Genomic DNA, 102,281 nt, shown 5'->3' with positions numbered 1-102,281 from the left:
TTTTTTTGTGTGTTTTTAACACCCGGGGTTTTTGGTTGGGGGGGGGGGGCGGGGCGCCGGGGGGGGGGGGGGCGGCGGGGGGGGGGGGGGCGGCCCCCGCGCCCCGCCCCCCCCCCCGCCGCACGGTCTCCCGGTGCCTCACCGTCGTCGCAGCTTCTTAAGACATCGGTGCCCCAGGACCCGCACCAGCTCCTTCGACGACGTCTGGTGCACGGTGCGGGACTTCGCCTCGGCGGTGTGGCGTACCGGGGCCGCGGCCGCAGCGGCGAGCGCGCCGTAGAGCGCCTGGGCGGCGACCTCGGGGGCGATGCGGGCCTCGGCGGCGGGCGGTCCCGGCTGGGCGGGGATGGCGGGCAGGGCGTAGAGCAGGGCCGGGTCGCCGACGACGCGGACCCCCATGGCGCCGATGCGTTCCACCATCTCGGCGCCGATGCGGCCGGCGGCCTCGACGGCCCAGGCGGGGGTGGAGATCTTCACGTCGGCGGCGGTGGGGTTGCACGAGTTCTTCATATGCATGACGGCGCCGTTGCGGACGAGCTTGGAATACAGCTCGTCGGGGAGTCCATTGCCGCGGAATTCCACGTTGAGCTTTCGCAGCATTTCGGTCTCGGCGAGGGTGAGGGAGCGGTTCGCCGCGTCCGGGACGGGCTGGAGGAGTTTTCCGGGGAGGCCGAGGAGGGCTTCGAAGGTGCGCATCAGGCCGTCGCGGTCCCGGTCGTCGACCACGACGACGGTGATCCGGTCGGTGCCGACCGCGCGGCTCCAGCGTTCGACGAGCCGGTCGTGCCGGTGCCGGCGCCAGAAGCTGGGGTTGGGCTTCTCGTAGGGGGCCTTGCGGAGCATGTGGTCCAGCCAGTCCTCGTAGCCCATGCGCAGTCCGTTCTGCACGTACTGCTGCCACTGGGAGGGCATGATCCTGGCGAGCGGGCGGAGGGTGACGAGGACGTGGACGCGTTCGCCGCCGAGTTGCTCGACGATGCGGGCGACGGTCTCGTCGTCGGGGGCGTCGGCGAAGAACTCGCTGCTGATCACCGAGGTGCGGGTGCCGGTGGCCTCGACCTGTTTGAGCAGCCGTTCCCAGTGCTTCTCGGTGGGCAAGGTGTCGCCCATCATCGCGGGCCGGGCGCAGGCGGCCAGGGCGGCCTCCATCGGGTGCCGGGTGGTCGCCGGGAACTCCACACCGTGTTCGGGCAGCTTGTCCTTCGCGGCGAACAGGGCGCCCTGGATGGCCGTGGTGCCGGTTTTGTGCGGGCCGATGTGCAGCAGGCGGGTGCCGTCGGGCAGGGCGGCAAGGGGACCGGTGGGGCCTGCGGGGCCTGTGGTGGCGTTGTTCACCGGGGCTTCGCCTCTCGTGCAGTCCGTCTCCATGGTTAACGAAAGGTAAGACGTTTACCTTAGGTTCACCTGAGAGAAGCCTGGGACACAGATGAGTCCCAGGCTCCCGTTACACAGACTTGACCTTCGGCGCGCCCGGTTCGCGGGCTTCACCTCCCGTACTTCCGGCTCGTCCGTTTCGACGCGCGGGGTGGCGAGTGTGCTCGCGGCGGCCCGCGGGTCGACGGCGGTGTCGATCAGGCGGGCAACGGAAAACCCGTTGCGGCCGGGAACTGGTCCCGGCCGCAACGGGTCCGGCGGTGGATCGGTGCTCCCCGGCAAGCGGGGAGGCCGGCGGTCCTACTCGAACGGGTCGAAGTCGCCGTACTCCCGGAGGGACTCGTCCCGTTCCGCCTGCCGGTCGCGGCGGCGCTGCACGGCGGGCCGCTGTTCCTCGAAGCGGTGGTCCTCGCCGCGGCGGCCGAGCATCTCGGCGCCGGACATCATGGACGGTTCCCAGTCGAAGACGACGGCGTTGTCCTCGGGGCCGATGGCGACGCCGTCGCCGGCCCGGGCGCCCGCCTTCATCAACTGCTCTTCCACACCGAGGCGGTTGAGGCGGTCGGCGAGGTAGCCGACGGCTTCGTCGTTGTTGAAGTCGGTCTGGCGGACCCAGCGTTCGGGTTTCTCGCCGCGCACCCGGAAGAGGCCGTCCTCCTCCTGGGTGACGGTGAAGCCGGCGTCGTCGACGGCCTTGGGCCGGATGACGATCCGGGTCGCCTCCTCCTTCGGCTTGGCGGCGCGGGCCTTGGCGACCAGCTCGCCGAGTGCGAACGTCAGCTCGCGCAGCCCCAGGTGGGCGACCGCGGACACCTCGAAGACGCGGTAGCCGCGGGCCTCCAGGTCGGGGCGGACCATCTCGGCGAGGTCCTTGCCGTCGGGGACGTCGATCTTGTTGAGGACGACGATGCGGGGCCGGTCGCTGAGGCCGCCGTACTGCTTGAGCTCCTCCTCGATGACGTCGAGGTCGGAGACGGGGTCGCGCTCGGACTCCAGGGTCGCGGTGTCGAGGACGTGGACGAGGACGCTGCACCGCTCGACGTGGCGCAGGAACTCCAGGCCGAGGCCGCGGCCCTGGCTGGCGCCGGGGATGAGGCCGGGCACGTCGGCGATGGTGTAGACGGTGGAACCGGCGGTCACCACGCCGAGGTTGGGGACCAGAGTGGTGAACGGGTAGTCGGCGATCTTCGGCTTGGCGGCGGAGAGCACGGAGATCAGCGAGGACTTGCCGGCGCTCGGGTAGCCGACCAGCGCCACGTCGGCGACGGTCTTGAGCTCTAGGACGATGTCGTCGAGGTCGCCGGGCTCGCCGAGCAGCGCGAAGCCGGGGGCCTTGCGGCGGGCGCTGGCGAGGGCCGCGTTGCCGAGGCCGCCGCGGCCACCCTGGGCGGCGACGTAGGAGGTGCCGTGGCCGACGAGGTCGGCGAGGACATTGCCGGCCTTGTCCAGCACCACGGTGCCGTCCGGCACCGGCAGGACCAGGTCCTGGCCGTCCTTGCCGGCCCGGTTGCCGCCCTCGCCGGGCTTGCCGTTGGTGGCCTTGCGGTGCGGGGAGTGGTGGTAGTCGAGGAGTGTCGTCACCGACTGGTCGACGGTCAGGGTGACGTCGCCGCCACGGCCGCCGTTGCCGCCGTCGGGGCCGCCGAGCGGCTTGAACTTCTCCCGGTGCACGGAGGCGCAGCCGTGGCCTCCGTTACCCGCGGCGATGTGCAGCTCGACGCGGTCCACGAAGGTGGTCATGGTGCAGTGCCTCCTGGGGGTCCCCCCGGCCGAAGGCTGGGGGAGTACGGGTAATACCAATGTCAACACGCGAAAGGCGGACCCGCCTTCCCGATCGGGAAGTGAGGTCCGCCTCGCGAAACGTTCGGTCTGGGCTCTGAAACTCAGGCTCAGGCGACCGGAACGATGTTCACGACCTTGCGGCCACGGTGGGTACCGAACTCCACCGCACCGGGCAGGAGCGCGAACAGCGTGTCGTCGCCGCCGCGGCCGACGCCCGCACCCGGGTGGAAGTGGGTGCCGCGCTGACGGACCAGGATCTCGCCCGCGTTGACGACCTGACCGCCGAAGCGCTTCACGCCGAGGCGCTGAGCGTTGGAGTCACGACCGTTACGGGTGGACGATGCGCCCTTCTTGTGTGCCATCTCTCCTCAGTCCCTTACTTCGCAGCCGCGGGGATCTCAGTGACCTTGATCGCCGTGTACTGCTGGCGGTGGCCCTGACGACGGCGGTAGCCGGTCTTGTTCTTGTAGCGAAGGATGTCGATCTTGACGCCCTTGTGGTGGTCCACGACCTCGGCCTGGACCTTGATGCCGGCCAGGACCCACGGGTCGCTGGTCACAGCGTCGCCGTCGACAACGAGCAGGGTCGAGAGCTCGACCGTGTCGCCAACCTTGGCGGTGGAAATCTTGTCAACCTCGACGATGTCGCCGACAGCAACCTTGTGCTGGCGACCACCGCTGCGCACGATGGCGTACACGCGGATCTCACTCTCTCGCTCGGGAACGGCACCCCCGCAGTCCAGCCGCCCGGCGGACGCGGGCGGCCTCTCCGGAACAGCGTGCGCTCCGGAGGAAGAGGTTTACGGGGATGTGGCACGTCCTCATATCCATGGACACGCCGACGGTCAAGGCTACGGGGCCACGCGGAGGCGGTCAAACCGGGCCTGTGCCGATCTCCGCGACCGATCCTCCCGCCGACCCGGTCGCCCCTGAGAAACAGCTGCGGTTACCCTGTGACTCCACTCGTGCGTCAGTTGGTCACCGGCTGTACACGGATCATTAATGTCGTCGTCAGCATCCTAAAAGTGGAGCCAGGTAACAGAGATGTCGATCAAGGTGAGCGTCATCATCCCGGTCTACAACCCGGGAAAGTACATCCAACCCTGCATCGACTCCCTGTTGAGGCAGACTCTTCCCGCGGACGAGTTCGAGGTCCTGTTCGTCGACGACGGCTCGACCGACGACAGTCCCGCGGAACTGGACGCCCTCGCCGAGAAGCACCCGCACTTCCGGGTGATCCACATACCGAACTCCGGCTGGCCCGGCAAGCCGAGGAACATCGGCGTGGGCGAGGCGAAGGGCGAGTACGTCCAGTTCGTCGACCAGGACGACTACCTGGCCTCCGACGCCCTGCGCCGGCTGTACGAGATGGGGCACCGCAACGGTTCCGACATCGTCATCGGCAAGGTGGCCAGCAACTTCCGGGGCGTACCGCACGGCGTCTTCAAGGCGGACCGGGAGAAGTGCACCATCCACGACGCGCCGCTGTACGACAGTCTCACGCCGCACAAGATGTTCCGCGCGGAGTTCCTGCGCGAGAACAAGATCGCCTATCCCGAGGGCAAGCGGCGCCTGGAGGACCAGCTGTACATGATGGAGGCGTACTTCCCCGCCAAGGTCGTCTCCATCCTCGGCAGCTACACCTGCTACTACTACTCGAAGCGCGACGACGGCAAGAACGCGGGTTCCACGCGCATCGTCCCGTCGGGTTACTACGGGAACCTCCGTGAGGTGCTCGACGTCGTCATGGCGAACACCGAGCCCGGTGAGTTCCGCGACCTGCTCCTGCGCCGTTTCTACCGGGTGGAGATGCTCGGCCGGCTCAGCGAGCCCAACGTCCTCAAGTACGACGAGGCCTACCTCGGCGAGATGCTGGAGGCCGTGCGGCCGCTGGCCGAGGAGTTCATGGGCGAGGGCGTGCGCGACGGGCTCGGCGCCCTCACCCGTGTCCGCTCGACGCTGCTGCGCCGGGACGACAGCGAGGGCCTGCTGCGGTTCGCCCGCTTCGGGCTCTCCGTCAAGGGCGCGACCCGCCTGGAGACGGCCGAGTGGCGGTCCGACGGCAAGCTCGCCGTCACCGTCAGCGCCCGGCTGGTGCACGGCGACGACGCCGAACCGGTCCGCCTGCTGCGCCGCGACGGCCGCTTCTATCTGCACCCCGAGCTGGTCCAGGACGTGCTGGAGGCCGGCGAGCTGGTCGATGTCACGGACGAGATGGACCAGTTCAAGGCCGAGATGTCGCTGCGCAACCGCGAGACGGCCGTCGAATGGCCGTGCGCGGCCGAGTTCACCTCGCATGTCGAGGACCTCGGCGACGGCGCCTGCGAGGTCGTCCTGCGCGGCAGCGGTGTGGTCAGTCCCCAGGGCGTAAAGGGGCGCGGCCCGGTCTCCAAGGGTTTCTGGGACATCTGGATCAGCGTCCGGGGCCTCGGTCTGGTCCGCAAGGCCCGGCTCGGCGCCGACCGCGTCACCGGTGTGGAGACGGATCTGCGCCCCGCGCTGCTCGGCTCCCCCGCCCGCCCGGTCATCCCGTACTTCACCGACCCGCACGGCAACCTCACCCTGGACGTCGCCCGCCGCAGCAAGAGGCTGGCGCCGTACCTGGAGAACCGCCCCGTGCAGCGGATGCCGGGCAGCCGTCCGGAGCTGCGGCTGGACGTGTTCACCCGCCCGAAGACCGCGCCGGCCAGGACCGAGCTGGTCCTCAGTTCCGAGGGCGGCGGCGGTACGCACGTGGTGTCCGCCGAGATCCGCAACGTGGCCGGCCGCGCCCATATCGCCGTTCCCACGCGTGCGGCGTCGGTTCCCGCGGGCCGCTGGAACCTGGCGGCCCGGCTGGACGGCGAGAAGGACGCGGCCCTGCCGCTGTGCACCGTGACCGTCAGGAGCAACGGGCGGCTGCGGCTCGACGACGGCCTGCCCGTGGTGGATCCCCAGCTCGTCCGCGCGACGCTGGCCAAGCGCCGCAAGGCGGCCCTGCGGCGGCGACTGCGCGCCGTCGGCGGTCCGGTCGTGCGCAGGCTGCCCGCCCCGGCCCGCAAGAAGCTGCGCGGCCTGGCGGCGAGGCTGACCGGCTGATCCGCCGGACCCACCACGGACACGCACCACGACAAGGATGTGATCGACATGCGGGAGCTCGGCATCGCCGGCGCCTGGATCCATGAACCGAAGGTCTTTCCGGACGCCCGCGGGAGCTTCCACGAGTGGTTCAAGGGACCGGACTTCGCCGAGGCCACGGGCCATCGGCTGAATCTGGCGCAGGCCAACTGTTCGGTCTCCAGCCGCGGCACCCTGCGCGGCATCCACTTCGCCGACGTGCCGCCCAGCCAGGCCAAGTACGTCAAGTGCGTGCGTGGCGCCGTGCTGGACGTCATCGTCGACATCCGTACGGGCTCACCCACGTACAAGCAGTGGGAAGCCGTACGGCTGGACGACGTGGACCACCACTCGGTCTACCTCTCCGAGGGGCTCGGGCACGCCTTCATGGCGCTGACCGACGACGCCACCGTGGTGTACCTGTGCTCCGAGGGGTACGCCCCGCAGCGCGAGCACGGCATCCACCCGCTCGACCCCGAGCTGGGCATCGAGTGGCCGTCGGGGCTGGCCCCGGTGCTGTCCGAGAAGGACGCCGCGGCGCCGTCCCTGGCCGAGGCGGAAGCCGCGGGCCTGCTGCCGTCCTACGAGGCGTGCCAGGCCTACCTGGCGGAGTTGCGCGCCTGAGACCGGTATGACGAGGGGCCTCGCGGAAGATCCGCGAGGCCCCTCGTCCTTTTCGCTCTGCCGCTCAGCCGCCCAGCGCCGCGATCTGCCCCCGCAGCCGTTCGAAGCCGGCGCGCGGACGGCGCAGGTTCCGGGCCCGGATCAGGGCGGGCCAGAAGTCCGCCGCCAGCAGCGCCTCCGGCCGCGCGGCGTGCTTGCGCACCAGCACCTCGTCGGGGACCGCCTGCGGATCCGGGGTGACGTACTCCTTGAGGATGTCGTCGTAGGCGTCCTTGAGGACCGTGTTCTGCGGATCGGCCCCGAAGACCACGGCGACGCCGGTCGGTGCGGTGTCGATCTCGAGGACCACCAGGTCGGGGCGGTACTTGCGCAGGACCGTCACCAGTTTGTAGACGTCGCCGGTCCAGTACTTGGTGTGCCGGTCGCGCGCCGCCTCGTCCACGTCGCGGGGCAGCATGTCGTCGAGGACGATCACGCTCGACCAGCGTGAGTGGCGTTCGACGTTCATGAAGTCGCGCAGCGCGTACTCGAAGAGATGCATGCCGTCGATGAAGGACAGTTCCAGCGTGGGATCGCCTCCGAGCACCCCGAGCGGGTCGCGACGGGCGAGGGCGCGGAAGGGGTTGCGGCCGCGCCGCAGGTGCACCAGCGGGTCCTTGCGGGCGAAGAAGTCGTCACTGGTCGACTGGACCAGGTGGACGTCGCAGCTGATCGACGTCACCACCTTGAAGGCCGGGTCGATCGCCACGGACGCCACACGCGAGAGCGCCAGGCTGCGACCGTCATTGACACCGATCTCCAGATAGTTGCGCGGGTGGTAGACACGGTGCAGTCCACGCAGCAGTTCATGACGGTTCACTCAAGCGGCCTTTCGTCGTAATTCCGCTGTTCGGGTTCCCGGCGAAGTTACTCGTATGACTGGCATGCGCGTAACCTTTCCCGTCAATTTACCGAGCGTTCCCTGTGAACGGGCCGGCGTCCCGGCAACCGTTGTCGTCCGGTCGGTCACGCTGTGTGGCGGGCGTCCAGGTCGTTGCCCGGACATGCGAACGGCTCCCGGCCGTGGGGCCGGGAGCCGTTCGCACATGTGCAGGCCGAGGGCCGTCAGTCCTCGTCGGAGGCGGTGGTGACCGTGGTGGTCTTCTTCGCCGTCGACTTGGCGGCGGCCGTCTTGGCGGTCTTGGCCGCCTTCTTGGCCGTCGTCTTCTTCGCCGCGGTCTTCTTGGCAGTGGTCTTCTTGGCCGCCGTCTTCTTCGCCGCGGTCTTCTTGGCGGCCGTCTTGCGGGCCGTCTTCTTGGCCGGAACGGCCTCCTCGACGCCCTCCTCAGCAGCCTCAGCGGCCTCGGGGGGGGCCTCCTCGCCCGCCGGCGTCTCCGCCGACGGTACGACCACGACGGCCGCCTCCTCGGACGCGGTCGGCGCGGTGGCCTTGCGCACCGCGCGGCGGCGCGGGCGGGCCGGAGCGGCGCTCTCGGCGGCCGCGGCCGCCTCGGGCCCAGCGACCGCTTCGGGCGCCGTCTCGGCGACCGTCTCCGCCACCGCTTCCGCGACGGTCTCCGCCACCGGAGCGCTCTCGGCGACGACCGTCACCACGGTCGCCTCGGCACCGGCCGGGGAACCGGCGGGCGCCGACACCTTCCGGGTGGCACGCCGACGCGTACGGCCCTTGGGCGCGGCCTCCTCGGCGGCCTCGACCACCGGGTCCTCGACGGCGACCGGCTCGGCGTGTGCCGCGGCGGCCGGCTCGGGCAGCACCGGACGCTCCGCCTCGGCGGCGGACGGTACGTCCTGCGCGGTCGGTGCCTCGGCGGCGGTCTCGGTGCGTGCCGTACGCCCCTTGGGCGCGCCGGCCGGAGCCGAGGTCCTGCGGCTCGCGCGGCGGCGGGTACGGCCGCGGCCGGCCGCGGCCTCCGCCTCGGCGACGCTGCTGTACAGCTCCTCGTCCGGCGCGAAGTCGGGTGCGGGCAGCGCGACGGGCTCGGCGGCCTCGGCCGCGACCTCCGCCGCGGTCTCGACCGCGTGGACGGCCTCGGCGTGCTCGACGGCCCCGTCGGACACGACCTCGTGGGTCTCGTGCACGTCGTGGTCGTGCTCGTGTCCGTCGCCGCCGCGCCCGCGCTTCCTGCGCTTGCCGCCGCCACCGCCGCCGCTGGAGCTGGGCTGCTCCATGTGGACGATGACGCCACGGCCGTTGCAGTGCACGCAGGTCTCGGAGAAGGACTCCAGGAGGCCCTGTCCGACGCGCTTGCGGGTCATCTGGACGAGCCCCAGCGAGGTCACCTCGGCCACCTGGTGCTTCGTACGGTCCCGCCCGAGGCATTCGAGCAGGCGCCGCAGCACCAGGTCCCGGTTGGACTCCAGGACCATGTCGATGAAGTCGATGACGATGATGCCGCCGAGGTCGCGCAGCCGGAGCTGGCGGACGATCTCCTCGGCCGCCTCCAGGTTGTTGCGGGTCACCGTCTCTTCGAGGTTGCCGCCCTGGCCGGTGAACTTGCCGGTGTTGACGTCGACGACGACCATCGCCTCGGTCCGGTCGATGACCAGCGAACCGCCGCTGGGCAGCCAGACCTTGCGGTCCAGGGCCTTGGACAGCTGCTCGTCGATCCGGTACGTGGCGAAGACGTCGACCTCGGAGGTCCACTTCGACAGGCGTTCCGCGAGGTCGGGCGCGACGTGGGAGACGTAGCCGTGGACGGTCTCCCAGGCCTCGTCACCGCTGACGACGACCTTGGAGAAGTCCTCGTTGAAGATGTCGCGGACGACCCGGACGGTCATGTCCGGCTCGCCGTACAGCAGCGTCGGGGCGTTGCCGTTCTTCGACTTCTTCTGGATGTCCTCCCACTGCGCCTGGAGCCGTTCGACGTCGCGGCGCAGTTCGTCCTCGCTGGCGCCCTCGGCGGCGGTGCGCACGATGACGCCCGCGTCCTCGGGGACGATCTTCTTGAGGATGGTCTTCAGCCGTGCGCGCTCGGTGTCGGGCAGCTTGCGGCTGATGCCGGTCATCGAGCCCTCGGGGACGTACACGAGGTAACGGCCGGGGAGGGAGACCTGGCTGGTGAGGCGGGCGCCCTTGTGGCCGATCGGGTCCTTCGTCACCTGGACGAGCACGGACTGGCCGGACTTCAGGGCGGACTCGATACGGCGCGGGCCGTTGGCCATGCCCAGCGCCTCGAAGTTGACCTCGCCGGCGTACAGGACGGCGTTGCGGCCCTTGCCGATGTCGATGAAGGCGGCCTCCATCGACGGCAGCACGTTCTGGACCTTGCCCAGGTAGACGTTGCCGACGTACGAGGTCGACTGCTCCTTGTTGACGTAGTGCTCGACGAGCACGCCGTCCTCCAGGACGCCGATCTGGGTGCGGTCGCCGTGCTGGCGTACGACCATCACGCGCTCGACGGCCTCGCGGCGGGCGAGGAACTCGGCCTCGGTGATGATCGGGACGCGTCGGCGGCCCTGCTCGCGGCCCTCGCGGCGGCGCTGCTTCTTGGCCTCCAGGCGGGTCGAGCCCTTGATGGACTGGACCTCGTCGGACGGCTCGGAGGGCTTGCGGGGCTCGCGGACCTTGACGACCGTGCGCTCCGGGTCGTTCTCGCCGGGCTCGTTGTCGGGGGTGTCCCCGGCACGCCTGCGGCGGCGCCGGCGACGGCGGCTGCTGGAGGAGGACAGGCCGGCCTCGTCGTGGGCCTCCTCGTCGTCCTCTTCCTCTTGCTCGGCGGTGTCCTCGGCGTCCTGCTCGGCCTGCTCGGCGGCAAGCTCGTCGGTGCCGTCGTCGCCGCCCTCGCCGTCGGCGGCGTCACCGCGGCGGCGGCGTCGGCCACCACGACGGCGGCGCCGGCGGGAGCCGGACTCCTCGGCCTCGTCCTCGCCGTCGGCGATGTCCTCGACGGACTCCTCCGGCTCGTCGGTCTCGTCCTCGGCGGTGGTCTCGGCGACCGGGGCCTCCTCCACGGCGCCCCGGCGGCGGCGTCGGCGGCGCGAACCGGCCTCGGCCTGCTCGGCCTGCTCGGCGGCGAAGGCCGTGGCAGCGGCGGAAGCGGTGGAAGCAGAGGGGGCGGCGGAGACGGGGGCAGCGGTGGCTGCCGGGAGCTCCTCCGGTTCCCCGGCGCCCGCGGCCGAGGCGGCGGCCTCCGCGGCGGCGCGCTCCGGGGTCTGGAACTTCGGCTCGGTGAACACGGGCGCCTGGAAGACGGCGACGGCGGGCCGGGCCGGGCGGCGCTGCGGCTCCTCCTCGGCGCCGGCCCGGGCGGCCGGCTCGGAGAACCCGGTGGCGGCCTGCCGCACGACGCGCCGCCTGCGGCGGGGCGCCTCGGTCTCGACGGGCTCGGCGGCCGGGGTCTCGGCGACCACGGCCTGCGGCTCCTCGGCGGCGGCCGTCTCGGCGGCAGCGGCCTCGGGCGCACCGGCGGGCGCGGACACCCGGCGGGTGGCGCGGCGACGGGTCCGGGGAACGGCCGGGGTCTCCTCGGGAGCCTCGACGGCCTCAACGGCTTCGGGCTCCTCGATGGCCTCGGCGGACGCGGCGGTCTCGGTACCGGCCTCGGCCGGTACGGCCGGGGTCTTGGCCTCTTCGCCGGCCTCGGCAGTCTCCGGGGTACCGGCGGGCGCGGACACCCGGCGGGTCGCACGGCGACGCGTCCGCGGAGCGGGCGCGGCCTCCTCGACGGTTTCTGCGGCCTCTGCGGCCTCTGCGGCTTCTACGGTGTCGGCGGCCTCGGCCGGCTCAGGGGCCTCGACGGCGGCCGGGGACGCGGTGGGCGCGGAGACCCGGCGGGTCGCACGGCGACGGGTCCGCGGAGCGGGCGTGGCCTCCTCGCCGCCGTCAGCGGCGGACTCGACCGCGGCGGTGCTCTCGGCGAGCTCGCTCACGGCACCGGCGGCAGCAGGAGCGGCGGCGGGGACGACGGTCTCCGCGGCCTCGGCTGCCTCGGCGGGGGCGCCGGCGGGTGCGGACACCCGGCGGGACGCACGGCGACGCGTCCGCGGAGCGGGCGCGGCCTCCTCGACGGTTTCTGCGGCCTCTGCGGCCTCCACCGGCTCAGGGGCCTCGGCGACCTCTTCCGTGACCTCTTCCGGCGCTTCGGCGGCGGACTCGAAGGTCTCGGCGGCCGGTACGGCCTGCACGGTGGTCTCGGCCACGGCCTCGGTCCCGGCGGGCGGTCCCGCGGGGCGGGACGCGGCACGGCGACGCCTGCGCGGCGGCAGGGTGTCGCTGGGGGTGTTCAGTTCGGAGCCCTCGGTGGGCTCGGTCGGTTCGAGCATGCGGGCGTTTCTCCCGTCAGGCTCCCGGGCGCCGCGCCTGGTCCGGCGTCGATCGGTTCGAGCGACCGCCGGTGACGTCCACGGCTCGCGCGATGCGCGGTGCCGCCGTGTGGGGCGCGGGCGCCGCACAGGAGCTCTCTGTGTCCTGTCTCGCCGGTTCCGTACGCCTTGTCGCGGACGGCCTGGCGAAAGTCTTCTGGTCGGTGCGCTGCCCGACCCAGGTGGCTCCCGAGTACGAGGGCTGCGCTACGACGTCCGTCCTTCGCGGGACCTTCCTTACGCCGGCACCGTCGCGGCGGCAGTCGGTTCGGCCTTCGAGAGGGCCTCGGCTGCCTCGCGGTCGGGCGCGAGCGGGTCGGTCACCGTGCCGGTCTCTTCATCGAGCAGCCCCTGCGCCAGCCTGGTCACCGCTGCGGGGACCGGCGGCGCCAGGTCGGCCACGGCGCGGAGACCGGACAGGACGTCGTCGGGTCGTACGGCAGGCGTCACGTGCCGAACAACCAGCCGCAGTATCGCACAGGGCTGGTCGGTCGGCCTATCAGCCGTTTCACTCTGTGTTTCAAGTTGTACGACGGCGGGGCGGGCGTCGAAGGTGCGGACGCCGTTCTTGGTGGTGCGCCGGACCTCGACGGACTCGGCGGCGTTGAACGCCGCGACCGCGTTCTCGGCCTCCGCCGGGTCCTGGCCGGCCAGTCGCAGCTCCCACACGGAGGCGGTGAGCCGGTCGGCCAGTCCGGACGTGTGTGCCTCGACCGCGTCGACGATGTCGAGCCCGGCGGGCAGGGACTCGTCGAGGAGGGCGCGCAGCCGCTCCGGGTCGCGGTGTGCGGTGAGCGCGATCTCCAGGTACTCGGCCTCGCTGCCCGTGCCGGTGGGTGCGGCATTGGCGTACGACACCTTCGGGTGCGGTGTGAACCCCGCCGAGTACGCCATGGGCACCTCGGCGCGGCGCAGCGCACGCTCGAAGGCGCGCTGGAAGTCACGGTGGCTGGTGAACCGGAGGCGGCCGCGCTTGGTGTAGCGCAGTCGGATGCGCTGCACCGCGGGTGCGGGCGGCGGGCCTTCGGGCTGTCGCTTGCCCAGTGTCGTCAGTCCTTCGTGGTTCTGGTGCGTTCTTGTGCGGGGGCCGTACCGCTGTGGGCGGTACGGCTGTGTACTGCTATCCATCAAGAGTACGTGTGTCGCGGCCCCTGGGTTCCCGGCGGTCCACGGGCGCGGGCCGCCGCGGCTCGCCGAAGAGGGCGCGGCGGAGGTCGGCGCGCGCCTGGCGGACGGCACGGCCGATCGCGCGTGCGGCCTCGGCCGCCGGGTGCAGGACGAGGTCGCGGACGACGTGTCCGACCGGGGTGAGGACGGTCCGGTACACCCACCGCGCGGGCTCCAGGAAGATCCACCGGAAGAGGGTGCCGAGCACCCGTCCGACGGCACGTGCGACGTGTCCGGCGGCCCGCCAGGCGTGGCCGAGTGCCTCCCCGATCTCCGTGAGGACGATGCCGAGGACGCGGCCGGCCGGGGCGAGGATCCAGCGCCACAGGGTGAGGGCGGGCACGACGAGGAGCACCCGCGCGGTCCAGTACAGGGCGGTGCCGAGCATGTGGAGTGCCCAGGCCACGGCCTTCACGGCGGGCGTGAGGAGCAGTACGAGCGCGTGGCCGATCGGGGTGAGCACGCGCGCGTAGAACCACACGAGCGCACGGCCGGCCGGGGGGAACACCCGCGCGCAGAGCCACCGGAGGGCGTGGCCGAGGGGGGTGAGCAGGTAGCGGTACAGCCAGATCAGGGGGACGACGAGGAGCGCGTGGAGAATCAGGCCGATCGCGCGTCCCAGCGGGGCGAGGACGTACCGCCACAGGAACCGTGCGGCCGCGGCGAACGCGTCCCAGAGCAGGCGTACCGGCAGCACGACCAGGAAGACGAAGATACGGACGGGGATTCTGATCGCGACGACCAGGCATCCCTCGGGGTGCTGCGCCTGTGGCGGTGGTTGTGGCGGCCGCCGGGGCCGTTTCTGCATGTCCATGGCCGAAGAGACGTTATCGCGGGCCGTGCGGATGCGATCGGGTGGCGTTGATCACCGATCGGCGGCGAGACGGTAACGGTTGACCCGCACACGCCAATCTGATTGGAACCGGCCATGTCGGCTTGATTTGCTGTGCGCACAATCACGCCTTGATCCCCGGGGGGACGAGTAATGAACTGGTACGTGGACGTACTGAAGAAGTACGTGGTGTTCAGCGGACGCGCGCGTCGGCAGGAATACTGGATGTTCACGCTGATCAACACGATCGTCGCAATCGTGCTCATCGCAGTCGGCGCGGCCATCCACTTCAGCGCCCTCGCCGCGATCTACGACCTCGCGGTCCTACTGCCCAGCCTCGGTGTCGCGGTCCGCCGGCTGCACGACACCGGCCGCTCCGGCTGGGCGATCCTGGTCGGCATCATCCCGCTGGTCGGCTGGATCTTCGTGCTCGTCTGGCTCGCCTCCGACGGCAAGCCGGAGGAGAACCAGTACGGCGCCAACCCGAAGTTCGCGGCCGCCGTCTGACACGCCGACACCCGAAGGCCCGCCGGAACCGACCGGCGGGCCTTCGCCGCTTTCCGCTACCCGCCGGAGGACGAACTCCTGTTGCGTTCGGTCTGCAGGTGCAGCACCAGGAAGAGGACGCGCAGCAGGTCGTCGGGGAGGGCGTGCAGACCCGCGGGCAGGACGACGCGGCGGGGCCGCCCGCCCAGCAGGTCGTACTCCACGGACAGCGGGCCGACTCCGCGCACCCGGCCGCTGAGCCTGGGGTGGTCGATCGGGTACGGCCCGATCCGCCGCGGGATCCCGGACCAGGCGGCGCAGTCGACGTCCCAGCTCCCGAACGTCCTGGGAACGCTGCCCAGGCGGCCGTAGCCGATCTCGACGTCGCCGATCCGGCGCAGCCGGCTGCCGAGCAGGTCGTACTCCAGCGGATGCGGCCCGAGCGCGCGGGGCCGGCCGCCCCACCGGCCGTAGGTCAGTTCGACCTCCCCGATGCTGCGGAGCCGGCCGCCGAGCAGGTCGTACCTCAGTTCCAGTTCCATGTCCGCCAGCTCCCCCGCAGTCCGCCGGTGTTCGGCTCCACACCCGTGTTCGGTTTTCCTGATTGTGCGGCCGGTTCGGTACGGCTTCCATGGCGGTCGTGTCACGGTTTCGTCGGCGCCCGGAAGACCCGGTCCGCGGCGCGTCAGGTCCGCGGGACCGGCCTGCCGTTCCAGCGGGCGAGGAACTTGCCGACTTCCCACAGCACCAGCAGCGCGAGCGCCGGCAGCAGCGTCCAGGCGAACTGGGCCAGGTTCAGTTCGGTCGTGCCGAGCAGCCTGCGGAAGGCGTCCGTCTGGGTGACCAGGACCGCGAGGACGAACTCGATCAGCATGGCCCGGTTCATCTGCTTGCTGTCGAAGGTGGCGGTGGTGAGCACGGTGTCGCGTTCGCCGCGGCACTCCAGGGCGGCCACGATCAGGCAGAGCGCGAAGGACGTGAACGCCATCGACTGGCCGATCGCGACGCTGCCGTAGCGGGAGGTGCCGAGGTCGATCAGGCAGAGCAGGCCGATGGTGATCACCAGGCCGGACAGCCCGACGGTGAGCACGACACCCCGGGTGAGCACGTGCGCGCCGCGCGGTCGCGGGCGGCGGGCCATCAGGCCGGGGCTCTGCCGGTCGAAGCCGAGCGCGAAGCCGAAGGCCGCGTTGACGAAGAAGTGGATCCACAGCACCTGCGCCGGGGTGAACGGCTCCCCGGCGGCGATGTCGAACAGGGTCGCGCCGAGGAACGTCAGCACGAACACCACGAGCAGGACGAGCACGAACCGGATGTACTTGGTGAGGTTGTCGTAGATCTTGCGGCCCTGTTCCACCGCGAAGACGATCGTGGCGAAGTTGTCGTCGGCGAGGACCATGCGGCCGGCGTTCTTGGCGACCTCGGTGCCGGAGCCCATGGCGATGCCGACGTCGGCCGCCTTGATCGCGGGCGCGTCGTTGACGCCGTCGCCGGTCATGGCGACGACGCCGCCCTTCTTCTTCAGCGTCTCGGCGAGCAGCACCTTGTGCTCGGGCGCGACCCGGCCGACGACGCCGATGCCGTCGATCCGGGCGAGCCGTTCGCTCTCCGGCAGGGCGGCGAAGTCCGCGCCCAGCATGGCCTCGCCCTCGATGCCGAGCTGCCGGGCGATGGCGGCACCGGTGACGACGTCGTCGCCGGTGACCATGCGGACCCTGATGTGCGCGGCCTGCGCGCCGGCGACCGCGGCCCTGGACTCGGCGCGCGGCGGGTCGACCATGCCGACCAGGCTGGTCATCTGCAGGCCGGTGACGTAGCCGAGCAGGTCGCCGTCCGGATCGAACGTCGCCGGGTCGAGGTCGCGGCGCGCCGCGGCCATCACCCTCAGGCCCTCGCCGCCCATCCGTTCGACGTGCTCCTGCGCCCGCTGCCGCAGCCCCTCGTCCCACGGGACGGAGGCTCCCTGCCGGAGTGCCGTGGCGGCCCGGTCCATCATCGCGGGCGCCGCGCCCTTCACGAAGCAGCGCACGACGGGGCGGCCGGTCTCGTCGGTGGCCCGGTTGAAGGTGGCCATCAGCTTGTAGGAGGGGTCGAAGGGCAGTACGGCGAGCCTGGGCAGCCGTTCCCGGGTGGCGTCGACGTCCAGGCCGGCCTTGTGGCCGAGGACCAGCAGGGCGCCCTCGGTGGGGTCGCCGACGACCTTGCCGTCCACCAGCCGGGCGTCGTTGGCGACCAGGTACGGCAGGATCGCGTCCGCCATGTCCGGGGCGCTGCCGACGGGATGCCGGATCCGCCCCTCCAAGCTGTAACCGGTGCCGGAGACGGTGTAGCGGTCGCCGACGTCGACGACCTCCACGGCCGTCATCTGGTTCATGGTGAGCGTGCCGGTCTTGTCGGAGTTGATCGCCGAGGTGAAGCCCAGCGCCTCCACCGACGGCAGGTCCTTCACGATCGCCCGGCGCTTCGAGAGGTCGACGGCGCCGATGGACAGGATCGTCTGGGAGACGGTGGGCAGGGCCTCCGGGATGGCGGCGATGGCCAGCGAGACGGCGCTGACGAACAGCGCGTCCCACGCCGTACCGCGGCCGCGGCCGAGCACGAACATCAGGATCATCGTCACCCCGGCCGTCGCCGTGATCCACAGGGTGAGCCGGTCCATCTCCCGGGTCAGCGGCGAGGCCTCCCGGCGGGTGGTGGACAACATGCCCGAGATACGGCCTAGTTCGGTGTCCGCACCGGTGGCGGTGACCACCACCGTGCCGCTGCCGTGGGTGACGGGGGTGTTCATGAACGCCATGTTCCGGCGCTCCCCCGGCGGCAGGTCGCCGTCGGTCAGCGTGGCCGCCTCCTTCGCGGCCGGCACGCTCTCGCCGGTCAGCGCCGACTCGTCGATCTGCAGGGCGTTCGCCGTGACGACACGGCCGTCCGCCGGCACCTCGTCGCCGACCGCGAGCAGCACCACGTCGCCCGGTACGACCTCCTCGGCCGGGATCTTCGACTCGGTTCCGTCCCTGCGTACCCGCGCGGTGGCCTTCATCATCGACTTCAGCGCGTTCATGGCGCTGTCGGCCTTGCCCTCCTGGCGCATCCCGGCGACCGCGTTGACGACGGTCAGGACGAGCAGCAGGATCCCGGTGCTCCACTCCTTGATGACGAGCGAGACGACGGCGGCGCTCACCAGGACCAGTTGCATGTAGCTGCGGTACTGGGCGAGGTAACGGCGCCAGCCCGGCAGCGGTTTCTCCTCCGGCAGCGCGTTCGGGCCGTGCGTCCGCAGCAGTTCCGCTGCGCGGGCGGTGGACAGCCCGGCGGCCGGATCCACCTCGAACGCGGCGGCCACCTGCTCGGGCGGACACGCGTACCACGGCCTGCCGTCGGCCGTCCGGTCCTGCGGGGCGTCTGTCTGCGCGGTCATGAAGGCGCCTTCTTGTTTTTCGTCTTCGCGGTTTTCGCCCTCGCGGTTTTCGCCCTCGCGGTTTTCGTCTTCCTGGTTTTCGTCTTCTTGTTTTTCGCGTTGTTTCTCTTCTCGCCCTCTGCGTACGGGTCCGGGGCCGCGCCCGCGGGTGCCTCCGCCTCCAGCTCCTCCCTGACCTGGGCGAGTTCGCGCCGGGACTCGTCGCTGACCTGCGGGTACTGCGGGTCGATGACCATCAGGGTGTGCACCAGGACGGCGGCCGCGCACACCCGGGCGAACCACTTGTGGTCGGCGGGAACGACGTACCAGGGCGCCCACGGCGTACTGGTTGCGGACAACATCTGCGAGAACGCCCGCTGGTAGTCGTCCCAGTAGGCCCGTTCGCGCACGTCGGCCGACGAGAACTTCCAGTTCCGCTCGGGTACGTCGATGCGCTTGAGGAAACGGCTGCGCTGTTCTTCCTTCGACAGGTTCAGGAAGATCTTCACGATCCTGAAGCCGTTGTCGGTCAGATAGCGCTCCCAGTCGTTGATCTCGCGGTAGCGCCGCTCCCACACGTCCGGGCCGCGGGCCGTGTCGGGCAGTTTCTGGCGGCGCAGGTGGTCCGCGTGCACCCGGACCACGAGCACTTCCTCGTAGTGGGAGCGGTTGAAGATGCCGATCTCACCGCGGCCCGGCAGGTTCCGGGAGTAGCGCCACAGGTAGTCGTGGTCGAGTTCCTCGTTCGAGGGGACCTTGAAGCCGACCACGCGCACGCCCTGCGGGTTGACTCCGCTCATGACGTGGCGGATCGTGCCGTCCTTGCCGCCGGCGTCCAGGGCCTGCAGGCACAGCAGCACGCCGTAGGTGTCCTGGGCGGCCAGCCGCCGCTGGTAGTCGGCCAGCTGCTCGATACCGCTGCGGAGCAGTTCGACGCCGTCCTTCTTCTTGCGGATGCCGGCTCTGAAACCGGGGTCGAAGTCCTCGGCCAGCCGCACCTTGCTGCCGGGCTCCACCCGTAGCGGCTCGATGAACTCCGCGATGCGGTCGGCTCTGTCGTCGCCCATGGCCCACACGCCCTTCCGGACCGACCATGATTCCGGAGCCACCATGCTTCCGCCGGCCGCCGGGGGACGTCCTCACCCCTCAGGGGTGGTTCCCCCCTGGGCGGGTGGTTCAGGCGGTGGAGCCGTCGCCGTCCCCGCCAGGACGTCCGCCGTCCCCGCGGCGCGGCAGGACGCCGGCCGCGAGGAGGGTGTCGTAGAGCCGCTGCTGTTCCGGGTCGAGGCCGGAGTACAGCAGGTCGTACGCCTCCTCCTCGCCCCGCACCGTCTCGACGGGGTCCCAGTCGTCGCCGAGGGCCGCCATGACATGGGCGCGGCGGGTCAGCTCGTGACCGGTGAGGTCTACGGCGAACTCGACCGGCTCGGTGGGACGGGAGGCATCTTTGTCGGACATATAACCGAATTTAGGTAAGCCTTCCGGGTGCGGACAAGGGCCCGTGGGACACATCACAGCAGGCCGGAAGGGAGGGGACGGCTGCGGCCGGCTACGAGGGCGGTTCGGTCCCGGCCTGCTCGCTCACCAGGTACCGCGCGTACCAGTCCGGCCAGTCCGGGTCCTCGGCGCCGATGCGGGCCTCGTGCTCGCCGTGCGCCGCCGCGGCCCGGCGCAGGGCGCTCGCCAGGTCGCCGGCCGAGGAGAACGCGGTGGCCGCGGGGTCGACCCTGCCGGGGAGCCGGGTGGTGACCTCCTGGAGGAGCCAGCCGTTGCCGTCCGGGTCGCTGAACGACAGGAAGGAGCCGTAGCTGCCGTCGGGGCCGGCCACCCGGGCGTCGGTGCCCGCGTGGTGGAAGAGGCCGCCGGCGTCGTGGAACACGTCGCTCGGGTGGGCGCCGTTGCGGGCCAGCTCGTCGTGGGCGGTCCTGATGTCGTCGACGATCAGGTGCAGGCCCTGGGCCGTGCCCGGAGCCTGGTCGGTGACCGAGGAGCCGAAGATGACCGACGCCGGGGAGCCCGGCGGGGTCACCTGCACCACCCGGAAGTCCCCGTCGCCGGCGACGTCCGCGTCGAGCCGCCAGCCCAGCGTGGTGTAGAAGTCCTTGGCCCGGTCGACGTCGGCCACCGGCACCACGACGACCTCCAGTTTCATGTCCATGGCTTGCGCCTCCCGTCTCGTAGGGGCGTGGGGGATGTCGGTGAGGACGGGCGGTCAGCGTGCGAGCAGTTGCTGACCGCCGTCGATGTCGTAAGTCGCGCCGGTGAGGGCGTCGTTGACCATGATGTGCAGGGCGAGAGCGGCGACGTCGGCCGGGCCGACCACCCGGCGGATGGGCAGCGAGTTGCGCAACTCCTCGCGCCGCGCCTCCAGTTGGTCGCCGAGGAGGGCGGCGGACAGCGGTGTGTCCACGAACCCGGCCGCGATCAGGTTGACCCGGACCGGGGCGATCTCCAGCGCCAGGTTGGCGGTGAGCGCCGGCAGCGCCGCGGTGACCGCGCCCACCACGGCCATCCCGGGCGCGGGCCGCCGGCCGCCGGTGCCGCCGATGAACAGCAGCGTTCCCCCGGGCCTGACCTTCTCCCGGGCCGCCCGCGCCACCGCAAGCAGCATCGCCATCCGCTCGCCGAAGTCCCGGGCGGCGTCGGCCGGATCGAGCTCGCCGAACGGGGTGTACGACGGGCTGCCCGCCGTGACCAGCACGTGGTCGGCCCGTCCGGGCAGTTCCCCGAGGAAGCGCTCCAGGTGGGCGGTGTCCCGGGCGTCGAGCGCGGCGGTGCTCAGCGGGTGCAGCTCGTCCGCGGCCCGCCGCAGGCGCTCGGCGTTGCGTGCCGCCAGCACCAGGTCGCCGCCGGCCGCCCGCACCTGCCGTGCCGTCTCCAGACCGATGCCGGCGCTGCCGCCCACCACGACGACCGTCTGCCCGGCCAGTTCTCCGTGCGCTCCGCTCGGCCTGTCGGCCATGACCGCCTCCACGTCCGCCGGCACCGCCCGCCTCGTGGGCGCTGCCGGGCCTTCACCGGAAGTCCCCGCCACCCCCGCCGTCTTCGCCGCGCCCGCCGTCCCCGTCGTCTTCGCCGCCCCCGCCGTCCCCGTCGTCTTCGCCGCCCCCGCCGTCCTCGCCCTCCACGAGGCCGACGAACTCGTCGGTGGTGATGACGGCGTGGGCGTACAGGGGTGCGTTCAGCTCGAAGGTCGCTGTCATCTCCTCCCAGCTGAGGGAGCCGATGGCGTCGCGGACGAGGGTCACGTGGTAGCCGAGTTCCTGGCCGAAGCGTGCGGTGGTGTCGACGCAGGTGTTGGCCCGCATGCCGATGAGCACGATCTTGCGGATCCGGTGCTGCTTGAGCATGAGGTCGAGGTCGGTGTTGGCGAAACCGCTGGAGGCCCAGTGCTGCCCGATGACGATCTCGTCCTCGCGGGGCCGGAAGTCGGGGTGCCACTCGCCTCCCCAGCTTCCCTCGGCGAACGTCTGGTTGACCACGATGCGCTGCTGGGACGGCGACAGGTGGTCCCAGGTGCGGTAGTCGCCCGGTGTCGTCCGGTGGTGCGGCACGATGAGGACGCGGCACCCGCGGCCACGGGCCGTGGCCAGAACGGTACGCATGTGGTCGAGCAGTCCGACCCGCTCCGCCACCTCCTTCCCCCGGGGCCACAGCTTTCCGCCCTCGGAGAGGAAGTCGTTGTACGGGTCGACGATCAGCAGAGCGGTTTCCCGCGGGGAGTACCGCGCTTCAGAGGTCATGGAAGGTTCCCGACTGGCCGGCGAACGGACCGATCGCTGCTGGGACGCGCAGAGCGGGGACTGCCGGCGCCGCCCCGAACTCTCCGCCGCGGCCACCCGGCTCCGGAACCTCAGTCTGTCACCCACCCGGCGGAACGGCATCCGGGCCCGCCGGCACTCCCCCGGCCCCACCGGGGCCGCCTTGCCGCCGTATGCCGTATGCCGTCTGCCGTCTGCCGTCTGCCGTCAGGAACTCGACGCAGGCGGGCGGGAACCGCGGCCGGCGTCTTGCGGCGGGGGCTGTGGCGAGTCCGCAGATCGCCGGTGAAGGTGAAGGGGCCGAGGCGTACGTCGCAGCGCTCCGTGGAACTGCTGAAGTCGCTCCAGCCGTAGGTGTGGGTGCCGCCGTGACCGATGCGGGCTGTCGCACATGGCAACTGCCGAGCCCACATCGTTCAGCCGATCAGGTCGTTCACCAAAGCGCGGATGCGGTGTTCGATGTCGTCCCGGATCGGGCGAACGGCATCGACTCCCTGGCCGGCCGGATCGTCGAGTTGCCAGTCGAGGTATCGCTTACCCGGGAAGACCGGACATGTGTCTCCGCATCCCATCGTGATGACGACGTCGGACGCCTGCACGGCTTGCGTCGTCAGGATCTTCGGGGTCTCGGCGGAGATGTCGATGCCGACTTCGTTCATGGCTTCCACCACGGCCGGATTGACCGTGTCGGCAGGAGCGGAGCCGGCCGAGCGGACCTCCACCCTGTCCCCGGCGAGGTGGGTGAGGAAGGCGGCAGCCATCTGAGAGCGCCCGGCGTTGTGGACGCAGACGAACAGAACGGAGGGGCGCGGGGTGGAGTCGGTCACGACGGAAGTTCCTTGGAAGGGGGTCAGCGAGGGGAAACAGCGAGTTCGGTGTCGCCTTGCGGCATGACGGCATCGGTTCCGGCGGGAACGGCGGTCCCGAAGACCAACGCCACCAGGCCCAGGCCGGCGGCGGCGCCCACCAGTTGTGCCGCGATGAACGGCGCGACGGACGCCGGGGCGATCCCGGCGAAGGTGTCGGTGAACGTCCGGCCGATCGTCACCGCGGGGTTCGCGAACGAGGTGGAAGAGGTGAACCAGTAGGCGGCCCCGATGAAGGACGCCACAGCCCCCGGAGCCAATCGCCCGCGCCCCGTCCGGTTCAGGCCGAAGATCAGCAGAACGAGCCCGGCAGTCGCCACGACTTCCCCCAGCCACAGGTGTCCTGCGAAGCGGTCGTGCGTGGACCACTTCACCAGGGGTTCGGCGAACATGGCGTCGGCCAGGACCGCACCGGCGACGGCTCCCGTGATCTGCGCCGCGACGTACGCGGTCGCGTCCAGCAGGCTCAGCCCGCTGCCGCTCCTCCGGTCGGCGAACCATGCCGCAAGGGTGACAGCAGGGTTGAAGTGCGCACCTGAGACCGGCCCGAGGAGCACGATCAACACGCCCAGGCCGAAGACCGTGGAAATCGAGTTGGCGAGCAGTTGGACGCCCACGTCACGTGAGAGTTCGGTCGCCTGGATCCCGGAGCCGACGACCACGGCCACCAGGCCGGCGGTCCCCACCGCTTCGGCAGCGACGCGGCGGCCGAGGGGCGCGTTCACACGGATGCCTTTGCCGCGTGCGGCATGGCCAGGAAGCCGGCCAAGCGGTCGAGGGCGGTCGGCAGGATCCAGTAGTAGACCCAGGTGCCGCGTCGCTCGCAGTCGATGAGCCCCGCCTGCCGGAGCAGCTTCAGATGGTGCGAGATCGTGGGCTGCGACAGATCGAAAGCGGGGGTCAGCTCACAGACACAGACTTCGCCGCCCTCCCGCGAAGCGATCATCGACATCAGCCGCAGACGCACCGGGTCGCCCAGGGCTTTGAAGGTCTTCGCCAGGCCGGCCGCCTGCTCTTCGTCCAGGGGCGCCGTGGCCAGCCCCTCGCAGCAGGCGTCATCGCCGTCCTGGCCGAGGATCTTCAGCTCTTGTTTCGACATGCCTCTATATTGACGTTCCTCGATCCAAGGCGCAAGGTTGCATCGATGAACGTCAATACAAGCCGTTCCGGGGCGCCGTCATGCCCCACGATCCAGGAGCGAGTCATGCCCGACAAGTCCACAGACCTACGCGAAACCGTCCGCCGGCGTTACGCGGCAGCAGCCGTCAAGGTCACCGAAGGCGGCACCGCCTGTTGCGGGTCGGACCCCGTCGAGATCGACGAGAACTTCGGCTCCGCCCTCTACCCGGCCGACGAGCGGGAGGCACTCCCCGCCGAGGCCCTCGCCGCCTCCCTCGGCTGCGGCAACCCCACCGCGGTGGCCGAGCTGCACGAAGGGGAACGTGTCCTCGATCTCGGTTCCGGAGGCGGCATCGACGTCCTGCTCTCCGCCCGGCGCGTCGGCCCGACGGGCAAGGCGTACGGACTCGACATGACCGAGGAAATGCTCTCCCTGGCCCTGGCCAACGCCGCGAGGGCGGGCGCCACGAACGTCGAGTTCCTCAAGGGCACCATCGAGGCCGTCCCGCTGCCCGCGAACACCATCGACGTCGTGATCTCCAACTGCGTGATCAACCTGTCCACGGACAAGGCAGCGGTGTTCACGGAGACGTTCCGCGTCCTGAAGCCCGGCGGCCGCCTCGGCGTGTCCGACGTCGTCGCGGACGACTCCCTGACACCCGAGCAGCGAGCCGAGCGCGGCGACCACGTCGGCTGCATCGCCGGCGCCCTTTCCTTCAGCGAGTACCGCGAAGGCCTCGCAGCGGCGGGCTTCACCGACGTCGAGATCACTCCGACCCACGGCGTGGCCGACGGCATGCACTCTGCGATCGTGCGCGCCACCAAGCCCACCGCAGCGACCGAAGCGACCGAAGCCAAGGAGCCCTCCGACACCTGCTGCGGCGTGAACTCCTGCTGCACTCCGGCCGAGACCTCCACCGACCCGGCCGTCACGGTCACAGACGCCAAGGCCGCATCAGGCTGCGGCTGCCAGAGCTGAGGCACCACGAGGAGGCCCCAGCAAGCCGTCAGCCGCCCACAGCGACAACCTCGCCCTCCATCGCCCCCACCGGCACATCCGCGATGCGCCTCAGTGGCTCACTCGCCTCAGTGAGCGTGTCCACTCGGCGCGGGGGCAGCGTTCTTGACCGTCAGCGGCAGCAGCTTCTTGCCCGTCGGGCCGATCTGGATGCTGGTGTCCATCTGCGGGCAGGCTCAGCCGCAAACCGCGGCCCGCCCCAGCCACGAGGGGACGTCAGGCCCTTGGTCACGCTGTCGAACCAGCCCTGGTTCGTCCGATGCACTTACTTGTCTGGCCTCGAAGATCGGACCTGCGGAGCTCGGAGGGCGAGCACTGCCATGTCGTCGTGTCCGTCGCTGGGGTGCTCCTCGATCAGGACGCGGACGAGGTCGGCCACGGGCAGGTCGACGTGGACGGCGGCGAGCCGTTGCAAGCCTGCCTCCAGTGAGTGGTGACGGTGTTCGACGAGCCCATCGGTGAAGAAGACGACTGTGGCATCGGCGGGAAGGGGATGGGCGTGGTTGTGGCGTCGTGCAGTGCTGTCGACGCCGAGGGACGGATCAGGATCCGCGAGCAAGTGGCTGGCCCGGCGATCGGGGCTGATCACCAAAGGCGGAGGGCGTCCTGCAGTACTCCAGCGCAACGTCCAACCGGCCGACGGCGCGAGTTCGATCCGGGCAAGGCACGCAGTGGTCACGGGACTGTCCGTGATGGCCTGGAGGGTGCGGTCGAGGTGCGCGAGGACAGCGCTGGGCGAGGTACGGCGATCGTAAAGCAGGGCACGCAGCATGCTGCGGGTCTGAGCCATGGCGGCGGCCGCCTGGAGGTCGTGTCCGACGACGTCACCGATGACGGCGGCGCAAGCTCCGTCGGGCACCAACAGGGCGTCGTACCAGTCCCCGCCCACATGGTCGGGGGTGCTGGCAGCGTGGTAGGCCGCGGCAGCGTCGAAGGGCTCCAGGGGTCAGTGGGCTGCCGCGGTGAAGCGCGTCATTTCTCGGCCGGGGTGAGGGCTAGGGGAAGACGTAGCTGGAAGCAGGCTCCGAGGGTCCGCGGGGTGAGCGTGAGGGTGCCCTGGTGGCGGTGGGCGAGGTCGCGGGCGATGGCGAGGCCCAGGCCGGTGCCGCCCTGCTCACGGGAGCGGGCGTCGTCGAGGCGGACGAAGCGTTCGAAGATGCGCTCGGCGTCCTCGGCGGGGACGCCCGGTCCGTCGTCGTGCACCGTGAGGACAGCCCAGTCGTCCTCGTTGCGGACGGTGATCTGGATGCGGTGCGCGGCGTGACGGGCTGCGTTGTCGACGAGGTTGCGCAGCAGCCGTTCGTACTCGTCGGGGTTTCCGTGTACGTATGCGGGGGCGGTGCTGTCGCAGGTGAGGGTCAACGGCCTTTCGACGAGGGGGTATTGCTCGGTCAGCCGGGAGGCGAGGTTCGTCAGGTCGACGGTGCCTGCGTCGGCCGCCGGGGCGCGGGTGTCGAGACGCGCGAGTAGCAGCAGGTCTTCGGCGAGGGCCTGGAGGCGGCGGGTCTGTCGTGCGGCGGTGGCGGCCGCGGCGGGCCAGTCAGTACGTTCCGGGTAGACGAGGGCGACCTCCAGGCTGGTCAGCAGGGTGGTGAGGGGGCTGCGCAGTTCGTGGGAGGCGTCCGCGACGAAGCGGCGTTGCTGGGCAGCGGCGTTGTCGAGGCGCTGGAGGGTGGTGTTGATGGTGGTGGCCAGGGCGGTGATCTCGTGTCCTGTGGCGGGGACGGTGACGCGTTCGCGCGGGTTGGTGGCGGTGACCGAGGCGGTGAGGACGCGGATGGCTTCGACCGGCCGTAGCGCGATGCGGATGGCGAAGTAGGCGACGGCGGCGATCAGTACGAGGCCGGCCAGTCCGGCTCGCAGCAGCAGGCGGTCGGTATCCTCGGTGATCGCCTCGGCGATGTCCTCGCCTGCGTGCGGGAGCACCACCACGTAGACCCGCAGCTGGGCGTCGGCGGCGACGCCCAGAGCGGCGACTTTGTCACGGCTCAGTTCATCGGCCCTGATGTCGTGGTACATGACCAGGTAGGTCCCACCGTCCTTGCCGAACCGGTCCCCGGGCTTGGCGTCCTGGCGCGCCGGTATACGGATGGGGCGGGTCCCGTAGCCCCAGCCCCCGTCATCGGGTGGGGCGGGCAGCTCTGCCTTCGGTGGGGCGGGCAGCACATGGCGGGTGCCGGGGTCGAACTCCTCCATGCCTCCGCCGTAGGCGACAGCGGCGCGTCGGCCGGTCGCGACGATCTCGTACGGCACGGTGCTTCGGCGAGCGGGAACCGCGCCCTCCTTCAGCTGATCGACGAAGGCCAGCAGTTGTTCCTCCGCCTGCCCTTGGGCGATCTGTGTGCTCTGGCGATAGACGTCGCGGTGGACCCACCAGCCGATGCCGGCCAGGATGACAGCGGCGGCCGAGGCGGCGGCCAGTGCCGTGCGGGCTCGTACCGAACGCGGCCACCAACGGCGCCGCCACTCAGTCGCGTTCACGGTCGTCCACCAGCCGGTAACCGGTGCCCCGTACGGTCTGCAGGGACTGCCGGTCGAACGCCGCGTCCACCTTCTTGCGCAGCGCGCTGACCCGCGCCTCCACCAGGTTGGGATCCAGGGCTTCGTCGGGCCACGCGTGATAGAGCAGATCCGCCTTGGAGACCGCCTGGCCCGCCCGGCGGGCCAGCAGCTCCAGCACGGCGAACTCCCGGGGGGTGAGATCCACCCGGGTGCCGGCCCGGCGGCAGACCCGGCCGGCGATGTCCAGGGAGAGGTCGCCCACGGCAAGGACGGGCGGGGCGACGGCGGCGGTCCGTCTGACCAAGGCCCGCAGCCGTGCGACGAGCACCAGGTAGGAGAAGGGTTTGGCCAGGTAGTCGTCGGCCCCCGTGTCCAGGGCCTCTGCCTGGTCCCACTCCCCGTCCTTGGCGGTCAGTACGAGGATGGGGGTCGCGTTTCCCTCCCGGCGCAACTGGGCGCAGAGCTTGTAGCCGTTGAGTCCGGGCAGCATCAAGTCCAGCACGACGAGAGCGTATTCGCCGGTCCGGGCCATCCACAGTCCCTGCCTGCCGTCATGGGCGAGGTCGACGCTGTAGCCCTCGGCGGTCAGACCGGTGTGCAGGGTGTGGGCAAGGTCCACCTCGTCTTCGACCACCAGGATGCGCATGTGGTGCAGCCTCGCACAGTGCTGGCGCGCCTTCCTGATCGGCCAGTCAGGTTGGGTCAGCATCCGGTCAATGAGGTCCCGGCACGCTGACGGAGTTCCTCCGCCGCTGCCTGCTGAAAGGCCCTGTCACCGATGTCCCTTGATGAACGCGCCCCCGCGATGGCCAGGAGGGTCTCCCCTCCCGTACCCGCCCGCCGACAAACACCGGGCCCGACCCCGGCCGTTGTCGTCATCGCGCCCCTGGCGCTGACCATCGCCCTGGGGCTCTGGGGTATCCGCAGGCAGAACACCATGTGGGGGGATGAGTCCGTCACCTACCAGCTCGCACACCGCGATCTCTCGCAGATATGGCACACCGCCCAGCACATCGATCTGGTCCATGCCCTCTACTACGCCGTGATGCACGAGATCTTCGGACTCTTCGGCGCAGGGCTGCTGACGTTGCGGCTGCCGTCCGTGCTGGCGATGTCCGTGGCAGCGAGCGGAGTCGGGCTTCTGGGGCTGCGCCTGGCGGGGCCCCGGGCCGGACTGCTGGCCGGGCTGGTGTTCCCGCTCCTTCCCCAGGTGCAGAAGTACGCGCAGGAAGGCCGCTCGTACGCCATGGTCTGCGCCCTGGTCACCTGGGCCACCTATGCGCTCGTGGCCGGCGTCCCGCATCGCACCCGGTGGCGGTGGGCGGTCTACGGCGCCACCATGCTGCTGGCCTGTCTGCTCCATGAGTTCGCGGTCCTCGCCCTGGCCGCGCACGGCATCACCCTGGCCGTCTCCCGTGTACCACGACCGGTCCTGAAGGCGTGGAGCGCGGCTGCCGCGGGTGTGGTGGCAGGGCTGTCGCCGCTGGCGGTCCTCAGCGCCGGGCAGTCGGAGCCGGTGTCCTGGATCGGCGGACCGGTGCGGCTGCCGTACTTCCTGGTCGGAGCGGTCGTGGGCGTGGCGTGTGCCCTAACGCCGCTGCGGAGGAGGGGGCCCGTGGGGCTGTCCGCGCTGGCCGTGCCGATCCTCGTGCTTCCGGGGCTTCTGCTGCTGATCGCCTCACTGGTCAAGCCTCTCTTCGTCGACCGCTATGTGCTCTACGGCGACATCGGGGTCGCCTTGCTGCTGGGGGCCTGGATGGACTACTTCCACCGGCGGCGGACCGCCCGCACCGTGTGGATCTCGTGGGCTGCGGCGGTCGCCGCACTGGCCGCGCTCGTCCAGCCGAGCCTGTGGCTGCGGACGCCCCAGAGCCGGAGCAACGACGCCACCGCGATCGGCGCCGCCGTACGTGAGCAGGGCCGTCCGGGCGACGGGTTGCTCTACCTCTACGGACAGCAACGGATTTTGACCGGGGCCGACCCCGAGGACACCCGCTCCCTCACGGATCTCGCCCTGGCACAGGATCCCATTGCGTCGAACACGCTCGCCGGCGTCGAGCTGCCCGCCCGGGACATAGCGGCACGCATGCTGGAGTTCGACCGGATCGTCGTGGTCCGCGCTGCGGGTGCGCACTCGCCGACCAACCCGCAGGAGGAGGAAGCGAAAACAAGCACCCTGCGGCGCCACTTCCGCGAGTACCGAACACTCCATGTCAACGGGGCGCGAGTCACCGTCTATGTCCGCGATCACGACCGGTCTCCGAAAGCCGGTCCTCGATCCAACAGCCCGGGAACAAGCGGCTGGGTGCGGTGAAGTCAACACCGTTGCGTTTGAGTCTTGAGTCGGAGGTCAAGCCCGGGTGAATGATGCAACGGGACGTCCTGATAGATCAACTTGTTGTCGGCAAGGTGATCACCGGGAGTCCCGTTGCAGGAGAAGTCTGTCATTACGCGCACGATCGAGGCGGGCGGGGGTGTGTACGCGCCCGGCCACTTGGGCGAGCTGACCCAGACTGTGGACTTCGTGCTGGTGGACGCGGTGATCGAGGAGACCGGGTCACGCGAGAAGCGGCTGCGGCTGCTGCCGTCCCGGGTCGTGGTCTACTTCGTCCTCGCGCTGGCACTGTTCGAGGACTGCTCCTACCGGGGCGTGTGGGGCAAGTTGACAGCGGAACTGGACGGACTGCCGTTGGTGCGTCCGGCGATCTCCTCACTTTCCCGTGCCCGACGGCGCGTAGGAGCGGCACCGCTGCGGCGGCTGTTCGAGATCCTCGCCGGGCCCGTCGCCCACCTTGGGCAGACCGGTTCGTTCTATCGAGGGCTTCGGACTGTGGCCGTGGACGGCACTTTGCTGCACGTGCCCGATGAGGAGGCGCTGACCTGGCGCTATGCCAAGCGAGCGGCGAGAGCGTGGAGTTCGGCTACCCGCTGCTGCGACTCGTGGTCCTGGTCGAGTGCGGCACCCGTGCGATCCTGGCCGCCGCGTTCGGCCCCGAGAGTGACGGCGAACTCACTAACGCAGCCCGCCTGCTGAATGTGCTGGACCGCACCATGCTCCTGCTGGCCGATGCCGGCTTCGACGGAGCCGAGTTCGCCCGGGACGTCCAGGCCGCCGGCGCGCAGTTCCTGGTGCGCTCCTCTGACCGCCGGATACCCACCCCCTTCCGGCACCTGGGCGACGGCTCCTACCTGGCCCGGATCGGCTACGGCGTCCTGCCGGTCCTGCTGACCGTCCGCGTCATCGAGGCGTCCGTGACCGTCACCCTGGCCGACGGCACCGTCCGCACCGAGCAGTGGCGCCTGCTCACCAGCCTCCTCGACCCGGCTGTCCACCCGGCCACCGAGCTTGTTGATCTTTACCATGAGTGGCGGCAGTCGGAAACGACGTCTTTCTCGATCAAGGCGACCATGCTGGATGGCCGTGTCCTGCGCTCCCGCAGCCTTCAGGGCCTTGACCAGGAGGTCTATGCGCTGCTGGCCACCTACCAGGCCCTGGTTCGCGCTGCCGCCGACACCGTCTGCACCCGGCCGGGATGGACATGGACCGCATCAGCTTCACCGTCCTGCAGACCACAACCGCCGACACCGTCACCACCGCGACCGCAATCCTGCCCCCAGCGGGACCCGCCGACCTCGTCGGCACCATCGGCCGGGCCGCCCTCGACGCCCTGCACCCCACCCGCCACCGGCACCGCGTCAAGGCCCGCACCCGCAAGAACCCCACCAGCAAGTACGGACCGAACGCCGGACAACACCCAACGATCAGCCAGAACTACACCATCCACGCCACCGTCACGTTCTTCGAACACGGACTCGCAAACCGCTCACGGACGTAAACGCAACGGTGTTGGTGCTGTGGCGTCACCTCGTGCTGCACACCGACCGAGGACTCAGCCGACCCAGCTGTCACCGTGACCAAGGCCATGTCGGCATCCACCGGCGAATGCCAGAACTGACATGACACCACGAGCCGCTCCAGATCTCAGAGGGGGCTCGGAAGCCTTCGCTGTCCCGCAGAAGCCCTACAGCGGCTCAGACCCACTCCACCTCCGAGTAGATGTCCGAAGCGCCTCCAGGCCCCGGCAAGGGTGTCTGAGGAGCGCGTCGGGCCGTCGACGGCTGCCGCGCTGAGACGCCGGCGGCGGCCAGGGCGGCAACCACATCGTCCTCACTCGCCCCCGCCAGGGCATCAGCGATCCGCGCCAGAGCCTCGGTCACCTCAGTGACTGTGTCCGCTGGTCGGGGCGTCCTTCTTGACCGTCAGCGGCAGCAGCTTCTTGCCCGTCGGGCCGATCTGGATGCTGGTGTCCATCTGCGGGCACACCCCGCAGTCGAAGCAGGGGGTCCAGCGGCAGTCCTCGACCTCTGTTTCGTCGAGGGCGTCCTGCCAGTCCTCCCAGAGCCAGTCCTTGTCCAGGCCCGAGTCGAGGTGGTCCCAGGGGAGGACCTCCTCGTAGGTGCGCTCGCGGGTGGTGTACCAGTCGACGTCGACGCCGGAGGGGGCGAGGGCCTTGTCGGCGCAGGCCATCCAGCGGTCGTAGGAGAAGTGCTCGCGCCAGCCGTCGAAGCGGCCGCCGTCCTCGTAGACGGCGCGGATGACGGCGCCGATGCGGCGGTCGCCGCGGGAGAGGAGGCCCTCGACGATGCCGGGCTTGCCGTCGTGGTAGCGGAAGCCGATCGAGCGGCCGTACTTCTTGTCGCCTCGGATCTTGTCGCGGAGCTTCTCCAGGCGGGCGTCGGTCTCTTCGGCGGAGAGCTGCGGGGCCCACTGGAAGGGGGTGTGGGGCTTGGGCACGAAGCCGCCGATGGAGACCGTGCAGCGGATGTCGTTCGAGCGGGAGACCTCGCGGCCCTTGGCGATGACCTTCGTCGCCATGTCGGCGATCTGGAGGACGTCGTCGTCGGTCTCGGTGGGCAGGCCGCACATGAAGTACAGCTTCACCTGGCGCCAGCCGTTGCCGTAGGCCGTCGAGACGGTGCGGATCAGGTCGTCCTCGGAGACCATCTTGTTGATGACCTTGCGGATGCGTTCCGAGCCGCCCTCGGGGGCGAAGGTGAGGCCGGAGCGGCGGCCGTTGCGCGTCAGTTCGTTGGCCAGGTCGATGTTGAAGGCGTCGACGCGGGTGGAGGGGAGGGACAGGCCGATCTTGTCCTCCTCGTAGCGGTCGGCCAGGCCCTTGGCGATGTCGCCGATCTCCGAGTGGTCGGCGCTCGACAGCGAGAGCAGCCCGACCTCCTCGAAGCCCGTCGCCTTGAGGCCCTTGTCGACCATCTCACCGATGCCGGTGATCGAGCGCTCGCGCACCGGGCGGGTGATCATGCCGGCCTGGCAGAAGCGGCAGCCGCGCGTGCAGCCGCGGAAGATCTCGACGGACATGCGCTCGTGGACCGTCTCGGCGAGCGGGACGAGGGGCTGCTTGGGGTACGGCCACTCGTCCAGGTCCATGACGGTGTGCTTGGAGACGCGCCACGGGACGCCCGACCTGTTGGGGACCACGCGGGCGATCCGGCCGTCGGGGAGGTACTCGACGTCGTAGAACGCCGGGATGTAGACGGAGCCGGTCTTCGCCAGGCGGAGGAGGACCTCCTCGCGGCCGCCGGGGCGGCCCTCCGCCTTCCACTCCCGGATGATCTTCGTCATGTCGAGGACGGCCTGCTCGCCGTCGCCGATGATCGCCGCGTCGATGAAGTCCGCGATCGGCTCCGGGTTGAAGGCCGCGTGGCCGCCCGCGAGGACGATCGGGTCGTCGAGGGTGCGGTCCTTGGACTCCAGGGGGATGCCGGCCAGGTCGAGGGCCGTGAGCATGTTGGTGTAGCCCAGCTCCGTGGAGAAGGACAGGCCGAACACGTCGAAGGCCTTCACCGGGCGGTGGCTGTCCACCGTGAACTGCGGGACCCGGTGCTCGCGCATGAGCGCCTCCAGGTCCGGCCACACGCTGTACGTGCGCTCGGCGAGGACGCCCTCCTGCTCGTTGAGTACCTCGTAGAGGATCATGACGCCCTGGTTGGGCAGGCCGACCTCGTAGGCGTCCGGGTACATGAGCGCCCAGCGGACGTCGCAGGCCTCCCACGGCTTGACCGTGGAGTTGAGCTCTCCGCCGACGTACTGGATCGGCTTTTGCACATGCGGGAGCAGTGCTTCGAGCTGCGGGAACACAGACTCGGCGACCTGAGCGGCGGCTTCGGCAGGCATCTCGCGGACCTTTGTGAGGTGGCTGGGGGGCGCCCCCCGGCCGGTGGCCGGGAAGGGTGACCATCAAGCCTAACCCGGTCGGCGGACTCCCCCGTACGCCCGGATCACACCGGAGCCCCGGCCTTGATGTCCTCCCAGGCCCCGGGCGCCTCCGCCTCCACCGCCGCCGCCCGCTGCTCCTCGCGGCCGTACAGCAGCCCGTACGTGAACGCGCTCTCCCCGGCCGCGTGGGCCACCGCGGACAGTTCGCGCAAGGTCTCGCGAGCCATGACGCTGTCCTGGTGCTCGCCGAGCATGGTCTGCAGGGACTTCATGGACTTGACCATGGTCTTGGCCGGCTTGCCGAGGGCGGGGCGGGCGGCCTCGGCCGCGTAGCGGGTGCGCTTGGCCTTCTTGCGGGCCTCGTGCAGGCCGAGGTCGCGGTCGTGGCCGGGGGGCTCTGCCATGGCCGTCTCGATCAGGTCGGTGACCTTGGCGAAGTCCTTGTGGACGGCCTTGGTGAGGACCTTCTCGGGGTCCTTGGCGGCGGCCTTCAGCAGGGGCGGGTCGGCGGCCAGGGTGTCCAGGGTGTCGAGGAGCGCCAGGTAGCGGGTGGAGTCGAGGACGCCGAGGAGCCGGCTGCGGGAGCCGCGTTCGCTCGCCTCGGCCCAGCGCTGGATGCGGTCGTGGACGGGGCCGTGGACGAGGGTGGGGGGCACGTCGGCGAGGGCCGACATCAGGCGTTCGGCCAGGACCTCCTGGTCGCGGCCCACGCCCAGTTCGCCTGCCAGCCATTTCAGCTCGTCGGCGATCGGGTCGGTGACCTGGCGGTCGAGGACCTTGCCGAAGGTGCGGAAGGTGCTGCGCAGCCGGCGGGTGGCGACCCGCATGTCGTGCACGCCCTCCTCGGTGTCCAGGCGCACGGCGGGGTCGAGCTCGACGATCGCGTCGCGCTGGGCGCGGACGTAGGCCATGACGTGGTCGCCCGCCGTGACGGGCGCGGCGGAGGCGGTCTTCGGCGGGCGCGGCTTGCCGCCCTTCGTCTCGGCCAGGGCGCGGGCGAGCTTCGATGCGGACTTCGAGGGGCGTACGCCCGCCTTGCCCAGCCGTTTCTCCACCTTGTCGAGGAAGGCGGGGTCGCCGCCGTCGGCGAGTTCCACCTCGATCTCGGTCCACTGTGCCTTGCCGTCGCCGCCGAAGAGCCGGTCGGCCCGGACGCGGTCCACGCTCACCTCGGCGAGCAGGGCGCCGTCGGCGTCGACGAGGTGCTGGACGTCGCGGGTGGTGCGCAGCCGGATCACCGGGACCAGCTGGCCCTCGCGGACCCGGGAGCGGGCCAGGGCGGCGAGTTCGTCGGGGAGGGTGTCGGAGAGGGGGGCATGGATCTCGTCCCGGACGCCGGGTGCGACGGGGAGTTTGAGGTGCCAGCCGGCGTCGCTGCCTCCGCTGCGGCGGCGCAGGGTGACCTTGGCCGAGGCCAGACGCAGGTCGGAGGTGTCGTGGTAGGTCGCGTCGAGGTCGGCGGTGCCCTTGTCCACGACGTTCGCCACTCCTGCGACGCCGGTCAGATCGGGCAGGCCGCTGTCATCGGATTCGTACTTGCGCTCGATTTCGCGCTTCGTATCCGCCATGAGTTGAATCTAGTGGTCGGGCCGCCGCAGAGGCAGAGGCCAAGGTGGGTGAATCGGAGGAAGACTGAATCGGTACGGGAGGTGAACAGATCGGTTGATGTGTTCACCTCCCTGAGTTCCCCGGGGCGGAGCCGACTATGCCGACATCGGCCGCTGCACCCTGATCGACTGCAGCAGCCCCACCGCCACCCACACCGCGAACATCGAGGAACCGCCGTACGACACGAACGGCAGCGGCAGGCCGGTGACCGGCATGATGCCGAGGGTCATGCCGATGTTCTCGAACGCCTGGAACGCGAACCATGCCACGATCCCCGCCGCGACGATCGTGCCGTACAGCTCGGTCGCCTCGCGGGCGATACGGCAGGCGCGCCACAGGATGACCCCGAGGAGCACGATGATCAGGCCGGCGCCGACGAAGCCCAGCTCCTCCCCCGCGACCGTGAAGACGAAGTCGGTCTGCTGCTCGGGGACGAACTGGCCGGTGGTCTGCGAGCCGTGGAACAGGCCCGCGCCGGTGAGGCCGCCGGAACCGATGGCGATGCGGGCCTGGTTGGTGTTGTAGCCGACGCCGGCCGGGTCGAGGCTCGGGTTGGCGAAGGCGGCGAAGCGGGCGATCTGGTACTGGTCCAGGATGTGCAGCTGCCAGATGACGACACAGCCGATCACGCCGGTGGCGAGCAGGCCGAAGACCCAGCGGTTGGAGGCGCCGGAGGCGAGCAGCACGCCGAGGATGATGGTGACCATGACCAGGACCGTGCCGAGGTCGGGCATGAGCAGCACGATCAGGATCGGGACCGCGGCCAGGCCCAGGGACTGCAGGACGGTGCGGTGGTCGGGGTACTTCTTGTCACCGGCGTCGACCCGCGCCGCCAGTATCATCGCCATGCCCAGAATGATCGTGATCTTCACGAACTCGGCGGGCTGCAGCGAGAAACCGCCGCCGAAGACGATCCAGTTGCGGCTGCCGTTGATGGTGGCGCCCAGCGGGGTGAGCACCGCGAGGATGCCCACCAGGGAGAGGCCGTAGAGGATCGGCACGACGTTGCGGAGCTGGCGGTGGCCGACCCAGATGGTGCCGATCATCAGGACGAGCCCGATGCCGGTGTTCATCAGGTGCCGGACCAGGAAGTAGTACTGGTCGCCCTGGTTGATCTCGGTGCGGTTGCGGGTCGCCGAGTAGACCAGCACCGAGCCGAGCAGGGACAGGGCGACCGCCGCCACCAGCATCGGCCAGTCCAGGCGGCGGGTCAGCGAGTCCCGGGCGAGGAGCCGGGTCCAGCCGGCCCGCGCCGGGCCGTACCCGGAGACGGAGAAGCTGTTGACGCCGGTCATGTGAGCATCCTCCGGCTTCCCCGCTTGCGGGCTCGTCTGCGGGTGTCACGGTTGCCCGTGGACGGGGAGGCCGTGGTGGCGGCCGGGGTCTGCCCGTTGTCGGTGTTCTTGTCGCCCTGCTGGGAGTAGACCTGGAAGTCCTTCGCCGGGTCCTTGGAGATCTTCGGGGACTCGATCGTGCCGTCCGTGCGGACCTTCGGCAGGCCCTTCTGCGGGGTGTAGAGCAGCGCCTTGTTCTTGTCGATGGAGCCGTCGGCCGACACGCCGTACAGGGCGCTGTAGATGTTGCGGACCGCCTCACCGGAGGCACCGGAACCGGTACCGGCCTGGGAGATGGTCATGATGACCGTGTAGTCCTTGCTGTAGGTGGCGAGCCAGGACGTGGTCTGCTTGCCGTAGACCTCGGCAGTACCGGTCTTGCCGTGCAGGGCGATCTTGTCCTGGGGCCAGCCGCCGAACTTCCAGGCCGCCGTACCGCGGGTGATGACGCCGGCGAAGGCCTCGTCCATGCCCTTGAGGGTGGCCTGGGTGACCGGCAGCTTGCGGACCACCTTGGGCTTGATCTCCTGGACGGTCCTGCCGTCGGCGCTGACGATCGCCTTGCCGATGGTCGGCTGGTACTCGGTGCCGCCGTTGGCCACGGCGCCGTAGATCATCGCCTCCTGTATCGGCGTGACGAGGGTGTCGCCCTGGCCGATGGAGTAGTTGATCTCGTCGCCCTCGCGCATCTTGTTGCCTTCGAGGCAGTTCTCGTACTCGATCTTCTCGACGTAGGTGCCGTCCTTCTTCCCGGACTTGCACCAGGCGTCCTTGTTGGCCTTCCAGTAGTCGATCTTCCACTGGCGGTCGGGGACGCGGCCGGTGACCTCGTTGGGCAGGTCGATGCCGGTCTCCTTGCCGAGGCCGAACTGGTGGGCGGTCTTGAAGAAGTAGTCCTTCGGCTCGCCCGGCTTGGGGTTGATGCCGCCGTCCTTCTTCCACTCGCGGTCGGCGAGGCCGTAGAAGACGGTGTCGCAGGAGACCTCCAGGGCGCGGCCCAGGGAGATGTCGCCGAAGTTCTCGCCCTCGAAGTTCTTGAAGACCTGGCCGCCCACCGAGTAGGAGCTCGTGCAGGGGTAGCCGCCGTCCCAGGCGTAGCCGGCGTTGACCGCGGCGGCGGTGGAGACCACCTTGAACGTCGAACCGGGGGCCGCCTGACCCTGTATGGCCCTGTTGAGCAGCGGGTAGTCGGAGTTCTTGCCGGTGAGGGCCTGGTAGTCCTTGGCGGAGATGCCGCCGACCCACACGTTCGGGTCGTAGGTCGGCGCGGAGGCCATGGCGACGATCCGGCCGGTCTTGGCCTCCATCACGATGACGGCGCCGGAGTCGGCCTTGTAGTTCTCGTGGGTGATGCTGTCGTACTGCTGGCGGGCGGCCTTCATCGCCTTGTCCAGCTCGTTCTCGGCGACCCGCTGGACGCGGGAGTCGATGCTGGTGACCAGGTTGGAACCGGGCTCGGCGGCGTCGGACTTGGCCTTGCCGATGACGCGGCCGAGGTTGTCGACCTCGTAGCGGGTGACGCCCGCCTTGCCGCGCAGCTCCTTGTCGTACTCGCGCTCCAGGCCCGACCGGCCGACCTGGTCGGAGCGCAGGTACGGGGAGGAGGTGTCCTTGGCCTGCTGGATCTCGTCGTCGGTGACCGGGGAGAGGTAGCCGAGGACCTGGGCGGTGTTGGACTTGCCGGGGCTCGCGTAGCGGCGGACCGCCTCGGGCTCGGCGGTGATGCCGGGGAAGTCCTCGGAGCGCTCGCGGATCTGCAGGGCCTGCTTGGCGGTGGCCTTGTCGGTGATCGGGATCGGCTGGTACGGCGAGCCGTTCCAGCAGGGCTGGGGGGTCTTGGCGTCGCAGAGGCGGACCTTCTGCATGACCTCCTCGGGCTTCATCCCGAGGACTCCCGCGAGCTTGGTCAGGACCGCCTTGCCGTCGTCCTTCTGCTTGAGCAGGTCGGTGCGGGAGGCGGAGACGACCAGCCGGGTCTCGTTGTCCGCGAGGGGGACTCCGCGGGCGTCCAGGATCGAGCCGCGCACGGCGGGGTCGACGACCTGCTGGACGTGGTTGCCGGAGGCCTCCTTCTGGTACTCGGAGCCCTCCCGGATCTGCAGGTACCACAGGCGGCCGCCGAGGGTGCCGAGCAGGGAGAGGACGAGGATCTGGATGACGACGAGGCGGATCTGGACGCGTGGGGTCCGACCGGTCTCGGGAATGTTGGTCACTGGGCTGTCTCCCCCTCTCCCGGCACAAATGCGCGTGCGCGTACGAATGATGAACGATCTACCTGTGAGGCCGCGTTCCGCCCCCGCGCACCCGTTCGGGTGAACTCACCCGCGTTCACAGGCGCTTGACCCCCTTGATGCGGCCGACGCGGACTGTGCGGGTGCGGGCCTTGGCCCTGAGGCCGCCGAGGCCGCCGCGCTGGCCGCCGATGCGCATGCCGGTACCGGAGGAGATCCAGCCCGAGGAGATGTCGCCCGCCTTGCCGCCGGAGTTGGCCTCGGTGAGCGGGTCGTTGTCGGCGCGGCGGGCCAGAGCCATGACGCCGGGGACCACGAACGGGGCGAGCAGCAGGTCGTACAGGGCGGCCGTGATCAGCAGGCTGGTCATGCCGACGTGCCGGGCGGCGGTGTCGCCGACGAGGGCGCCGACGCCGGCGTACAGCAGGGTGGAGCCGACGGCGGCGGCGACCACGACGAGCATCGGGCCGGTCGCGGACTTCAGGCGGCCGTTCTCCGGCTTGATGAGGCCGGCGAAGTAGCCGACGACGCAGAGCACCAGGGCGTAGCGGCCGGCCGCGTGGTCGGCGGGCGGGGCGAGGTCGGCGAGGAGTCCGGCGCCGAAGCCGACGAGGGCGCCGCCCACATGGCCGTACACCATGGCGAGGCCGAGGACGGTGAGCAGCATGAGGTCGGGGACGGCGCCGGGCAGGTGGAGGCGGGCGAGGACGCTCACCTGGATCACCAGGGCGACGACGACCAGGGCGGAGGAGAGCAGGATCCGGTTGACACGCATGGGGGATTCAGCTCCTACTGCTGCTCGCCGGTGGTGTCGGACGCGTTGGCGCTCGCGTCCGCGGACGGGGTGACCGTGACGGTCACCGTCGGGGTGGGGGTCGGCCTGGGCTTGGCCGGGAGCACCGTGTCGCGCGGGTCCTTCTTCGGTGCCTCGACGACCACGCCGACGATGTCGAGCTTGGTGAAGGACACGAACGGCGTGACGTACAGGGTGCGGGTCAGGCCGCCGTTGGAGGGGTCGACGCGGGTGACCGTGCCGACCGGGACGCCGGGCACGAACGGCTTGTCGCCCTGGGAGCCGAAGGTGACGAGCCGGTCGCCCTTCTTCACCTCGGCCTTGCTGTCGAGGAGTTCGACGCGCAGCGGGCGGTCGCCCTGTCCGGAGGCGAAGCCGAGTTCGTCGCTGCCCTCCATGCGGGTGCCGACGGTGAAGTCGGGGTCGTTGGCGAGCAGCACGGTGGAGGCGTCCGGGCCGACCGTGGTCACGCGGCCGACCAGGCCGTTGCCGTTGAGGACGGTCATGTCCCGCTTGATGCCGTCGTTGTAGCCGACGTCGATGGTGACGGTCCAGGAGAAGCCCTGCGCCGACCCTATGGCGATGACTTGGGCGCCCTTGATGCCGTACTGGCCCTCGGCGGCGACGTTGAGCATCTTCTCGAGCTGGGTGAGGCGGCTGCGGTTGCGGTCGTCGCTGCCGAGCTTCGCCTTGAGGGTCGCGTTCTGCTTCTCCAACCGGGCCAGCCGGTCGTGCCGTTCGCCGGAGCCACGGACGGCGGAGACGGCGTTTCCGACCGGGTCCACCACCGTCGACATGCCGTTCTCGATCGGGCCGAAGACCGCGGCCGCGGCCTGCCGGGCGCCGTCGACCGGGGAGTTCCTGCCACCTCGGATGTCCACCGTGATCAGCGCGAACGCGATGGCGATCAGCAGCACCAGGAGCAGCCGGCTCTCTTTCGTGTCCCTCACGTGCGGCGGCCGTGCCTTCCTCAATAGGAACTTGCGGAGCTTGATTTCGGGAGTTCGTGAAGCATGTGGGGGGTGCGAAGGTCTGCGGGGGGGCGGAGGCTTGTGTGCGTGTTGGGGGGGAACTCGCCCTGTGTGAGCCTATGCCTCCATATCAACGATCCGCCGCACGAGAGGGGGTCATCTCGTACGGCGGAATCGAAGAGTTACGTCATCTGCGCGGCTGGGCGTCCAGGACCTGCTGGAGCGCCTCGAACTCCTCGACGCACTTGCCGGAGCCGAGCGCCACGCTGTCCAGCGGGTCCTCGGCGATGTGGATCGGCATGCCGGTCTCCCGGCGCAGCCGCTCGTCCAGACCGCGCAGCAGGGCTCCGCCGCCGGTCAGAACGATTCCCCTGTCCATGATGTCGCCGGACAGCTCCGGCGGGCACTTGTCGAGCGTGGTCTTGACGGCGTCGACGATCGCGTTGACCGGCTCCTCGATCGCCTTGCGGACCTCGGCGGCCGAGATGACCACGGTCTTGGGCAGGCCGGAGACCAGGTCCCGGCCGCGGATCTCGGTGTGCTCGTCGGAGTCGAGGTCGTACGCCGAACCGATCGTGATCTTGATCTGTTCGGCCGTCCGCTCACCGAGGAGGAGCGAGTACTCCTTCTTGATGTGCTGGATGATCGCGTTGTCCAGCTCGTCGCCCGCGACGCGGATGGACTGGGCGGTGACGATGCCGCCGAGCGAGATGACCGCGACCTCCGTGGTGCCGCCGCCGATGTCCACCACCATGTTGCCGGTGGCCTCGTGGACCGGCAGGCCGGAGCCGATGGCGGCGGCCATGGGCTCCTCGATGATGTGCACCTGGCGGGCACCGGCCTGCGACGACGCCTCGATGACCGCGCGGCGCTCGACACCGGTGATGCCGGAGGGCACGCACACGACCACACGCGGCCGCGCGAGGTACCGCCGCTTGTGGATCTTGAGGATGAAGTAGCGGAGCATCCGCTCGGTGATCTCGAAGTCGGCGATCACGCCGTCCTTCAGCGGGCGCACGGCGACGATGTTGCCGGGCGTGCGCCCGATCATCTTCTTCGCCTCCGCGCCGACCGCAAGAATTCCACCGGTGTTCGTATTGATCGCGACAACGGACGGCTCGTTGAGTACGATCCCGCGACCCCTGACGTACACCAGCGTGTTGGCGGTCCCGAGGTCGACAGCCATGTCACGGCCGATGAACGACATTGAGTTCCCCATCAGGATTCGTCTGGCCTTCCCGGGAGCTTTTGAGGGCATTTCAGGTCGGCGAAGTGGGTGCTGTGACGTGAAGGCTTCCATGGTAGACGCGCCTGCACGAACACTGCGCGAGGGTCTTCGCCATTGTCAGCACGTGTACGGCCGCCTCGCTTGTGGAGACGGTCCGACGGGGCCACTCGTTCCCCCGATCGGCACGCATATGCCGAGGGACGGCCGAAATCGTTCGGCCGTCCCAGGTCGTGCAGCTCAAAGGACTGACGCCTCGTCAAAAACTTCCACGAAAACTCCGTACGGGTCCTTTACGGGCCTCGGACGGCTACGCGCGGCCGGGGAAGAAGATCTTGACCTCGCGTTCGGCGGACTCCTCCGAGTCGGACGCGTGGATCAGGTTCTCGCGGACGATCACGCCGAAGTCACCGCGGATGGAGCCGGGCGCGGCGGCGATCGGGTCGGTGGGGCCGGCCAGGGCGCGGATGCCCTCGATGACGCGCTCGCCCTCGACGATCAGGGCGACGGACGGGCCGGAGGACATGAACTCGACCAGCGGCTCGTAGAACGGCTTGCCGACGTGCTCGGCGTAGTGCTGCTCCAGCGTGGCGCGCTCCAGGGTGCGCAGCTCCAGCGCGGTGATCTGCCAGCCGGCCTTGCGCTCGATACGGCTGATGATCTCGCCGGTCAGGCCCCGACGGACGGCGTCGGGCTTGAGCAGGACGAGGGTGCGCTGGCTCACGGGAGGGCTCCTTCGGTACTGGCCGGGTGCGGTGAGGAGAGGCTACAGGGCTGGTCTGAGCGTCCGTTACACAGTGTGCGGGTCGATGGGTCCGCCGTCTTCGGGGGCCGCCGCCCCCGGCCCCCCGCTTCGGCCTGAACGGCCGCGTCCTCAAACGCCGGACGGGCTGGAGGGGGTGCGGGCCGGTCGTCGCCCTCAGACGCCGGACGGGCGTGCGGACCGGTCGTCGGCCTCACACCCCCGACGGGCTGTCCTGGGTGTTCTGCGCTGCGAAGCGGGCCTTCGCCTCGTCGATCTTTCTTCCGTAGTGCACCGAGGCCCACCACAGGCCCGCGAAGATCGCGCCCATGAAGTACATGGTCGGGACGAAGATCCCGGAGGCGATCAGGGCGATCTGCAGGGCCCAGCCGAGGGCGATGCCGGCCGGGCGGGTGATGACACCGCACAGGGCCAGGCAGAGGAACATGGCGATGCCGCTGACGAGCCACACCGTGGAGGTGGACAGGTCGGGGTCCTTCATGGCGACGAGGGCGGCGAAGCCGATGACGAAGAACTCGCCGATCAGGGTCGAGGAACAGAGCGTGCGCACGGTCAGGCCCTCCCGAGGAGCAGTCGGGCCTCGCCCACGGTGATGACGGAGCCGGTGACCAGCACACCGCCGCCCGCGAACTCGCCCTCCTCCTCGGCCAGCGTGATCGCGGCCTCCAGGGCGTCGGGCAGCCGCGGCTCGACCTGGACGCGGTCCTCGCCGAACACCTCGACGGCGACCGCGGCCAGCTCGTCCGCGTCCATCGCGCGGTGGCTGGAGTTCTGGGTGACGACGACCTCGGCGAAGATCGGCTCGAAGGCCTCCAGGAGGCCCCGGACGTTCTTGTCGCCGCTGGCCCCGACCACGCCGATCAGCCGGCTGAAGTCGAAGGCCTCACCGACGGCCTCGGCGGTGGCGAGGGCGCCGGCCGGGTTGTGGGCGGCGTCGAGGACGACGGTGGGAGAGCGTCGTACGACCTCCAGCCGGCCCGGGGACGAGACGGCCGCGAAGGCCTTGCGGACCGTGTCGATGTCGAGGGGCTCGGGGCGCTGGGAGCCGACCCCGAAGAACGCCTCCACCGCGGCGAGCGCGACGGCCGCGTTGTGGGCCTGGTAGGGGCCGTGCAGGGGCAGGTAGACCTCGTCGTACTCGCCGCCGAGGCCGCGCAGGGTGAGCAGCTGGCCGCCGACGGCGACCTGGCGGGCGACGACGCCGAACTCGAGGCCCTCGCGGGCGACGGTGGCGTCCACCTCGACGGCCTTCTTGAGGAGCACCTGCGCCGCGTCGACCGGCTGCTGGGCCAGGATCACGGTGGCGTCCTGCTTGATGATGCCGGCCTTCTCGCCGGCGATCTCGGCGGTGGTTTCGCCCAGCCGGTCGGTGTGGTCGAGGCCGATCGGGGTGACGACGGCGACGTCCCCGTCGATGACGTTCGTCGCGTCCCAGGAGCCGCCCATGCCGACCTCGACGACGGCGACGTCGACGGGCGCGTCCGCGAAGGCCGCGTACGCCATGCCGGTGAGCACCTCGAAGAAGGAGAGCCGGTACTCCTGCTGCGCGTCGACCATCTCGACGTAGGGCTTGATGTCGTTGTACGTCTCGATGAACCGCTCGGCGGAGATCGGGGCGCCGTCGAGGCTGATGCGCTCGGTGATCGACTGCACGTGCGGGCTGGTGTAGCGGCCGGTACGGAGTTCGAAGGCGCCGAGCAGGGCCTCGACCATGCGGGCGGTGGAGGTCTTGCCGTTGGTGCCGGTGATGTGGATCGAGGGGTAGGACCGCTGCGGCTCGCCCAGCACGTCCATGAGGGCGGCGATCCTGGTGACCGACGGCTCCAGCTTGGTCTCGCCCCAGCGGGTGGCGAGCTCCGCCTCCACCTCGCGCAGGGCCCGGTCGACCTCGGGGTCCTCGGGGCGGCCCGGGACGTCGCCCGGCTGCGGGCCGCCCTGGGTGCGCAGGGTCCGGCTGCCGGCCTCGATCACCGCGAGATCGGGGTCGCGGTCCGTCTCGGCCGCGACGATCTCGTCGAAGCCGTCCTCGAAGGCGTCCTCGAAGTCGCCGTCGAAGCTCTCATGGGGGTCGCGCGGGGGCAGATCACTCACGGGACCAGTCTACGGAGCCCTGCGGACGCGTGGACGCGTCGGGCGCCGGAAGCGCCTGCTCGCACCAGATCGTCTTGCCGGCGGCGGTCTGCCTGGTGCCCCACCGCCGGGTGAGCTGGGCCACCAGCAGGAGGCCACGGCCGCCCTCGTCGAAGACCCGGGCCCGCCGCAGGTGCGGGGCGGTGCTGCTGCCGTCGGAGACCTCGCAGATCAGCGTCCTGGTGTCGCGGATGAGCCGCAGCTGGATCGGGGGGCCGCCGTAGCGGACGGCGTTCGTGACGAGTTCGCTGACCACCAGTTCGGTGGTGAACGACAGCTCGTCCAGCTTCCAGGCGGCGAGCTGGTCGGTGGTCAGGGTCCGGGCCCTGGCGACGTGCTCGGGGTCCGCGAGGATCTCCCAGGCGGCCACCTGATCACCGGGCAGGGCGCGGGTGCGGGCGAGCAGCAGGGTGACGTCGTCGGCGGGTTCGCCGGTGCGCAGCGCGGCCACCACCCGGTCGCAGGCCGCCTCCAGCGGCTCCCCCTTCCCTGCGGACGTGACGAGCGCGCGGCGCAGCCGGTCGAGGCCGTGGCCGAGGTCGAGGTGGCGGGAGTGCACCAGGCCGTTGCTGAACAGGGCGAGGGTGGCGCCCTCGGCGAGGTCCAGGTCGGTGGTCTCGAACGGCAGCCCGCCGAGCCCGAGCGGCGGGCCGGCCTCGCCGGGGGCCGGCTCCACCGCGCCCTGGGGGGTGATCACGAAGGGCAGCGGATGGCCCGCGCTGGCCAGGGAGCAGTGCTGCGAGATCGGGTCGTACACGGCGTACAGGCAGGTCGAGCCCACCTCGCCGGCCTGTTCCCCGGCGCCGTCGTCGAGGTGCAGGACGAGGTCGTCGAGGTGGGTGAGGAGTTCGTCGGGGGGCAGGTCGACGTCCGCGAGGGTGCGCACCGCCGTGCGCAGCCGGCCCATGGTGGCGGAGGCCTCGATGCCGTGACCGACGACGTCCCCGATGACCAGGGCCATCCGGGTGCCCGACAGCGGGATCACGTCGAGCCAGTCGCCGCCGACCCCGGCCCGGGTACCGGTGGGCAGGTAGCGGTAGGCGAAGTCGACGCTCGGGCAGTCGGGCATGACGTGCGGGAGCAGGCTGCGCTGGAGCGCCAGCGCGGTCTCGCGCTCCCGGGTGTAGCGGCGCGCGTTGTCGATGGCGGTCGCGGACTTCGCCGCGAGCTCCTGCGCGTCGGACAGGTCGTCCTTCTCGAACGGCGGGGAGTCCCGGGTGCGCCAGAAGACGATCACCCCCATCAGGACGCCCTGTGCCGACAGCGGCACGGTGATCAGCGAGCGCATGCCGTAGTCGAGGAGCTGCTCGGTGCGCCGCGCGTCGGGAAACGTCGCTCTGCGGGTGACTCGGAGATCGGCGACGAGGGCCGGGCCGGTGACGGTGCGGCGGGTGGCGGCGGGCGGCGGGTCCACGGCGATCAGGGCGCCGGTGGGGTCCAGCGGGGAGTCGTCGCGGACGCCGCCCCGGGCGACGCGCCGCAGGACGGTCTCGGCGGCCGTGGGCTCCCCGCCGTGCAGCACGGACTCCTCCAGGTCGACGGTGACGAAGTCGGCGAAGCGGGGGACGGCCACCCGCACCAGCTCGTCGGCGGTCCGCCCCACGTCCAGGGTGTTGCCGAGGGCGGTACCGGCGTCGTAGAGCAGCCGCAGTCGCCGGTGGCTCTTCTCCAGCGAGCCCGCCATGGTGTTGAACGCCGTCTCCAGCTGCCCGATCTCCCGGCGCCCGGTGGGCGGCACCCGGGCGCTCATGTCCCCGGCGGCGAGCCGGGTCGCGAAGCGGGCCATCCTGCGCACCGGCCAGACGATCACCCGGGACACGTAGGCGCCGTAGGCGACGATCAGGAGGACCGCCGCGCCGACGCCGACGGACGCGGCGATCGTCAGCATCCGCATCCGGGCCTCGAGTGCGGTCTCGCGCTTGCTGATCGCGAGGCGCTCGTCGTGGATGTAGCGGGAGAACTGGGTCCGGAGCGCGTCGAGCCGCTGCCTGCCCTCCAGCGTCCGCGCCGTGCTGCTCGCGTCGGGGTCTCCGCGCCGGGCCTCGGCCACGAGGGGGACCGAGTAGTCGTCGACGAAGGACTGGCCGGACCGCTGGATCTGCTCGGCGAGCTGCCGCTGAGCGGGGGACGTGCTGACGTCCACGAGCCGCCGGGCCTGTGCGGGGAACGCGGTCCGGGCGGCCTGCCAGGGCTTGAGGAACTCGTCCTGCCGGGTGATGACGTAGCTGCGCTGACCGCCCTCCATGTCGAGGACGGTCCCCTGGACCACCCCGATCTGGTCCAGGGCCGGCCGGCCGCTCCTCGCGGAGAGCAGGGAGTGCTGGGCGTCCTGGATCGCGAGCACCAGCATCAGGAAGACGAGGCCCATGAGCACGGCGAGCAGGCCGCCCGCGCCGGCCGTCAGGGGGACCAGTCCCCGCTGCGGGGTCGTCCTCGTTCGGCCCCTGTGCTGCATGTGGGCGTTCCCTCCGCCACGTGGCACCAAAACGGAACATTAGGGTCATGTTCCTACTTTTGGATTGTAGGGCGGTGGCCGGTGTGCGCTGTGCGACCCGGGAAATGCGCGCAGGCGCCCGGCGGCCCCGTGGAAAGGGCTGCCGGGCGCCTGCGGCGACGCCTGTCGGGACGCCTCGGCTACGCCTCCGGGAGGCGGTCCAGCTGGGCCTGGATACGGGCGATGTCCTCGTCGGCCTTGGCCAGCCGGCCGCGGATCTTCTCCACCACGTTGTCCGGGGCCTTCGCCAGGAACGCCTCGTTGCCCAGCTTGCCCGTCGCCTGGGCCTTCTCCTTCTCGGCGGCGGCGAGGTCCTTGGCGAGGCGCTTGCGCTCCGCCGCCACGTCGATCGTGCCGGAGAGGTCGAGGGCGACCGTGGCACCGGCCACCGGGAGGGTGGCCGTCGCCGCGAAGGCGTCGCCCTCGGGCTGGAGGCGCAGCAGCTGGCGGATGGCCGCCTCGTGCGGGGCCAGCGCGGTGCCGTCGAGGGTCAGGCGGGCCGGGACCTTCTGGCCGTCCTTGAGGCCCTGGTCCTTGCGGAACCGGCGGACCTCGGTGACGACGCGCTGGACCAGCTCGATCTCCTTCTCCGCGGCCTCGTCACGGAAGCCCGAGTCCTGCGGCCAGTCCGCGACGACGAGGGACTCGCCGCCGGTGAGCGTGGTCCACAGGGCGTCCGTGACGAACGGGATCACCGGGTGCAGCAGACGCAGCATCACGTCCAGGACCTCGCCGAGGACCCGGCCGGAGACCTCGGCCTGCTCGCCGCCCGCGAAGAACGTCGTCTTCGACAGCTCGACGTACCAGTCGAAGACCTCGTCCCACGCGAAGTGGTAGAGCGCGTCGGCGAGCTTGGCGAACTGGAAGTCGTCGTAGGACGCGTCGACCTGAGCGACGGTGGTGTTGAGCCGGGAGAGGATCCAGCGGTCGGTCGCGGACATCCTGGAGGCGTCCGGCAGCGGGCCCTCGGTCGTGGCGCCGTTCATCAGCGCGAAGCGCGTGGCGTTCCAGATCTTGTTGGTGAAGTTCCGGGAGGCCTTGACCCAGTCCTCGCCGATCGGCACGTCCGCGCCCGGGTTGGCGCCGTTGGCGAGGGTGAAACGGACGGCGTCGGAGCCGTAGGCGTCCATCCAGACCAGCGGGTCGACGGCGTTGGGGTTCGACTTCGACATCTTCTTGCCGAACTCGTCGCGCACCAGGCCTGTCAGGGCGATGGTGTGGAAGGGGGCGACCCCGTCCATGGCGTACAGGCCGAACATCATCATTCGGGCGACCCAGAAGAAGATGATGTCGTGACCGGTGAGCAGGACGTCGGTCGGGTAGAACTTCCGCAGGTCCTCGGTCTGTTCGGGCCAGCCGAGGGTGGAGAAGGGCCACAGGCCGGACGAGAACCAGGTGTCGAGGACGTCCGGGTCCTGGGTCCAGCCCTCGCCCGTCGGCGGTTCCTCGTCGGGGCCGACGCAGACGACCTCGCCGTCCGGGCCGTACCAGATGGGGATGCGGTGGCCCCACCACAGCTGGCGCGAGATGCACCAGTCGTGCATGTTGTCGACCCAGTCGAAGTAGCGCTTCGACATGTCCTCGGGATGGATCCTGACGCGGCCGTCACGGACCGCGTCACCGGCGGCCCTGGCGAGGGGGCCGACCTTGACCCACCACTGCATGGACAGGCGCGGCTCGACCGTGGTCTTGCAGCGCGAGCAGTGGCCGACCGAGTGCATGTAGGGGCGCTTCTCGGCGACGATGCGGCCCTGCTCCTCGAGGGCGCCGACGACGGCCGAGCGGGCCTCGTAGCGGTCCAGGCCGAGGAAGGGGCCGTGGACGGTGATGACACCGTGCTCGTCCATGATCGTCAGGGACGGCAGGTCGTGGCGACGGCCGATCTCGAAGTCGTTCGGGTCGTGGGCCGGGGTCACCTTGACCGCACCCGTGCCGAACTCGGGGTCGACATGGGTGTCGGCGACGACCGGGATCGTACGGTCGGTCAGCGGGAGCTTGATCTGCTTGCCGACGAGGTGCCTGTAGCGCTCGTCGTCGGGGTGGACCGCGACGGCGGTGTCGCCGAGCATCGTCTCCGCGCGCGTGGTCGCGACGACGAGGCTGTCCTCGCCCTCGCCGTAGCGGATGGAGACGAGTTCGCCCGCGTCCTCCTGGTACTCCACCTCGATGTCCGAGATGGCCGTCAGACAGCGCGGGCACCAGTTGATGATGCGCTCGGCGCGGTAGATCAGCTCGTCGTCGTAGAGCTTCTTGAAGATGGTCTGGACGGCCTTGGACAGGCCCTCGTCCATGGTGAAGCGCTCGCGGTCCCAGTCGACGCCGTCGCCGAGGCGGCGCATCTGGCCGAGGATCCTGCCGCCGTACTCTTCCTTCCACTGCCAGACGCGGTCGACGAACTCCTCGCGGCCCAGGTCGTGGCGGGACTTGCCCTCCTCGGCAAGCTGCTGCTCGACCTTGTTCTGGGTGGCGATGCCGGCGTGGTCCATGCCGGGCAGCCACAGCGACTCGAAGCCCTGCATGCGCTTGCGGCGGGTCAGCGCGTCCATCAGCGTGTGCTGGAAGGCGTGGCCCAGGTGCAGCGAACCGGTGACGTTCGGCGGGGGGATGACGATGGTGTACGCGGGCTTGTCGCTCTTGGCGTCGGCCGCGAAGTAACCGCGCTCTACCCAGCGCTCGTACAGCGGCCCCTCTACGTCGGCCGGCGCGTACTGGGTCGGCAGTTCGGTGCTGGGCGCTGTGGGCTGCTGCTGAGCATTCTCGGTCACGGGGCCCAGTTTAGGGGTGTCCCGACAGTGTCCCGAAACCCGTTTGTTCTGTAACGGTGGGCACCCCCGTGCCATGGCTTCCCTGTGACTGAGCCAGGATGTCAGGAACACATAAGCATCTGGAGGGGAACCCAGAGATGAGCTACAACCAGCCGGGCCCGTACGGGGCGCCGCCGCCGCAGCAGCCGGGACCCTACGGGCAGCAGCCGGGTCCGTACGGCCAGCCGCCGCAGGCGCCCCAGCCCGGCTACGGCTACCCGCAGCAGGCTCCGCCGTCGGCCCCGCCGCAGCCGGGACCCTACGGGCAGCAGCCGCCCCAGCCGGGCTACGGCTACCCGCAGCAGGGCGTTCCCCCACAGCCGAACCCGTACGGCCAGCAGCCCCCGTACGGCCAGCCTCCCTACGGTGTTCCGCAGCCGCCGGCGCCGGGCAGCGGGAAGAAGAAGACGGGGCTGGTCATCGGGGCGGTGGCCGTGGTGGCGGCGATCGGCGTCGGAGCGTACTTCGTGCTCGGCGGGAGCGGGTCCGGCGCGCTGAAGGACGACGGGCCGCACAAGCTGACCGCGCCGGCCTCGCTGCTGTCCGGCAAGTACAAGCGGTACGGCGACCCCGCGGAGGAGAAGGCGAGTTCGAGCGACGCGAAGGACCTCGCCAAGGCCGGTGTCACCGACGCGACCTCGGTCGGCTCCCTCTACTCGACCATCGACCTGAACTCCCTGGACACCACCGACCCGACCAGCGTGGCCAAGGCGCAGACCGCCGAGAACTTCACCTTCTTCGGCGTCTACGGCTCGGTGAAGGACCCGCAGGCGGCGCTGGACACCACCTTCGCCCAGATGAAGGCGAACAGCTCCTCCGACGACGACGTGAAGCTGGTCGGCGACGCGCAGTCCGTCTCGCCCGCCGGTCTGGACGGCGCGGTGATGAAGTGCCAGCAGGCGACGGGCAAGAGCCAGCTCACCGGCAAGGACCAGACGGCGTACATGTGCATCTGGGCGGACTACAGCACCATCGGCATCGTGGAGCCGACGGCGGGTGTGAAGACGTACACCCTGGACGAGTCGGCGAAGATCGCGGCCGATGTGCGCGGCGAGGTGCGCGTCGCCAAGTAGCCGCCGCCGGCATCCGCCGACGCACGCGAAAGCGCCGGGCCCTCCTTCGCGGAGGGCCCGGCGCTTCGGTGTTGGCGGAGGTTACGCCGACTTCTGCTCCCCCGCGCCCCGGCCCCGGGCGTCGCGCGGGATCAGGGTCGGGTTGACGTTGGAGTGGACGACGTCGGCCGTGATGACGACGCGGGCCACGTCCTTGCGGGACGGGACCTCGTACATCACCGACATCAGGACCTCTTCCATGATGGCCCTGAGACCACGCGCGCCGGTCTGGCGGAGGATGGCCTGGTCGGCGATGGCCTCCAGGGCCTCGCGCTCGAAGTCCAGCTCCACGCCGTCGAGTTCGAAGAGGCGCTGGTACTGCTTGACGAGTGCGTTGCGCGGCTCGATGAGGATCTGGAGCAGGGCCTCGCGGTCCAGGTTGTGGACCGAGGTGATGACCGGGAGGCGGCCGATGAACTCCGGGATCATGCCGAACTTGACCAGGTCCTCGGGCATGACGTCCTCGAACTGGTCCTTGGACTGCAGCTCCCGCTTGGAGCGGATGGTCGCGCCGAAGCCGATGCCCTTGGCGCCCGCCCGGGACTCGATGATCTTCTCCAGGCCGGCGAAGGCACCGCCCACGATGAACAGGACGTTCGTCGTGTCGATCTGGATGAACTCCTGGTGCGGGTGCTTGCGGCCGCCCTGCGGCGGGACCGAGGCCGTGGTGCCCTCCAGGATCTTCAGCAGGGCCTGCTGCACGCCCTCGCCGGAGACGTCCCGGGTGATCGACGGATTTTCACTCTTCCGCGCGACCTTGTCGATCTCGTCGATGTAGATGATCCCGGTCTCGGCCTTCTTGACGTCGTAGTCGGCCGCCTGGATCAGCTTGAGGAGGATGTTCTCCACGTCCTCGCCCACGTAGCCGGCCTCCGTCAGCGCGGTCGCGTCGGCGATCGCGAACGGGACGTTCAGCATGCGGGCCAGGGTCTGCGCGAGGAGCGTCTTGCCGGAGCCGGTGGGGCCCAGCAGGAGGATGTTGGACTTCGCCAACTCGATGGCGTCGTCGCGGCCTTGGGCGCCGCCGTTCTCCCCTGCCTGGACGCGCTTGTAGTGGTTGTACACCGCGACCGACAGGGCCTTCTTGGCGGGCTCCTGGCCCACCACGTAGCCCTCCAGGAACTCGTAGATCTCGCGGGGCTTCGGAAGTTCCTCCCAGCGCACCTCGCTCGTCTCGGCGAGCTCCTCCTCGATGATCTCGTTGCAGAGATCGATGCACTCGTCGCAGATGTACACACCGGGCCCTGCGATGAGCTTCTTGACCTGCTTCTGGCTCTTGCCGCAGAACGAGCACTTGAGCAGATCGCCGCCGTCACCGATGCGTGCCACGGTGTGCTTCCCCTTCGCCTGGGAGACGCCTGGACTCTCTCGAATCCAGCGGCTCCTGGTGCTGCCTTATGTCGACGGTACCTTGCCGAGCCCCCCGTACGGGCCCCCCTTGGCACGGTTCACTTTGACGTGCACCTTGCCGTGCGCGCGGTCAAACCGTGCCAAGGGCGGCAGAGAATACATTCTCTGCCCGCGGCCTGTGTCAGCGGACGTCAGCGTTGTTCATCTTCCGGGTGGAGATGATCTGGTCCACGATGCCGTACTCGAGCGCTTCCTCGGCCGTGAGGATCTTGTCGCGCTCGATGTCCTCGCGGACCTGCTCGATCGCCCGGTTGGAGTGCTTGGCCAGCATGGACTCCAGCTGGTCACGCATGCGCGTGAACTCCTTGGCGATGATCTCCAGGTCGGAGAGCTGGCCGCGGCCGGTGGAACCGGCCGGCTGGTGGATCAGCACGCGGGAGTTCGGCAGCGCCATGCGCTTGCCGGGCGTGCCCGCGGCCAGCAGGATGGCCGCGGCGGAGGCCGCCTGGCCCATGCAGACCGTCTGGATGTCGGGCTTCACGAACTGCATCGTGTCGTAGATCGCCGTGAGGGCGGTCATGTCGCCGCCCGGGCTGTTGATGTAGATCGAGATGTCCCGGTCCGGGTCCATCGACTCCAGGCACAGCAGCTGCGCCATGACGTCGTTGGCGGAGGCGTCGTCGATCTGGACGCCGAGGAAGATCACGCGCTCCTCGAAGAGCTTCGCGTACGGGTCGTACTCGCGGATGCCCTGGGAGGTGCGCTCGACGAAGCGCGGGATGACGTAGCGGGCGTCGGGCCGGGGCCCGTCGTAGCGGGCGTCAGCGGCGCCGGGAATGTTGCTCATGAGGGTGTTCACCGTCCTGGTGGCGTTCGGGGGGCTGGAGTCTCGGCGGAGCGTTGCGTGGCCGGGCCTGGTCTCAGGCGCCGGTGCCGCCGCCTCCCGGAACACCGGAGGCATGCGTGATGATCTCGTCAATGAGACCGTACTCCTTGGCCTCTTCCGGGGTGAACCAGCGGTCGCGGTCGCCGTCGCGGATGATCGTCTCGACGGTCTGGCCGGAGTGCTGCGCGGTCAGCTCGGACATGCGCTTCTTGGTGCGCAGCAGGTACTCGGCCTGGATCTTGATGTCCGAGACGGTACCGCCGAGGCCCGCGGAGCCCTGGTGCATCATGATGTCGGCGTGCGGCAGCGCGAAGCGCTTGCCGGCGGCGCCGCCGGTGAGCAGGAACTGGCCCATCGAGGCCGCCATGCCCATCGCGATGGTCACCACGTCGTTCGGGATGTACTGCATGGTGTCGTAGATCGCCATGCCGGCGGTCACCGAGCCACCGGGGCTGTTGATGTAGAGGTAGATGTCCTTGGCGGGATCGGCCGCGAGCAGCAGCAGCTGCGCGGTGATCTTGTTCGCGATGTCGTCGTCCACCTGCTGGCCGAGGAAGATGATCCGCTCACCGAGCAGCCGGTTGTACACCTGGTCACCGAGGCCACCACCGATGGAAGGCTCGCCGGCGGCGGAGGGCATCAGATTCGTCACGTATCCACCTGCTCGTCTGTACGACGGCGCCGGGCCGTCTCACGTTTCCGTAGCCGGGGGCTTGGCTGCCCTCGTACTCATGGACCCTAACGCGATGGTCCCTTCGGGGAATCCCGGTAAGAGGGCTGTTCGCCGGGGGCGTAGTGCGGGTGCCTCCGGCGGATGGGCCGCTGTCGACCCGCCGTGACCGTGCCGGGGGGTGGGCGAGTGCGGGCGCGTGGGGGCTGGTCGCGCAGTTCCCCGCGCCCCCAGGCGGCGGCTGCGCCGCCTTCAGGGGCGCCACCGCCGGGCGTATGACGAAGGGGCTCCCGGGATGGTCCCAGGAGCCCCTGTGCGCCGTTATGGGCGCCGTAGGGCTCAGCCCTCGGTCTTGTCCTCGGCGGAGGCGTCCGTGGCCTCGGCGGCGGCCTCAGGGGCCTCCGTCTCGGTCTCGTCCTCGTCCTCGTCGTCCAGGTCGACGATCTCGCCGTTGGTGTCCTTCACCGTGGCGGCCTCGACCACGACGGCCAGGGCCTTGCCGCGGGCGACCTCGCCGACCAGGAGCGGGACCTGGCCACCCTCCACCACGGCCTGGGCGAACTGGTCGGGGGACATGCCGGAGGAGGCCGCGCGCCGCATGAGGTGCTCGGTGAGCTCCTCCTGGTTGACGTTCAGCTTCTCGACCTTGACCAGCTCGTCGAGGACGAACTGGGTCTTGATGCCCTTGACCGCGGCCTCGCGGGTCTCGGTCTCGAACTCCTCGGCGGTCTTGCCCTGGATCTCGAGGTACTTCTCCAGGTCGAGACCCATCTGGCCGAGCTGGTGGTGCTCCAGGTTGTGCTTGCGGGTGTTGATCTCGTCCTCGAGGAGCTTCTCGGGGACCGGCACCTCGACGAGCTCCAGCAGCTTCTCCAGGACGCGCTCCTGGGCCTGCGTGGCCTGGTCGTACGTCTTCATGTTGGCGAGACGCTTGCGGCTGTCGTCCTTGAGCTCGTCCAGGGTGTCGAACTCGGAGGCGAGCTGCGCGAACTCGTCGTCCAGCTCGGGGAGTTCGCGGGCGGCGACCTGGGTGACCTTGACGGTGACCTCGGCCTCGCGGCCGGCCGCGGAGCCGCCCTTGAGCTCGGAGGTGAAGGTGGCCTCGCCACCGGCCTCCAGGCCCTTCACGGCGTCGTCGATGCCGTCCAGCAGCTCGCCGGAGCCGATGGTGTAGGAGACACCGCTCGCGATGCCGTCCTCCAGGACCTCGCCGTCGACCTTGGCCTCCAGGTCGATGGTGACGACGTCGCCGTCCTCGGCGGCGCGCTCCACCGGGGAGGTGGAGGCGAAGCGCTCACGGAGCTGCTCGACCGACTTCTCGACGTCCTCGTCGCTGACCTCGACGGCGTCGACCTCGACCTCGATGCCCGTGTAGTCCGGGATCTCCAGGGCCGGGCGGACGTCGACCTCGGCGGTGAAGTTCAGCGTCTCGCCGTCCTTCAGCTCGGTGATGTCGACCTCGGGCTGGCCCAGCGGGTTCAGCTCGGCCTCGTTGACCGCTTCGGTGTAGAACTTCGGGAGCGCGTCGTTGACGGCCTCCTCCAGCACCGCTCCGCGGCCGAACCGCTGGTCGATGACGCGGGCCGGGATCTTGCCCTTGCGGAAGCCCTTCACCGTGACCTGCTGGTTGATCTTCTTGTACGCCGCGTCGAGGCTGTCCTTGAGCTCCTCGAAGGGCACCTCGACAGTGAGCCGAACCCGGGTCGGGTTCAGGGTCTCCACGGCGCTCTTCACGGTTCGGTCTCCTTGTGGCTGACTTCTCGGGTTCTGCCGGTGCCAGAGGGGCCCGGCGGAGTTTCGCCGCCCGGAGGAGTTCGTAGGCCGCCGTCTGGCGGGCCGGGACACACGGGCGCGCAGCTTGCATAGTAACCGCAGCCGCTCAGCGCCCCAAAAGGCGATCAAGACGGACGCCGTCAGGTGGTGGTCGGGGTGGCGGGATTTGAACCCACGGCCTTCCGCTCCCAAAGCGGACGCGCTACCAAGCTGCGCCACACCCCGTTTCGGTGCGACACGTAGGGTACATGCCCGGGCCGCCTGCGTCGGCTGCTTTGTTCACCCGCACCGGCATCGCTTCGCTGCCGCGCCCCCGCCACATCCCCGCAGACCAATCACGTTGGCCTACGTGCCGGACGACCCGCTACGATGCCTCCTGTGCCGCGGTCACCGACCTGCGGCGCGTGTCGTGCGGGCGTAGCTCAATGGTAGAGCTTCAGTCTTCCAAACTGACTACGCGGGTTCGATTCCCGTCGCCCGCTCTGAATCGCTCAGGCCCAGGTCACCGGGTAGATCCACTCGGTGAGCCGGGCCTGAGTCGTTGTGGGAGCCGGATCGGCACGGATTGCGAGGGCACCGTGGCCGCCCGCAGCCGGCGCCCCTTCGCCCGCCCGGGCGCACCCCGCCGCCGTCGGGGCGGACGACGACGGCCACCATTGCCCGCCGCACGGCCTTCCGCGCGTGCCGCCACTCGATCTTCCGCGCGTGCCGCCACTCGATCCGGTGACGTCACGGGATGCGGTACGGGGCGCCGCCACCGAGGGTGCCGTCGGGGATGCGGGGTACGCGGCCGTCATGGCGGGGGCCACGTGCCGCCGGCCGGCTTCCGAGGTCAGAAGTTGATCGAGTTTATGGTCTGCGCCAGCGAGTCGAGGAAGCGCTGGATGGAGGGGGCCATCCCGGTCGACGCGAGGAAGAAGCCGAAGAGGACGGCGACGATGGCGGGGCCTGCCTTGATGTTCCCCCCTCTCATCATCACCACAAGGATGATCGCCAACAGCAACACCACAGACAGTGAAATGGCCACAACTGATCACACCCTCGGTCGGTCCGCTCTCCGGCCCTGGGGTACGGCCCCGCACCCCCGCCAGATCCATCGTGCCACCAACCCGGCCGCACTATGCGGTTCGTGACACAACGTCGACAACTCACCGCACACCGACTACTGCCCGCACTGCAATTCGAGATCCCACCCGCCCACGGATCCACGGCAATTGACGGACATGGTTTCCGTGTCCACACAACTCGCGCGCAGCCAATTCGAATTGTTGACACAGGCACGGCAAAGGGCGACGACCTGCGGTCGTTATGCACTAATTAGTACGGATGAATGCGGACATCGCGGGTGTAAGTGGCGCATGGAACTGCATAGACACAGGCATCGACCCCGGTAAATCCCCCGGCGATCCACATATGCTTGTCGCCGAATACCAGGTCTCTCATCGGCGGATTTACGAAATCCCACAGGCACCGCTAAGGTGCCTCAGATGTTTGACGCCGCCACGTCCCCCGGCCAGAACCGAACACCACGTCCCCCGGCCCTGCCGCCGGCGGGCAGACCCCGCGACGCGTTCTTCGACAACGCCAAGTACCTGGCGATCGTGCTCGTCGCGATGGGTCACTCATGGGAGCCGCTGAAGGGCGACAGTCGCGTCCTGGAGGCGATGTACTGCGTCGTGTACGCCTTCCACATGCCGGCGTTCATCATCGTCTCCGGCTACTTCTCGCGGAACTTCGACATGCGCCCGGACCGGCTGAAGCGGCTGGTCACCGGGGTCGTCGTCCCCTACGTCCTGTTCGAGACGGCCTACTCGCTCTTCCAGCGCTTCGTGGTCGGCGACTCCGGCCAGGACATCAGCCTGCTCGATCCCTGGTACCTGACCTGGTTCCTGTGCGCGCTGTTCGTCTGGCGCCTGACCACGCCCCTGTGGAAGGCGGTCCGCCATCCCCTTCCGGTCGCCTTCGGCATCGCGATGCTGGCGTCCGTGTCCCCGAGCATCGGTGACGACCTCGACCTCCAACGGGTGCTGCAGTTCCTGCCGTACTTCGTGCTCGGCCTGTGCCTGCGGCCCGAGCACTTCCGGCTGGTGCGCCGGTGGCCGGTGCGGATCGCCGCGGTGCCGGTGTTCGCCCTCGCGCTGGCGTTCGCGTGGTGGTCGGTGCCGCGGATGAACACCGCGTGGTTCTACCACCGGGACTCCGCGCAGGAGCTGGGCGCGCCGTGGTGGTGCGGGCCGGTGATGGTGCTCGCCATGTTCGGCTGCTCGATGCTGCTGACGGCCGGCTTCTTCTCGTGGGTACCGGGCCGGCGGACGTGGTTCACCGCGCTCGGCGCGGGCACGCTGTACGGCTACCTCCTGCACGGCTTCGTGGTGAAGTACGGCGTCCACGCGGGCTGGTTCGACCCGAAGTGGCTGCACGGGCCGCTCGGCGAGATCCTCGTCACGGCGCTCGCGGGCGCGTGCGTGACGCTGCTGTGCACCCGGCCCGCGCGGCGGGTGTTCCGGTTCTCCATGGAGCCGCGGATGGACTGGGCGTTCCGGCGGGACCCGGCGGAAACGGCGCGGGAACGGGAGCCGCGGAGCCGGGAGATGGCCAACGCGTGAGCGTGCCTACCCGCGGAGACCGAGGAGGGCGCGCATCCGGGCGTACTTCTCGGTCAGCCGGTTCCGGGTGTCCTCGTCCAGTACGGCGAGACGGCCGGGGTCGGCGTTGTGCGCGAGGTCGGCTTCCTTGACGAGGAGGGCGCCGGGGGTGGTGAGGATGCGGCGGGCGTACGACTCGGGGGGCTCGCCGGGGTGTTTGGTGAGGGCGAGCACGATGGCCTTCGTGCGGGGGCTCAGGGCGGCCGTGTCCAGCCACTCCTCGGTGAGGGCGTGGTCCTCGACGGCGTCGTGCAGCCAGGCGGCGGCGATCTGCTCCGGGTCGCCACCACGGGCGGCTGCGCCGTGGGCGACGGCGGCGAGGTGCTCGGCGTAGGGCCGCCCGGCCTTGTCGGTCTGCGCCGCGTGGGCGGCTCGGGCCAGCTTCTCGACTTCGGGGAGGGTGAGTGGGGTCCGGGTCACGGTGCGAGTATCTCGTGGCCGGGGCGGGGGGAGTCACTTACCGGCGCTTGCAGGGTGCCTCCCCCAGCCTTCGGCCGGGGGGGGGGACCCCCAGCGCCCACCCGTGCCGCCCCAGCGGCACGACTGCCCGCGGCTGAATGAGCTGACACGACTGCCCGCGGCTGAAGGCGCTGCATAGCCGCGCGTGGCTATGCAGGACGCGGCTGGGGCAGCGCCCCTGACGGGGCGCTGGGGGAACCCCCGGCCGAAGGCTGGGGGAGGAACCGCGCGATCAGCCCCCGCGGGGCCCGCGGCCGCCGACGGTCCGCAGCCGGACCCGGTCCGCGGTCATCTCGCCGCCTCCCGGCAGATCAGGAGCAGCGCCCTGTCGTCGTTGACGTCCTTGGCCACCGCCTCGATGAGGTGCCAGGCGGCGCCGTGGAAGCCGCCGGCGACGTAGCGGTCGGCCTCTCCCGTGAGGCGGTCTATGCCTTCCACGATGTCGCGGTCGGACGTCTCCACCAGGCCGTCCGTGAAGATCATCAGGACGTCGCCGGGGCGCAGCGAGCCCTTGACCGGGTCGAACTGGGCACCGTCGTAGACCCCGAGGAGGGGTCCTTCGGCGGCCTTCTCCTCCCAGCGGCCGCTGCCGGCGCTGAGCTGGAGACCGGGCGGGTGGCCCGCGGAGTACAGCTCGTAGTCGCCGGAGTCGAGGTCCAGGACCAGGTGTATGGAGGTCGCGAAGCCCTCGTCCCAGTCCTGGCGGAGCAGGTAGCCGTTGGCGGCGGGGAGGAAGGCGTGCGGCGGGAGGGAGCCGAGGAGGCCGCCGAAGGCGCCGGAGAGCAGGAGGGCTCTGGACGCCGCGTCCATGCCCTTGCCGGAGACGTCGGTGAGGACGACCTCCATCGTGCGGCCGTTGTTCGTACGGGCCGCGACCACGAAGTCGCCGGAGAAGGACTGCCCGCCGGCCGGCCGCAGGGCCATCTCGCGGTGCCAGCCCGGCGGCAGCTTCGGCAGCTTGCTCTGCACCCGGATGCGTTCGCGCAGGTCGAAGAGCATGGTGCCGCCGCGCCGCCAGGGGACGCCGACGCGGCTGCGGAACTGGGCGGTGAGGAGACCGAAGAAACCGCAGGCGGCGACGACCAGGACCACGCCCGGGGTGACCCGGGAGGGGCCCTCGGTGTAGGGGCCGAGCCGTACCGACTCCACGATCAGGGCGGTGGCCGCCGCCGCGTACAGGCCGAGCAGGCTCGCCGGGCGCAGCAGCAGGCCCCCCGCGATGATCGGCAGGACCAGCGCGGCCGGGGAGAACCAGACCGAGTTGGCGAGGGTCATGGCGGCGAGGACCGGGACCGTCAGGAGCAGCCCGATCAGGGCGATCCAGTCGGATCCGTCGCCACGGAAGTAGTCCACGGCGCTTCTGCGCACGCCGACGCGGACCCGATGCCACTGCACTTTCCACCGGGCCGGAAGCGTCTCGGCCTTCGCGCGCCGCTCTCGGTCTACTGCCATTAGTTCGGGACCCTATCCATCGGACCAGCTGCTTGGCACGGGAGGTCCCACTTGTCCCCCGTCCGAGGCTCACCTTCGGGTGCGACTTCACAGTGAACTTCACCGGACGCCCCCGCGTCGCCGTCCGGGAGAAATTCGCTGGCCCGTCCTGCTGTGCGCTGGTAGGCATGGCGTATGGCGACCGAGCGTGCGACCGAGTTGAAGGTGCTGCGTCCGGAGGAGTTCGACGGGTGGTGGGACCATCTGGTGCGGGCCTTCGGCGCCGGTCCGGCTGCGGCCGAGGAGCGCGACCTGGACCGGTCCCTGACCGAGTGCGAGCGCTCGCTGGCCGTCTGGGACGGGTCCGAACTGGTCGGCACGACGGGGGCGTTCCGGTTCCGGATGACCGTGCCGGGCGGTGCCGTGCTGCCCACCGCGGGGATCACCATGGTGAGCGTGGCCGCGACGCACCGGCGGCGCGGGGTGCTGACGTCGATGATGCGCCGCCAGCTGGACGACGTACGGGAGTGGGGCGAGCCGCTGGCCGCGCTGACCGCCTCCGAGCCGGCGATCTACGGCCGCTTCGGGTACGACGCCGCGACCTTCCAGTTGCAGGCCGAGATCGACACGAGCCGGGTGACGCTGGACGTGCCGGCCGGCACGGATGACGTACGGCTGCGGTACGCCGACCCGGCCGACGTGCTCGGCGCGTGCGAGGCGGTGTACGCGGAGCTGGTGCCGCTGCGGCCCGGGATGCTGTCCCGGCAGCCCGGCTGGGAGCGGGTGGGGCTGCTGGACCCGGAGAGCGAGCGGGGCGGGGCCTCGGCGCTGCAGTGCGTGGTCGCCGAGCGGGAGGGGCGGATCACCGGGTACGCCCGGTTCCGTACGAAGCTGGGCTGGTCGCCGAGCGGGCACGACGGCACGGTGTCGCTGGAGTACCTGGCCGCGCTGGATCCCGCGAGCGACGCGGCACTGTGGCGGTTCCTGTTCGGCATCGACCTGATGTCGACGCTGACGGTGCGGGGGCGGCCGGTCGACGACGCCTGGCAGTACCAGGTCTCCGACATCCGGCGCTGTCTGACGCGGGTGCGGGACATGGGGTACGTGCGTCTCGTCGACGTCGGTGCGGCGCTCGCGGCGCGGACCTACCAGACGCCGGTGGACGTGGTGCTGGAGGTGGCCGACGCCTTCTGCCCCTGGAACGCGGGGCGTTGGCGGCTGACCGGGGACACCAAGGGGGCGTCCTGCGAGCGTACGACGGACGCGGCCGAGCTGACGCTGTCGGTACGGGAGCTGGGGGCGGCGTACCTGGGTGGCGTGTCCCTGCTGTCGCTGGCGCGGGCCGGGCGGGTGGGCGAACTGCGGCCGGGGGCGCTGGCGGAGGCGTCGGTGGCGTTCGGCTCACCGGTGCAGCCGTGGCTGCCGCACGGCTTCTAGTCCGCCGGTTCTCGCCGCGCGGTCAGCGCTGCTGGCAGGCGGGGCACCAGAAGAGGTTGCGGGCGGCCAGGCCTGCGGTGCGGATCCCGGTGCCGCAGAGGTGGCAGGGCAGGGTGGCCCGGCGGTAGACGTACACCTCGCCGCCGTGGTCGTCCACGCGCGGCGGGCGGCCCATCGCCTGCGGGGTGTGCTCGGGCCGGACGGTGTCGATGCGGTTGTTGCGGACGCCCTCGTGCATGAGTCCGACGAGGTCGGTCCAGATGCCGTCCCACTCGGCAGGGGTGATGTCCTTTCCCGCGCGGTACGGGTCGATCCCGTGCCGGAACAGGACCTCGGCCCGGTAGACGTTCCCGACCCCGGCGATGACCTTCTGGTCCATCAGCAGGGCGGCGATCGTCGTACGGCTGCGGGAGATCCTGCGGTACGCGGCGTCCGGGTCGGCGTCGTCGCGGAGCGGGTCCGGGCCGAGGCGGGCGTGTACGGCGTTCTTCTCGGCGTCGGTGATCAGAGCGCACGTGGTGGGGCCGCGCAGGTCGACGTAGGCGGTGGGGTTCGCCAGGCGCAGGCGGACGGTGTCGGTGGCCGGGGGCGCGGGGGCGTCGCCGAAGGCGACCTTGCCGAAGAGGCCGAGGTGGATGTGGACCCAGTCGCTGTCGCGGAAGCCGAGGAAGAGGTGCTTGCCGTGGGCCTCGGTACGGGTGAGGGGGGCGCCGTCGATCAGCTCGGCGGCGTCGGAGAACTTGCCCTGCGGGCTGGTTGCCCTCACGGGCCCGGCGAGCCGACGGTAGTCCAGCGCGAGCCGGTGGATCGTGTGCCCTTCTGGCACTGAGGTGATTCCTTTCCTACCCACCCACCCGACTCGGTCAGTGGAGAGGTGAACGTCGAAGGGACCCGGCTGCAGCTCCCCGTCAGGTCAGGGGCACGGGACTACGTCGGTCGGCGGCACCACCGTGCAGCGCCCCGTGGGGGCGCGGGACCGCGTCGGTCGGCGGCTCCACCGCCGGCGCCCCGTGGGGGCGCTGGGGGTACCCCCGGCCGAAGGCTGGGGGAGGAACTGCGCGACCAGCCCCCGCTAGCCCGCGGCCGAACTGCTGCCCGGCCCCACCCGCCCCGGGCCTCGCCTCTCGGGCGACCGAGTCGGACGGGTGGGTGGGCGAAGGCCTACGGCTGGGGGTGGTGCGCCGGGATCGGCGGAAGGTCGCCCGTGGTCTCGTACGCCGTCAGCATGTCGATGCGCCGGATGTGGCGCTCGCCCTCGGAGAACGGCGTGTTCAGGAAGGTCTCGACGAACTTCGTCGCCTCGTCCTGCGTGTGCATGCGCGCGCCCACCGCCACGACGTTCGCGTCGTTGTGCTGCCGGCCGAGCGAAGCCGTCTCCTCGCTCCAGGCAAGCGCAGCCCGCACGCCCTTCACCTTGTTCGCGGCGATCTGCTCACCGTTTCCGGAGCCGCCGATCACGATGCCGAGGGAGTCGGGGTCCGCCGCCGTCCGCTCGGCCGCGCGGAGGCAGAAGGGCGGGTAGTCGTCGTCGGCGTCGTAGATGTGGGGGCCGCAGTCCACGGGGTCGTGGCCCGCCGCCTTCAGCCACTCGACGAGGTGGTTCTTGAGTTCGAAGCCCGCATGGTCGGAGCCGAGATACACGCGCATGGGATGAGTGTGACATGGGCGTGAACGCACGGCAGGGGCGGGGCCGGACCCCGAAAATTGTGAGCAACACTACAGAACCTCAGGAAAACCTCAAGTAACGATCTGGATTCAAAGGTTCAGGAATCAGTCCACCTCCGTTTCACTGGACCAACTCGTACGCCGCTCGTACGAGAGCCCGCTCACCCGGCGCAAAGGATTCCCCCCATGACTGGCACCGGTCCCCAGGACGGTCTCAAAGCAGGACTCAAGAACCGCCATCTGTCGATGATCGCCATCGGCGGTGTCATCGGCGCCGGCCTCTTCGTCGGTTCCAGTACCGGCATCACCACCGCAGGCCCCGGCATCCTGCTGTCGTACGCGCTCGTCGGCACGCTCGTCGTGCTGGTGATGCGGATGCTCGGCGAGATGTCCGCCGCCAACCCCACCTCCGGATCGTTCTCCGCGCACGCGGACCGCGCGCTCGGCCGCTGGGCCGGGTTCTCCATCGGCTGGCTGTACTGGTTCTTCTGGGTGGTGGTGCTGGCGGTCGAGGCCACCGCCGGTGCCACGATCCTGGAAGGCTGGATCCCGGCCGTACCGCAGTGGGCCTGGGCGCTCATCGTGATGACGGTGCTCACCGCCACCAACCTGGTCTCCGTCGGCTCCTACGGCGAGTTCGAGTTCTGGTTCGCCGGCATCAAGGTCGTCGCGATCGGCGCGTTCATCGTCGTCGGTCTGCTGGCCGTGCTGGGCGTGCTGCCCGGCGCGGACACCGACAGGGCGAGCTTCTCCAACCTCACCGGCCACGGCGGCTTCCTGCCGCACGGGCCCGGCGCCATCCTCACCGGCGTCCTGCTCGTCGTCTTCTCCTTCATGGGCAGCGAGATCGCCACCCTGGCCGCCGGCGAGTCGGAGGACCCGCAGCGCGCGGTCACCAAGTCCACCAACAGCATCATCTGGCGGATCGGCGTCTTCTACCTCGGCTCGATCCTCATCGTCGTCTCGCTGCTGCCGTGGAACGACCCGGCCATCAAGGAGAAGGGCTCGTACGTCGCCGCCCTCGACTCCCTCGGCATCGCGCACGCCGGTCAGATCATGAACTTCATCGTGCTGACGTCCGTGCTGTCCTGTCTCAACTCCGGCCTGTACACGGCCTCCCGGATGGCCTTCTCGCTCGGGCAGCGGGGCGACGCCCCGAAGGCGTTCGCGCGGACCACCGCCCGCGGTGTGCCGATGGCCGCGATCATCGCGTCCGTGCTGTTCGGGTTCGTCGCCGTCTTCTTCAACTACAAGTTCCCGGACTCGGTCTTCCTCTTCCTCGTCAACTCCAGCGGCGCGGTCGCCCTGTTCGTCTGGCTCGTCATCTGCTTCTCGCAGCTGCGCATGCGGAAGATCATCCAGGCCGAGGCGCCGGAGAAGCTCGTCGTGAAGATGTGGCTCTACCCGTACCTGACCTGGGCGACGGCCGGTCTGATCGTCTTCGTGCTGGGCTACATGCTGACCGACACGGAGGGCGAGAGCAGCGGTCGTACGACGGTGCTGCTCTCGCTGCTGGTCGCGGCGGCGGTGATCGTCGTCGCGCTGGTGAAGCAGAAGGTGTCCGGCGGCCGTGCGGACGAGGCGGTCGCCGAGCCCGCCGACCGGGTGTCCGTCGGCTGATCCTCACAGCAGGGTGAAGCTGTCCTTCACCTTCTCGTACGTCCGTACGGCCTGGGCTTCGACCGCCGGCTGGTACCAGGTGTTGATCTGGTACGACTTGCCGTCGGCGTCGAAGCCCAGCAGCCGTGCGTGCCAGGGGGTGCCCTTGAGGGTGAAGGTGTACTCCCAGACCACCGCCGGGTAGCCGCGGAAGGTCGTCTCGGCCAGCCGGATCTTGGTGTAGTCCCGGCCCTGGTGGGCGCTCTGTTCGGAGGCGCTCCAGCTGTCCATGAGGTCGCCGCGGGCGAGCGAGGACTTGGCGACGAGTTCCTGGCCGCCGTCGGGGGAGGTGTAGTGGACCTCGGCGCCCGTCTTGACGTCCCTGCGCCAGCCGGTGGGGGGCGCCCAGGCGAAGCCGCCGGCCTCCTCGTGGGTGCCGGGTGGGAGGGAGCGGGGGCGGGCGGTGCCCTCGACTGTGGGCGCCGATGAAGTGGGCGTCGGTGTCGAGGGGGTTGAGGAGGTGCCGGTCGCTTTGTTGCTGTCGCTGCCGCCTGTTGTGGTGGTGAGGAGGATGGCGAGGGCGGTGGCTACCGCTGCGGTTCCCAGTACGGCGAGGAGAGTTGTGCGTTTGGGGGCCTTGCGGTGGTGGCTCGGTGCGGGTGCGTGGGGGCTGGTCGCGCAGTTCCCCGCGCCCCTGACGGGGCGCTGCAGTTCGGGGCGTTCGAGTGTGGGGCCTGTCGAATCGGTCGACGGGGTTTCGGAGCGGACCTCCGCGCGAGGTTCCGTGGCCGCCTCTGTCGATGCGCTGATCGGCGTCGGCGGTTGCGGGCGTTCGTCCTCCGGTGTCGGGAGGCGCAGCACGTACGCCGGGGTCGGGCGTTCCGATGGAGGTGGGGCCGGGTACCTCTCCGTCGGGGTCTGGGCCGGGTACGCCACCGGGTGCAGTTCCTGCTCCACCTCCGCCAGTGCGGGCCGTACCGTCGGTTCCTTCTCCAGCAGTGCTGCCAGCAGGTCGTGCAACGGGCCTGCCGTGGCGGGGAGTTCGGGGTTCTCGTAGAGGACGGCGTGCAGGGTGGCCAGGGTGGTGTCGCGGGAGAAGGGGGAGCGGCCGCCGAGGGCGGCGCACAGGGTCGCGCCGAGCGACCAGAGGTCGGAGGGCGGGCCCTGCGGGCGGCCGGAGACGCGTTCGGGTGCCATGTAGTCGGGGGAACCGACGAGCATGCCGGCCATGGTGAGCGCCTTGGCGTCCTGGATCGCGGCGATGCCGAAGTCGGTGAGGACGACCCTGCCCGCGGTGTTCTCGACGAGTACGTTCCCGGGTTTGATGTCGCGGTGCAGCACTCCCCCGGCGTGCACCTGGCGCAGCGCCGCGACCAGGCCGAGGCCGATCCGGGCCGTCGCGCGCGGGCTCAGCGGCCCCTCCTCGGCCATGATCCACTCCAGGGAACGGCCGTTGATCAGCTCCATGACGATCCACAGACGTTCGCCCTCGTCGACGACGTCGTAGACACGTACCACGTTGGGGTGGTCGATCCGGGCGGTGGCCCTGGCCTCGCGCAGGGTGCGTTCGCGGCGGGTGCGGGTGTCCTCGGCGTCGAGGCCGTCGATCCGCATCTCCTTGACGGCGACCTGCCGGTCGAGCGTCTCGTCGGCGGCCCGCCACACCCGCCCCATGCCGCCCTGCCCGATACTCTCGGCCAGCCGGTAGCGGCCGGTCACCAGCAGCCCGGGAACCCCGCCCGGCCCCGCGTTCTCCGGATTCCCCGGACTCTCCGCGCCAACTGAATTCCCTGAATTCTCTGAATTCCCCGGCAATTCGCTGCACCCCCTCAACGACCGCCCCTGCTGACACACAATGGTCACACTTACGGCCGTACCAGCATAGTGCGGAGAAATCTTGTGGTACCTCTTCAGGTGACCGCGAATTCAGGCGCGGTCCAGGGGGTTGCAAGGGGGACGAACATGAGTTCTCGTCGTGTGCTCCGGCGGCTGACCGTGGTCACGGGATCGCTGGTCACGGCATCTTTCTCGGCCGTGCTGATCCTGCCGTTCACGGCCGTCGCCGACGACCAGGGACCGGGAAGCGGCAAGGGGGGAAAGGCGGTCGACCAGGCGCCGGACGGTGTGCGGCTGACGACCACGCTGCCCGAGAGGATCTCGGTCGACAACAGTTCGCAGAAAACGGCGATTACCGCCACCGTGAAGAACGAAGGGACCAAGGACAGCGACAGTATCCGGCTTTTGGTGGTCGGTTTCGACGGACTGAAGGTCAACGGAGTGCAGGGGTGCGACGCCGTCGCCGCGAAGGATCTGCCGGCCGGCTCGAACAGCGCCTTCAGCTGTCCCGTGGGCGCGCTCGGCGCGGGCAAGTCGAAGTCCTATGCCGTGGACGCCACGTTCGACCTCGGCAGGACCGGGAAGATCTGCCTGCCCGTGCAGAGCGCGGACGGGAAGAAGACGTTCTGGCAGCAGGGCCCGGTGCCGTTCGGTACGACGAACCCGTCGCCGAACGCCCCGGCCACCCCGCTGCTGCTCGGCACCGACAACAAGCCGGTGGGGCCGAGCGGCGACCAGTTGCCGAAGACCGGCGCGGGCAGTGACGTGCTGCCGCTCGGCGCGGCGGGCGCGGCGCTGATCGCGGCCGGGGCGGCGGGGGTGTGGTGGTCTCAGCGGCGGCCGCGGCAGCAGTCGTAGCACCCGGCACGACAGCGGGGCCCGGGGTGCCGATGCACCCCGGGCCCCGCTGCGGCCGGGCCGGGTCAGCGCTTGTCGACGAGCTTCCACGCCGCGGGCACCGCGCCCATCGCCAGGGCCGCCTTCACCGCGTCGCCGATCAGGAACGGGGTGAGGCCGGCCGCGATCGCCGCGGACGCGGACATGTCGGCGGCGTAAGCGAGGTAGGGCACGCCGACCGCGTAGATGACCGCCTCGCCGAGCAGCATCGTGCCGGCCATGCGCAGCACGCCGCGGTCGGCGCCGCGCCGGGCCAGGGCGCCGACGACGGCGGAGGCGAGCATCATGCCGAGGATGTAGCCGAAGGAGACGGAGACACCGGAGGTGCCGCTCGCGAACCAGGGCACGCCCGCGAGGCCGGCCAGGGCGTACAGGGCGAGGGAGAGCAGGCCGCGGCGGGCGCCGAGGGCGGTGCCGACGAGCAGGGCGGCGAAGGTCTGGCCGGTCACCGGGACCGGGGAGCCGGGCACCGGGACGGCGATCTGGGCGGCGAGGCCGGTGAGCGCGGCGCCGCCCGCCACGAGGGCGACATCGCGCACCCGGGACGCGGGCAGGAGGTCGGCGAGGACGGTGCCGGTGCGGGTCGACGCGGCGGCGGTGGCGGTGCTCATGGGGACTCCGCGGGGTGGGGGCAGGCAAGGGACACCGTGACGCTATCCCGGGCCGTCTGAGCCGGACACGTCAGCGATCGACAAAGGCCGGAAGCGGCACTTGGTGGGCTCTCCACAAAGGGTGTGGGTTACACGCGGTACGGGGTGACGCCGATCACTGAGGCAGAGATGTTTCAGTCACGTCAACAGCGTTGAACAAGCCTGTGGAGTTCCACCAATCGAACCCTAGCGGTCTGGTGGGATTCAAGGTTTCTGGCCTACGCTTCCGGACATGGTCGCCCAGTCCCTGAACCTCACGTCGCGTCGCTATGTCGACCTGCGACGGCAAGGGGCTGCCGTCTGTCGCCGTCCGCTCTGAGGCCGCACGGCGGGAGACCGGTCCGGCGCGCCTCGACGTCCGAGACGTGTCGGCCCCGTTCCCGAGGACGGTTTCCCATGCCCCGTACCGCGGCACCCCCGCTCACCTCCGCGCCCCGTGACCGGCGGCGGACCAGCGCCAGTGTGGTCCTCCGCTCGGTGCTGGAGCACGGTCCGGTCGCCCGCTCCACCATCGCCCGGCTGACCGGGCTGTCCCCGGCCTCCGTCACCGACTACTGCGCCCGGTTCACCGAACTCGGCCTGATCCGGGAGACGGAGGCGCCGCAGCGCGTCAAGGGCGTGGGCCGGCCGCACGTGCCGGTCGACCTGGACGACTCGCGGTTCGTGGTCGGCGGGGTGCACGTGGCCGTCCCGTACACCACGGTCGCGCTGCTCGACCTGCGCGGCCGGGTCGTCGTACGGCGGGAGCTGAAGCACCGGGACACCGATCCGCGCGGGGTGCTGGCCCGGGCCGCCGCCGGGCTCGCCGCGCTGCTCGACGAGGTGCCCGGCAGCAGGCCGCTGGGCATCGGCGTGGCCGTCGGCGGCTGGGTGGACCGGGACTCCGGCACCGTCGTCGAGCACCCCCTGCTGGGCTGGCGCGAGGTGCCGGTGCGCGAGCTGCTCGGCGCGCACACCGGGCTGCCGGTCCATGTGGACGGGCACGCGCGCGCGTTGGTCAACGGGGAGCGGCTCTTCGGACGGGCCCGGGGCAGCCGGAGCGTGCTGCACCTGTTCGTCGGGAACGTGGTCGACGCGGCCTTCGCCACCGGCGACGAGGTGCACCACGGCCCGCGCTCCCAGGCCGGCATGATCGGCCACCTCCCGGTGCCGGGCGGCACCGAGCCCTGCGACTGCGGACGCACCGGCTGTCTCCAGGTGGAGCTCAGCGAACGCACGCTGGTGCGGCGGGCCCGGGCGGCCGGGGTCGTGGACGGCACCAATCCGATGGACGTCCTCACGGCGGCCGGGGCCGGCGATCCGGCGGCCGTACGGCTGCTGGTGGAGCGGGCACGGCTGACCGGGCGGGCGGCGGCGCTGCTGCTCGACGTCCTCAACCCGGAGAGCGTGGTCGTCACCGAGGTCGGCGTGCTCTACCGCGAGGACTGCCTCGCCGCGCTGCGGGAGGCGGTGGGTGCGGAGCGGGCGGCCTTGGTCGCACCGACCAGTTTCCGCGAGTCGGTGCTGGCGGTGGCGGGCGGTTCGGTGGTCCTCGACGTGCTGTACCGGGACCCGCTGAGCGCCTCGCACGGCACGGCTCCGGCCCTGTCACCAGAGCTTATTTAATTCAGAAACTCGGAATATTGACAGCCGTCGCACACGGCAAGGAGCATCCATCTCATGACCTGTCGCACCCTCTGTTGCTGACGTCTTGACGCGCCCCGGGCGCGCATTTCCCTCTGCGTGAGATCTCTCTTTCCGGCCTTCCGTCGCCGGGAATTCGTCCTGCCTTTCTGCTGCTTTTCTCCCCGGAGCACTCCCATGCCTTCTGCGTCCTCCCCCGGCATCGACCGCCGGCTCTTCCTCACCTCACTGCTCGGCGCCTCGGCGGCCGTGGCCGGGCTGAGCGGCTGCGCGGGCGGCAGTGCGGCCGCCGACACCGCGGGCGCCTCGACCGCCCCGCTGGCCGACAAGGTCCCGGCCGGCACCAGCCTGAAGATCGCCTCCTATCTGGGCCAGCAGCAGTTGCAGTTCAAGCTGGCGAAGCTGCCCGCGCTGCCGTTCACCGTGTCGAGCTGGGTGAACATCGGTGCCGGTCCCGATGTCATCAACGCGTTCCGCGCCCAGTCCCTCGACCTCGCAAACAACGCGGGAATTCCGCCGATCCAGGCGCAGTACCAGGGTTTCGCCGCAAAAATCGTCGCGATCGAGCTGACCCGCAAGCCGAACTACCTGTTCGCCACCAAGCCCGGCAGCGACATACGCACGGTCGCCGAATTCAAGGGAAAGAAGCTCGCCTTCTCGCAGGGGCAGGCGCAGGGCGTGGTCCTGCTGCGGGCGCTGAAGGAGGCCGGGCTCGCCTACGACGACGTGAAACTGGTCCCGCTGACCAGCAACCAGTTCCTCACCGCCCTGCAGTCCGGCCAGGTGGACGTGGCCCCGCTGGCCAACTCCCAGGCGCCGGCCTACCTCCAGCAGTACGGCCCGAAGGGCGCGCACACCATCGCCACCGACGTCGTCGACCTGCTCAACCTGCTGTGGGCGCCGCAGGCGGTGCTGAACGACAAGGCCAAGGCGGCCGCGGTCGCCGCATACATCCCGCAGTGGGCCAAGGGCCTGGTCTGGCAGTGGGAGAACCCGGACACCTGGAACGAGGAGTTCTACGTCAAGACCCAGAACCTGACCCTCGCCCAGGCCCAGGGCATCACCAAGCTCGCCAACAAGCCGCTGTTCCCGCCCAGCTGGGACGAGGCCGTCAAGTGGGAGCAGGAGACCGCGGACCTGCTGGCGGAGGGCGGGTTCGTGAAGAAGACCGACGTCACCTCGCTCTTCGACCACCGCTTCGAGTCCCTCGCCGCCGAGGCCGTACCGGCGGAGTACCGGAAATGACCGCCGTGACCACCGGCACCGTGCCGGTTCCCGTCGCCCAGGACGAGGCGCACCGGGTCCGGCCGCGCCGCCGGCTCTCCCCCGGCCGCCGGCTGCCCGCCGCCCGGCTCGCCGGTCCGCTCGTCGTCCTCGCCGCCTGGGCGATCGCCTCCGCCGCCGGGCAGCTCGACCCCGGCGCCATCCCGGCACCCTGGACCGTCCTGGACACCGCCGTCCACCTGTGGACCGCCGGGACGCTGCGCACCGACATCCTGACCTCCGTGGAGCGGGCGGGGTACGGCTTCGCGATCGGCCTGACCGCCGGGGTGCTGCTGGCCCTGGCCTCCGGGCTCACCCGCACCGGCGAGGCGCTGATCGACGGGACCGTGCAGATCAACCGGGCGATCCCCACCCTCGGCCTGATCCCGCTGTTCATCCTCTGGCTGGGCATCGGCGAGACTTTCAAGATCGCCATTATCGCGATCGTCGTCTACATCCCCATCTACCTGAACACGCATGCCGCGCTGTCCGCCATCGACAGCCGGTACGTCGAACTCGCCGAAGTGCTGGACCTGTCGCGGGTCCGGTTCATCCGGGAGGTCGTGATCCCCGGCGCGCTGCCCGGATTCTTCGTGGGGCTCCGGCTCGGCGTCACCGGCTCCTGGCTCGGCCTGGTCGTCCTGGAGCAGATCAACGCCACCAGCGGACTCGGCTACATGATGTTCCAGGCCCAGAACTACGGGCGCAGCGACATCATCCTCGTCGGTCTGCTGATCTACGGCGTCTTCGGCCTCGTCTCCGACACCGTGGTCCGACTCGTCGAACGGAGGGTGCTGTCGTGGCGCCGCACACTGAGCAGCTGACCCGCCCCGCCGTGCGACTCCGGGGACTGACCCGTTCGTTCGGGGACCGTACGGTCCTCGACTCCGTCGACCTCGACCTGCCGGCCGGGCAGTTCACCGCGCTGCTCGGGCACAGCGGCTCCGGCAAGTCCACCCTGCTGCGGGCGGTCGCCGGACTCGACCACGGGGTCGCCGGCAGCGGGGAACTCACCGCCCCCGAACGGGTGTCGGTGGTCTTCCAGGACTCCCGGCTGCTGCCCTGGCGGCGGGTGCTGGACAACGTGGTGCTGGGCCTGGAGGGCAAGGACGCCCACGACCTCGGGCGGGCCGCGCTCGAAGAGGTCGGCCTCGGCGGCCGCGAGCGGGCCTGGCCGGGCGAGCTGTCCGGCGGCGAGGCGCAGCGTGCCGCGCTCGCCCGGTCCCTGGTCCGCGAGCCCGAACTGCTCCTCGCCGACGAGCCGTTCGGCGCCCTGGACGCGCTCACCCGGATCAGGATGCACCACCTGCTGCGCGAGCTGTGGAAGCGGCACCGCCCGTCGGTGCTGCTCGTCACCCACGACGTCGACGAGGCGATCGTCCTCGCCGACCGGGTGCTCGTGCTGGAGCGGGGGCGGATCGGTCTCGACCTGACCGTGGACCATGACCGCCCGCGCGGGGAGTACCGAGGCCGGCTGCTGGCGGCGCTGGGCGTCACGGAGGACGTCACGTGACCGTCGGTCGCGGTGGCCGCCCCGGGGGCTGCCGTCCCCGGACCCCCGCTTCGGCCTTCGGCCTCGTCCTCGAACTCCCCCAGAGGGGGTACCCCCAGACAGGCTCAAAACACCACGCAAAGGACCCCGCATGACCCGCCGGCTCCACCTCAACGCCTTCCTCATGAACACCGGTCACCACGAGGCCTCCTGGCGCCTGCCGGAGAGCGACCCGTACGCGCACGTCGACCTCGGGCACTACGTCGGGCTCGCCCGGACCGCCGAGCGCGGCACCTTCGACTCCCTCTTCCTCGCCGACGGGCCGCACCTGTGGGGCAGCGTCGCGCAGCGGCCCGCCGGGGCCCTGGAACCGCTCACCCTGCTCACCGCGCTGGCGACGGCGACCGAGCACATCGGTCTGATCGCCACCGCCTCCACCTCCTACAACTCCCCCTACAACCTGGCCCGCAGGTTCGCCTCGCTGGACATCGTCAGCGGCGGCCGGGCGGGCTGGAACATCGTCACCACGGCGGGGGCGGAGGCCGCCCGCAACTTCGGGATCGACGAGGAGCCCGCCCACGCCGAGCGGTACGCGCGGGCCGCCGAGTTCCTCGACGTGGCGCTGAAGCTCTGGGACAGCTGGGAGGACGACGCGATCGTCGCCGACAAGGCGGCCGGCGTCTGGGGCGACGACGCGAAGATCCACCCGCCCCGGCACCGGGGCACCTACTTCGGTGTCGAGGGCGCCCTCAACGTGCCCCGCAGCCCGCAGGGTTACCCGCTGCTCGTGCAGGCGGGCTCCAGCGAGGACGGCAAGGCGTTCGCGGCCCGGTACGCGGAGGCCGTGTTCACCGCGCAGCAGACCGTCGAGGAGGCGCGGGCGTTCTACGCCGACCTCAAGGCACGGACGGCCGCGGCGGGCCGCGACCCCGACCACGTCAAGGTGCTGCCCGGCATCGTCCCCGTCATCGGCTCGACGGAGGCGGAGGCGCGGGCGCACGAGCAGCTCCTGGAGGACCACATCGTGCACCGGCACGGCGTGGCCAACCTGGAGCGGCTCCTGCATCTCCCCGCCGGCACCCTGGAACTGGACGCGGAACTCCCCGCCGAGCTGCCGCCCGAGGACGCCATCGAGGGCGCGAAGAGCCGCTACACGCTGGTCGTCGGGCTCGCCCGCCGCGAGCGGCTCACCGTACGGCAGCTGATCGGCCGGCTCGGCGGCGGCCGCGGGCATCTGACCTTCGCCGGGACACCGGAGCAGGTCGCCGACGCCATCGAGACCTGGTTCACCCAGGGCGCCGCCGACGGCTTCAACATCATGCCGCCCGTGCTGCCCTCCGGCCTGGAGACCTTCGTCGACCACGTCGTACCGATCCTGCGCGCCCGCGGCCTGCTGCGTACGGACTACGGCCCGCGCCGGACCCTGCGGGAGCGCTACGGCCTCCCCCGCCCCGCCAACCAGTACGTCACCCCCGCACTCGCCACCGCCTGACAGCCCGAAAACCCGAAAGGACGCCCCCGCATGTCCATCGAGATCCGCAAGGTCACCGCGAACATAGGCGCCCAGGTCCTGGGCGTGGACATCGCCAAGCCGCTCGACGAGGAGCAGGTCGCCGCGGTCCGTGAGGCCCTGAACGCCCACAAGGCCCTGGTCTTCGACGACGTCCGCCTCGACGACGAGGGCCAGGAGGCCTTCGCCCGGCAGTTCGGCGACCTCACCACCGCCCATCCGACGGTGCCCGCCGTCGACGGCGCCCCGAACGTGCTGCCCGTCGACAGCGAGCGCGGCCGGGCCAACCACTGGCACACCGACGTGACGTTCGTCCTGAACCCGCCCCAGGCCAGCACGCTGCGCTCCATCACGGTCCCGCCGTACGGCGGCGAGACCCTGATCGCCAGTTCGGCCGCCGCCTACCGCCAGCTCCCCGACCCGTTGCGGGCGCTGGCCGACACGCTGTGGGCGGAGCACACCAACGACTACGACTACGCCGTACCGGACGAGGAGATCGACGAGGAGAAGGCCGCCCAGCGCGCCCAGTTCACGTCGATCAACTTCCGCACGGTCCACCCGGTGGTCCGGGTGCACCCGCTGACCGGTGAGCGCGGCCTGTTCATCGGCGGGTTCGCGCAGCGGATCGTCGGCCTGTCGAAGGACGAGTCCCGCCGGATCCTCGACCTGCTCCAGGCGTACGTCACCCGCCCCGAGAACATCCTGCGCCACCGCTGGTCCCCGAACCAGCTCGTCCTGTTCGACAACCGCATCACCCAGCACTACGCCATCGACAACTACGACGGCAGGCCGCGCCGCCTCAACCGCGTCACCGTCGCCGGCGACGTCCCGGCCGGCATCGAGGGCAAGGAGAGCTACTCGATCGAGGGGGACGCCTCGCACTACACATCCGTAGCGGCGTGACCGCGGCGCGCTGACGGCGCGCCCGCTTCCGCGAGGCCCTCACGTGACGACACGTGGGGGCCTCGCTTCTTACCCCGGCCCGGCTTGTTGTTGCTAATGTGTAGTTGCAAGTTCTTTGCAATAAGAGGTTCGGAGGGGACCCATGCCCGTCTACACGCTTCCTGAACTGCCCTACGACTACTCCGCGCTCGCGCCCGTGATCAGCCCCGAGATCATCGAGCTGCACCATGACAAGCACCACGCGGCGTACGTGAAGGGCGCCAACGACACCCTGGAGCAGCTGGCGGAGGCGCGCGAGAAGGAGAGCTGGGGGGCGGTCAACGGGCTGGAGAAGAACCTGGCCTTCCACCTCTCCGGCCACATCCTGCACAGCATCTACTGGCAGAACATGACCGGCCCGAAGGACGGCGGGGGCGAGCCGCTCGCGGCGGACGGGGTGGGCGAGCTGGCGGACGCGATCACCGAGTCCTTCGGCTCCTTCGCGGGCTTCAAGGCGCAGCTGACCAAGGCGGCGGCCACCACCCAGGGCTCCGGCTGGGGCGTCCTCGCCCACGAGCCGCTCAGCGGGCGGCTGATCGTGGAGCAGGTCTACGACCACCAGGGCAACGTCGGCCAGGGGTCCACCCCGGTCCTGGTCTTCGACGCCTGGGAGCACGCCTTCTACCTCCAGTACCGGAACCAGAAGGTCGACTTCATCGACGCCATGTGGGCGGTCGTCGACTGGCAGGACGTGGCGCGCCGTTACGCGGCGGCGCGGTCCCGGGCGGATGTGCTGCTCCTGGCTCCCTGAGCCGCCGACACGTCCTGCCTCGTGATCGTCTTCTCACCGTTCACCGGGGCAGGCGGAAAGCGGGCGGCCCCCACGAGGACGTGACTCGCGGGGGCCGCCTGTGCGCTACCCCTTGCGGGCGTGCGGGGCTGTCGGGAGGATCCGCGCCCGGCGGGACGGCCGGGCGCGGCGGGACGGCCTACAGGTTGCTGAAGTCGGGGCCCTTGGTACGGGTCCGCTTGATCTCGTAGAAGCCGGGGACGGAGGCCACCGCGAGGGTGCCGTCCCACAGGCGGGCCGCCTCCTCGCCCTTGGGGGCGGGGGTGACGACCGGGCCGAAGAAGGCGATCTGCTCGCCGTCGGAGCCGGGGACCGCGATGACCGGGGTGCCGACGTCCTGGCCGACCTTGTCGATGCCCTCCTTGTGGGAGGCGCGCAGCTCGGCGTCGAACTCGAAGTCCTCCTGGTCGGCGTAGTCGATCAGGTCGGCCGGCAGGCCGACGTCCGCGAGCGCGCCCGCGATGGCCTCCACGGTCGGGCCCTCGCCGTTGTTGTGGATACGGGTGCCGAGCGCGGTGTACAGCGGGCCGAGGATGTCGGAGCCGTGCTTCTGCCAGGCCGCGGTGACCACGCGGATCGGCTTCCACGCCTTGGTCTCCAGCAGCTCGCGGTACTCCTCGGGCAGCTCGTCGAGCTTCGGCTCGTTGAGAACCGCGAGGCTCATGATGTGCCAGCGGACCTCGATGTCGCGGACCTTCTCCACCTCCAGGACCCACCGGGAGGTCATCCAGGCCCAGGGGCACAGGGGGTCGAACCAGAAGTCGACGGGGGTCTTGCCTGAGCTGGTCACGGTCTCGGACATGGCTCTCCTCGGAATACGGGCCTTTTCCAGCGGCAACACCGGCACCGGCCACCCCATTCCCGGGTGCCCGCCGTCAGGTGCACGTGGGAGGATCGGTGCTGTTTCGGCGTACCGACAACGATGCGTATCGACACGAAGGAGTGCCGCCCGTGCCCGGTGAGAATCTGTCCCGCGACGAGGCCCGGGAGCGGGCCGCCCTGCTGTCGGTCGACGGGTACGACGTGTCGCTGGACGTACGGTCCGCCGTCGGGGAGGGCCAGGACGAGCCGCGCACCTTCCGCTCGGTGACCACGATCCGCTTCCGCTGCAACGAGCCGGGCGCGTCGAGCTTCGCCGACCTGATCGCACCGGCCGTGACCGCCGTGACCCTCAACGGCAAGGACCTCGACCCCGGCGAGGTCTTCGACGGCACCCGGATCGCGCTGGAGGACCTGGCCGCGGAGAACGAGCTGGTGGTGGACGCCCGGTGCGCCTACTCCCGCACCGGCGAGGGCCTGCACCGCTTCGTCGACCCCGAGGACGGCGAGGTCTACCTCTACACGCAGTACGAGCCGGCCGACTCCCGCCGGGTCTTCGCCAACTTCGAGCAGCCGGACCTCAAGGCGCCGTTCCGCTTCGAGGTGCGGGCACCCGAGGAGTGGACGGTGTGGAGCAACGGCGCGGGTGAACTCGCCGACGGGGTCTGGCGGTTCGCCGAGACGAAGCCGATCTCGACGTACATCACGTGCGTGGTGGCCGGGCCGTACCACTACGTGACGGACTCGTACTCCCGCACCCTGCCGGACGGCTCGACGCTGGAGATCCCGCTCGGCGCGATGTGCCGCAAGGGCCTCGCCCCCTACTTCGACGCGGACGACGTCTTCCTGATCACCAAGCAGGGCCTGGACTTCTTCCACGACCACTTCGACTACCCGTACCCGTTCGGGAAGTACGACCAGGCGTTCGTGCCCGAGTACAACCTCGGCGCGATGGAGAACCCGGGCCTGGTGACCTTCCGGGAGGAGTACATCTTCCGGGGCAAGGTGACGCAGGCGTCGTACGAGGCGCGCGCCAACGTGATCCTGCACGAGATGGCCCACATGTGGTTCGGCGACCTGGTCACCATGGTGTGGTGGGACGACCTGTGGCTGAAGGAGTCCTTCGCGGACTTCATGGGCACGTTCGCGAACGTCGGCGCGACCCGTTTCGAGAACGCCTGGACCACCTTCGCCAACCGCCGCAAGGCCTGGGCGTACCGCGCCGACCAGCTGCCCTCCACGCATCCGATCACGGCCGACATCCGCGACCTCCAGGACGCCAAGCTCAACTTCGACGGCATCACCTACGCCAAGGGCGCCTCGGTCCTCAAGCAGCTGGTGGCGTACGTCGGCCAGGACGCGTTCCTGGAGGGCGCCCGCCGCTACTTCAAGCGCAACGCGTACGGCAACACGCGCCTCGGCGACCTGCTGTCGGTCCTCGCGGAGACCAGCGGCCGGGACATGGGCGCCTGGGCCGGGAAGTGGCTGCAGACGGCGGGGGTGAACTCGCTGACCCCGCAGGTGCTGCTGGACGGGGACGGCAGGGTGGCCGAGCTGGCCGTGCTGCAGGAGGCGGCCGAGTCGCACCCCGAGCTGCGCCCGCACCGGGTGGCGATCGGCCTGTACCGGCTGGAGGGCGGCGATCTGGTCCGGTACGCGCGTGCCGAGGCGGACGTGGACGGCCCCCGCACGGTGATCGCCGAGCTGGCCGGCGCCGAGGCCCCGGAGCTGGTCCTGGTCAACGACGACGACCTCACCTACTGCAAGATCCGCTTCGACGAGACCTCGCTGGCGACCCTGCGCGGCCACCTCGGCGCGCTCACCGACCCGCTGGCCCGGGCGCTGTGCTGGTCGGCGCTGTGGAACCTGACCCGGGACGCGCTGCTGCCCGCCCGGGACTTCGTCGGCCTGGTGCTGCGGTTCGCGAGCCGCGAGTCGGACATCGGCGTGCTGCAGATGCTCCAGGCGTGGGCGGAGTCGGCGCTGGTCCACTACGTGGCGCCCGAGGGGCGGGAGGCGGCCGGGCGGCTGCTCGCCGAGGGCGCCCTGCGGGAGCTGCGGCAGGCGGCGCCGGGCAGCGAGCACCAGCTGGCCTGGGCCAGGTTCTTCGCGTCGACGGCGGCGGACGCTCCGGACCTCCGGCTGCTCCAGGACCTCCTGTCGGGGGCGGCGGCGATCGAGGGCCTGGACGTCGACCAGGAGCTGCGCTGGGCGTTCCTCGAACCCCTCGCCGCGCACGGCCTGGCCGACGAGTCGGTCCTGGCGGCCGAACTGGCCCGGGACGACACGGCGTCCGGCAAGCGCCACCAGGTGCGCTGCCTCGCCGCCCGTCCGTCGGCGGCGGTGAAGGCGCAGGCGTGGGCGCAGGTCGTGGAGTCGCAGGCGCTGTCCAACGCGCTGGTGGAGGCGACGATCGCGGGCTTCGCCCAGGCCTCGCAGCGGGAGCTGCTGGCTCCGTACGCCGAGAAGTACTTCGAGATCATCGCCGGGATCTGGGAGGACCGCTCGATCCAGATCGGCATGGACGTGGTCCGGGGCCTGTACCCCTCCTTCCAGGACCGCCCGCAGACCCTGAAGGCGACGGACGCGTGGCTGACGGCGCACGCCGACGCGCCTCCGGCGCTGCGCCGGCTGGTCCTGGAGGCCCGGGACGACCTGGCACGGACGTTGCGCGGACAGGAGTGCGACGCGCGGGCCGCCGAGGCCGCCACGCGCTGACCTTTGGCCAACGGTTAGCCTCCGGGTGACCGTTACGCAATTCATTCCATCATGGCCGTAACCCCTGGTCCCCACCCATCCGGACCAGGGGTTTTGGCTCCCTACTCGGCACCCGAACACCCGTCCTTTAGTACCGTGTTGTCCGTATTTTTCGACGAACGCGTAACACCGGTTAAGGACCCGGCCGGCCCCGGGAATCCCGACGCCATGACCCACAACACCCCGCTCTCCCCCCGCCCCCTACGCCACCTGTCCGACGTCCGCCGCCGGGTGCTGACGACGGCCCAGCTCCGCTCGCACGGCGTCGCGGCCACCGAGATCGCCGAGCAGTGCCGGCCGGGCGGCCCCTGGCAGCAGCTGCTGCCCGGCGTGGTCCTGCTCCACCCCGGCCCGCCGACCAGCGAGGAACGCCTGCACGGCGCCCTCCTGTTCACGGCGCGCGAACCGGCCCCGGGCGTCCCGGCGCAGCCGACCCCGGACTCCCCGCACCGCACGGTCTACGCGGACGCGATGATCACGGGCCTGGCGGCACTGACCCTGCACGGCTTCTCCGCGACCCCGCCGCTGCTCGCCCTGGACCACGTGGACGTCCTGGTCCCGCGGATGCGCCGGCTGCGCTCCACCTCCTACGTCCGCGTGCTCCGCACCCCGGCCCTGCCCACCCCCGAGCAGGTGACGGGCCTCCCGGTCGCCCCGGTCCCCCGTGCCCTCGCGGACGCGGTGGCGGACCTGACCGACGCGGAGGCGGTACGGCGGCTGCTGACCGAGGCGGTGCGCGGCGGCCACTGCGAACCGGCGGCGGTGGTGCGGGAGCTGAACCAGGCCAAGCTGCTCTCCCGCCCCCACGTGGTGGACGCCGTCGACTCCCTGGTCGCCGAGGGCCGGGCCATCGCCGAGGCGCGCCTCTACCGGATGGTCCGCGAGCACGGCCTCCCCGACCCGGTCTGGAACGTGGACCTGAGGCTGCCGGGCGGCCCCCACCTGGGCGGCCTCGACGCCTACTGGCCGGAGCAGGGGGTCGCCGTCGAACTGGACACGCGCGCACCGCGCCAGGATGAGGACGCCCTGTGGTCGGAGTACGCCCGCAAGCGGGAGCACCTGGAACGCCTCGGCATCACGGTCGTCTACCTCACCCCGAGGAAGCTCCGCGACGCGATGGAGCAGCAGGCGGCGGTGGTCCGCACGGCCCTGATGGCGGCGGACGACCGCGACCCGGCCGCGCACGTGGTGGTGCTCCCCCGCTGAAAAACGCCCCCGCAACAGCGCCCCGTAAGGGGCGCCGGGGGTACCCCCGGCCGAAGGCTGGAGGAGGAACTGCGCGCCCGGCCACGACGGCGCAGCAGCCGAACGACGGCGAAGCACCGCAGCGTTCAGGCGAGGGGGCCGGGAAAGGGAGGGGCCGCCGGTTCGGAGGGGGACCGACGGCCACTTCTCACGTCGCGATCCGCGGCGCCGTAGGCGCCGAGCCGGGCGTCGATCTCACGTACACCGCCGTCCCACCGGCGGCCCTCACCCGGGTCGTCCGGCTGGCTCACGTACATCTGCCGCAGAGCCGGGGCCAGTTCCCGCACCGCGGTGTCGTCGCGCAGGCGCTGCCACTTTGTGAAGGCCCGCTCCAGGCAGAGCCGGGTCCGCGCGGTCTCCCGCCGGGGCGGATCCGCGTGGAAGCGGGCCGCGCTCAGCCACAGGCGCACGGCGAGGCGGCCGTCGCCGGTGAGGTGGGCGACGTGGGCGCGCACCTCGATCCAGTGGGTCGCCTCGGCCGACTTGACTGCGGCCGCCGGTCCGCTCCGCCCGCGGCGCAGTCGCGGGCGGAGCGGACCGGCGGGCTGCTACTGTCCGCCGACGCCCGGGCGCAGCTCGTCGCGGACGTCGCCGACGACGTGGTCGAGCAGGTCGGCGTAGGCGGCGATCATGCGGGTACGGCTGAACCGCTCGCGGCTCGCCGCCAGCGCGGGCGCGAACAGCTCCCGGTCGGCCACCGCCGCCGACCAGGCGAAGGCGATCGCGTCGGGGTCGAAGGGCGTCACGAACCCGTGTCCCTCGACGATCGAGGCGCTGTCGCCGACGTCCGTCGTGACCGGGACGGCACCGCACATCATGCCCTCGATGAGGCAGAGCGGCGCCGCCTCGCCGGAGGCGGAGGTGAGGGCGACGACGTCGGAGCCGGCGTAGACGGTCTCCATGTCGTGCCGTACGCCGAGCAGGTGCAGCCGGTCGCCGAGGGCGGCCCGGTCGGTGCCGAAGGCGACCTCGATGTCGGCCCACAGGGCGGGGTTGTCCTCGGTCATCCCGGCCCCGCACACGACGACGTGACCGCCGCCCTCACGGGCCAGCCAGGCCCGCGCCGCCCGCAGGAAGAGCGGCACGTTCTTCATACCGGCGTACCGGGCGGCGAACACGACCACGGGGGCGTCGGGAGCGGTGGCGGGGATGCCGAGGGACTCGCGGAAGGCGAGCCGCAGCGCCGCGTCCGGCCGGAAGCGGAGCAGGTCGACGCCGTTCGGGATCACGTGCAGCAGCTCGCCGGGGATCCCGGCGGCCTCGTACGCGTCCCGGGTGGACTCGGCGCAGCACACGCAGGCGACCACCGTGCCGTCCGCGATGGCGGCCTTGAGTTCGTCCAGCGCCGGGCCCTGGTTCTCCGGGTCGGACCGGTGCAGGCAGACGACGACGGGGCGGCGGGGCAGCCCGGCCTGGTTGAGCAGCGCGAGCGGCTGCTCCTTCAGCGACAGGATGACGTCCGCGCCGGCCATGGCCCGGGCCGTATCGGCCAGCTCGGGGCCGCTGAAAACCGACGCCGCGACGGTGCCGTCCACCAGCCCGGCGGTGCGGCCGAGGGAGGAGACCTCGATGCCACCGGCCGTAAGGGCCCGGTAACACGCGTCGTCCTCCATGCGTTGCGTGGTGGCTTCTCGGTGGACCTCACCGTGCAGACTCAGCACCCGATGCCACTGCTGTCCGCCTTCTACCAGGCCCAGCAGCACATCGCTGTGCACGATCCGGGCTCCCCCGGAGAAAAAACCCTCGTAGACCGAGAGCACACGAAGTCCGAGCCGAGCGTCCACACGACCACCTGCCTTGCACCAGATCGAGCCATCCCCGGGATCCGCGGGTTAGCCGATATGAGGCGGTACGGACGTTTCATTCGGATGAACGGAGTGTCTCGTGTCGGAGTCGGATGCGTTTACAGGATCAGTGCCGGACCCGCTGCCGCCAACATCATTCCACTTCCCTCGCTGTCACCCTTCTGACCTGCGCTTTTGCAAGGGCATCCGACTCCCCCGCGCCCTCCGGACGAGTGCGGCCGACGGCAAAAAATCGGCAAGCGGAGCGCCCGGACGCGCGACGATGTCACGAACCGCGGTGGGCGTTGAGGCGGGCGGCCCGGCGGGTCAGGTGGTCGCGTTCGGCGAGGTTCGGGGCCTTGCGGGCGGCCTCGGCGTACAGGCGTGCGGCGGTCGCCGTATCGCCGTCTCGTTCGTGCAGGTGGGCGGCGACGGCGGTGTACCGGGGCAGACCGGCGTCCAGCTCGGCGAGTGCGGCGAGGCCGGCGCGGGGTCCGTCGGCCTCGCCGACGGCGACCGCGCGGTTGAGCCGGACGACGGGGCTGTCGGTCAGGCGGGCGAGTTCGTCGTACCACTCGACGATCTGCACCCAGTCGGTCTCCCCGGCGGTGGGCGCGTCCGCGTGCAGGGCGGCGATGGCGGCCTGCGCCTGGTACTCGCCGAGGCGGTCGCGGGCGAGGGCTCCCTGGAGGATCCCGACGCCCTCGGCGATCAGGCGGGTGTCCCAGCGGCTGCGGTCCTGCTCCGCGAGGGGGACCAGGCTGCCGTCGGGCGCGGTGCGGGCGGCGCGGCGGGCGTGGTGGAGCAGCATGAGGGCGAGCAGCCCGGCCGCCTCGGGGTGGTCGATCCGGGCCGCGAGCTGCCGGGTGAGCCGGACGGCCTCGGCGGCGAGGTCGACGTCGCCGGAGTAGCCCTCGTTGAAGACCAGGTAGAGGACGCGCAGCACGGTGGCGACGTCGCCGGGCCGGTCGAGGCGGACGCCGGAGACGGTGCGCTTGGCCCGGCTGATCCTCTGCGCCATGGTCGCCTCGGGCACCAGGTAGGCCCGGGCGATCTGGCGGGTGGTGAGACCGCCGACGGCGCGCAGGGTGAGCGCGACCGCGGCGGAGGGGGTCAGGGAGGGGTGGGCGCAGAGGAAGTAGAGCTGGAGGGTGTCGTCCGCGGCGGGGACCGGCCCGGGCGGCGGCTCCTCGTCCACCCGGTCCTCGCGCCGGCGGCGGGCGGTGTCCGCGCGGGTCGCGTCGAGGAACCGCCGCCAGGCCACGGTGACCAGCCAGCCCTTCGGGTCCCGCGGCGGATCCGCCGGCCAGACCCGGATCGCCTCGACCAGGGCGTCCTGCACGGCGTCCTCGGCCGCCGCGAAGTCGGCTCCGCGGCGGACGAGGACGGTGAGCACGCCCGGGGTGAGGCTCCTGAGCAGGACCTCGTCCATCAGTGGCAGGACTCCGCGATGGTGGGCGGCGCGGCCAGGAAGGGGCGCACCTCCAGCCATTCGTGGATCGGCTTGCCGCCCGCCCCGGGTGCCGCCGACAGTTCACCGGCCAGCTCGACGGCGCGCTCCTGGCTGTCGACGTCGATCACCATCCAGCCGGCGATGAGGTCCTTGGTCTCGGCGAACGGGCCGTCGGTGACCGGCGGGCGCCCCTCGCCGTCGTAGCGGACCCACATCCCGTCGGGGGCGAGTCCCTGGCCGTCGACGAACTCCCCGGTCTTCTCCAGCCTGGCCGCGAAGTCGTTCATGTACCGGATGTGGGCCGAGATCTCCTCGGGCGTCCACTGGTCCATGGGCACGCAGTTCTCGGGGGCCGGGGCGCCGCGGTAATGCTTCAGCAGCAGGTACTTGGCCATGGTGGTTCTCCTCGGTGCCGGTGCGACCCATTGTGGCCGCCTTCACCTCTGGGACGGAGCCGGCCACGGGTTCTCGACATCGCCGCCGAGGACGCTTTCAGCTCTTTTTCAGGACCAGCTCCGTGTTCCGGTCCGTCGTGTTGCCGGCGAGGGCCTTGCTCGCACCGGGGGCGTTGAAGGCCAGCTCGCGGTAGAGGGCGGCGAGGCCGGTCTGGGAGAGGTCGGAGAAGTCGGTGCGGTGCGGGGCGGCGGACTCGATCAGGGTGGTGAAGAGCGAGATCGTGCCGTCCTTGTTGTCCACCAGCTCGACGATCCGGGCGAGGTGCGGGTAGTCGACGTGCGAGGCGGTGGTGATCTCCCAGAAGGAGTTGCCGTTCGAGGCCTTGTGCGGGGTGATGAGGTTGCGGTGGATGTGGCCGTTCACCCAGGCCAGTACGTTGGTGTGGCGGCTGAGCAGGGTGACCAGCTCGGCACCGGTGTGGCGGCGGTCGCTCGGGTGGGCCGGGTCGGGGCGGGTGTTGGTCATCGACTGGCTGGTGTGGTGGCTGAAGACGACCGCGTAGGAGTCCTTGTTCTCCTTCAGGGTCTTCTCCAGCCAGGTCAGCTGGGTGGTGCCGATCGAGCCGTCGTAGTGGCCGCCCGCGTCCGTCGTGTCGAGGCTGATGCCGATGACGTCGTCGGAGATACGGAAGGCGTAGTACTGGGTGCCCGCGGCCACGTTGGCGCTCGAGTAGCCGTGGCCGACCGGGCCGACGCCCTGGTAGGCCGGGTCCAGGTGGGCCTTGAGGTAGTCCGCGGCGGTGTAGGGGGCGCGCTTCTCGTCGGCGGTGACCGAGCGCATCGACCGGGCGTGGGCCTTGAGGAAGTCGCGGTAGCCGCTGCCCTTGGGGTCCTGGGCGTTGTGGATGGCGTCCTGGAGCTTCTTGGCGTCGGCGTCGGTGACGGACATCAGCTTCTTGCCGGCGACCGCGGCCGCGACGAGGTAGGGGTCGGCGTGCGAGCCGTAGCAGCCGAGCGGCAGGGCGTCGTGGTTGCCGACCGTGGAGTACCAGGGCAGGTTGAGGCCGGGGCTCTTCACCTCGCGGATCGCGGCGGCCAGATAGCCCGCGAGGTGCGGGAAGCCGAGCGCCTTGTCCTGGTCGCGGACGGTCGAGGAGGCCTGCCAGTACAGCTTCATCCCGCTGTTCTGGACGCCCTCGTAGTGCTTGGGGTCACCGGTGTTGGGGGTGATCCGGCCGCCGCTCATCACCTTCATGAACCACTCCAGTTCGGAGTGGGCGTTGTTGTCGGTGTTGTCGCCGGTCGTCATCACGAAGTGCAGCGGCGAGCCGGTGACCGGGGCGCCGCGCAGCGCGTTGACCCGCTCGACGAGCGAGACCGCGCCGGGCACGGTGAGCGCCTCGTGCGGCCGCCAGGCGTGCCGGTCGTGGACGCGGACGTACTCCAGGCGCAGCGGGTGCTGGACGTCCATCAGGTGCAGGTCGGTGAACTGCACGAACGCGGCGAGGGCGGTGCGGCGGTTCTCCCGGCCGGACTTGGCGGCGGCCAGGTCGGAGCGCAGCACGCGCGCCCAGCCTGCGCCGTCGCCGAGCCGCCGGTAGCCGGAGCTGTTGCGGGGCGCGGCGACGGAGGCGAGGGTGGTGCCCTTGGTGTACGGGGCGAGGGGGGCCGCGGCGGCCTTGCGGCCCTCGGCGACCGGCTGCTCCTCGGCCGCGGCGGGGGCGGCCTCGCTGTCGGTGGGACGCAGTGCGTAGCCGACGCCCGCGGAGAGCGTGACGGCTCCGGCGGCGGCGAGCACGGTACGGCGGTTGATCTCCAGTGCCTCGCGGCCCGTGCGGGCCGCGGAGGTGGCGACAGAGCGTATGCGCGACATGGCGCGATCTCCCCGAGTACGAACGCGTCGGCAGTGGTCGCGGGCGGTCGCTTCCGCGAACTTCCCGCTCACTGTGGATCGTTGGCATCGGGGATGACCTGCGCGTGAACGCGGCGGCAACGCGCAGCGCCGATCACCGTACGTGGATCAGCCGAGGTGGGGACCGGTCATGGAGCGGATTGCGGGCGGCCGGGGCCCGGCTACTCCGCGTTCATCTGCCGGGGTAGGGGAGGGTCTCCGGCGCTTACGACTGCTCTTGTGCAAACCGTCCGGCGGCCGGCCGCTCCCGCCACAGCCGCAGGGCGACGTCGACCAGCGGGACGTGCCGGAGGGACGGTACGGCGTCGAGGTCCTGCCAGGCGGCCATGTCGGTGGAGCCGTTCACCTCGTTCCTCAGCTCGCCGCCGACGACCTCGCCGGTGTAGACGATCCGTACGCCGTGGTGGTCGGTGGCGGGGCGCCGCAGACCCGCGCGGGGGAAGCGGACGCGGTTCGAGTCGATGCCGAGCAGGCCGGTGACCTCGATGCGGTAGCCGGTCTCCTCCATGAGTTCGCGGCGGACGGTGTCGTAGGGGTCCTCCCCGTGCTCCATGCCGCCGCCGGGCAGGACCCACTCGGGCGTGCCGTCGTCGGCCGGGGACCGGGCGAGGAGGATCTGACCGTCACGGACACACACGGCGTAGGCCGCCACCCTGAGCTTCTCGCGCACGTCGGCACGGTAGGGCCCGCGGCGGCCGGCGGCCAACGGGATTTCCTCGCACAGCAAGGGCGCAGATAGGGGGTTTTCCCCATACGTTCATATCGATTCGGTCAACGTTCCCAAAAGGCCGTTCCCTTGGGGAAAGCTGTGCGCTTACGCGCCGGTACTTGACCAAGTTCCGGCCACTCCATGCTCGTTCCTTTACCTACAAGGGATGCAGATGACCCTCAGCCCCCAGCACGACCCGATACCGGGCCACAGACGCCTGGGTCGAATAGCCGTCGCCGTCGGTGTCGTGGCCGCGCTCTCCGCCGCCGGGCCGGTACCGCTGGCCGCCGCCGCGGCCACGGCCCCCGCCGCGTCCGCCACCGCCGACCCCGGCGTCAAGTCGGCCCACGACAAGCTCGGTTCGGACGACGCCGAACTGCTCGCCGAGGCCAAGGCCGCGGGCGCCAAGAACGTCACGATGATGGTCGCGACCGCGCCGGGGCAGACCGAGCAGGTCGCCGAGGAGCTGGACGCGGTCAAGGGCGGCTCGGTGGGCCGTACGTACGACAAGCTCGGTTACGTCCGGGCGACCGTCCCCACTGGGCGGGCGGACTCGGCGATCGCCGCCGCCGCCAAGCTGTCCTCGGTGCACGCGATCGACCTGCGCCGAGAGATCCAGCTCGACGACCCGACGGTGAGCGGGACGGACGCGAAGGCCGCCAAGTCGACGTCCTCCTACTCGGGGCCGAACAAGAACACCCCCGCCGAGAACCCCTACAACCCCTCCTTCGAGACGGGCGCCGTCGACTTCGTCAAGGAGCACCCGAAGGCGGACGGCCGGGGCATCACCATCGGCATCCTGGACTCCGGCGTGGACCTCGGCCACCCGGCGCTGCAGAAGACCACCACCGGCGAGCGGAAGATCGTCGACTGGGTGACCTCGACCGACCCGATCGTGGACAGCGACCAGACCTGGCGGCCGATGGTCACGGCCGTGTCCGGGCCGAGCTTCACCTACGGGGGCAGGACCTGGACGGCGCCCGCCGGGTCGTACGAGATCAGCACCTTCAAGGAGTCGTACACCACGGGCGGCGACGCGGCCGGTGACGCCAACCGGGACGGCGACACCACCGACAGCTGGGGCGTGCTCTACGACCCGGCGGCGGGCACGGTCACCGTCGACCTGAACAACAACAACGACTTCTCCGACGACACGCCGATGAAGCCGTACAAGGACGGCTACCAGATCGGCTGGTTCGGCACGGACAACCCGGCGACCGACGTCGTCGAGCGGCAGCCGTTCGTCGTGCAGATCCGCAAGGACGTCCCCATGGACCCGTACGGCGGGGACTGGGTCGGCAAGAAGGCCGACTTCGTCAACATCGGGGTCATCGAGTCCGAGCACGGCACGCACGTCGCCGGCATCACCGCCGCCAACGGCCTGTTCGGCGGGAAGATGAACGGCGCGGCGCCGGGCGCGAAGATCGTCTCCTCGCGCGCCTGCACCTGGACCGGCGGCTGCACCAACGTCGCCCTCACCGAGGGCATGATCGACCTGGTCGCCAACCGGGGCGTCGACATCGTCAACATGTCGATCGGCGGCCTCCCGGCACTGAACGACGGCAACAACGCCCGCGCCGAGCTGTACACGCGGCTCATCGACACCTACGGCGTGCAGCTGGTGATCTCGGCCGGCAACTCCGGCCCGGGTGCGAACACCATCGGCGACCCGGGGCTGGCCGACAAGGTCATCTCGGTCGGCGCGGCCATCTCCAAGCAGACCTGGGCCGCCAACTACGGCTCCCAGGTGACGACCAAGTACCAGCTGCTGCCCTTCTCCTCCCGCGGCCCGCGCGAGGACGGCGGCTTCACGCCCACCCTGGTCGCGCCCGGCGCCGCGATCAACTCCACCCAGACCTGGCTGCCCGGCTCCCCGGTCGCCGAGGCGGGCTACTCCCTCCCGGCCGGCTACTCGATGCTCCAGGGCACCTCGATGGCGTCCCCGCAGGCGGCGGGCGCGAGCGCGCTGCTGCTGAGCGCCGCCAAGGAGAAGGGCATCGCCCTCTCCCCCGCCGACCTGCGCACCGCGCTCACCTCGACCGCCCACCACATCAAGGGCGTTCAGGCGTACGAGGAGGGCGCGGGCCGGATCGACATCGTCGACGCGTGGGAGTCCATCCGCGACCACGCCACCGCGCACGACTACACGGTGAAGGCGCCGGTCGACACCGCCATCGACTACGCGCTGAAGACCCCGGGCTACGGCACCGGCCTGTACGACCGTGAAGGCGGCCTGAAGGCCGGGCAGAAGAAGACGTACGACGTCACGATCACCCGTACCTCCGGAGCGGACAAGGCGATCCGCCACGAGCTGCACCTGGAGAACAACGCCGGGCACACCTTCAAGATCCTCGGCTCCGACGAGGTGACGCTGCCGCTGAACCAGCCGGTGACGGTCAAGGTGCAGGCCAGGCCGAAGAGTTCGGGTATCAAGTCCGCGATCCTGGAGGTCGACGACCCGCGGACCGAGGGCGTCGACAAGCAGATCCTGACGACGGTCGTGGTGTCGGACCCGGTCCACTACGCCTACTCGGCGTCGGGTTCGGTCCAGCGCAACAGCTCCACGTCGTACTTCGTGACCGTGCCCGAGGGCGCCACCTCCCTCGAGGTCGCGATGAGCGGTCTCGCCGACAAGAGCCAGACGCGGTTCATCGCCATCCACCCGTACGGCACTCCGGTCGACAACACCGGTACCCCGTACTGCTACAACAACTACCTGAACGGCAACGGCTGCACGCCCGACGTCCGTTCGTACGCCGACCCGCAGGCCGGGGTCTGGGAGATCGAGGTCGAGGCGCGCCGCACCTCGCCGCTGCTCGACAACCCGTACAAGCTGGGCGTCACCGTGCTCGGCGCGGCCTTCGACCCGGAGACCGTGACCGTGCCCGAGGCGAAGGTCGGCACGCCGGTCACCGCCTCCTGGAAGGTGACCAACAAGTTCGCCGCCCTCGACGGCAAGCTGGTCGGCGGCCCGCTCGGCTCCTCGAAGACGGCCCGCCCGGCCATCGGGGAGGGCGAGACCCAGACCACGACGGTGACCGTGCCGGCGGGCACGAACTCCCTGGACGTGGCGATCGGCAACGTGTCGGACGCCTCGGCCGACCTGGACCTGACCGTGTACGACGCGTCCGGCAAGCAGGTCGCGCAGTCCGCCGACGGCGACTCGGAGGAGGCGGTCTCCATCGCCTCGCCGGCCGCCGGGACCTACACGATCGAGGTCGTGGGCTACTCGGTCCCGGCCGGCTCCACCGACTACGACTACCGGGACGTGTTCTTCTCCGCCGCGCTCGGCTCCGTCACGGTCGACGGGTCGACGCCGGTACAGCTGGCCACGGGCGACTCGGCCACGGTGACCGGCCAGGTCACGGCCGCCGCGGCGGCCCCCGAGGGACGTGAGTTCTTCGGCCGGGTGCAGCTGGTCAACGCGCGCGGCACGGTCGCGGGCGTCGGCAGCGTGCAGATCGAGAAGGTCACGCAGTAACGAAGTCCGGTGCTGGGGGGGCGGGCGTCCTGCGGGGCGCCCGCCCCTTCACCTGTCCGGGCACGTCATGGTCCGCGACGCGGGCAGGTCGCGCACGATCCAGGACCGCTCCGCCGCGATCCGCGCCTCCCCGACGGCGTACCGGTCGGGCACCTGCTGCCCGCTCGTGATGCCGACCAGCAGGCGGGCGCCGGTGCGGATCCGGGCGTCGGTGCCGGACTCGAAGAGGAACTCCACCTCCTCGGCGGTCTTCGCCGGTTTGTAGGCGTGGGTCACGCGCAGGGTGACGCGTTCCTCGCCGGAGTCCGCGAGCTGGCGGACCCCGGTGACCGTGCCCTCGACGACCAGCCGGGCACAGGCGAGGTAGCCGGGGCCGCCGGCCTGCTCCGTGCCGCCCTGGCCCGCCGAGCTCGCCGGGCTGCCCGCGGCCTTGTCGGCGCTGGCGCCGTTGGACATGGAGCCCGTACCGCCGTTCGCCGCGAGCCAGCCGATGCCGAACACCGCCCCGGCGAACGCGGCCGCGAGGGCACCGGCGAGACCGAGGGCGCGGACGCCCGGGTGCTGCCAGGGGCGGCGGCGTCCGGCCGGGCGGGGGCGGGGCTCCGGCCGCGGGGGCGGCGCGGCGAGGGTGCCCCCGATGATCCCGAGGTGCTCGCGCAGGAGCGCCACGTCGGCGGCGGCCGCCCGGTGCTCGGCCATGAAGGCGGGGTCGGCGCGCTGCTCGGCGGTGAGCGGCTCCTCCGCGAGAACGGCGAACAGGGCGTCGGTGCCGCCCGGCTCACCGGGGTCGCCGTGGGGTCCGGCGGGCAGGTGCCCGTCGTGTTCGTCGGGCATGTGGTCGGCGGGCATGGTCACACCACCTCGTCCTCGTGCAGGCGGGCGCGCAGGGCCCGTACCGCCGTGTGCAGCCGGCTCTTGACGGTGCCCTCCGGGATGCCGAGCTCCCCGGCTATGTCGCGTACCGGCAGGTCGGCGTAGAAACGCAGGACGAGGATCTGCCGCTGGGCGTCCGGCAGCTCGTCCAGACCGCGGGCGACGGCGACGGAGAGCAGCCTGCTGTCCTCGCCCAGGGCGTGGTCGGGCTGGCGGAGGGAGGCCAGCCGTTCGCCGAGCCGTTCCTGGCGGCGCTTGGCGCGGTGCCAGTCCATGGCGAGCCGGGAGGCGACGACCGCCGCCCACGCCGACACGTCCCGCGGCGCCTCCTGGCCGCTCGCGGCCCGCTCCAGCAACCGCAGGCGTACCTGCTGTACCCCGTCCGGCAGGTCCGCCTGCGGTACGCCGCCCAGCGCGAGGACCGCCCGCACCCTGCGCTCCTGGTCCGCGTCCAGGGGATCACCGTGCTGGTCCCCCTGGGCGCGGCGGGCCTTTCTGCGCAGCACAACCCACCCCCCTCACCGCGTTTCTCCTACGACGCCGCGGCCGCCGGAAACGTTCGCCCTGGTTCCCGGAAATCTTCTGCGCGGTGTCCCGGGGGACCTCCGAGGCGTACGTCACACCGGCCCGCGGCGCAGCACAGCTTGCGGTACGACGGCCAAGCGGAGGTAATTTCTGCAGCTCAGCGGGGGTGCGAACGGGAGTTCCGCGGGCCGGGTGGTCCGGTCGGTGGGCATGGCGCGCAAAGAATTGGACAGGCTGGCCCTGGTCGGCCGCATGATGGAAAGGCCGTAGACACACGTCAACGTATGCAGAGGGAGTCGCTGTGAGGGTCGGAATCGTCGGAGCCACCGGTCAGGTCGGCACGGTCATGCGCAGGATCCTCGCGGAGCGGAACTTCCCCGTCACGGAGCTGCGCCTGTTCGCCTCGGCCCGCTCGGCCGGGACCGTGCTCGACGGTGTGACGGTGGAGGACGCGGCGACCGCCGACTACACGGGCCTGGACATCGTGCTGTTCTCGGCGGGCGGGGCCACCTCGAAGGCGCTCGCGGAGAAGGTCGCCGCCCAGGGCGCCGTGGTGATCGACAACTCCTCCGCCTGGCGCAAGGACCCCGAGGTCCCGCTGGTCGTCTCCGAGGTGAACCCGCACGCGATCGCCGACCGCCCGAAGGGCATCATCGCCAACCCGAACTGCACGACCATGGCCGCGATGCCGGTCCTGAAGGTGCTGGACCGGGAGGCCGGTCTGGAGGCACTGGTCGCCACCACCTACCAGGCGGTGTCCGGCTCCGGTCTCGCGGGCGTCGCGGAGCTGCACGGCCAGGTCCAGAAGGTCGCCGCCGACGCGGAGAAGCTCACCCACGACGGCACGGCGGTCGACTTCCCCGAGCCGCAGGTCTACAAGCGGCCCATCGCCTTCAACGTGCTGCCGTTCGCCGGCAACCTCGTCGACGACGGTCTGAACGAGACCGACGAGGAGCAGAAGCTGCGCAACGAGTCCCGCAAGATCCTGGAGCTCCCGGAGCTCAAGGTCTCCGGCACCTGCGTGCGCGTCCCGGTGTTCTCGGGGCACTCGCTCCAGATCAACGCCCGGTTCGCCCGGCCGATCTCCCCGGAGCGGGCGACCGAGCTGCTCGCGGACGCCCCCGGTGTCGAGCTGTCCGACATCCCGACCCCGCTGCAGGCGGCCGGGCGGGATCCGTCGTACGTGGGCCGGATCCGGCGTGACGAGACGGTGGAGAACGGGCTCGCGCTGTTCGTCTCCAACGACAACCTCCGCAAGGGGGCTGCGCTGAACGCCGTGCAGATCGCTGAGCTGGTGGCGGAAGAGCTGGCTTCTTAGGGGCCGGGCGCCTCAGGGGGTGCGGGGGTCGGCCGTCGCGCGGGTGCGGGTGCGTGGGGGCTGGTCGCACAGTTCCTCCCCCAGCCTTCGGCCGGGGGGACCCCCAGCGCCCCTTCGGGCGCGTTGCAGCAAGGTTCGTCACGAAGGGGAGCCGCGACACCATGAGCAACAGCCGACCGTGTGACAGGTCGCTTGTCCTCGACGGCAAGGTCGCCATGATCACCGGGGCGTCCAGTGGGATCGGGGCGGCTGCCGCGCGGTTGTTCGCGCGGGAGGGGGCGGCCGTCGTGGTGACGGCGCGGCGCGTGGAGCGGTTGCGGGCGCTGGCCGAGGAGATCTCGGCCGGCGGCGGGCGGGCGCTGGCCGTGCCGGCGGACGTGGCCTCGGCCGCGGACGTCGAGCGGGTCGTCCGCTCGGCCGTCGACGCCTTCGGGCGCCTCGACTGCGCCTTCAACAACGCCGGGTTCGGCACCGCCGGCACCGAGCTGCACGAGACCGGCCAGGACGTCTACGAGCAGACGATGGACGTCAACGTGCGCGGGGTCTGGAACTGTCTGCGCTTCCAGATCCCCGAGATGCTGGGAACCGGCGGCGGCACGATCGTCAACACGTCGAGCGTCGCGGGGCAGCGGGCCACCGGGGCGTCGGCGGCGTACGTGGCGGCCAAGCACGCGGTCCTCGGGCTCACCCGGGCGGCCGCGGCCGAGTACGCGGAGCGCGGCATCCGGGTCAACGCGCTGGTGGTGGGCAGCACCCGCACCGAGATGATGGACCGGGCCGTGCGGACCATGCCGGAGCTGCGGGAGCGGTTCGAGGACGAGACGCTCCAGAAGCGCATGGCCGGCCCCGCCGAGGTCGCCGAGGCCGCGCTCTGGCTGTGCAGCGACCGCGCCTCCTTCGTCACCGGCGCGGCGATGCCGGTCGACGGCGGCACGACGGCGGCCTGACGGCACCGGACGCGCGCGATCTCTGGGGTTTTCCCTCGTCGCCCTCCTCCCCGGTCCCGTGGAAGGATGGCGCAACCCACACATAACGAGGAGATGACCGCGTGCCTGGCACAAACCTGACTCGCGAAGAGGCACAGCAGCGGGCGAAGCTGCTCACCGTTGACTCGTACGAGATCGATCTCGACCTCTCCGGCGCGCAGGAGGGCGGTACCTACCGGTCCGTGACCACGGTGCGCTTCGACGTCGCCGAATCCGGCGCCGCGTCCTTCATCGACCTGGTGGCCCCCGCGGTCCACGAGGTCACCCTGAACGGTGACGCCCTCGACGCCGCCGAGGTCTTCGCGGACTCCCGGATCGCGCTGCCCGGCCTGCTCCAGGGCCGCAACGTCCTCCGGGTGGTCGCCGACTGCGCGTACACCAACACGGGCGAGGGCCTGCACCGGTTCGTCGACCCGGTCGACGAGCAGGCGTACCTCTACACCCAGTTCGAGGTGCCGGACGCCCGCCGGGTCTTCGCCTCCTTCGAGCAGCCCGACCTGAAGGCGACCTTCCAGTTCACCGTGAAGGCGCCGAGCGGCTGGACGGTCGTCTCGAACTCGCCGACGCCCGAGCCAAAGGACGACGTCTGGGTCTTCGAGCCGACGCCGCGCATCTCGTCGTACATCACCGCCCTGATCGTGGGCCCGTACCACTCGGTGCACAGCGTGTACGAGAAGGACGGCCAGAGCGTGCCGCTGGGCATCTACTGCCGTCCCTCGCTCGCCGAGTTCCTGGACTCGGACGCGATCTTCGAGGTGACCCGGCAGGGCTTCGAGTGGTTCCAGGAGAAGTTCGACTACGCGTACCCGTTCACCAAGTACGACCAGCTGTTCGTGCCGGAGTTCAACGCGGGCGCGATGGAGAACGCGGGCGCGGTGACCATCCGCGACCAGTACGTCTTCCGGTCCAAGGTGACCGACGCGGCGTACGAGACGCGCGCCGAGACCATCCTGCACGAGCTGGCCCACATGTGGTTCGGCGACCTGGTCACCATGGAGTGGTGGAACGACCTGTGGCTGAACGAGTCGTTCGCCACCTACACCTCCATCGCCTGCCAGGCGTACGCCCCCGGCTCGCGCTGGCCGCACTCGTGGACGACGTTCGCCAACTCCATGAAGACCTGGGCGTACCGGCAGGACCAGCTGCCCTCCACGCACCCGATCATGGCCGAGATCCGGGATCTCGACGATGTGCTGGTGAACTTCGACGGCATCACCTACGCCAAGGGCGCCTCGGTCCTGAAGCAGCTGGTCGCGTACGTCGGCATGGACGAGTTCTTCAAGGGCGTGCAGGCCTACTTCAAGCGGCACGCGTTCGGCAACACGCGTCTGTCCGACCTGCTGGGCGCCCTGGAGGAGACCTCCGGCCGTGACCTGAGCACCTGGTCGAAGAAGTGGCTGCAGACGGCCGGGATCAACATCCTGCGTCCGGAGGTGGAGACGGACGCCGACGGTGTCGTCACCTCCTTCGCCATCCGCCAGGAGGCCCCGGCGCTGCCGGCCGGCGCCAAGGGCGAGCCCACTCTCCGTCCGCACCGGATCGCGATCGGCCTGTACGACCTCGACGAGGCGACCGGCAAGCTGGTCCGCACCGACCGGATCGAGCTGGACGTGGACGGCGAGCTGACCGCCGTACCGCAGCTGTCCGGCCGCCGCCGGCCGGCGGTGTTCCTGCTCAACGACGACGACCTGTCGTACGCCAAGGTCCGCCTGGACGAGCAGTCGCTGCACTTCGTCACGGAGCACCTCGGCGACTTCGAGTCCTCGCTGCCCCGCGCGCTGTGCTGGGCCTCGGCCTGGGACATGACCCGGGACGCGGAACTCCCCACCCGCGAGTACCTGTCCCTCGTGCTGTCCGGCATCGGCAAGGAGTCCGACATCGGTGTCGTGCAGTCCCTGCACCGCCAGGTGAAGCTCGCCATCGAGCTGTACGCCGACCCGACCGCCCGCGAGGCCCTGCTCACCCGCTGGACCGACGCCACGCTGGCCCACCTGCGCTCGGCCGCGCCCGCGAGCGACCACCAGCTGGCCTGGGCCCGTGCCTTCGCGGCCACCGCCCGCACCCCGGAGCAGCTGGACCTCCTGGACAGCCTGCTGGAGGGCACCCACACCATCGAGGGCCTGGCCGTCGACACCGAGCTGCGCTGGGCGTTCGTGGAGCGGCTGGCGGCGGTCGGCCGCTTCGACGAGGCGGAGATCGCGGGCGAGTACGAGCGGGACCGGACGGCCGCCGGTGAACGGCACGCGGCCACCGCCCGCGCCGCCCGCCCGACCGAGGAGGCGAAGGCGGAGGCCTGGGCGTCGGTCATCGACTCCGACAAGCTGCCGAACGCCGTGCAGGAGGCGGTGATCGGCGGCTTCGTCCAGACCGACCAGCGCGAGCTGCTGGCGCCGTACACCGACAAGTACTTCGAGATCCTGAAGTCGGTGTGGGACTCCCGCTCGCACGAGATCGCCCAGCAGATCGCGGTCGGCCTCTACCCGTCCCTGCAGGTCTCCCGGGAGACCCTGGCCAAGACGGACACCTGGCTGGCCTCGGCCCAGCCGAACGCGGCCCTGGCCCGGCTCGTCTCGGAGTCCCGCGCGGGCGTCGAGCGCGCCCTGAAGGCCCAGGCGGCGGACGCGGCCGCCCAGTAGGCGGCACCTCGTCGGGGCGTCCGGTGGGATCTCCGCCGGGCGCCCCGCCTTGTGCGCGAAGTACCGATCACCCAGGACGAGTTGAGTATCCGTGCTCACGCCCGGGGCGCCCGCGCGTTGCGAGTATCGACGCAGCGGCGCGGCAGCGAGCGCCGGGTCCCTTCGGCTCGGGACGACCCGAGCCGGCCTGAGCCACTTACGGAGAACTCGCCATGTCCCGTCGTATCGCCCTGTCCGTCGTCGCCGGTGTCGTCGTGCTCGGAGGTGCCGGGGCCTTCGCCCTCGCCTACGCCGGCGACCAGGACCCGTCGCCCGCGCTGGCGCACAGCGCCGTCCGCTACACCGCTCCCGAGGCCGGTCACCAGGGCTCGCTCTCCTTCACCACCGAGGTCGGCGCGCCCTCCGGGGTCAAGAGCCTGAAGGTGCTGGCCTGGCCGGAGAAGTCCGAGTTCGCCACGGAGCATCTGACCGCCAAGGAGATGGCCGAGGCCGAAGTGGAGTCGGCGACCTGCACGCCGGCCGGCGACCACACCGTCCGGTGCGTGTACAGGGCTCCGGTCTCCGCCGCCGACGCCGCGTCCTCCGCGCACGGCGCCTGGCACGTCGCCGTGCTGGCCACGGCGAAGGACGGCCACACCACCTTCGACACCAAGGCCGCGGACTTCACCCTCGCCTGAACCGGTCACCCGAGGTGGGTGGCCAGCGCCTTCTCGATGTCCGGCGCCTGGGCGTTCTCGGCCGCCCAGGCCACGTAGCCGTCGGGGCGTACCAGCACGGTCGTCCGACGGTCGCCCGCCCAGCGGGTCACGGTCAGGCGGTCCGCGCGTTCCGTACCCGGGTCGTAGGGGGCCGGGGTGACCAGCACGAACCGGCCGCCGCGCAGGGCTTCGTAGAGGCGGATGCCGCCGGCCGGCGCGAGGTCGGGGACGCGGGTGCCGGTGAGGCGGTGCGCGCCCCTGGGGGCGGGGTAGCGGTAGCCGATGCCGGTGACCTGGCCGACCGCCTTACGGCGGGCCGGGGCGAGGTGGTTGAGTGCGGTGGCGAGCGCGGCCCGCACGGGCAGCTGCCAGCCCTTGGCCATCGCGAGGCGGACGATCGCGCCGCTGCTGCGCAGCACTGTCCGGCCGACGGGGTGCCGTTCGCTCTGGTAGGTGTCGAGCAGGTCCGGGGCGGCGTGGCCGTGCAGCACGGCGGCGAGCTTCCAGCTCAGGTTGGCCGCGTCCTGGAGACCGGTGTTCATGCCCTGGCCGCCGGCCGGGGTGTGCACGTGTGCCGCGTCGCCGGCCAGGAAGACCCGGCCGACCCGGTAGCTGGGCGCCTGGCGCTCGTCGCTGTGGAAGCGGGACATCCAGCGGGCGTCGTGCATCCCGTAGTCCCGGCCCAGGGCGAGGCGGGTGATCTCCTTGACCTCGTCGAGGTCCACCGGCTCGTGGTCGGGGACGTCACGGCCGCGGTGCCAGCAGATGACCCGGTAATAGCCGTCGCCGAACGGCGCCAGGAACGCGAACGCGTCGCCGACCGCGGCGGCCGTCAGCAGCGTCTCGGGCCGCTCGGCGAGCAGCACGTCGGCGAGGACCACGGACCGGATCGCCGACCTGCCCGGGAACGGCAGCCCGACCGCCTCCCGCACCACACTGCGCATGCCGTCGGTGCCGACGACGTACGCGGCACGCAGGTCCTCCCGGCCCTTGACGTGGACGGTCACGCCGTCCACGTCCTGGGTCAGGCCGGTCACCTCGCAGTCGTTGCGGAAGTCGACGCCCGCCTCGGCGGCCCGGTGCTCCAGCACCTTCTCCACCTCGTACTGCGGGAGGACGAGGACGTGGTTGAAGCGGGAGGGAAGGGCGCCGAGGTCCAGCGTGAGCCCGTCGAAGAGGTTCATCCGGCTGATGGGCCGGCCGACGGCCTCGAGGTCGTCGGCGAGACTCCGAGAAAGAGGCGCGCGCGCAGCGCGTCCGTTGAGGGTGGTGGTGGGCGACGGGCGGGCGTCGAGCTGCTCCAGGGCGCGGGCGTGCAGGACGAAGGCGCGGGAGAGGTTGCTGATCTTGTGGGGGCGCTTCTCGAGGAGGGTGACCGGGATGCCGGCGGCGGCGAGGTCACCGGCGAGGAGCAGGCCGGTGGGGCCGGAGCCGACGACGATCACGCGGTCGGTCTCGCCGGTGGTGACCGGGACGGGGGTGCCAGTCGTGCCGTTCATGGAGGCCTCCTGGATGTCTGCACTCGTTTGCCAACACCCGATGACCAACGCTCGTTGGCCAACGCTTGTTGACAAGCCTAGGGCGCACCTTTTTCGCAGTCAACACTTGTTGGCCTACACCTGTTGGCCTACGCTCGTTGGCATGACCGGCACTCCCAGTGGACACACAGGCCCGGCGAACGGCCCGGCGGCGCGCCGCTCCGACGCCAGCCGCTCCGCCATTCTGGCCGCCGCCCGCGAACGCTTCGCCGCCGACGGCTACGAGCGCGCCACCATCCGCGCCATCGCCAAGGACGCCCGCATCGACCCGTCGATGGTCATGCGCTACTTCGGCAGCAAGGACGGCCTCTTCGCGGCCGCCGTCACGCTGGACCTGCGGATGGCCGACGTGTCGCAGGTGCCGCGCACCGAGGCCGGGCGGGCGCTGGTGGGCCACTTCCTGGACATCTGGGAGGCGAACGAGGAACTCACCGCGGTGCTGCGGGTCGCCGTCACCAACAAGGCGGGGGCGGAGCGCCTGCAGGACATCTTCCGGGAGCAGGTGGTGCCGGTGGCGGCGCGGGTGTGCCCGGACCCCGAGCAGGTGGTGACGCGAGCGGGGCTGTGCGCCGCGCAGCTGCTGGGGCTCGCGCTGACCCGTTACGTGTTGCGGCTGCCGCCGGTCGCGGCGCTGGCGCGCGAGGAGATCATGGCGTGGCTCGCACCGACCGTGCAGCGGTATCTGACCGCGCCGAGCCCGTGAGCGACGCGCCGAGGGCGCCGGTCGGCCGCCGTACATGCGGTACGTACGGGAGCCGACCGGCGCCCTCGGTGGAACAGGTGGGGTGCGGCAGCTGGGGCAGGAGGCCTCGGGCCTACGCCTTGGCCTTCGGCTTGGTGACCCGGACCTTGGACTTGTCCAGCACCATCACCAGACCCGCGATGACCGCGAACAGCACGAGCGGGGTCAGGACGTAGAGACCCAGCGTCTGGACGACGCTCAGGCCCTTGCCGGGGTCGTCACCGTCGTCACGCGTGAGCGCGAGGGCGGGCGACGACATGAGCAGCATCATCAGCGTCGTACCGGCAGCCAGGGCGCCGGCGCGCAGGGCGTTCTTCTTGTCCACGAAGCCAAAGTTAGCTGGCCCATCCGGGTGGCGCGCGTCCGGGGTACCCGTAAGCCGTCCTCGCCCGGCGCACGGGAAGATCTCCGGAAAAGGGTGACGGGAACTGTCACCTTTGGCGGGCACCGTGGTGCCATGGACAAGGACCTCAGCCCCCAGGGCATCGGCAGGCAGGGCATCGGCACGCAGGACGTCGGCAGGCAGGACGTCGGCAGGCAGGACATCAACCGCGAAGGCCCGCTCGCCGGCCGGATCGCGCTCGTCGCCGGGGCCACCCGGGGCGCCGGACGTGCCCTCGCCGTGGAACTCGGCCGCGCCGGCGCCACCGTCCACGTCACCGGCCGCACCACCCGCGAGCGCGCCAGCGAGGTCGGCCGGACCACGGAGACCATCGAGGAGACCGCGGAACTGGTCACCGCGGCGGGCGGCACCGGCATCGCGGTCCCCACCGACCACCTGGACCCGGACCAGGTCCGGGTCCTCGTCGAGCGGATCGGCCGCGAACAGGGCCGGCTCGACATCCTCGTCAACGACCTCTGGGGCGGCGAACACCTGCTCGTCGGCTCCGTCTTCGGCAAGAAGAGCTGGGAGACGCCGCTCGCCGACGGCCTGCGCATCCTGGACCTCGGGGTGCGCTCGCACGTGATCACCGCGGCCCTCGCCCTCCCGCTCCTGGTCCGCTCGGACGCGCCGCTGCACGTGGAGGTCACCGACGGCACGGCGGTCTCCAACCGCCGTTACCGCGAGAACCTCTACTACGACCTCGCGAAGAACGCCCCGATCCGCATCGCCTTCGGGCTGGGTCAGGAGCTGGCGGAGTACGGGGGCACGGCGGTCGCCGTCACGCCGGGTTTCCTGCGCTCGGAGCAGATGCTCGCCCATTTCGGCGTGACCGAGGAGAACTGGCGCGACGCCGTCGCCCGGGATCCGCACTTCGGCGTCGCCGAGTCGCCGTACTACCTCGCCCGCGCGGTCGCCGCGCTCGCCGCCGACCCGGACCGGGCCGCCCGCTGGAACGGCAGGTCCACCTCCAGCGGGGAGCTCGCCAGGACCTACGGCGTGCGGGACGTGGACGGCAGCCGGCCGGACGCCCTGGCGTACTTCGAGGAGGTCGTGTTCGGCGGGAAGGCGGGCTCACCGGACGACTACCGCTGATCCACCGCCGATCTCCCGCTTGGCCTGCCGCTGATCCACCGCCGGTCTACCGCTGCCCGTCCGGTTCGGCGCCGTACACGGCGGCCAGGGCGCGCGCGTGCTCGCGGAAGCGGGCGCGCAGGCCCGCCGGGGCCAGTACCTCCACGTCCGCGCCCAGCCCGGTCAGCTGGCCGAAGGCGACCTCCTCGGACTCCATCGACAGGTCGAGCGTGACCCGCCCGGCGGCGTCCGGCGCGGTCGCGGACGCGGAGGCCAGCGCGGCGGCCACGCCGGCCGGGTCCGCCACGGCGGGCAGCCGGCGCAGGCCGGTCCCGGTCAGCCGCACGGTGACGGTCGTGCGCAGCAGCGCCCGGGCGAACCCGGCCGCGTGGGCCCGCCAGTGCGCAGCCAGGTCGAAGGACGGGTCGCGGACGAAGGGTTCGCCGTCGCCGGGAGCAGGGGAGAGTGCCGTGACGCGGTCGACGCGGTACGTCCGCCAGTCGCTGTCCCGGCCCGGCGTCCGCTCGTCCGGGACCCGCCCGACGACGTACCAGACCCCCGCTTTCAGGACGAGCCCGTACGGCTCGAGCAGGCGGGTCACCGTGCGGGGCGGTGCGCCGTCCCGGCCCGGCCGCGCGTAGGCCAGCTCGACGGTGCGGTCGGACCACACGGCGCGGGCCAGCTCCGGGAGCAGCTCCGGCGCCGACGGCTCGCGGAACCAGGCCGGGGCGTCCAGGTGGAAGCGGCGCACCGACGACTCGGCCGCCGCGCGCACCGAGGGGAGCAGGGTGGCCGACAGCTTCAGCCGGGCGGTGTCCGCCGCGTCCGACAGGCCCAGATCGCGCAGGGCCGTGGGCAGACCGGAGAGGTAGAGCGTCTCCGCCTCGGTGGGATGCAGCGTGGTGAGCCGGGTGCGGTGGCCGGGCGCCAGGTGATAGCCGCCCGCGCGGCCGCGCTCGGACCGCACGGGAACGCCCGCCTCCTGCAGGGCCTGGACGTCACGGATCACGGTGCG

General features: G+C 70.9%; 84 protein-coding genes, 2 tRNA genes and 1 pseudogene (1 of these 87 cut by a window edge). 30 read left to right on the top strand and 57 right to left on the bottom strand.

The features are described 5' to 3' along the window. Positions 1-138: 138 nt before the first annotated feature. The 4 genes from ACFY6U_RS20615 to rplU form a co-directional block, all read right to left on the bottom strand. On the bottom strand, positions 139-1,368 hold the full coding sequence (locus ACFY6U_RS20615) for a hypothetical protein (protein ID WP_390040118.1): 1,230 nt from the start codon (positions 1,366-1,368) through the stop codon (positions 139-141). 306 nt (positions 1,369-1,674) lie between these two features. Next, positions 1,675-3,114, bottom strand: coding sequence for a GTPase ObgE (gene obgE / locus ACFY6U_RS20610; protein ID WP_390040116.1), 1,440 nt, complete (start codon positions 3,112-3,114; stop codon positions 1,675-1,677). A 149-nt stretch (positions 3,115-3,263) separates the two neighbouring features. Then, the gene (gene rpmA / locus ACFY6U_RS20605) at positions 3,264-3,518 is read right to left on the bottom strand and encodes a 50S ribosomal protein L27 (RefSeq protein ID WP_030779398.1); all 255 of its coding nucleotides are present in this window, start codon (positions 3,516-3,518) and stop codon (positions 3,264-3,266) included. 14 nt (positions 3,519-3,532) lie between these two features. Beyond that, positions 3,533-3,853, bottom strand: coding sequence for a 50S ribosomal protein L21 (gene rplU, locus ACFY6U_RS20600; protein WP_007381993.1), 321 nt, complete (start codon positions 3,851-3,853; stop codon positions 3,533-3,535). A gap of 346 nt (positions 3,854-4,199) precedes the next feature. Here rplU and ACFY6U_RS20595 point away from each other — a divergent pair, with 346 nt between their 5' ends. Both ACFY6U_RS20595 and rfbC read left to right on the top strand, forming a co-directional pair. Further along, positions 4,200-6,233 carry a glycosyltransferase family 2 protein gene (locus ACFY6U_RS20595; RefSeq protein WP_390040113.1) on the top strand — a complete coding sequence of 678 codons (2,034 nt, stop codon included), beginning with the start codon at positions 4,200-4,202 and terminating at the stop codon, positions 6,231-6,233. A gap of 48 nt (positions 6,234-6,281) precedes the next feature. Further along, positions 6,282-6,875 carry a dTDP-4-dehydrorhamnose 3,5-epimerase gene (gene rfbC / locus ACFY6U_RS20590; RefSeq protein ID WP_351493009.1) on the top strand — a complete coding sequence of 198 codons (594 nt, stop codon included), beginning with the start codon at positions 6,282-6,284 and terminating at the stop codon, positions 6,873-6,875. 64 nt (positions 6,876-6,939) lie between these two features. Here rfbC and ACFY6U_RS20585 read toward each other — a convergent pair whose 3' ends face one another. The 4 genes from ACFY6U_RS20585 to ACFY6U_RS20570 form a co-directional block, all read right to left on the bottom strand. After that, entirely contained in the window at positions 6,940-7,734 is a 795-nt protein-coding gene (locus tag ACFY6U_RS20585) for a class I SAM-dependent methyltransferase (protein WP_390040111.1), read from the bottom strand. 245 nt (positions 7,735-7,979) lie between these two features. Further along, positions 7,980-12,137: a ribonuclease E/G gene (locus tag ACFY6U_RS20580; RefSeq protein WP_390040109.1), complete on the bottom strand. Its 4,158-nt coding sequence runs from the start codon at positions 12,135-12,137 to the stop codon at positions 7,980-7,982. 276 nt (positions 12,138-12,413) lie between these two features. Further along, entirely contained in the window at positions 12,414-13,178 is a 765-nt protein-coding gene (locus tag ACFY6U_RS20575; RefSeq protein ID WP_390040107.1) for a TIGR03936 family radical SAM-associated protein, read from the bottom strand. Positions 13,179-13,296: 118 nt separating this feature from the next. Next, positions 13,297-14,157 (bottom strand): hypothetical protein, encoded by an 861-nt coding sequence (locus ACFY6U_RS20570; protein WP_390040106.1) that lies wholly within the window; start codon positions 14,155-14,157, stop codon positions 13,297-13,299. Positions 14,158-14,328: 171 nt separating this feature from the next. Here ACFY6U_RS20570 and ACFY6U_RS20565 point away from each other — a divergent pair, with 171 nt between their 5' ends. After that, positions 14,329-14,682: a DUF805 domain-containing protein gene (locus ACFY6U_RS20565; protein WP_351493018.1), complete on the top strand. Its 354-nt coding sequence runs from the start codon at positions 14,329-14,331 to the stop codon at positions 14,680-14,682. A gap of 56 nt (positions 14,683-14,738) precedes the next feature. Here the strand turns inward: ACFY6U_RS20565 and ACFY6U_RS20560 are convergent, their stop codons facing one another. The 10 genes from ACFY6U_RS20560 to ACFY6U_RS20515 all read right to left on the bottom strand — a co-directional run bounded on the left by ACFY6U_RS20560 (position 14,739) and on the right by ACFY6U_RS20515 (position 23,781). Continuing rightward, positions 14,739-15,203 carry a hypothetical protein gene (locus tag ACFY6U_RS20560; protein ID WP_390040104.1) on the bottom strand — a complete coding sequence of 155 codons (465 nt, stop codon included), beginning with the start codon at positions 15,201-15,203 and terminating at the stop codon, positions 14,739-14,741. A 143-nt stretch (positions 15,204-15,346) separates the two neighbouring features. Next, a complete protein-coding gene (locus ACFY6U_RS20555; protein ID WP_390040103.1) occupies positions 15,347-18,076 on the bottom strand; it encodes a cation-translocating P-type ATPase in 2,730 nt (909 codons plus the stop codon). Then, positions 18,073-19,122, bottom strand: a complete 1,050-nt coding sequence (locus tag ACFY6U_RS20550) for a polyphosphate kinase 2 family protein (RefSeq protein ID WP_390040102.1) — start codon at positions 19,120-19,122, stop codon at positions 18,073-18,075. Before ACFY6U_RS20550 ends, ACFY6U_RS20555 begins: the two co-directional genes overlap by 4 nt. A 109-nt stretch (positions 19,123-19,231) precedes the next feature. Next, positions 19,232-19,513 carry a DUF6400 family protein gene (locus tag ACFY6U_RS20545; RefSeq protein ID WP_390040101.1) on the bottom strand — a complete coding sequence of 94 codons (282 nt, stop codon included), beginning with the start codon at positions 19,511-19,513 and terminating at the stop codon, positions 19,232-19,234. A gap of 91 nt (positions 19,514-19,604) precedes the next feature. Further along, positions 19,605-20,213, bottom strand: coding sequence for a VOC family protein (locus tag ACFY6U_RS20540; RefSeq protein WP_390040100.1), 609 nt, complete (start codon positions 20,211-20,213; stop codon positions 19,605-19,607). Between the two features lie 54 nt (positions 20,214-20,267). Further along, positions 20,268-21,017, bottom strand: a complete 750-nt coding sequence (locus ACFY6U_RS20535; RefSeq protein ID WP_390040099.1) for an SDR family oxidoreductase — start codon at positions 21,015-21,017, stop codon at positions 20,268-20,270. Between the two features lie 52 nt (positions 21,018-21,069). Then, entirely contained in the window at positions 21,070-21,798 is a 729-nt protein-coding gene (locus tag ACFY6U_RS20530) for an isochorismatase family cysteine hydrolase (RefSeq protein WP_390040098.1), read from the bottom strand. Between the two features lie 434 nt (positions 21,799-22,232). Continuing rightward, entirely contained in the window at positions 22,233-22,643 is a 411-nt protein-coding gene (locus ACFY6U_RS20525; RefSeq protein ID WP_390040096.1) for an arsenate reductase ArsC, read from the bottom strand. A 23-nt stretch (positions 22,644-22,666) separates the two neighbouring features. Then, positions 22,667-23,413 (bottom strand): aquaporin, encoded by a 747-nt coding sequence (locus tag ACFY6U_RS20520; RefSeq protein WP_390040450.1) that lies wholly within the window; start codon positions 23,411-23,413, stop codon positions 22,667-22,669. Beyond that, positions 23,404-23,781: an ArsR/SmtB family transcription factor gene (locus tag ACFY6U_RS20515; RefSeq protein WP_390040094.1), complete on the bottom strand. Its 378-nt coding sequence runs from the start codon at positions 23,779-23,781 to the stop codon at positions 23,404-23,406. Before ACFY6U_RS20515 ends, ACFY6U_RS20520 begins: the two co-directional genes overlap by 10 nt. Positions 23,782-23,886: 105 nt before the next feature. Between ACFY6U_RS20515 and arsM the strand changes: the two genes are divergently transcribed. Beyond that, complete coding sequence (arsM, locus tag ACFY6U_RS20510) at positions 23,887-24,780, top strand: arsenite methyltransferase (RefSeq protein WP_390040093.1); 894 nt, start codon at positions 23,887-23,889, stop codon at positions 24,778-24,780. A gap of 304 nt (positions 24,781-25,084) precedes the next feature. On the opposite strand, the gene ACFY6U_RS20505 is transcribed toward arsM, so the two are convergent. The 3 genes from ACFY6U_RS20505 to ACFY6U_RS20495 all read right to left on the bottom strand — a co-directional run bounded on the left by ACFY6U_RS20505 (position 25,085) and on the right by ACFY6U_RS20495 (position 27,967). After that, positions 25,085-25,708: a PP2C family protein-serine/threonine phosphatase gene (locus tag ACFY6U_RS20505; RefSeq protein ID WP_390040091.1), complete on the bottom strand. Its 624-nt coding sequence runs from the start codon at positions 25,706-25,708 to the stop codon at positions 25,085-25,087. An 83-nt stretch (positions 25,709-25,791) separates the two neighbouring features. Further along, positions 25,792-27,300 (bottom strand): sensor histidine kinase, encoded by a 1,509-nt coding sequence (locus tag ACFY6U_RS20500; RefSeq protein ID WP_390040090.1) that lies wholly within the window; start codon positions 27,298-27,300, stop codon positions 25,792-25,794. Next, positions 27,287-27,967 carry a response regulator transcription factor gene (locus tag ACFY6U_RS20495; protein WP_390040089.1) on the bottom strand — a complete coding sequence of 227 codons (681 nt, stop codon included), beginning with the start codon at positions 27,965-27,967 and terminating at the stop codon, positions 27,287-27,289. Before ACFY6U_RS20495 ends, ACFY6U_RS20500 begins: the two co-directional genes overlap by 14 nt. Positions 27,968-28,099: 132 nt before the next feature. Between ACFY6U_RS20495 and ACFY6U_RS20490 the strand changes: the two genes are divergently transcribed. From ACFY6U_RS20490 to ACFY6U_RS20475, 4 genes and pseudogenes are all read left to right on the top strand, one after another. After that, complete coding sequence (locus ACFY6U_RS20490; RefSeq protein ID WP_390040088.1) at positions 28,100-29,635, top strand: hypothetical protein; 1,536 nt, start codon at positions 28,100-28,102, stop codon at positions 29,633-29,635. Between the two features lie 162 nt (positions 29,636-29,797). Next, positions 29,798-30,355, top strand: coding sequence for a transposase domain-containing protein (locus ACFY6U_RS20485; RefSeq protein WP_390040448.1), 558 nt, complete (start codon positions 29,798-29,800; stop codon positions 30,353-30,355). After that, positions 30,262-30,747, top strand: a pseudogene (locus ACFY6U_RS20480) (transposase); the annotation flags it as partial. The gene ACFY6U_RS20485 and the pseudogene ACFY6U_RS20480, both read left to right, overlap by 94 nt. Before the next feature lie 113 nt (positions 30,748-30,860). Continuing rightward, positions 30,861-31,157 carry a hypothetical protein gene (locus tag ACFY6U_RS20475; RefSeq protein ID WP_390040470.1) on the top strand — a complete coding sequence of 99 codons (297 nt, stop codon included), beginning with the start codon at positions 30,861-30,863 and terminating at the stop codon, positions 31,155-31,157. Between the two features lie 383 nt (positions 31,158-31,540). Here the strand turns inward: ACFY6U_RS20475 and ACFY6U_RS20470 are convergent, their stop codons facing one another. From ACFY6U_RS20470 to ACFY6U_RS20415, 12 genes are all read right to left on the bottom strand, one after another. Beyond that, positions 31,541-33,514 (bottom strand): TIGR03960 family B12-binding radical SAM protein, encoded by a 1,974-nt coding sequence (locus tag ACFY6U_RS20470; RefSeq protein ID WP_390040087.1) that lies wholly within the window; start codon positions 33,512-33,514, stop codon positions 31,541-31,543. A 104-nt stretch (positions 33,515-33,618) separates the two neighbouring features. Continuing rightward, complete coding sequence (locus ACFY6U_RS20465; RefSeq protein WP_390040085.1) at positions 33,619-35,124, bottom strand: CHAD domain-containing protein; 1,506 nt, start codon at positions 35,122-35,124, stop codon at positions 33,619-33,621. Between the two features lie 135 nt (positions 35,125-35,259). Next, positions 35,260-36,459, bottom strand: coding sequence for a rod shape-determining protein RodA (rodA, locus tag ACFY6U_RS20460; RefSeq protein ID WP_390040083.1), 1,200 nt, complete (start codon positions 36,457-36,459; stop codon positions 35,260-35,262). Next, positions 36,456-38,711 (bottom strand): penicillin-binding protein 2, encoded by a 2,256-nt coding sequence (gene mrdA / locus ACFY6U_RS20455; protein WP_390040081.1) that lies wholly within the window; start codon positions 38,709-38,711, stop codon positions 36,456-36,458. Before mrdA ends, rodA begins: the two co-directional genes overlap by 4 nt. 115 nt (positions 38,712-38,826) lie before the next feature. Beyond that, positions 38,827-39,504 (bottom strand): rod shape-determining protein MreD, encoded by a 678-nt coding sequence (mreD, locus tag ACFY6U_RS20450; protein WP_390040079.1) that lies wholly within the window; start codon positions 39,502-39,504, stop codon positions 38,827-38,829. A gap of 14 nt (positions 39,505-39,518) precedes the next feature. After that, positions 39,519-40,472, bottom strand: a complete 954-nt coding sequence (gene mreC / locus ACFY6U_RS20445) for a rod shape-determining protein MreC (RefSeq protein WP_390040077.1) — start codon at positions 40,470-40,472, stop codon at positions 39,519-39,521. Positions 40,473-40,680: 208 nt separating this feature from the next. Beyond that, positions 40,681-41,700 carry a rod shape-determining protein gene (locus ACFY6U_RS20440; RefSeq protein ID WP_004001297.1) on the bottom strand — a complete coding sequence of 340 codons (1,020 nt, stop codon included), beginning with the start codon at positions 41,698-41,700 and terminating at the stop codon, positions 40,681-40,683. Positions 41,701-42,028: 328 nt separating this feature from the next. Further along, complete coding sequence (gene ndk, locus ACFY6U_RS20435; RefSeq protein WP_390040075.1) at positions 42,029-42,442, bottom strand: nucleoside-diphosphate kinase; 414 nt, start codon at positions 42,440-42,442, stop codon at positions 42,029-42,031. 232 nt (positions 42,443-42,674) lie between these two features. Beyond that, a complete protein-coding gene (locus ACFY6U_RS20430; RefSeq protein WP_390040073.1) occupies positions 42,675-43,031 on the bottom strand; it encodes a DUF4233 domain-containing protein in 357 nt (118 codons plus the stop codon). A gap of 2 nt (positions 43,032-43,033) precedes the next feature. Then, positions 43,034-44,572 carry a bifunctional folylpolyglutamate synthase/dihydrofolate synthase gene (locus tag ACFY6U_RS20425; protein WP_390040071.1) on the bottom strand — a complete coding sequence of 513 codons (1,539 nt, stop codon included), beginning with the start codon at positions 44,570-44,572 and terminating at the stop codon, positions 43,034-43,036. Then, positions 44,565-47,066 (bottom strand): SpoIIE family protein phosphatase, encoded by a 2,502-nt coding sequence (locus ACFY6U_RS20420; RefSeq protein ID WP_390040069.1) that lies wholly within the window; start codon positions 47,064-47,066, stop codon positions 44,565-44,567. The genes ACFY6U_RS20425 and ACFY6U_RS20420 overlap by 8 nt, the downstream gene beginning before the upstream one ends. Positions 47,067-47,245: 179 nt before the next feature. Next, positions 47,246-49,870, bottom strand: a complete 2,625-nt coding sequence (locus ACFY6U_RS20415) for a valine--tRNA ligase (RefSeq protein WP_390040067.1) — start codon at positions 49,868-49,870, stop codon at positions 47,246-47,248. A 137-nt stretch (positions 49,871-50,007) separates the two neighbouring features. Here ACFY6U_RS20415 and ACFY6U_RS20410 point away from each other — a divergent pair, with 137 nt between their 5' ends. Further along, complete coding sequence (locus tag ACFY6U_RS20410) at positions 50,008-50,982, top strand: hypothetical protein (protein WP_390040065.1); 975 nt, start codon at positions 50,008-50,010, stop codon at positions 50,980-50,982. Between the two features lie 81 nt (positions 50,983-51,063). On the opposite strand, the gene clpX is transcribed toward ACFY6U_RS20410, so the two are convergent. From clpX to ACFY6U_RS20385, 5 genes are all read right to left on the bottom strand, one after another. Then, positions 51,064-52,350, bottom strand: coding sequence for an ATP-dependent Clp protease ATP-binding subunit ClpX (gene clpX, locus ACFY6U_RS20405; RefSeq protein ID WP_093503035.1), 1,287 nt, complete (start codon positions 52,348-52,350; stop codon positions 51,064-51,066). 202 nt (positions 52,351-52,552) lie between these two features. Next, complete coding sequence (locus tag ACFY6U_RS20400) at positions 52,553-53,218, bottom strand: ATP-dependent Clp protease proteolytic subunit (protein ID WP_390040063.1); 666 nt, start codon at positions 53,216-53,218, stop codon at positions 52,553-52,555. Positions 53,219-53,291: 73 nt separating this feature from the next. Further along, positions 53,292-53,897, bottom strand: coding sequence for an ATP-dependent Clp protease proteolytic subunit (locus ACFY6U_RS20395; RefSeq protein WP_390040446.1), 606 nt, complete (start codon positions 53,895-53,897; stop codon positions 53,292-53,294). Positions 53,898-54,266: 369 nt separating this feature from the next. Further along, positions 54,267-55,661: a trigger factor gene (gene tig / locus ACFY6U_RS20390; RefSeq protein WP_390040061.1), complete on the bottom strand. Its 1,395-nt coding sequence runs from the start codon at positions 55,659-55,661 to the stop codon at positions 54,267-54,269. Positions 55,662-55,848: 187 nt separating this feature from the next. Beyond that, positions 55,849-55,925: transfer RNA gene (locus ACFY6U_RS20385), tRNA-Pro, on the bottom strand. A gap of 186 nt (positions 55,926-56,111) precedes the next feature. Between ACFY6U_RS20385 and ACFY6U_RS20380 the strand changes: the two genes are divergently transcribed. Next, positions 56,112-56,182, top strand: a tRNA-Gly gene (locus ACFY6U_RS20380). Between the two features lie 350 nt (positions 56,183-56,532). Here ACFY6U_RS20380 and ACFY6U_RS20375 read toward each other — a convergent pair. Then, complete coding sequence (locus tag ACFY6U_RS20375) at positions 56,533-56,727, bottom strand: hypothetical protein (RefSeq protein WP_089107496.1); 195 nt, start codon at positions 56,725-56,727, stop codon at positions 56,533-56,535. A gap of 460 nt (positions 56,728-57,187) precedes the next feature. Here ACFY6U_RS20375 and ACFY6U_RS20370 point away from each other — a divergent pair, with 460 nt between their 5' ends. Next, positions 57,188-58,306, top strand: a complete 1,119-nt coding sequence (locus tag ACFY6U_RS20370) for an acyltransferase family protein (protein WP_390040058.1) — start codon at positions 57,188-57,190, stop codon at positions 58,304-58,306. Positions 58,307-58,312: 6 nt separating this feature from the next. Here the strand turns inward: ACFY6U_RS20370 and ACFY6U_RS20365 are convergent, their stop codons facing one another. Then, complete coding sequence (locus ACFY6U_RS20365; protein ID WP_390040056.1) at positions 58,313-58,765, bottom strand: HD domain-containing protein; 453 nt, start codon at positions 58,763-58,765, stop codon at positions 58,313-58,315. 327 nt (positions 58,766-59,092) lie between these two features. Next, on the bottom strand, positions 59,093-60,256 hold the full coding sequence (locus tag ACFY6U_RS20360) for a PP2C family protein-serine/threonine phosphatase (protein WP_351500139.1): 1,164 nt from the start codon (positions 60,254-60,256) through the stop codon (positions 59,093-59,095). A gap of 174 nt (positions 60,257-60,430) precedes the next feature. Here ACFY6U_RS20360 and ACFY6U_RS20355 point away from each other — a divergent pair, with 174 nt between their 5' ends. Continuing rightward, entirely contained in the window at positions 60,431-61,672 is a 1,242-nt protein-coding gene (locus tag ACFY6U_RS20355; RefSeq protein WP_390040054.1) for a GNAT family N-acetyltransferase, read from the top strand. 22 nt (positions 61,673-61,694) lie between these two features. Here the strand turns inward: ACFY6U_RS20355 and ACFY6U_RS20350 are convergent, their stop codons facing one another. Both ACFY6U_RS20350 and ACFY6U_RS20345 read right to left on the bottom strand, forming a co-directional pair. Continuing rightward, positions 61,695-62,507 (bottom strand): Fpg/Nei family DNA glycosylase, encoded by an 813-nt coding sequence (locus ACFY6U_RS20350; protein ID WP_390040444.1) that lies wholly within the window; start codon positions 62,505-62,507, stop codon positions 61,695-61,697. A 326-nt stretch (positions 62,508-62,833) separates the two neighbouring features. Continuing rightward, on the bottom strand, positions 62,834-63,319 hold the full coding sequence (locus tag ACFY6U_RS20345; protein WP_351500145.1) for a ribose-5-phosphate isomerase: 486 nt from the start codon (positions 63,317-63,319) through the stop codon (positions 62,834-62,836). Positions 63,320-63,523: 204 nt separating this feature from the next. Between ACFY6U_RS20345 and ACFY6U_RS20340 the strand changes: the two genes are divergently transcribed. Then, positions 63,524-64,957 carry an amino acid permease gene (locus tag ACFY6U_RS20340; RefSeq protein WP_390040052.1) on the top strand — a complete coding sequence of 478 codons (1,434 nt, stop codon included), beginning with the start codon at positions 63,524-63,526 and terminating at the stop codon, positions 64,955-64,957. A 3-nt stretch (positions 64,958-64,960) separates the two neighbouring features. On the opposite strand, the gene ACFY6U_RS20335 is transcribed toward ACFY6U_RS20340, so the two are convergent. Then, complete coding sequence (locus tag ACFY6U_RS20335; protein ID WP_390040442.1) at positions 64,961-66,610, bottom strand: protein kinase; 1,650 nt, start codon at positions 66,608-66,610, stop codon at positions 64,961-64,963. Between the two features lie 288 nt (positions 66,611-66,898). Between ACFY6U_RS20335 and ACFY6U_RS20330 the strand changes: the two genes are divergently transcribed. Then, positions 66,899-67,630: an LPXTG cell wall anchor domain-containing protein gene (locus ACFY6U_RS20330; protein ID WP_390040050.1), complete on the top strand. Its 732-nt coding sequence runs from the start codon at positions 66,899-66,901 to the stop codon at positions 67,628-67,630. Between the two features lie 65 nt (positions 67,631-67,695). On the opposite strand, the gene ACFY6U_RS20325 is transcribed toward ACFY6U_RS20330, so the two are convergent. Next, a complete protein-coding gene (locus ACFY6U_RS20325; protein ID WP_390040048.1) occupies positions 67,696-68,280 on the bottom strand; it encodes a biotin transporter BioY in 585 nt (194 codons plus the stop codon). Between the two features lie 435 nt (positions 68,281-68,715). Here ACFY6U_RS20325 and ACFY6U_RS20320 point away from each other — a divergent pair, with 435 nt between their 5' ends. The 7 genes from ACFY6U_RS20320 (at position 68,716) to ACFY6U_RS20290 (ending at position 75,900) form a co-directional block, all read left to right on the top strand. Continuing rightward, complete coding sequence (locus ACFY6U_RS20320) at positions 68,716-69,924, top strand: ROK family protein (RefSeq protein ID WP_390040047.1); 1,209 nt, start codon at positions 68,716-68,718, stop codon at positions 69,922-69,924. 195 nt (positions 69,925-70,119) lie between these two features. Then, entirely contained in the window at positions 70,120-71,187 is a 1,068-nt protein-coding gene (locus ACFY6U_RS20315; protein ID WP_390040045.1) for an ABC transporter substrate-binding protein, read from the top strand. Further along, positions 71,184-72,029 (top strand): ABC transporter permease, encoded by an 846-nt coding sequence (locus ACFY6U_RS20310; RefSeq protein ID WP_390040043.1) that lies wholly within the window; start codon positions 71,184-71,186, stop codon positions 72,027-72,029. The genes ACFY6U_RS20315 and ACFY6U_RS20310 overlap by 4 nt, the downstream gene beginning before the upstream one ends. Beyond that, entirely contained in the window at positions 72,005-72,718 is a 714-nt protein-coding gene (locus tag ACFY6U_RS20305; protein ID WP_390040042.1) for an ABC transporter ATP-binding protein, read from the top strand. The genes ACFY6U_RS20310 and ACFY6U_RS20305 overlap by 25 nt, the downstream gene beginning before the upstream one ends. Positions 72,719-72,848: 130 nt before the next feature. Then, on the top strand, positions 72,849-74,189 hold the full coding sequence (locus ACFY6U_RS20300; RefSeq protein ID WP_390040040.1) for an LLM class flavin-dependent oxidoreductase: 1,341 nt from the start codon (positions 72,849-72,851) through the stop codon (positions 74,187-74,189). A gap of 30 nt (positions 74,190-74,219) precedes the next feature. Next, positions 74,220-75,110 (top strand): TauD/TfdA dioxygenase family protein, encoded by an 891-nt coding sequence (locus ACFY6U_RS20295; protein ID WP_390040038.1) that lies wholly within the window; start codon positions 74,220-74,222, stop codon positions 75,108-75,110. Positions 75,111-75,252: 142 nt separating this feature from the next. Then, a complete protein-coding gene (locus ACFY6U_RS20290; RefSeq protein WP_390040036.1) occupies positions 75,253-75,900 on the top strand; it encodes a superoxide dismutase in 648 nt (215 codons plus the stop codon). Positions 75,901-76,078: 178 nt separating this feature from the next. On the opposite strand, the gene ACFY6U_RS20285 is transcribed toward ACFY6U_RS20290, so the two are convergent. Continuing rightward, positions 76,079-76,741, bottom strand: coding sequence for a DsbA family protein (locus tag ACFY6U_RS20285; RefSeq protein ID WP_351495350.1), 663 nt, complete (start codon positions 76,739-76,741; stop codon positions 76,079-76,081). A 149-nt stretch (positions 76,742-76,890) separates the two neighbouring features. On the opposite strand from ACFY6U_RS20285, the gene pepN (ACFY6U_RS20280) reads away from it, so the two are divergent. After that, complete coding sequence (gene pepN / locus ACFY6U_RS20280) at positions 76,891-79,476, top strand: aminopeptidase N (protein ID WP_390040034.1); 2,586 nt, start codon at positions 76,891-76,893, stop codon at positions 79,474-79,476. A 207-nt stretch (positions 79,477-79,683) separates the two neighbouring features. Further along, positions 79,684-80,721 carry a hypothetical protein gene (locus ACFY6U_RS20275; RefSeq protein ID WP_390040032.1) on the top strand — a complete coding sequence of 346 codons (1,038 nt, stop codon included), beginning with the start codon at positions 79,684-79,686 and terminating at the stop codon, positions 80,719-80,721. 125 nt (positions 80,722-80,846) lie between these two features. On the opposite strand, the gene ACFY6U_RS20270 is transcribed toward ACFY6U_RS20275, so the two are convergent. From ACFY6U_RS20270 to ACFY6U_RS20245, 6 genes are all read right to left on the bottom strand, one after another. Continuing rightward, positions 80,847-81,215, bottom strand: a complete 369-nt coding sequence (locus ACFY6U_RS20270; RefSeq protein ID WP_390040031.1) for a hypothetical protein — start codon at positions 81,213-81,215, stop codon at positions 80,847-80,849. A 93-nt stretch (positions 81,216-81,308) separates the two neighbouring features. Further along, entirely contained in the window at positions 81,309-82,520 is a 1,212-nt protein-coding gene (locus tag ACFY6U_RS20265; protein WP_390040440.1) for a glycosyltransferase, read from the bottom strand. Positions 82,521-82,830: 310 nt separating this feature from the next. After that, on the bottom strand, positions 82,831-83,976 hold the full coding sequence (locus ACFY6U_RS20260; RefSeq protein WP_390040029.1) for an RNA polymerase sigma factor: 1,146 nt from the start codon (positions 83,974-83,976) through the stop codon (positions 82,831-82,833). After that, a complete protein-coding gene (locus ACFY6U_RS20255) occupies positions 83,976-84,392 on the bottom strand; it encodes a YciI family protein (protein ID WP_390040027.1) in 417 nt (138 codons plus the stop codon). The genes ACFY6U_RS20260 and ACFY6U_RS20255 overlap by 1 nt, the downstream gene beginning before the upstream one ends. Before the next feature lie 97 nt (positions 84,393-84,489). Next, the gene (locus ACFY6U_RS20250; protein ID WP_390040025.1) at positions 84,490-86,265 is read right to left on the bottom strand and encodes a TIGR03767 family metallophosphoesterase; all 1,776 of its coding nucleotides are present in this window, start codon (positions 86,263-86,265) and stop codon (positions 84,490-84,492) included. A 244-nt stretch (positions 86,266-86,509) separates the two neighbouring features. After that, on the bottom strand, positions 86,510-86,974 hold the full coding sequence (locus ACFY6U_RS20245) for an NUDIX hydrolase (protein ID WP_390040023.1): 465 nt from the start codon (positions 86,972-86,974) through the stop codon (positions 86,510-86,512). Positions 86,975-87,185: 211 nt separating this feature from the next. Here ACFY6U_RS20245 and ACFY6U_RS20240 point away from each other — a divergent pair, with 211 nt between their 5' ends. Further along, positions 87,186-90,494, top strand: a complete 3,309-nt coding sequence (locus tag ACFY6U_RS20240) for a S8 family serine peptidase (protein WP_390040021.1) — start codon at positions 87,186-87,188, stop codon at positions 90,492-90,494. 48 nt (positions 90,495-90,542) lie between these two features. Here the strand turns inward: ACFY6U_RS20240 and ACFY6U_RS20235 are convergent, their stop codons facing one another. Both ACFY6U_RS20235 and ACFY6U_RS20230 read right to left on the bottom strand, forming a co-directional pair. Next, positions 90,543-91,343, bottom strand: a complete 801-nt coding sequence (locus tag ACFY6U_RS20235; RefSeq protein ID WP_390040019.1) for a hypothetical protein — start codon at positions 91,341-91,343, stop codon at positions 90,543-90,545. Between the two features lie 2 nt (positions 91,344-91,345). Then, positions 91,346-91,873, bottom strand: a complete 528-nt coding sequence (locus ACFY6U_RS20230) for an RNA polymerase sigma factor (protein WP_390040018.1) — start codon at positions 91,871-91,873, stop codon at positions 91,346-91,348. Positions 91,874-92,193: 320 nt separating this feature from the next. Here ACFY6U_RS20230 and ACFY6U_RS20225 point away from each other — a divergent pair, with 320 nt between their 5' ends. The 4 genes from ACFY6U_RS20225 to ACFY6U_RS20210 all read left to right on the top strand — a co-directional run bounded on the left by ACFY6U_RS20225 (position 92,194) and on the right by ACFY6U_RS20210 (position 97,509). Further along, complete coding sequence (locus ACFY6U_RS20225) at positions 92,194-93,210, top strand: aspartate-semialdehyde dehydrogenase (RefSeq protein ID WP_390040016.1); 1,017 nt, start codon at positions 92,194-92,196, stop codon at positions 93,208-93,210. A gap of 161 nt (positions 93,211-93,371) precedes the next feature. Further along, on the top strand, positions 93,372-94,157 hold the full coding sequence (locus tag ACFY6U_RS20220) for an SDR family NAD(P)-dependent oxidoreductase (RefSeq protein ID WP_390040014.1): 786 nt from the start codon (positions 93,372-93,374) through the stop codon (positions 94,155-94,157). A 101-nt stretch (positions 94,158-94,258) separates the two neighbouring features. Continuing rightward, a complete protein-coding gene (gene pepN, locus ACFY6U_RS20215) occupies positions 94,259-96,832 on the top strand; it encodes an aminopeptidase N (protein WP_390040012.1) in 2,574 nt (857 codons plus the stop codon). A gap of 212 nt (positions 96,833-97,044) precedes the next feature. Next, entirely contained in the window at positions 97,045-97,509 is a 465-nt protein-coding gene (locus ACFY6U_RS20210; RefSeq protein WP_390040010.1) for a DUF5707 domain-containing protein, read from the top strand. A 5-nt stretch (positions 97,510-97,514) separates the two neighbouring features. Here ACFY6U_RS20210 and ACFY6U_RS20205 read toward each other — a convergent pair whose 3' ends face one another. Continuing rightward, on the bottom strand, positions 97,515-99,029 hold the full coding sequence (locus ACFY6U_RS20205) for an FAD-dependent monooxygenase (protein ID WP_390040008.1): 1,515 nt from the start codon (positions 99,027-99,029) through the stop codon (positions 97,515-97,517). A gap of 142 nt (positions 99,030-99,171) precedes the next feature. Here ACFY6U_RS20205 and ACFY6U_RS20200 point away from each other — a divergent pair, with 142 nt between their 5' ends. Then, positions 99,172-99,771, top strand: a complete 600-nt coding sequence (locus ACFY6U_RS20200; RefSeq protein ID WP_390040006.1) for a TetR family transcriptional regulator — start codon at positions 99,172-99,174, stop codon at positions 99,769-99,771. Between the two features lie 112 nt (positions 99,772-99,883). Here ACFY6U_RS20200 and ACFY6U_RS20195 read toward each other — a convergent pair whose 3' ends face one another. Then, positions 99,884-100,135 (bottom strand): hypothetical protein, encoded by a 252-nt coding sequence (locus tag ACFY6U_RS20195; RefSeq protein ID WP_390040004.1) that lies wholly within the window; start codon positions 100,133-100,135, stop codon positions 99,884-99,886. A 132-nt stretch (positions 100,136-100,267) separates the two neighbouring features. Between ACFY6U_RS20195 and ACFY6U_RS20190 the strand changes: the two genes are divergently transcribed. Further along, positions 100,268-101,287, top strand: a complete 1,020-nt coding sequence (locus ACFY6U_RS20190; RefSeq protein WP_390040002.1) for an SDR family oxidoreductase — start codon at positions 100,268-100,270, stop codon at positions 101,285-101,287. A gap of 46 nt (positions 101,288-101,333) precedes the next feature. On the opposite strand, the gene ACFY6U_RS20185 is transcribed toward ACFY6U_RS20190, so the two are convergent. Then, positions 101,334-102,281: the 3' portion of a helix-turn-helix transcriptional regulator gene (locus ACFY6U_RS20185; RefSeq protein WP_390040000.1), read on the bottom strand. 96 nt of this gene lie beyond the right edge of the window; the window shows 948 of its 1,044 coding nt (coding positions 97-1,044); its start codon lies beyond the right edge, outside the window; the stop codon is at positions 101,334-101,336.

It is taken from the genome of Streptomyces sp. NPDC013157 (assembly GCF_042899865.1).
Classification (GTDB): Bacteria; Actinomycetota; Actinomycetes; order Streptomycetales; family Streptomycetaceae; genus Streptomyces.
Note: the sequence above shows the minus strand (reverse complement) of the source record. Positions and strands in the feature narration are given on the sequence as shown.

Bases quoted from the DNA above. Each gene is read 5' to 3' on its own strand.
- ACFY6U_RS20545 (WP_390040101.1), bottom strand. From the start codon at position 19,513: ATGTCCGACAAAGATGCCTCCCGTCCCACCGAGCCGGTCGAGTTCGCC.
- rfbC (WP_351493009.1), top strand. From the start codon at position 6,282: ATGCGGGAGCTCGGCATCGCCGGCGCCTGGATCCATGAACCGAAGGTC.
- ACFY6U_RS20565 (WP_351493018.1), top strand. From the start codon at position 14,329: ATGAACTGGTACGTGGACGTACTGAAGAAGTACGTGGTGTTCAGCGGA.
- ACFY6U_RS20295 (WP_390040038.1), top strand. From the start codon at position 74,220: ATGTCCATCGAGATCCGCAAGGTCACCGCGAACATAGGCGCCCAGGTC.
- ACFY6U_RS20285 (WP_351495350.1), bottom strand. From the start codon at position 76,741: ATGTCCGAGACCGTGACCAGCTCAGGCAAGACCCCCGTCGACTTCTGG.
- ACFY6U_RS20275 (WP_390040032.1), top strand. From the start codon at position 79,684: ATGACCCACAACACCCCGCTCTCCCCCCGCCCCCTACGCCACCTGTCC.
- arsM (WP_390040093.1), top strand. From the start codon at position 23,887: ATGCCCGACAAGTCCACAGACCTACGCGAAACCGTCCGCCGGCGTTAC.
- ACFY6U_RS20475 (WP_390040470.1), top strand. From the start codon at position 30,861: ATGGACCGCATCAGCTTCACCGTCCTGCAGACCACAACCGCCGACACC.
- ACFY6U_RS20555 (WP_390040103.1), bottom strand. From the start codon at position 18,076: ATGACCGCGCAGACAGACGCCCCGCAGGACCGGACGGCCGACGGCAGG.
- ACFY6U_RS20570 (WP_390040106.1), bottom strand. From the start codon at position 14,157: ATGGACATGCAGAAACGGCCCCGGCGGCCGCCACAACCACCGCCACAG.
- ACFY6U_RS20490 (WP_390040088.1), top strand. From the start codon at position 28,100: ATGTCCCTTGATGAACGCGCCCCCGCGATGGCCAGGAGGGTCTCCCCT.
- ACFY6U_RS20560 (WP_390040104.1), bottom strand. From the start codon at position 15,203: ATGGAACTGGAACTGAGGTACGACCTGCTCGGCGGCCGGCTCCGCAGC.
- ACFY6U_RS20395 (WP_390040446.1), bottom strand. From the start codon at position 53,897: ATGCCCTCCGCCGCCGGCGAGCCTTCCATCGGTGGTGGCCTCGGTGAC.
- ACFY6U_RS20210 (WP_390040010.1), top strand. From the start codon at position 97,045: ATGTCCCGTCGTATCGCCCTGTCCGTCGTCGCCGGTGTCGTCGTGCTC.
- ACFY6U_RS20190 (WP_390040002.1), top strand. From the start codon at position 100,268: ATGGACAAGGACCTCAGCCCCCAGGGCATCGGCAGGCAGGGCATCGGC.
- ACFY6U_RS20200 (WP_390040006.1), top strand. From the start codon at position 99,172: ATGACCGGCACTCCCAGTGGACACACAGGCCCGGCGAACGGCCCGGCG.
- ACFY6U_RS20550 (WP_390040102.1), bottom strand. From the start codon at position 19,122: ATGGGCGACGACAGAGCCGACCGCATCGCGGAGTTCATCGAGCCGCTA.
- ACFY6U_RS20410 (WP_390040065.1), top strand. From the start codon at position 50,008: ATGAGCTACAACCAGCCGGGCCCGTACGGGGCGCCGCCGCCGCAGCAG.
- ACFY6U_RS20515 (WP_390040094.1), bottom strand. From the start codon at position 23,781: ATGTCGAAACAAGAGCTGAAGATCCTCGGCCAGGACGGCGATGACGCC.
- ACFY6U_RS20325 (WP_390040048.1), bottom strand. From the start codon at position 68,280: ATGAGCACCGCCACCGCCGCCGCGTCGACCCGCACCGGCACCGTCCTC.
- ACFY6U_RS20595 (WP_390040113.1), top strand. From the start codon at position 4,200: ATGTCGATCAAGGTGAGCGTCATCATCCCGGTCTACAACCCGGGAAAG.
- ACFY6U_RS20315 (WP_390040045.1), top strand. From the start codon at position 70,120: ATGCCTTCTGCGTCCTCCCCCGGCATCGACCGCCGGCTCTTCCTCACC.
- ACFY6U_RS20205 (WP_390040008.1), bottom strand. From the start codon at position 99,029: ATGAACGGCACGACTGGCACCCCCGTCCCGGTCACCACCGGCGAGACC.
- ACFY6U_RS20335 (WP_390040442.1), bottom strand. From the start codon at position 66,610: ATGGGGCGGGTGTGGCGGGCCGCCGACGAGACGCTCGACCGGCAGGTC.
- ACFY6U_RS20240 (WP_390040021.1), top strand. From the start codon at position 87,186: ATGACCCTCAGCCCCCAGCACGACCCGATACCGGGCCACAGACGCCTG.
- ACFY6U_RS20470 (WP_390040087.1), bottom strand. From the start codon at position 33,514: ATGCCTGCCGAAGCCGCCGCTCAGGTCGCCGAGTCTGTGTTCCCGCAG.
- ACFY6U_RS20580 (WP_390040109.1), bottom strand. From the start codon at position 12,137: ATGCTCGAACCGACCGAGCCCACCGAGGGCTCCGAACTGAACACCCCC.
- obgE (WP_390040116.1), bottom strand. From the start codon at position 3,114: ATGACCACCTTCGTGGACCGCGTCGAGCTGCACATCGCCGCGGGTAAC.
- rodA (WP_390040083.1), bottom strand. From the start codon at position 36,459: ATGACCGGCGTCAACAGCTTCTCCGTCTCCGGGTACGGCCCGGCGCGG.
- ACFY6U_RS20235 (WP_390040019.1), bottom strand. From the start codon at position 91,343: ATGCCCGCCGACCACATGCCCGACGAACACGACGGGCACCTGCCCGCC.
- ACFY6U_RS20310 (WP_390040043.1), top strand. From the start codon at position 71,184: ATGACCGCCGTGACCACCGGCACCGTGCCGGTTCCCGTCGCCCAGGAC.
- ACFY6U_RS20355 (WP_390040054.1), top strand. From the start codon at position 60,431: ATGGCGACCGAGCGTGCGACCGAGTTGAAGGTGCTGCGTCCGGAGGAG.
- ACFY6U_RS20220 (WP_390040014.1), top strand. From the start codon at position 93,372: ATGAGCAACAGCCGACCGTGTGACAGGTCGCTTGTCCTCGACGGCAAG.
- ACFY6U_RS20250 (WP_390040025.1), bottom strand. From the start codon at position 86,265: ATGTCGCGCATACGCTCTGTCGCCACCTCCGCGGCCCGCACGGGCCGC.
- rpmA (WP_030779398.1), bottom strand. From the start codon at position 3,518: ATGGCACACAAGAAGGGCGCATCGTCCACCCGTAACGGTCGTGACTCC.
- mreD (WP_390040079.1), bottom strand. From the start codon at position 39,504: ATGCGTGTCAACCGGATCCTGCTCTCCTCCGCCCTGGTCGTCGTCGCC.
- ACFY6U_RS20465 (WP_390040085.1), bottom strand. From the start codon at position 35,124: ATGGCGGATACGAAGCGCGAAATCGAGCGCAAGTACGAATCCGATGAC.
- ACFY6U_RS20400 (WP_390040063.1), bottom strand. From the start codon at position 53,218: ATGAGCAACATTCCCGGCGCCGCTGACGCCCGCTACGACGGGCCCCGG.
- ACFY6U_RS20345 (WP_351500145.1), bottom strand. From the start codon at position 63,319: ATGCGCGTGTATCTCGGCTCCGACCATGCGGGCTTCGAACTCAAGAAC.
- ACFY6U_RS20370 (WP_390040058.1), top strand. From the start codon at position 57,188: ATGTTTGACGCCGCCACGTCCCCCGGCCAGAACCGAACACCACGTCCC.
- ACFY6U_RS20340 (WP_390040052.1), top strand. From the start codon at position 63,524: ATGACTGGCACCGGTCCCCAGGACGGTCTCAAAGCAGGACTCAAGAAC.
- ACFY6U_RS20540 (WP_390040100.1), bottom strand. From the start codon at position 20,213: ATGGACATGAAACTGGAGGTCGTCGTGGTGCCGGTGGCCGACGTCGAC.
- ACFY6U_RS20300 (WP_390040040.1), top strand. From the start codon at position 72,849: ATGACCCGCCGGCTCCACCTCAACGCCTTCCTCATGAACACCGGTCAC.
- ACFY6U_RS20320 (WP_390040047.1), top strand. From the start codon at position 68,716: ATGCCCCGTACCGCGGCACCCCCGCTCACCTCCGCGCCCCGTGACCGG.
- ACFY6U_RS20290 (WP_390040036.1), top strand. From the start codon at position 75,253: ATGCCCGTCTACACGCTTCCTGAACTGCCCTACGACTACTCCGCGCTC.
- ACFY6U_RS20495 (WP_390040089.1), bottom strand. From the start codon at position 27,967: ATGCGCATCCTGGTGGTCGAAGACGAGGTGGACCTTGCCCACACCCTG.
- ACFY6U_RS20260 (WP_390040029.1), bottom strand. From the start codon at position 83,976: ATGGACGAGGTCCTGCTCAGGAGCCTCACCCCGGGCGTGCTCACCGTC.
- ACFY6U_RS20615 (WP_390040118.1), bottom strand. From the start codon at position 1,368: ATGGAGACGGACTGCACGAGAGGCGAAGCCCCGGTGAACAACGCCACC.
- ACFY6U_RS20360 (WP_351500139.1), bottom strand. From the start codon at position 60,256: ATGGCAGTAGACCGAGAGCGGCGCGCGAAGGCCGAGACGCTTCCGGCC.
- ACFY6U_RS20440 (WP_004001297.1), bottom strand. From the start codon at position 41,700: ATGTCGTTCATCGGCCGTGACATGGCTGTCGACCTCGGGACCGCCAAC.
- ACFY6U_RS20530 (WP_390040098.1), bottom strand. From the start codon at position 21,798: ATGACCTCTGAAGCGCGGTACTCCCCGCGGGAAACCGCTCTGCTGATC.
- ACFY6U_RS20330 (WP_390040050.1), top strand. From the start codon at position 66,899: ATGAGTTCTCGTCGTGTGCTCCGGCGGCTGACCGTGGTCACGGGATCG.
- ACFY6U_RS20535 (WP_390040099.1), bottom strand. From the start codon at position 21,017: ATGGCCGACAGGCCGAGCGGAGCGCACGGAGAACTGGCCGGGCAGACG.
- ACFY6U_RS20420 (WP_390040069.1), bottom strand. From the start codon at position 47,066: ATGCAGCACAGGGGCCGAACGAGGACGACCCCGCAGCGGGGACTGGTC.
- ACFY6U_RS20255 (WP_390040027.1), bottom strand. From the start codon at position 84,392: ATGGCCAAGTACCTGCTGCTGAAGCATTACCGCGGCGCCCCGGCCCCC.